We start from the raw sequence: 113,246 nt of genomic DNA on the forward strand, positions 1-113,246 counted from the left end.
GACCCGAAAACGTTATCCCTGAGGCATTTCCCCGACAACAGCGATACTTCAGCAGCACTCGTAGGATAATTCCCAAGCAGGTCGATGCTGAAGCATTTGGTTTCAAGTTCAGAAATGTCTTACGGCTAGAGACCCTATCGCTGCGACTGGTCTAGGCCATGTCGCTGAACGCGAATTCCTCTGCCAAGTGATCGATCAGCGACCGCACCGACGGCAGCAACCCACGCCGCGAAGGAAAGATGGCATGCACGATGCCGCAGCGGGGGTGCCACTGCGGCAACAGCTCCACCAAACGGCCTTCGGCCAGGTCTTCGCGCACCGCCACCCGTGGCAAGTGCGCAATACCAACTCCGGCCACCACGAAATGGCGCAGGGCAAACAGGTCATCGGTGACCATGCGCGGTGTGTGCGGGATCACGATGCTGCGGCTCATGTCCTCGCCCTGGAACAGCTCCCACTGGTACTCGCGCTGGGCGCTCCCCCAATGCACGCTGGGCAGCGTCCCGAGCAACTGCGGGTCGAAGCCCTTGGGCAAGTGCTCCAGATACTGCGGGTGCCCCACCAGGCACTGGGTGCTGTTGCTCAGTACTTTCATCACCATGTCGGTGTTTTCCAGCGGCGGGAAGCGCACGCGCAGCGCCACGTCGAAGCCTTCGTGCAGCAGGTCGACGCGGCGGTTGGTGCTCTCGATGAACAGCTCTACCTGCGGATACTTGAGCATGTAGCGGGTGAGCATTGGCCCGACCCAGGAGTTGAGCAGGGTAGTCGGGCAGCTGATGCGCACCAGCCCGCGCGGTTCGCTGCGGTTGCGCTCGATGATTTCTGCCGCGCCCTCGGCCTCTACGCGCATGGCCAGGCAACGGTTGTAGTAGGCCTGGCCGATCTCGGTGAGCGAACAGTGCCGGCTGGTGCGGTGCAGCAGGCGCACGCCCAGGCGGTCCTCAAGGTCGGCGATGCGGCGGCTGAGTTTCGACTTGGGCATGTCCAGCGCCCGCCCGGCCGGGGCGAAGCCGCCGTGCTCGACCACTTGGGTGAAGTAGTAGAGGGAGTTGAGGTCTTCCAATGATCGTTCTCCAGGCGGAACGCTAAGGGCAATTTTCGCAGTCTACCGCTTTTGCCGGAGCGCTAAATCAGTTGCCCTTGAGAACAGGCTGGCCAATCCGGAAATTTGCCTGACGCTCAATCCGCATCCGAATCAAACAACCGCTCCAACTCCACCCGCGCTTCCTTGGCCGTCTGCATCACCTTGGCCCGGTCATCACGCACCTGCCCCTGCGCCTCCAGCACTTCCTCGTCATGCTGGGCGAACCGCTCGATGCGGTCCGCCGCCTGTTCACTGCTCAGCCCCAACCCGACCAGCGCCCGGCGGGTCATTTCCAGGCTCGAATAGAACGTCTCGCGAATCGGCTCTGCGCCCACGTCCACCAGCTTGTGCACATGCTGGCGGTTACGCGCGCGGGCCAGCACTTTAAGGTGAGGGTACAGGCGCTTGACCCGTTCTGCCGTGCGTGTAGTCACTTCCGGGTCGTCGATGGTGATGACGAAATACTCCGCCTCGCCGACCTTGGCTGCATGCAGCACCTCGGGGCGCTGCGGGTCGCCGTAGAACACCGGGGCCTGTTCGAGCATGCGGGTCATCTCGATGGCGTCCACCGAGGTTTCCAGGGCGACGAAGGGGATTTTCTGCGCCCGCAAGATACGCGAGACGATCTGCCCCATGCGGCCCATGCCGACAATCACCACGCGCGGGGCACTGGCATCGATGGCCTTGTATTGCTCGGGTACTTCGCGCGCAGGTTGCGTGCGCTTGAGGGCGCGGGCGCAGCCGAGCATCAGCAGCGGGGTGATGGCCATCGACAGGGTGATGGTCATCAGCAGCAGGTCGTAGGTCTGGGTGTCGAACAGGCCCTGGTCCTTGCCCAGCTTGAACACTACGAAGGCGAACTCACCACCGGTGGCCAGTACCATCCCCAGGCGCAGTGCGCTGGCGCTGTGCAGGCCACCGGCCAGACGGCCGATGCCGAGCAGCAGTACCAGTTTGACCGTCACCAACAACAGTGTCAGGCCCAGCAGCACCAGCGGCATTTCCAGCAGCAGGCTCAGGTTTGCGCCCATGCCGACACTCATGAAAAACAGCCCCAGCAGCAGGCCTTTGAACGGTTCGATCTGCGATTCCAGCTCATGCCGGTATTCCGAGTCGGCCAGCAGCAGGCCCGCGAGGAAGGCGCCCAGGGCCATGGAAATGCCGGCTTCCTCCATCAGCCAGGCGGTGCCGATCACTACCAGCAGCGCGGTGGCGGTGGACACTTCCGGTAGGCCGGTGCGGGCCACGATGCGGAACACCGGGCGCAGTAGGTAGCGCCCGCCTACGACCACCACAGCGATGCTGGCGAAGACGTTCAGGCCATTTTGCAGGCTGTCACCGTGGCTGGTGTCCTGGCCGCTGGCGGCCAGCAGTGGCACCAGGGCAATCAGCGGGATCGCGGCGATGTCCTGGAACAGCAAGATGGCGAATGCCAGGCGGCCATGCGGGGCGTTGAGCTGCTTGCTCTCGGCCAGGCTCTGCAGGCCCAATGCGGTGGACGACAGGGCCAGGCCAAGGCCTACCACGATGGCGGCAGAGAGTGACTGGCCGAAGCCGAACAGGGCGATGGCGCCGATGAGTGCGCCGGTCAGCAGCACCTGTGCAGTACCGACGCCGAACACTGACTTACGCATCAGCCACAGGCGCTTGGGCGACAGTTCCAGGCCTATGATGAACAACAGCAAGACCACGCCCAGTTCGGAAATGTGCGCCACGCTTTCGGTGTCGCGGATCAGGCCCAGGGCCTGTGGGCCGATGGCCACGCCAGCCAGCAGGTAGCCGATAACGGCGCCCAGTTGCAGGCGTTTGGCCAGGGGGACGGCGAGGACGGCGGCGAGCAGGAAGATCACCGCGGTTTGCAGAAGGCTGCCTTCGTGTGGCATTGGCTCGAACTCCATGAGCTGCCGGGGCAGCGTTAGAACAGTGTGGCGGGCAATTCTGAGGATTGCGGATGGTTCAGACAATCTGCCTGCGGCAAGAAACATTGTCCCGATTGATGTGACAGTCCGGGTCGACCTCGTGGCGAGGCTTCCTGCGAAAGGACCAATAGCCGTAAGACATTTCTGAGCCTGAAACCAAATGCTTCAGCATCGACCTTTTGGGAATTATCCTACGAGTGCTGCTGAAGTATCGCTGTTGTCGGGGAAATGCCTCAGGGATAACGTTTTCGGGTCGCTCAGGCGACCGGGTGTGAGAAACCCGACCGATAAAACAGCAGCACCGTAATGGTTGCCGTACGTGGGCGGGCTTCGGCTCGGCCGGGTTTTGCCTTTTTTCCTCGGTTTTCTCACCCCGCGTACGGCTGCCACCCACAATCTGTGGGAAAGATTCGAGTGGTAGTTCCCATTTTGAAAAAAAAGGAATTACACAATGAAGAAGATCGTTCCTGATCCACCCAGCCGTAAACCCGTCACTACCCCATTCTTCACCGTCCAGTCCGACATGTACCCGCCCGACGCCCTGGCCCACGCCAGCGAGCTGTTGCGCGGCGTCATCGAAACCATCGACGAACACTGCCGCGCCCGCGCAGGCGAACCTGGCCTGAACATGCTGAGCAATGCCATGCATGCCAGCGAGATCGCCCATTCGCTGGTCGAGCACGTGCACGCTCGGCTGTTTGGCCAACGGACCGAGGAGTGAAGCCATGGCAGACGAACCCAAGGTCCTGACCACCGTTGGCGTGGCGACCTTCCTCGATGTGGGTAACCCGCCGACTGATCTGCTGCGTGTGCAACCCGGCATTCCCATAGACGATGCCTACGAGCAGGTATCCGTGCTGCTCAGCTACATCAAGCACCTGGTGCGTGAAGGCGACATGGAGGATGACCACAAGCTGCTGGCAGCAGCCGACTATCTGAGCCTGTTGGCCAAAGCGCTGATGGACGATATCGAGATCGCCAAGAACAGGCAGCGTTGATACCCGTCAGGTAAGCGATTGGAGGCCGCTTTGCGGCTCATCGCCGGCAAGCCAGCTCCTACAGGCCCTGTGGGAGTCGGCTTGCCGGCGATGGGCTGCGTAGCAGCCATGATAACTAACTGACTGGCATTACCGCAGAGCGCACTTTCTTACATCAGCTCAAAACGCAAAGCACGAACACCCCAAGGCTCCCCAGAAGCCCTGGAAGTCATTCACCGGCACACTCGAATGCCGCGCCTTTTCATGGCTGTGCGCATGCACCCCGCAAGGCCCGCTGCACTGGTGCACCGTTGCAGCCAGTGATGGCGTACCCACGCGCCAGTGCCCCGGCACCTTGGCCACCGGCGACCACTCCGGCAGCACCGGCACCTGTGGCGGGCCGAGCCTGTCGAATTCGCCAGCGCCGTACACCACCTTGCCGTCGACGATAGTCAGTACCGACTCGATGCCCTTGATCGCCTCTTCATCAACGCTGAAGAAATCCAGCGACAGGGCCGCCAGGTCCGCCAGCTGGCCAACCTTGATCTGGCCTTTCTTGCCCTGCTCGCTGGAGAACCAGGCGCTGCCCTGGGTGAACAATTGCAGTGCGGTGTCGCGGCTCAGGCCTTCCGGGTACAGCTCCATACCGCCTACGGTCTTGCCGCTGACCAACCAGTACAGCGAAGTCCACGGGTTGTAGCTGGAGACCCGGGTGGCGTCGGTACCGGCGCCCACAGGCACACCCATTTCGAGCATGCGCTTGATCGGCGGGGTCTGCTCGGCGGCCTTCGCACCATAGCGATCGACGAAGTACTCACCCTGGAAGGCCATACGGTCCTGGATGGCAATACCACCGCCCAACGCACGCACGCGCTCGATGTTCTGCGGGGTAATGGTCTCGGCGTGGTCGAAGAACCATGGCAGCCCGTTGAAAGGGATGTCGCGGTTGACCTTCTCGAACACGTCGAGCATGCGCGTGATCGATTCGTTGTACGTAGCGTGCAGGCGGAACGGCCAGCGCTGCTCGACCAGGTGGCGCACCACCGGCTCCAGCTCTTCTTCCATGGTTTGCGGCAGGTCCGGCCGCGGTTCGAGGAAGTCCTCGAAGTCGGCTGCGGAGAACACCAGCATCTCACCGGCGCCGTTATGGCGCAGGAAGTCGGTGCCGCTGTGCAGCTTGACGCTGGAGGTCCACTTCCTGAAGTCGTCCAGCTCTTCCTTGGGCTTTTGGGTGAACAGGTTGTAGGCGATGCGCACGGTCAGCTGGTTATTGTCGGCCAGCTCCTGAATCACCGAGTAGTCGTCAGGGAAGTTCTGGTAGCCGCCACCTGCGTCAATGGCGCTGGTCAGGCCCAGGCGGTTGAGCTCACGCATGAACTGGCGGGTCGAGTTGACCTGGTATTCCAGCGGCAGCTTCGGCCCTTTGGCCAAGGTTGCGTAAAGGATCATCGCGTTGGGGCGGGCGATGAGCATGCCGGTCGGGTTGCCGAACTTGTCGCGCTGAATTTCACCGCCCGGCGGGTTTGGCGTGTCCTTGCTGTAGCCCACGGCCTTGAGCGCGGCGCGGTTGAGCAGTGCGCGGTCGTACAGGTGCAGCAGGAACACCGGGGTATCGGGCGCAGCCTGGTTGATTTCTTCCAGGGTGGGCATGCGTTTTTCGGCGAACTGGAATTCGTTCCAGCCACCGACCACGCGCACCCATTGCGGGGTTGGCGTACGCGCCGCCTGGTCCTTGAGCATGCGCAGGGCATCGGCCACCGACGGTACACCTTCCCAGCGCAGTTCAAGGTTGTAGTTCAGGCCGCCGCGGATCAGGTGCAGGTGCGAGTCGTTCAGGCCCGGGATAACCGTGCGCTGCTTCAGGTCGATGATCTGCGTGGCCGCACCCTTGTGGGCCATGGCCTCGGCGTCGTTGCCCACGGCAATGAAGCGGCCATCCTTGATGGCGACGGCGGTGGCTGTGGGCTTTTCACGGTCGACTGTATGCAGCTTGCCGTTGAACAGGATCAGGTCGGCGGTCATGGAACCTCCTTGGATGGATGCGTGGGCGGAGCCGGCGGCGCCGGTGAAGGGCAATGCGGACCAGAGCGCGCCGGCGGCACCGAGCACGGTACTGGTGGCGAGGAACTGGCGACGGGTCTTGTCGTTGGGGTCCTGGGACATCTTCTTCTCCGTCTGGGTGCGGCGGTGGCTGAAGCAACTGCGGAGCATGCCGGTTCAAGCCTGGCCAGGGATTGCAGGGGTGTGCGGTGAGTTGATGAAGGTTAGCCCTGTTCACATTTTGTGCTGCCGGGGCCGGCGATGGGCCGCAACGCGGCCCCCGCTTATTCAGCGGCTCAGGAACGCCAACAGGTCTTCATTGAGCTGCTGCGCATGGGTCACTGCAAACCCGTGCGGCGCCCCGCTGTACACCTTCAGCTCAGCCCCGCGAATCAACTCCGCAGCCCGCTTTCCGGTGGTCTCGAACGGTACGATCTGATCGTCGTCACCGTGGATCACCAAGGTCGGCACATCGATCTTGGCCATGTCCGGGCGAAAGTCGGTCTCGGAGAACGCACTCACACAATCCAGCGTGCCCTTTATCGAAGCCATCAGGGCAATGTTCAGGGTCTGCGTCTGCACACCCTGAGACACCTGCTGCCCATGGTTCAGCCCATAGAACGGCGTGGCGAAATCGGCGATGAACTGCGCACGATCCGCCCGCAGTCCAGCCTTGATGCCGTCAAATACCGAGGTATCGACACCGTCCGGGTTGTCGTCACGCTTGCCGAACACCGGCGTCACCGCGCCCAGCAGCACCAAGCCGGCAACGCGTTCGCTGCCGTGGCGGGCAATGTAGCGGCTGACGTCGCCGCCACCCATGGAGAAGCCCACCAGGGTCACGTCGCGCAGGTCGAGGTGCTCGATCAGCTGGGCGATGTCGTCAGCGAACGTGTCGTAGTCATAACCGTTCCACGGCTGGCTCGAACGGCCGAAACCACGACGGTCGAAGGCAATGGCGCGGTAGCCGCGGCTAGCCAGGTACTCCATCTGCGAGTCCCACATGTCGGCATCCAACGGCCAGCCATGGCTGAACAACACGGGCTTGCCGGTGCCCCAGTCCTTGTAATAGATCGAAGTGCCATCGCGGGTAACGAGCGTAGTCATGTCGGTATCTCCTTGAAAGTGTCGAGGTCAAAAATTGATCAGCTGCGCAGCCAGTTGGCGCAGCGACGGGTTACCCACGGCATGATGAAAAACACCACGGGCAGGATGACGAACAGGTTGACGATCAGGTTGCCGGTGATCACCCCGCCCAGTTGTGGGAAGCGTGCGAAAAACGGCGCCAGCAGTTGCGGGATGATCATGGTCATCGGGCAGATCACCAGGTAGGTCAGCAGCGCCTGCTTCCAGCGCGGCGGTTGCGCGGAGGTAGTGCTGGGCGGTGTGAACCAGAACTCCGGGTCTTCGTGCACCTGGGTGTGGTCGCCGCCTTCGAGCAGCGGCAGTACTTCGTTGACCAGCGTCTGGCGCTCGCTGGAGTTGACCCAGGCCTGCAGCAGGCTGGCCTCTGCGAAGCGCACCACGGTGGTGAAGTGCAGCCCGCCGTCGTCCGGGCGGATCACATTGACATCCAGGTGCCCCGGCTGCCGCCGTGCGGTGCTGACCGTACGCTTGAGCCAAGCCTCGTAGCTGGCCAGCGCCTGGGCGCGGACCTTGTGCTGGATGACCAGGGTCACCACGTTGCGGTTGTCTTGGAGTGCGGTGTTCATCGGCGTTCCTTGGGATGAGCTTGCCCGCATCCACTGTGCAACAACGGACGGGCGCAGGATTGGATGGGTGTGCTGCCCTGCGCGGGCACCGCTGTCGGTGCCCGGGGCGGTCGGCTTACTTGCCGGCGTTGAAGGCGTTGTAACTGGTCATCAGGTTGCGGTAATCCGGAATGTGGTTGGAGCACAGCGCCGCCAGGCCTTCAACGTCGTTGCGCCAGTCGCGGTGCAGCTCACATGCCACGCCGAACCAGGTCATCAGTTGTGCGCCAGCCTGGCTCATGCGGTCGTGGGCGGCGTCGCGGGTCATGGCATTGAAGGTGCCGGAGGCATCGGTCACCACGAACACCTCGAACTCTTCTTCCAGTGCCGACAGCGCCGGGAACGCCACACACACCTCGGTCACTACACCGGCGATGATCAGCTGCTTCTTGCCGGTGGCCTTCACTGCCTTGACGAAGTCTTCGTTGTCCCAGGCGTTGATCTGGCCAGGGCGGGCGATGTATGGGGCGTCCGGGAACAGTGCTTTGAGTTCTGGTACCAGCGGGCCGTTAGGGCCTTGTTCGAAGCTGGTGGTGAGGATGGTCGGCAGGTTGAAGAACTTGGCCAGGTCAGCCAGGGCCAGCACGTTGTTCTTGAACGCATCCGGCTCGATGTCACGGACCAGGGACAGCAGGCCAGCCTGGTGGTCGACCAGCAGAACAGCGGCGTCGTCTTTGTTCAGGCGGTTGTATTTGAAGTTGGTCATGGTCGTGCTCCTAAGGGTTTTGATGTTCAGTAAGTTGGGTGTTTCGCGTTGATGGGAGAAGATTAAAACCATCACCTTTGGAGCGGTAGATAGTGATTTTTGGCTATAGCGTTCTATTTTGTGAACGATGATCTAGCCTTGGATTTGCCGGCACATTGAAGACGGGCAAGCTCTCGCAGGACTCCCCGAGAGCAGAAGGCGGAGAGTTTTCTCTAGTCTGCGTAGGACGTTTCCCAAAGCATCTTCAAGTGACCTCTAGGCCTATTGCGGGGTGCTAGCTTCCAGGTTTGCCTAGGACCTGGATATGAGTCGCATCAAGATGAATGGCAGAGGCCAAGCACTGGAGGGTGATCGCACCACGACGGGCGCTACCTGCCTTGCCAGCATCGGCAGCTTCCGCGTTGGTGGTCGCCGGGTACTGCGCGAAGGCGACGTGACTACCCCTTGTCCGGCCTGCGACAAGAGCGGCACCATCGTGGAAGGGATGCCAGGGTTCGTGGTTGCTGGCCGGCTGGCCGCAATGGATGGAGCTCGAGTAGCCTGCGGTTGTCCGGATGGATGCCGGGTAATCGCGCCCTTGGGGGATTCCTCCCCGTCCAAGCCAACATCCGTGGCCAGGTCTGCTGAAGCAAGCCCAACACCACATGAAGCGGATTCACTGCCTACTCGCTTCAGACGAAATGTTGCAAGCTCCCCGGTGGATACCTTAGAGCCAGGTTTCTTCATCGTCCCGCGCTGCATGACCTACCAGGAAATCCTGGTTGAACTCGGCGCTCCACAGGCCAATCTGCCGCGCTCCAACCTGGAGCGCCTGAATCCTACCTATCAACAGGGTTTCAAAGCGGGCGAACTATTCATCATTGGCGACGGCCTCAGCCGACCGGTCTGTACGCGCGAAGAGCTGCATGCGATGAGCGCGGCGAAACAGGCGCGGGAGGCGTTGGCAAGCCTGACGCCGGAAGAGGCGGATTTCATGGTGCGGCATCAGGCTGAAATTGCAGGATGGCTCAGTGAAGTGAGCCTCTCAGTCGGAGTGAGCGAAGCGATGATGGCAAAGTCGGTGAGTGACATAAACCACATCTTGCGAAAGATCGAAGAGTTGCATCAGCAACAATTTGCCAAGCACGGGCACCTGCGCAGTCGTGAGTTTTTCGCTGAACGTATGAAACTCCTCAAGCAATTAGATACGACCCTGAAAGCGACTGTTCTGAATAAGCGCCTGAACCTTGGCAACTATGAAAGACTGCGTCGGGACTTGGGCATCTCATCAAAAAGCCTGGTTCATCATTGGAGCAAAGCAGGGATACCTGGCCAGATCCCCGGATATTCAACACACCTGGATAAATTGGCAAGCATTTCCAAGTATTTGAAGGCAGGGGGACATATAGGCGTTGCTATTGGAGGTGTTGGCTCGATAGTGAAAATATCTGATGTATGCCGAGCGGGCGATGCCAGGGCCTGCGAAAAAGTCAAAGTCACTGAGGCAGGGAATTTTTCCAGCGGTTTAGCCGGGGGCTGGGTTGGAGGCCAGGCGGGAATTAGAGCTGCTTTAAAAGTTTGCTGGAGAGTCGGACATCCTAAAGGCGTATTCATATGCGGCATAGCCATGACCGGAGCTGGAGCTTACTACGGCAGCACTAAAGGGATGAAGTATGGCGAGGAACTTGCGGACCTGATCTTCGAGACTTTCCACGATGACTGAGACACTCGACGTCAACGTTAGGCTCTTTTTACTGGCAGCTCCATTCTGTCTTGGCTTGATCGGGCTCTCATTAGACCTCTATATTGCTTGCAGCCGGGACTTCAAAGTAATGACTTCAGCACTTCAAAGGAGTGATTGTCTACCCTTTGCGAAAGGCCTATGTGGACAGCAAGGCTTAAAATCCAGAGTTCTCATCGTCTCCGCGATATCGAGCGAACTCATGTTCCCTAACGCCAGGATTCGCCGAGGATCACTGGATGCTCAGGACTATCTAGAGTTCCCCAAAGGCCTGAGAACAAGGATGGTAATCGCCGCTTGGTTTAATATAGTTGGCTTCACTTGGCTGATTGTAAATGGCTTCATCCTATAACCTGTATAAATCGGGAGTGAAAAACATCGAGAACAAGGCAAGCCGTTGTCGAGACCGGTCAACGGCCTGGCACTTCGAATCGAGATCGCCCCATTGCCTGCCACCTCAACCTGCTCTATTACTACGCACAACTCTCCTCCCCCCCCGAGACCTCCATGCTGGCGTTCATCCAGTCGTCCCCGTTGTTGCTCGGCACAATCCTGATCCTGCTCGACCTCGTGCTCTGGCAACTGATCCCCCCACAGCGCCGGGCCTTGCGCATCGGCACGCGGTTGTTGACGTTCGTGCTGTTCAGCTGGGTACTGGTGGCCGCCGGCATGAGCCCGCTGCAGCCCCCACCCTGGGTCGACGATGTGTCGCGCAACCTGATGGCCACGGTGCTGGCGATCGGCTGGTGGCTGTTTGGCGCGCGTACGGTGACGGTGGTGTTCGGCCTGCTGCTAGTGGCGCGCGGCAGCCATGGCGGGCGGTTGCTGCAGGATGTGCTGGGGGCGTTGATCTTCCTCGCGGCCGTGGTGGCCGCTGCGGGCTATGTGATGCAGCTGCCGGTGAAGGGCCTGTTGGCCACCTCCGGGGTCATGGCCATCGTCATCGGCCTGGCGCTGCAAAGCACCTTGGCCGACGTGTTCAGTGGCATCGTGTTGAATACCACGCGGCCCTACCAGATCGGCGACTCGATCTCCATCGACGGTACCGAAGGCAAGGTGCTGGACATCGACTGGCGAGCAACGCGCCTGCTCACGGGCTCAGGCAGCCTGGCGGTGATCCCCAACTCGGTGGCGGCCAAGGCCAAGTTGCTCAACCACAGCCGCCCGGCCGATGTGCATGGGGTGTCGGTCAGTGTGGTGGTGCCGGCCAAAGTGCGGCCTAAACGGGTGTTCGATGCGCTGGAAAAGGCGTTGCAGGGCACCAGCGCCATTCTTGCCTCACCCAAGCCGAAGGTCACGGTGAAGGCCTCCACGCTGGAGTCGGTGGAGTACGAAGCCAGCGGCTTTGTCGCCGACATGGGTGGCAAGACCGAGGCGCGCAACCAGCTGTTCGACCTGGCACATCGGCACCTGGAGGCCAGTGGCGTGATGTGGAACGTTGACCTGGCCATGCCGCCGCGCAGCCGTCAGCGTGAAGTGCTGGACGAGGTACGGGTGTTCCGTTCGCTGACTGACGAGGAGCGCGATGCCTTGAGCCAGCGCATGACTGCCGTCGAGTACCTGGCAGACCAAGTGATTCTGGGCGTTGGCGAGCATTCCGATCATTTGCTGGTGATCGGTAGCGGGGTGGTTTCGGCGGCGATACGCGATGGCGACAAATTGCTGGAAGCCGGGCGCATGGGGCCAGGGGAAGTGCTGGGGATCGAGGGCATCATCGATGAGGATGACTCGTTTGCCGAATTCCGTACCCTGACCAGCTGCGTGCTGTATCGCATCGAAAAGGAGCAGGTGCGTACCTGCCTGGTACAGCGCGGCGAGGTGCAGACGGCGTTGACCAAATTACAGCGGTTCCGGCGGCAGAGCCGGGAGTCTTTGTTGCTGCAGAAGCCGACCCTGATCAAGAAAGGTGGCTTCCTCAGCTGGTTGCACAGATAAACTGATTTCCCGCACGGCCTTATTTGTAGGAGCGGCCTTGCGTCGCGAAAGGGCTGCATAGCAGCCCGGGCAATTACTGCAGCGCCGCTGAATACCTGGGGCCGCTGCGCGCCCCTTTCGCGACGCAAGGCCGCTCCAGTCAGTGTCGTGGGACAACCTTACAGCACTACCCGCAAACACTGCCCCGCGTGGTACAGGGAGAACCCGGACTCGTAGAACGCCGTGCGCAACGACGGCGCACTCACCCCGGTCATCGGCGAGAACCGGATCGGCAGGCTGTCCGCCTCACCCTTGAGCAGAAACTCGGCGAACGCCCGACCAATCACGGTGCCCGTGGTATTGCCCCGCCCGTTGTAGCCCGTCACCGCGACCAACCCGGGCGCCGGCTCGAACAGGCGCATCAGGTGGTCGGGGGTGAAGTCGATGCAGCCGGTCCAGTGCATCTCCCACTCGACCTTGCCCAGCTCCGGGTAGTAATGGCTCTGGATACGGTCAGCCCAACTGCGCACGAACCACGCAGGCTTGTTGTCGACCCGTCCAAGGCTGCCGAGCAGCAGACGGCCTCGATCATCGCGGCGGATGCTGCTGAGCACCGTGCGGGTGTCCCACGAGCCCTGACCATGGGGCAGGACCTTGTCGGCTGCAGCGCCGTGCAGCGGTTTGGAGGCCACCTGATAGTAGTAACCGCGGAAAAACTGCTTTTGCAGGTTGCTCCAGTCGCCCTCGGTGTACGCGCCGGTGGAGATCACGACCTTGTCGGCGCGCACCGAACCGCGTGCAGTCTTGACCCGCCAGGCATCGCCGTCGCGCTCCAGGCCTTCGACGGCCGATTGCTGGAACAGTTTGCCACCCAGGCGCGCAACCGCAGCGGCCAGGCCCTGTGTGTAACCCATGGGGTTGATGGTGCCGGCGCGGCGGTCTAGCAGCGCGGCGGAAATCTTGTCGGTGCCGCAGTATTCCTGGCACTGGGCGCCGGTCAGCAACTCCACATCGGCACCGCGGCGGCGCCACTGTTCATGGCGTGCTTCGAGGTCAGCGATGCCTGTGGCGTTGTGCGCCATGTGCAGGGTGCCTTTGTGCTGTGCCTGGCAGTCGATGCCAAGGCGCTCGATCATGGCGAACACTTCGCCAGGGGCCTCACCGAGCACTTTGTTCAGGCGGCTGCCCTGCTTCTGGCCTAGAGTCGCCTCGACATCGTCTGGGCGGATCCAGGTGCCGGCATTGACCAAGCCAACGTTGCGCCCGGAGCCGCCGTGGCCGATCTTCCAGGCCTCCAGCAGGATCACCGACTTGCCCTGTTCGAGCAGGTGGATGGCCGCCGACAGGCCGGTAATGCCGCCGCCGATGACGCAGACGTCGGCCTTGTGCTCACCGGCCAGGGCCTGGGCGGCGACGGTCGGTTGGCTGACGTGTTCCCACAAGCATTGTTGACGCAGTTCGGACATGGCCGGCTCCAGCGATATTGTTCTTGTTGGGGCTGCTGCGCAGCCCTGTCGCCGGCAAGCCAGCTCCCACAAGGATCGCACCGAACCCTGTGGGAGCCGGCTTGCCGGCGAAACGGGGGCAAAGCCCCCGGCCATGCAGCATCAGTCGAACACGATACCCTGCGCCAGCGGCAGCTCACGCGAGTAGTTCACGGTGTTGGTCTGGCGACGCATGTAGCCTTTCCAGGCATCGGAACCCGACTCACGACCACCGCCGGTTTCCTTCTCGCCACCGAATGCACCGCCGATCTCGGCACCGCTGGTGCCGATGTTGACGTTGGCGATGCCGCAGTCGCTGCCCGAGGCGCTCTGGAAGCGCTCGGCCTCACGGATGTCAGTAGTGAAGATGCACGACGACAGGCCTTGTGGCACTTCGTTGTTCAGGCGCAGGGCCTCTTCGAAGTCATCGTAGGCCAGCACGTAGAGGATCGGCGCGAAGGTTTCATGGCGCACCACATCGCTCTGCGCGGGCATCTCGGCGATGGCCGGCGAAACGTAATAGGCGTTCGGGAACTGGTCGGCCAGCTGACGCTCGCCACCGAATACCTGGCCACCCTCGTCGCGGGCCTTGGCCAGCGCGCCCTGCATGGCATCGAACGACAGCTTGTCGATCAGCGGGCCCACCAGGTTGTCTTTACGTGGGTCACCGATGCGCACTTTGCCGTAAGCCGCTTTGATGCGGGCAACCACTTCGTCCTTGATCGAGCGGTGCACGATGAGCCGGCGCAGGGTGGTGCAGCGCTGGCCGGCGGTGCCCACAGCGGAGAACAAGATGCCACGCACGGCCAGGTCCAGGTCGGCGCTCGGCGCCAGGATCATTGCGTTATTGCCGCCCAGTTCCAGGATGCTGCGGCCGAAACGGGCAGCAACGCGCGGGCCGACTTCACGGCCCATGCGGGTGCTGCCAGTAGCGCTGACCAGCGGCACGCGCGGGTCATCCACCAGGGCTTCGCCGGCTTCGCGGCCACCGATGACCAGCTGTGCCAGGCCAGCCGGGGCATCGCCAAAGGCTTTCAGGGCTTTTTCGAACAGCGCCTGGCATGCCAGGGCGGTCAGCGGGGTCTTCTCGGAAGGCTTCCACACCACCGAGTTACCGGCCACCAGGGCCAGCGCGGTGTTCCAGGCCCATACGGCCACCGGGAAGTTGAAAGCGCTGATCACGCCGACCACGCCTAGCGGGTGCCAGCTTTCACGCATGTGGTGGCCAGGGCGCTCGGACGCGATGGTCAGGCCGTACAGCTGACGGGACAGGCCAACGGCGAAATCGCAGATGTCGATCATTTCCTGGACTTCACCCAGGCCTTCCTGAGTGATCTTGCCGGCTTCGATCGAGACCAGTTCGCCCAGGTCGGCCTTGTGTTCACGCAGCACTTCACCGAACAGGCGCACCAGTTCGCCACGGCGCGGGGCCGGCACGCTGCGCCAGGCTTCGAAGGCACTCTGCGCCTGGCCGATGCGGGCGGTGGTCTCGGCCTTGCCAAGCAGTTTCACCGAGGCGATCTGGCTACCGTCGATCGGGGTGTGAACAGGGTAGTCGCCCTGGGTGTAAGCCGTGGCGGCAACGCCAAGGCGCTCGAGCAATCCAGCAACCATTGTGCTTCTCCTACATCGGGTGATGGGGTGGAAAAATGATGTGGATCAGTATTAATCCGATCACACCAGCGCAACAAACGACCTTTATTCCGCATATCATTCCGTCAGGTAATGATTTGAGCCGCAGAGACCGCTATGTCCAAACGCCTGGTGCCTTCCATGACCGCCCTGCAGTGCTTCGAAGCTGCAGCCCGCCACCTGAGCTTTACCCGCGCCGCCGAAGAGCTGCACCTGACCCAGAGCGCGGTCAGCAAGCAGGTCGCACAGCTCGAAGAGATGCTGCGCCACCACCTGTTCCTGCGTATCCGCCGGCGCCTGCAATTGACCCCCGCCGGCAGCCTGTACCTGGCCGAGGTCAACAAGATCCTCACGCAGGTGGACATGTCCAGCCGCTACGTTCTGACCTATGGCGAGCAGACCGAGATATTGAAGGTAGCCACTCAACCGAGTTTTGGCGTGCGCTGGTTGATCCCGCACCTCAAAGGCTTTGGCAAGCGCCACACGAATATCCACCTGGACATCCGTAACGAGATGGAGCCGTTTGCCTTGCTGCAGGGCTCGGCGGATGTGGTGTTTTTCTATGGGCAAGGCACCTGGCCGGGGGCGACCTGCGTGGAGCTGTTCCGTGAGGAAGTGGTGCCGGTGTGTGCGCCGGAGCTGCTGGCCGGGCGCACGCTGGGCGATGCTGCAGAACTGGCCGACCTGGTGCTGCTGCAAAGCACCTCGCGGCCGGAGGCCTGGCATGAGTTGTTCCTGGAGCTGGGTTTGCAGAGCGTCAGCGCCTATCACGGGCCGCGCTTCGATACGTTCTATATGGCGTTGAGCGCAGCGCAGTCCGGGTGCGGGGTGGCGCTGGTGCCGCGCTATCTGGCGGCGAAAGAGTTAAGCGAGGGTAGCCTGGTCATTCCTTGGAATCATGCGATGAACAGTGCCGGGGCGCATTACTTGGCGTATGCCGAACATGCGGCGGAGGTGCCCAAGGTGCGGGCATTGGTGGAATGGATTCATGAGCAGCTTCAGGCTTGAGATTGCCGGGGCCGCTTTGCGGCCCATTCGCGACACAAGGCAGCTCCTACAAACAGCAGGAGCGGCCTTGTGTCGCGAACGGCCCTGAAGGTCGATCAAAAAAGGAATGACACACCCACTTTTTTTCGCTTGTGGCCATAGTGCATTCCCAGCTTTCATGTAAGCGTCCGAACCCAACCAGGAAGCTAGCGATGCCCGCCCACGATTTCGTCAGCCCCGACAGCATCCGCGCGCAGTTCTCTGCCGCCATGTCGCTCATGTACAAACAGGAAGTGCCGCTGTACGGCACGCTGCTGGAGCTGGTGAGCGAAATCAACCAGCAGGTCATGGCCCAGCAGCCAGAGGTGGCCCAGGCCCTGCGCTGGACCGGCGAGGTCGAGCGCCTGGACCAGGAGCGCCACGGCGCCATACGCGTCGGCACAGCACAAGAGCTGGCCACCATCGCCCGGTTGTTCGCGGTCATGGGCATGCAACCGGTCGGGTATTACGACCTCAGCAGCGCCGGCGTGCCTGTGCACTCCACTGCGTTTCGCGCCGTGCACGAACAGGCACTGCACATCAGCCCGTTCCGCGTATTCACCTCACTGCTGCGCCTGGAACTGATCGACAATCCCGCACTGCGTGAGTTGGCACAGACCCTCCTGGCCAAGCGCAAGATCTTCACCGCCCGCGCCCTTGAGCTGATCGCCCAGTGCGAGCGCGATGGCGGCCTGAACGCGGCCGACGCCGAAGCGTTCGTGCAGCAAGCCCTGCATACCTTCCGCTGGCACAAGGATGCAACGGTCACCGCCGAGCAATACCAGCAGTTGCACGACCAGCACCGCCTGATCGCTGACGTGGTGGCGTTCAAGGGGCCGCACATCAATCACCTGACCCCGCGCACCCTGGACATCGATGCGATCCAGTTGGGCATGCCGGCCAAGGGTATCCCGCCCAAAGCCGTTGTCGAAGGCCCGCCCACTCGCCGCCACCCGATCCTGCTGCGCCAGACCAGCTTCAAGGCACTGCAGGAGAAGGTTGCGTTCAGTGACCAACACGGTAGCGAAGGCAGCCACACCGCACGTTTCGGCGAGATCGAGCAGCGCGGCGCGGCACTCACGCCCAAAGGCCGGCAGCTGTATGACAAGCTGCTCGACGCTACCCGTGCAGCCTTGGGCGGTGCACCGGCCGAGGCCAATGCCGAGCGCTACATGGCACTGCTAAAAGAGCAGTTTGCCGAGTTCCCGGATGACCTGGCGCAGATGCGTGAGCAAGGGCTGGCGTACTTCCGCTATTTCGCGACCGAAAAGGGCCTGGCTGCACGCGAGCAGGCTGATCGCCCGACCACTTTGGAGGGTTTGATCGAGGCGGGCCATGTGCACTTCGAGGCGCTGGTCTACGAGGACTTCTTGCCGGTGAGTGCGGCGGGGATCTTCCAGTCCAACCTGGGTGACGATGCCCAGGCGGAGTATGGCAGCAACGCCAACCGCGAGGCCTTCGAGGCGGCGTTGGGGCTGCAGGTGCAGGATGAGCTGGCGTTGTATGCGCAGAGTGAGCAGCGCTCGTTGCAGGCTTGTGCGCAGGCGTTGAACCTGGCGTTGGGGTAAGGGTCAGGATTGTTGGGGGCGCCTTGCGCCCCCTTCGCGACACGAGGCCGCTCCTACCGGGGGGGTGTAGCAGCGGCCCCTGGGGTTTTAACGAAACCGATCGACTTCCTGGCGCAACTGCGCCGCCAGCCCTTCCAGCTCCTTTGCGGTAAAGGCCAGCTCATTGGCCACGTCACGCTGTTCGCTGTTGGCCTGGGCAATGCTCTGCAGGTTGCGGCTGAGCACGGTTGCGGTGCTGCTTTGTTCCTGGGTGGCAGTGCTGATCACGGTAAACTGCTCACCCGCGACGCGGCTTTGCTCGTCAATACGCGCCAGCGCCTCGGCCACCTTGTCGTTGCGTGCCAGGCCTTCCTGCATCAACTGATTGCCCTGCTCCAGGGTGCTGATGGCATGGCCGGTCTGCTGCTGGATACTGGCGATCATCACGGAGATTTCATCGGTCGCCTGACGCGTACGGGCTGCCAGGCCACGTACCTCGTCAGCCACCACGGCAAATCCACGGCCCTGCTCCCCTGCGCGCGCCGCTTCGATGGCCGCGTTGAGCGCCAGCAGGTTGGTCTGTTCGGCAATGGCGGTAATCACCCCGACAATGCCGCCGATTTCCTGGGAGCGTGCACCCAGTGTGTCCATCACGGTTGCAGTGCCACCCAGTGCCTCGGCGATCTGGCGCAACGAACTCGACGCTTCATCCATCGCGCTACGGCCAATACGGGTCTGCTGGGCATTGTCACGGGCCATGCGCTCGGTGCCCGCCATGTTGTCAGCGATGTTCATCGAGGTGGCGCTGAACTCCTCTACCGCACCGGCCATGCTGGTGATTTCGCCGGACTGCTGGTCCATGCCTTCGCAGGCACCGGCCGACAGGCCAGACAGCGAGCGGGCGCGGCCGCTGACCTGCTCGGAGGCCCCGCGAATGTGTTCGACCATGGTCGCCAAGGCTTCGCCCATTTTGTTGAAGCTGCGTGCCAGCTGGCCGATCTCGTCATGGCTGGTCACGGCCAGGCGGGCGCTCAGGTCGCCTGCGCCCAGCGCCTCGGCCTGGCGCACCAGGTCATCCAGCGGGCGCAACTTGCGGCGCAGCAGCCACAGCGTGGCGGCCACTGCCAGCAACATCGCCAGCAAACTGCCGATGGCCAGGCGCAAGCCAACATCCCAGGTCACCGCGCGGATTTCTTCCAAGGGCATGCTGGCGACTACCGTCCAGGGGCCTTCGGCAAAGGGCGCAGAAGCGCTGTACAGAGGCTGGTCGGCATTGGCCGGGGGCACCAGCCATTTGCCCTGCTCGTCGCGCAATGCCAGCGAGCCGGTATCGCCAATACGGAAGCGCTTGAGGTTGGCGAACTGCGCGTTTTGCGCGTCGGTATAGTCGAAGCCAACGAACAGCACCGCGATCACCCGGCCGCTGCCATCGGTCACCGGCACATAGCGGGTCATGTAATTGCGCTCGAACAGCAGGGCACGGCCGACGTAGGTCTGCCCAGCCATCAGTTTCGCGTAGGCCGGGTGCTGGCGGTCGAGCTGGGTGCCGATGGCCCGGCTGCCATCCTGCTTTTTCAGGTTGGTGCTGATGCGTACAAAGTCGTCGCCGCTGCGTACGAACAGGGTCGCTACACCTGCGGTCATCTGCTGAAATTCATCGACCTGCTGGAAGTCGTTGTTGAGCAGGTGATCACCCAGGTACAGCGCCGGCGTGGCCTGGCCGGCCACCTGCACGGTTTCTCCGGCATGCAGCGACAGCCCCGAAACGAAGCGGCGCTCGAACAGGCCGCTCAGGCGCTGGGTGTTGTCCTTGAGCGAACCGTGGAAGGTTTCAAGCTGATCGGCCAACAGTCGCGCTTCACTGGCCAGGTGTTCCTGGCGAGTGGTGAGGTTGGCGTCGTCCAGGGAACGCAGGGCGAACAGAGTACTGCCGGTGATCACCAGCGCCAGCACGATGGCGAGGGCGATACCAAGCTGCGAGGCGATTCGGGCACGCGGTTGAGACATGGGAAGCTCCTGGCAGGCGGCCCGGATCATCCTGATCACCCCGACCGACCGCTGTTGTCAACGGAGAATCGCGCCCTCTTCCGGGACGCTGGTGCAACTAGATCGGCGTCGCTGGCAAATACTTGAGTGTCGGACCCGGATATTCGCAAACGTTTTCTTCGTCTGCACCGCCCCACCTGTAGGAGCCGGCTTGCCGGCGACAGGGCCAGTGCAGGCAATCAAATAGCCGGCAGGATCTGCACAGCCGGCAAATTCACCGCCTGCGCCTCTTCCTGCAAAAACACGCTCAACCGCCGCAACCGCTCACCACCCGGCCGGGTCCGCGGCCACACCAGGTAATAATCCATGCCGCTGGGCACCGCCGTCGGCCATGGCAGGCTCAAACGACCATGCGCGACATCTTCGGCGACCATCAGCAGGTCACCCATGGATATCCCGTAGCCACGCGCCGCCGCGATCATCCCCAGTTCCAGCGTGTCGAACACCTGCCCACCCTTGAGTGAAACAGTGTCTGCCAGCCCCATGCGCTCCAGCCATTCGCGCCAGTCACGCTTGTCGGGGGTCGGGTGCAGCAGTTCGATCCCGGCCAGCCGGCGTTCGTCCAAAGGGCCTTCCTTGAGCAGCTCGGGCGCGCCCACCGGGATCAGTAGCTCGGAAAACAGCCGGCGTACCTCCCAGTCCGGCGGAAAAACGCCGTCACTGAGCAATACCGCGCAGTCGAAAGGTTCCTGGTTGAAGTCCACGTGGTCGACATCCATCCAGGCGCTAGTCAATTGCACTTCATTGCCCGGCTGCAAGTGCCGGAACTGGCTCAGGCGTGCCAGCAGCCAGCGCATGGTCAGCGTCGACGGCGCCTTCATGCGCAATATGTCGTCCTCACCGCGCAAGGTGTCGCACGCGCGCTCCAGCGCGGCAAAGCCCTCACGCACGCCGGGCAGCAGCACCCGCGCGGCTTCGGTCAATTGCAGGCTGCGGCCGCTGCGGATGAACAGGCGGCAGGCAAAGTGCTCCTCCAGGGTACGGATGTGTCGGCTGACCGCACTCTGGGTGATCGAAAGCTCCTGGCCGGCACGGGTGAACGAGCTGAGCCGGGCGGCGGCTTCGAATGCGCGCAGCGCATACAGCGCAGGCAGCTGACGGGACATATGGCACCTGCATACGGGGCAGAGAAGGAATGCGTAGAATCATATATGCATGAGTTCAACTCATGCCAATCATCGTTTTTATCCTTTTGTGCAAAGTTGACCGAAGCCTCAGAATCGTCCCTCGCTCACAGAGTCGGAAGGACCGCCCCCATGCACGTTGCGCCCACCACAGAACTCAAGGCTTTGCTGCGCTTGGCCGGGCCGCTGGTTGCCTCGCAGTTGGCGCACATGCTGATGGTGCTGACCGACACCCTGATGATGGCCCGCATCAGCCCCCAGGCGCTGGCCGGCGGCGGGCTGGGGGCGGCGAGCTATTCGTTCGTGTCGATCTTCTGCCTGGGGGTAATCGCCGCGGTCGGTACCTTGGTGGCGATCCGCAAGGGTGCCAATGACATCGAGGGCGCCACCCGGCTGGCGCAAAACGGTTTGTGGCTGGCCTGGGGGCTGGCGCTGGTGGCCGCACTGGCGCTGTGGAACCTGAAACCGGTGTTACTGCTGTTCGGCCAACAGCCTGAAAACGTTGCTGCGGCCACCGAGTTCCTTACCCTGTTGCCACTGGCGTTACCGGGCTACCTGACTTTCATGGCCCTGCGCGGCTTCACCAGCGCCTTGGGCCGCTCGACCCCGGTGATGGTCATCAGCCTGGTCGGCACGGTGCTCAACTACCTGTTCAACGTCGCGCTGATCGAAGGCATGTTCGGCCTGCCCAAGCTTGGCCTGATGGGCATCGGCCTGGTCACCGCCGTGGTGTCGATGGGCATGGCCATCGCGCTGGCCTTGTACATCCGCTGGCACCCGGCTTACGCGGCCTACCCACTGCGCAAGGGCCTGTCGCGCCCTTCGCTGCCGGCCTTGCGCGAGCTGTGGCGCCTGGGCTTGCCGATTGGGGGCACCTACATGGTGGAGGTTGGCCTGTTCGCCTTTGCCGCCCTGTGCATGGGTGTGCTTGGCAGCACCGAGCTTGCGGCCCACCAGATTGCCCTGCAGATCGTTTCGACCGCGTTCATGGTGCCGACCGGGCTCTCGTATGCAGTGACCATGCGGGTAGGGCTGTATTACGGTGCCGGCAACCTGCTGGCGGCGCGCAGTGCCGGGCGGGTCGGCATCAGCTTTGGCGCGCTGATCATGTTCGCCTTCGCGGCACTGTTCTGGCTACGCCCGGAGATGCTGGTGAGCCTGTTCATCGATGGCAATGATCCGGCGTTCGCGCCGATCTACCAGTTGGCGGTGAGCTTGCTGATGGTGGCGGCCTGGTTCGAGCTGTTCGATGGCGTGCAGACCATAGCCATGGGCTCGATCCGTGGGTTGAAAGATGCCAAGACCACCTTCCTGATCGGGCTTTGCTGCTACTGGCTGGTCGGAGCGCCGAGTGCGTGGTTGCTGACCTTCAACCTGGGTGGCGGTGCGGTCGGTGTGTGGTGGGGGCTGGCGTTGGGGCTGGCGTGTGCTTCGGTGGCGCTGACCCTGGCCTTTGAATGGCGGATGAAGCGGATGCTGGGGAAAGCAGGGGTGACTGCAAAAGCGGTGATACCTGCATGATTGCCGGTGCTGTCTTGCACTGCTTGTGAGCGGCCTTGCGTCGCGAAAGGAGGGCAAAGCCCTCCCCTACAGCTTCAAAGACTCACCACCTGAGCCGGGGTGCTTCTCGACAGATATTCCACCAGCTCATCCACCGGCAGTGGCTTGCTGACCAGAAACCCCTGCACCTGGTCACAGCCAAACTCACGTAGCAAAGCCATCTGCTCAGGGCTTTCAACGCCCTCGGCCACCACCTCGAGGTTGAGGTTGTGCGCCAGGTTGATCATCGCGTGCACCAGCTTGCGGTTTTCCTCGCGCATCTCCATTTCGGCGACAAAGCTGCGATCGACCTTCAGCAAGGTGATCGGCAGGCTGTTCAGGTGCACGAAGGATGAGAAGCCGGTCCCGAAGTCGTCGAGCGAGAAGCGCACGCCCAGGCGCCCGAGGGCATCCATGGTCTGGCGGACCAGCTCATTGCGGCGCATCACCGCCGTCTCGGTCAGCTCGAACTCCAGCCAGCGGGCATCGACGCCATGCTCGATGATCAGCCGGCTCAGGGTGGCCAGCAGCTGGCTGTCCTGGAACTGGCGAAAGCTCAGGTTGACCGCCATGTGCAGGGGCGCCGGGCCGCTCTCGCGCAAGGCCTGCATGTCACGCAGGGCACGGGATATAACCCAGTAGCCCAACGGTACGATCAGCCCGCTCTGCTCGGCCAGCGGCACGAACTCGCTCGGCGGCAACAGGCCGCGCTCGGTATGACGCCAGCGCACCAGCGCCTCCAGGCCGACGATGCTGCCATCGGCCAGGTTCAGTCGCGGCTGGTAGTGCAGCTCCAGTTCATCACGGCGCAGGGCCCTGCGCAGTTCGCCTTCCAGGTCGGCAAGGCTGCGGGCGTTGCGGTTGATCCGCTCATTGAACACATGAAAGGTACAGCCCTGGCTGCTCTTGGCCTGGCGCATGGCGATGTGCGCATGCCACATCAACGGGTCGGCGCCACTTTGCGCGCGGGCGTGGGCCAGGCCCAGGCTGCAGCCAAGCAACAGGCTTTCGCCGTCGATCCAGTAAGGCTCGGCCAGGGCTTCGACGATGCGTTCGGCGATGCGCTCGGCGCGGCCGGTGTCGCGACGGGTGTCGATCAGCAGGGCAAATTCATCACTGCCCAGGCGCGCCAGCTGGTCGCCGGCCTCCAGTTGCTGCTTCAGGCGTGACACCACCTGCAGGATCAGCCGGTCGCCACCCTGGTGGCCGAGGGCATCGTTGACATGACGAAAGTTGTCCAGGTCCAGGTGCCCGAGGGCTACCCCGCGCCCGTCATTCTCAGCCAGCCGTGCCGTCAACAGGGCCTGAAAACCCTGGCGGTTGGCGATGCCGGTCAGCGGGTCCTGCTCGGCCAGGCGCTGCAAGGTGGCCACCAGCACGCCACGTTCGCGCACGTGGCGCAGCGAACGGCGCAGCGCATCGGCATTGAGCTGGCTGCGCACCAGCCAGTCGCTGACGCCCGTGGGTGGGGCCACCGGCTCATCGTCGAGCAACAGGATGGTTGGCAGCTCGCAGCGCCCCGGCGCGGGTTGCAGGGCCTGGGTGGCCAGGATCACGGCCTGGCGGTCTTGGCTGAACAGGCTGTCGACTGCTGCCCAGTTGGGCGCAGTCAGCAGTACCGCCGCACCGTTCAGCGGCAGCAGGCATTCGCGCAACACGGCGGCCCATTCCGGCTCATCAGCCAACAACAGCAAACGCAAAGGTTCGACAGGCGTGGACAAGCGGGCTCCTTAAAGCGGGGACGGTGGCACGAGGGAGGCCGGGTATGCTACTGCAGAAATGAAAATGATTTTCACTTTTAGACATATCCTTGCCCACAGCGCGTCCCGACACATTTTGACGTGCATCCTGCTCGAAAGTGGTTAAACCAGCAAATACGATTTTTTCCATGAATAGCATGAGCCTGACTAATGCTATGCGCGATACAAAGTCTGACTCAGACGTCAGACGGTCGCGCCACAATGGCCCCATGCCTGTTAGAATGCGCGGCTATTTTCTGGCGACCCCCGGTTTCTAGCATGTCCCGACTCAATCCCAGGCAACAGGAAGCCCGTGACTACGTCGGCGGCCCTCTTTTGGTGCTCGCCGGTGCAGGCTCCGGCAAGACCAGCGTGATCACGCGCAAGATTGCCCACCTGATCCAGAACTGCGGCATCCGTGCTCAGTACATCGTCGCGATGACCTTCACCAACAAGGCTGCGCGCGAGATGAAGGAGCGGGTCGCCACCCTGCTGCGCCCGGGGGAAGGCCGGGGCCTGACGGTATGTACCTTCCACAACCTGGGCCTGAACATCATCCGCAAGGAGCACGACAAGCTGGGCTACAAGCCGGGCTTTTCGATCTTCGACGAATCCGACATCAAGGCGCTGCTGTCGGACATCATGCAGAAGGAATACTCCGGCGACGACGGCATCGACGAGATCAAGAACATGATCGGTGCCTGGAAGAACGACCTGATTCTGCCCGCCGAAGCCCTGGAAAAAGCGCGAAACCCGCGCGAGCAGACCGCCGCCATCGTCTATACCCACTACCAGCGCACGCTCAAGGCGTTCAACGCGGTGGACTTCGACGACCTGATCCTGCAGCCGGTCAAGCTGTTCCAGGAGCACCCCGAAGTGCTGGAGCGCTGGCAGAACCGCGTGCGCTACCTGCTGGTGGACGAATACCAGGACACCAACGCCAGCCAGTACCTGCTGGTGAAAATGCTGATCGGCATGCGCAACCAGTTCACCGTGGTAGGTGACGATGACCAGTCAATCTACGCCTGGCGTGGTGCGCGCCCCGAGAACCTGATGCTGCTCAAGGAGGATTACCCTTCCCTGAAAATCGTCATGCTCGAACAGAACTACCGCTCCACCAGCCGTATCCTGCGCTGCGCCAACGTGCTGATCGCCAACAACCCGCATGCGTTCGAGAAGCAGCTGTGGAGCGAGATGGGCGTGGGCGACGAGATCCGTGTGATCCGCTGCAAGAACGAGGAAGCCGAGGCCGAGCGTGTGGCCATGGAAATCCTCACCTTGCACCTGCGCACCAACCGCCCTTACAGCGACTTCGCCATCCTCTACCGCGGCAACTACCAGGCCAAGCTGATCGAGCTGAAACTGCAGCATCACCAGGTGCCGTATCGCCTGTCGGGCGGCAACAGCTTCTTCGGCCGTCAGGAGGTCAAGGACCTGATGGCCTACCTGCGCTTGCTGGTCAACCCGGATGACGACAACGCCTACCTGCGGGTGATCAACGTACCGCGCCGCGAGATCGGCTCGACCACCCTGGAAAAGCTCGGCAACTACGCCACCGAACGCGGCGTCTCGATGTATGCCGCCAGCGAGGAACTGGGCCTGGGCGAGCACCTGGACGCGCGTTATACCGAGCGTCTGCAGCGTTTCAAGCATTGGCTCGACGGCGTGCGCCACAAGGTCGCCCTGGAAGACCCGATCGCCGCGCTGCACGAGATGATCCGCGACATCGACTACGAGAACTGGATCCGCCAGCAAACGGCCAGCGACAAGGCTGCTGAGTTCCGCATCAGCAACGTCTGGTTCCTGGTCGAAGCGCTGAAGAACACCCTCGAGAAGGACGAAGAGGGTGACATGACCATCGAGGACGCCATCGGCAAGCTGGTGCTGCGCGACATGCTCGAGCGCCAGCAGGAAGAGGAAGAAAACGCCGAGGGCGTGCAGATGATGACCCTGCATGCGTCCAAAGGCCTGGAATTCCCTTACGTATTCATCATGGGCATGGAGGAGGAAATCCTCCCCCACCGCTCGAGCATCGAAGCCGACACCATCGAAGAGGAACGCCGCCTGGCCTACGTGGGCATTACCCGCGCCCGTCAGACCCTGGCCTTCACCTTCGCTGCCAAACGCAAGCAGTACGGCGAAATCATCGACTGCACGCCCAGCCGGTTCCTCGACGAACTGCCCCCGGACGACCTGGCCTGGGAAGGCCTGGACGATGCGCCAGTGGAAGTCAAAGCCGCGCGTGGCAACAACGCACTGGCCGATATCCGGGCAATGCTCAAACGCTGATCAACCATTACTCTTTAACTCTGCCGCTCTTTGCGGCCACCTTTGCTACATCGGAGATACACAGTGGAAGCACTGCAGCAGAAGATTCGCGACGAAGGCATCGTGCTTTCCGATCAGGTTCTCAAAGTCGATGCGTTTCTCAACCACCAGATCGACCCTGCGCTGATGCAGCTGATCGGTGACGAGTTCGCCCGCCTTTACGCCGATGCCGGTGTGACCAAGATCGTCACCATCGAAGCCTCGGGTATTGCGCCGGCGGTGATGACTGGCCTGAAGCTGGGCGTTCCGGTGATCTTCGCGCGCAAGCATCAGTCCCTGACCCTGACCGAAAACCTGCTGACTGCCTCGGTGTATTCCTTCACCAAGCAGACCGAGAACACCGTGGCGATCTCGCCGCGCCATCTCAACAGCAGCGATCGCGTGCTGGTGATCGATGACTTCCTGGCCAACGGCAAAGCCTCGCAGGCGCTGATCTCGATCATCAAGCAGGCCGGTGCCACCGTGGCCGGCCTGGGTATCGTCATCGAGAAGTCGTTCCAGGGCGGCCGTGCCGAGCTGGACGGCCAGGGTTACCGCGTTGAATCGCTGGCCCGGGTGAAGTCGCTGGAAGGTGGCGTGGTCAGCTTCATCGAGTGACAGCCATTGGGGCCGCTATGCGGCCCATCGCGACGCAAGGCCGCCCCTACAGGACCACCGAGCTTCTGTAGGAGCGGCCTTGTGTCGCGATGGGCTGCAAAGCAGCCCCGGCAATCACCGCGTCGCCGCCAATCCTGCCAGTATCAACCGCTGATATAGCTCGTCTTTGAGCCCTCGTGGCTCATCCAGCTGCATGCGCGCCAACTGCGCCGTATACCCCTCCGGCCCCGGCGCATCCAGCGCTGCCTTGCCCAGCTCCAGCACCTCGCTCAACCTGAACTTGCTTTTGAGCCAGTTCAAAGCCCGCAACAAGTCCCGTTCCTCGGCCGTGAAATCAGTCCCCAACGGATACTCCGGGAACAGCCGCGCATGCCGTGCCCTGATTTGCTCAAGTCGCTCAGGCGTGTTGTCGGTAAACCGCGCATCCAGCTGAAAGTCTTTTGCGAGCTTGCCGGCTTTCTTAGCCTGCTCGATCAGCTCGCCCTGGAACCTCGAATCACTGATCGCCAGCAGCCGTGCGATCACTTCGCTGTCGCTCTGCCCACGCAAGTCGGCGATGCCGTACTCGGTCACGACGATGTCGCGCAAGTGCCGGGGGATGGTGCAATGGCCGTAGGCCCAGAGCAGGTTTGAGCTGACCTCGCCTCCCGCCTCGCGCCAACTGCGCAGCAACAGGATGGATCGTCCACCCTCCAGCGCGTGCCCCTGTGCAACGAAGTTGTATTGCCCGCCCACGCCGCTGAGCACGCGGCCATCCTCCAGCTGGTCGGCTACACCCGCGCCGAGCAGGGTCATGGTGAACACTGTGTTTATGAAGCGGGCATCACGCCGCTGGCGGCGCTTCGTTTCTTCCTGGCCATACAGCTCGTTGATGAAGCTGATGCGCGTCATGGCAAACTGAGCGCGCTGCTCCAACGGCATCTCCCGCAAGCGTTGATAGAACGCCTGCGGGCCGAGGAAGAAGCCGCCGTGTACCAGCACGCCTTGCTCGTCAGCAGGGCGCCGCACCACCCCGGCTTCGGCGAGAGCCAGCAGGCCGTTGACGAACATCTCACTGCAACCGTAGAGGCCTTGGCCGAAAGCATCGAGCCCACCTTCCCGCTCGATCAGGGTTTGCCATGGCCCTACATCCAGCTCACCCATCAGTGCCCGGTAACCAGAATTGTCGCCTTGGCGCGCCAGCAGCGCAGCGGCCACGGCATCACCCATGGCGCCGATGCCGATCTGCAGGGTGCCGCCATCGCGCACCAGGGTACTGGCGTGCAGGCCGATGCAATGGTCCTGGGTGGTAACCGGCATGTTCGGTGTGGAGAACAGCCGACGTTGCTCCACCTGATCGATCAGCAGGTCGAACGCTTCCATGCCCAACTCCGAATCACCAGGCATGTAGGGCAGCTCGGCATGCACCTGCCCGAGCATGAGGATGGTTTCACCGGCCTCGCGGCGCTTGGCGATCATCGGCAGCAGGTCGAGGCTGATGTCGGGGTTGCAGGCCAGGCTCAAGTGCACCGGCTTTTCCGGCGTGGCGGCTACCAGTTGCGCAATCAGGTTGAGGCCCTTGGCGTTGATATCGCGGGCTGCATGGCTGTAGTTGCTGCTGACGTAGTCTTGCTGCGCGCAATCACTGTGCAGCAGGCCGCCGGGCTGCATGAAGAACTGCTCGACGCGGATGTTCGGCGGCAACTGGTCGTTGCGCAGGTCGGCGAGATAGGTGAGCTCCTGGTAATCGGCGAACACACGTTCGATGAAGGGCTCGAGCAAGCGCCGTTGCAAGCCGTCGCCCAAAGGTGGGCGGCCAAGCGACAAGGCCGTGTAGATCGTCAGCCGGCGCTCTGGCAGGTCACGCACCCGGGCGTACAACGCATTGACGAAGGCATTGGGTTTGCCAAGACCCAGCGGCAGGCCCATGTGGATATGCGCGGGCAAGCGCGACAAGACCTGCTCGACTGCCTGGTCGATGGAGCATAGGTGCATCGTGGCCTCCTGAATCTTCCGTGGGTTCAGGGGTTGGACATGAACCGGCGCGGGTTCGTTGCCTGCGCAAAGACAAAGCCCGCCATGCAAGGCGGGCTATTGGCAACTCAACCCAGGCTCAAAGCCCGGACATCTTCTGGATGGCCGCTTTGAGGTCTTCATCCGAACAATCGGCGCAGGTGCCCTTGGGGGGCATGGCGTTGATCCCGGTGATGGCCTTGGCCAGGATGCCGTCAAGGCCGCCCTGGTGATCGGCGCGCTCTTTCCAGGCGGCGGTGTCGCCAATTTTCGGCGCGCCGAGCAGGCCGCTGCCATGGCAGGCGTTGCAATGCTTGGCGATGATTTCATCCGGTGTCTTGGCACCGCCACCGCCAGCCGAAGCGGCCACCTCCATGCCCTTGCATTCCTGGCCCTGGACGCACACTTGGCCAACCGGCTCAAGGCGTTTGGCAATGTCATCATTGGTCGCAGCGGTTGCGCTCATTGCCCAAAGGGCGAATACGGCTGCTGGTACGGCCAGCATCTTCTTGATTTGGTTCACGCGAACACCCTCATGGTGGCTAATCACGCCCGCGGCCACGGTAATGCGAGCGTTGAAAAGTATAGCGGGAACCCGGAAGCCGTGAAACGACCCTACTCAGGAAAGGGGTATTGCCGAATCAATGCACTGCGCTGGATCAAAAGTTCGACGGCGTTGCAGCACTGATCAGCCGCGCCGGCTCATTGAAAGGGTTGCGAAAACGGTGCGGGCGGGTGCTCTCGAAGTAGTAGCTGTCACCTTCTTCGAGGATGAAGGTCTCGGTGCCCACCACCAGTTCCAGCCGGCCTTCAAGGAGGATGCCGGTTTCTTCGCCATCGTGGGTGAGCATCTCGGCTCCGGTGTCGGCACCCGGCGGGTAGACCTCGGTCAGGAAAGCAATGGCACGGTTGGGATGCGACTTGCCCACCAGCTTCATGGTCACCGCACCGTCGGAAATGTCGATCAGTTCGTGGGCCTTGTAAACAATCTGGGCGTGGCTTTCAGCTTCCAGTTCCACGGAGAAAAACTCGACCATGGACATGGGAATACCGCTTAGCACCTTGCGCAGCGAGCTGATCGAGGGGCTCACACTGTTCTTCTCGATCATCGAGATGGTGCTGTTGGTCACGCCCGCACGCTTGGCGAGTTCACGCTGGGACAGGCCCTTGAGCTTGCGGATGGCTTGCAGTCGTTCGCCGACGTCCAAAGCTGGAGCCTCCTGAAACGGTGAGATGGCGGGGTGAATGTGAACGATATCATGGCAATGCCGTTCAGTATTTACAACACACCGCCCCTCAGGCTGTCCGCTTCAGCGTGTCATTCGCCGAAGTAGTCCAGCGGCACGCGTTTGAGGTTGCAGAAGATCTGGTAGGGGATGGTCCCTGCGTGCATGGCGACTTCACTGGCCAACACGTGCTTGCCCCACAGCTCGACCGGGCTGCCGATGTTCGCTTCGGGCACGTCGGTCAGATCGATGCACAGCATGTCCATGGAAACGCGGCCAATCAGCTGGCAACGCTTGCCGGCGACCATCACCGGCGTACCGGTCGGGGCCTGGCGGGGGTAGCCATCGGCGTAGCCCATGGCAACCACGCCCACCCGGGTGGGGCGTTGGCTGATGAACTTGGCGCCATAGCCCACCGGCTCGCCAGCAGGCAACTCTCGCACGCTGATCACCCGCGATTGCAGGGTCATTACCGGCTGCAGGCGCTCGGCCTGGGCTTGCGCCACCTCGAACGGTGTTGCGCCGTACAGCATGATGCCAGGGCGCACCCAGTCGCTGGGGGCATGCGGCCAGGCCAGCACGCCGGGCGAGTTGCGCAGGCTGCATTCGGCAGCCAAACCCTGCCGGGCGGCCTCGAACACGGCAATCTGTTGCGCAGTGGCGTCGGCATCCAGTTCGTCGGCACGGGCGAAATGGCTCATCAGCACGATGCGCGCAACCTTGCCGCTGGCCAGCAGGCGCTGGTAAGCCTCGTGATAGTCCTTGGGGTGCAGGCCGACACGGTGCATGCCGCTGTCGAGCTTGAGCCAGAGGGTCAATGGCTTGTGCACGGGCGTCTTTTCGATGGCCTCCAGCTGCCACAGCGAATGCACCACGCACCACAGGTCATGCTCGGCGATCAGCGAAAGCTCGCTGGCTTCGAAGAAACCTTCAAGCAGCAGCATCGGAGCCTTGATACCCGCCGCACGCAACTCCAGCGCCTCTTCGATACACGCAACGGCAAAGCCATCGGCTTCGGCTTCCAGCGCGAGGGCGCAACGCACGGCGCCGTGGCCGTAGGCGTCGGCCTTGATCACGGCGAGGGCCTTGGCGCCGGTCAGTTCACGGGCAAGGCGGTAGTTGTGGCGCAGGGCTTGGAGGTCGATCAGGGCACGGGCGGGACGCATGGCGGCAGCCTTATGGTGGTTCAGGTTGAAAACAGTGTTGGATTCATCGCCGGCAAGCCGGTTCCCACAGGGTCAGTGTAGGAGCCGCCGTACCAGCGATGAGGCCGGTATAGCAGGCCGATTACTGATGCACTGGCGCCGTATGGCCTTGCTTGGCGACTTCCCGGGTTTTGCCATACCGTGAAATATCCAGCCCTTCAGCGCTGATTTGCGGCTTTTTGCGCGCAATCAGGTCAGCCAGCAGGCGCCCGGAACCACAGGCCATGGTCCAACCCAGGGTACCGTGGCCGGTGTTGAGGAACAGGTTACGGAATGCGGTGCCACCCACAATCGGGGTTCCATCCGGGGTCGCCGGGCGCAGACCGGTCCAGAAACTGGCCTGGCTCAGGTCACCGCCGCGAGGATAAAGGTCGTTGACGATCATCTCCAGTGTTTCGCGCCGGCGCGGGTTAAGCGACAGGTCAAAACCGGCGATCTCAGCCATGCCACCGACACGGATACGGTTGTCGAAGCGGGTGATGGCGACCTTGTAGGTTTCATCGAGAATGGTCGAGGTCGGCGCCATGTCGGCGTTGGTGATCGGCACGGTCAGCGAATAACCCTTGAGCGGGTACACCGGCGCCTTGATGCCCAGCGGTTTGAGCATCTGCGGCGAGTAGCTGCCCAGCGCCAGCACGTAGCGATCGGCGGTTTCCAGCTTGCCGTCGACCCATACGCCATTGATTCGGTCACCGGCGAAGTCCAGGCGCTGGATGTCCTGGCCAAAACGGAATTCGACACCCAGCTTGAGGGCCATTTCTGCAAGCTTGGTGGTGAACAGCTGGCAGTCGCCGGTCTGGTCGTTGGGCAGGCGCAGGGCGCCGGCAAGAATGTCCTTGACCCCAGCCAGGGCCGGTTCGACGCGGGCAATGCCATCACGGTCCAGCAGCTCATAGGGCACGCCCGACTGCTCGAGCACAGCGATGTCCTTGGCAGCAGCATCAACCTGAGCCTGGGTGCGGAACAGCTGGGTAGTGCCCAAAGTGCGGCTTTCGTAAGCGATACCGGTTTCGGCGCGCAGTTCGTCGAGGCAATCGCGGCTGTACTCGGACAGGCGCACCATGCGCTCCTTGTTCACTGCATAGCGGCTGGCGGTGCAGTTGCGCAGCATCTGTGCCATCCACAGGTACTGGTCAACGTCGCCGGTCAGCTTGATGGCCAATGGCGCGTGGCGCTCCAGCAGCCACTTGATGGCTTTGAGCGGCACGCCTGGAGCAGCCCAGGGCGAGGCGTAGCCGGGCGAGATCTGGCCTGCGTTGGCGAAGCTGGTTTCCATCGCCACCGCCGGTTGGCGATCGACCACAGTTACTTCAAAACCTTGCCGGGCCAGGTAATAGGCACTGGCGGTTCCGATTACACCGCTACCAAGTACCAGAACTCGCATCGTTGATCCCTCGCACGCGGCGCACCGCATTTTTGTTGATATGGCATGGATGCGCGCAGTATAAAAATTACAGCCCAGTGCAATTCACTATATAAAAGCCTATATTTGGCGAGAATTCTCGGCAAAATCGCCTTTCACGGAGGGGCATCCCCTATGAGAACCCAGCACCAGAGCAAGCGTGAACTGGACAAGATCGACCGCAACATCCTGCGGATCCTGCAGAATGACGGGCGCATTTCCTTCACCGAACTGGGCGAGAAAGTTGGGCTTTCCACCACCCCTTGCACCGAGCGCGTGCGCCGCCTGGAGCGTGAGGGCATCATCATGGGCTACAACGCCCGGCTCAACCCTCAGCACCTGAAGGGCAGCCTGCTGGTGTTCGTGGAAATCAGCCTGGACTACAAGTCGGGCGACACGTTCGAGGAGTTCCGCCGCGCGGTACTCAAGCTGCCACACGTGCTGGAATGCCACTTGGTGTCGGGCGATTTCGATTACCTGGTGAAGGCACGCATTTCAGAGATGGCCTCGTACCGCAAGCTGCTGGGCGACATCCTGCTCAAGCTGCCGCACGTGCGCGAGTCCAAGAGCTACATCGTGATGGAGGAGGTGAAGGAAAGCCTCTGCCTGCCGATCCCGGACTGACGCTAAACCAGCACCTGCCGGGTGGTGGCGATGAACCGGTGGACGAGCTGCTCGGCTTGCGGCTCGATCATCTGTTGCGGGCCACGGCCGCGTGGGCAGGCCATGCGCGGGGTGGTGCCGAACAGGCGGCAGATCATCGGCCTTTCTTCGTATACGGTGCAGCCATTGGGCCCCAGGTGCACACAGTCCAGGCGCTGCAGCGCCGCATCCTGCTCAGCCTGCGACTTGCGCGGCAGGCGGGCCATCTCTTCGGCTGACGTGGTAACCGGGCCACAACAGTCGTGGCAACCAGGCTCGCATTCGAAGGAAGGGATGAGTTCGCGCAGGAACTGGATCTTGTGGCGGTTGCAGGACATGGCGAGGAACACATTGAAGATTGAGACTGAATTATAGGCCTCATCGCCGGCTTGCCGCGAATGAGGCCGGTTGCCCGACCCCGAAAGCCCGGCTTATCCTCCCACTTCTGTCTCGATACCCAGGACCCGCCAATGATCCACAGCGCGCAGCACGCCGCCTCCTACTACGCCGCCAGCAGCGCGCCACACCCCGATCACCCGTTCCTGCAAGGCGAGCACAGCGCCGACGTGTGCATCGTTGGCGGCGGCTATTCGGGCCTGAACACCGCCATCGAGCTGGCCGAACGCGGCCTGTCGGTGATCCTGCTGGAAGCGCGCAAGCTCGGCTGGGGGGCCAGCGGGCGCAATGGCGGCCAGCTTATCCGGGGCGTCGGCCACGGCCTGGAGCAGTTCCTTGCGGTGATCGGTGAAGAAGGCGTACGCAGCATGAAGCTGATGGGGCTGGAAGCCGTGGACATCGTCCGTGAGCGGGTCGAGCGCCACGCCATCGCCTGCGACCTGACCTGGGGTTACTGCGACCTGGCCAACAAGCCCGGCGAGCTGCAAGGCTTCGCCGAAGACGCCGATGAACTGCGCAGCCTGGGCTACCGGCACGAACTGCGCCTGGTGCATAAAGACGATATCCACAGCGTGGTCGGCTCCGACCGTTATGTCGGCGGCCTGATCGACATGGGCTCAGGGCACCTGCACCCGCTCAACCTGGCGCTTGGCGAAGCGGCCGTGGCCAGCCGCCTTGGTGTGCAGCTATACGAGCAATCGGAGGTCAGCCGCATCGAGTACGGCCCCGAAGTGAAGGTGCACACCGCCCAAGGCCGGGTGCGCGCCAAAACCCTGGTGCTGTGCTGCAACGCCTATCACAACGGCCTCAACCGCGAATTGGGCGGCAAAGTGCTGCCAGCCGGCAGCTACATCATCGCCACCGAACCGCTGGGTGAGGAACGCGCGCGCCAATTGCTGCCGCAGAACATGGCGGTGTGCGACCAGCGCGTGGCGCTGGACTACTATCGCCTGTCCGCCGACCACCGCCTGCTGTTCGGCGGTGCCTGCCATTACTCCGGGCGCGACCCACAGGACATTGCCGCCTACATGCGGCCGAAGATGCTCAAGGTGTTCCCGCAACTGGCCGATGTGCGCATCGATTACCAGTGGGGTGGGATGATCGGCATCGGCGCCAACCGCCTGCCACAGGTCGGCCGCCTGGCCAGCCAGCCGAATGTTTATTACGCCCAGGCCTACTCTGGCCATGGGCTCAACGCCACTCACCTGGCAGCGCGCCTGCTGGGTGAAGCCATCAGCGGCCAGCAAAGCGGGCGCTTCGACCTGTTCGCCAAGGTGCCACACATCACCTTCCCTGGCGGCAAACACCTGCGCTCGCCGCTGCTGGCGTTGGGGATGTTGTGGCACAGGCTCAAAGAGCTGACTTGAGACCTGAACGGTCCTGCATGGACCGCGCAGTGTCATGTTGATCAGTCTTTCCAAAAGGGTTTACGCCCCTCGGTCAAGGCCTGCTCCCAGCTCAGCCCAACATCGCGCAACTGCTCATCGGTCAACTGCAGCAACGCCCTGCGGGTGTGCCAGCGATGCAGCATCAGGCCCCAACGCCCCATCCCTTGCGGGGCGTTGAACACCTTGGCCTGCTGCCCGGCTTCCAGTTCCCTGGCCAACAGTTGCAAGCGCACATCGCTCATGCCACCCATCGCTGCGTTCTCCCATTCAGTGGTTACTGTGGAGAAAGCATGCGCGCTGCCAGCACCGGCAATACAGATTCAATACAGGCTTATTATTCCCATACAGAATTGGCGGATCTGCGGCTGAATGCTGTATTTTCTACGCAACTGTACTGGTCGTGCTTGCAATCGAGCACAGGAGTATGCCGTGACGCTCTACCTGAACCTCGCCGAGCTGCTCGGCACCCGTATCGAGCAAGGCCTGTACCGCCCCGGCCAGCGCCTGCCATCGGTGCGCGCCCTGAGCGTGGAACATGGGGTCAGCCTGAGTACGGTGCAGCAGGCCTACCGCCTGCTGGAAGACAACGGCATGGTGTCGCCACGCCCCAAGTCCGGCTACTTCGTCAACGACCATCGCCACCTCGCCGCACTGCCCGCCGTCAGCCGCCCTGCCCAGCGACCCGTGGACATTTCGCAGTGGGAACAGGTATTGGAGCTGGTGCGCAGCACACCTCGTCAAGACGTCATACAGCTCGGCCGCGGCATGCCCGACATCGACAGCCCGAGCCTCAAGCCCTTGTTGCGCAGCCTCGCCCAGCTCAGCCGGCGCCAGGACATGCCGGGGCTGTATTACGACAACATCCATGGCAACCTCGCTTTGCGTGAGCAGGTTGCCCGCCTGGTGCTGGACTCTGGCTGCCGCCTGGGCCCGGCGGACCTGGTGGTGACGACCGGCTGCCACGAAGCGTTGTCATGCAGCATCCGCGCGGTGTGCGAGCCGGGCGACATTGTCGCGGTCGATTCGCCGAGCTTTCACGGCGCCATGCAAACACTCAAAGGCCTGGGCATGAAGGCGCTGGAGATCCCCACCGACCCGATCACCGGCATCAGCCTGGAAGCCCTGGAACTGGCGCTTGAGCAGTGGCCGATCAAGCTCATCCAGATCACGCCAAGCTGTAATAACCCGCTTGGCTACATCATGCCCGAGGCACGCAAGAAGGCGCTGCTGAACCTGGCCCAGCGCTATGACGTCGCCATCCTCGAAGACGATGTGTATGGCGACCTGGCCTACACCTACCCCCGCCCGCGCACCCTCAAGTCGTTCGACGACGACGGTCGCGTGCTGCTGTGCAGTTCGTTTTCCAAGACGCTAGCCCCGGGCCTGCGCATTGGCTGGGTGGCGCCAGGGCGCTATCTGGAGCGGGTGCTGCACATGAAGTACATCAGCACCGGCAGCACCGCCACCCAGCCGCAGTTGGCGATTGCCGATTTCATCGCCAGCGGCCACTACCACCCCCATGTGCGGCGCATGCGCAGCCAGTACCAGCGCGGCCGCGACCTGATGAGCGACTGGGTAAACCGTTACTTCCCGCCTGGCACGCGCGTCAGCCGGCCTCAGGGTGGCTTCATGCTGTGGGTGGAGCTGCCAGAACATTTCGACACGCTGCGGCTGAACCGCGCTTTACTGGAACAGGGCGTGCAGGTTGCCGTGGGCAGCATCTTTTCCGCCTCAGGCAAGTTCCGCCACTGCCTGCGGATGAATTTCGCCGCGCGGCCAACACCGCAGATCGAGGACGCGGTGCGCAAAGTGGGAGAAACCGCCCTTCGTCTACTGGATCAAAGTAACACCGACGGGTAACTTTGCGCCGCCCTATACGGTCCAACCTCTCAAGCCTTTGCCGCACAGGACGATCCACACTTGAGACTCCAGCGAGCTCTGCCCCTGCTGCTGGTGCTGCTAGGCCTTGCAGGCTGCGCCAGCGTCGGTACACCCCGCGAGACCAGCCAGGCACTGCCGGCCAAAGATTCAGCCTTCGGCCGCTCTGTGCTGCGCCAGGCCGCACCCTATGAAGGACGGTCCGGTTTCCGTCTGCTGCCCAACAGCAACGAGGCCTTCCGTGCCCGCGCCGAGCTGATCCGCAACGCGCAGGCCAGCATCGACTTGCAGTACTACATCGTCCACGACGGCCTGAGCACCCGGGCCCTGGTCCATGAACTGCTGCGCGCCGCCGACCGAGGCGTACGCGTGCGCATCCTGCTGGACGACACCACCAGCGACGGCCTGGACACCATCATGGGCACCCTCGACGCCCATCCGAACATCCAGATCCGCGTATTCAACCCACTGCATCTGGGCCGCAGCACGGGGGTGACGCGCGCGGTGGGCCGCCTGTTCAACCTGTCGCGCCAGCACCGGCGCATGCACAACAAGCTGTTCCTGGTGGACAACAGCATGGCCATCGTCGGCGGGCGCAACCTGGGCGATGAGTATTTCGATGCTGAGCCCAACCTGAATTTCACTGACATCGACATGCTCGGCGTGGGCCCGGTGGCCGAACAGCTCGGGCACAGCTTCGACCAGTACTGGAACAGTGCCCTGAGCCGGCCCGTGACTGACTTCCTCTGGCAACTGCCGGATGCCGCCGACCTGCGCGCCAGCCGCCACCGCCTGGAGGTGTCGCTGGCCGAGGCGCGGGTGCAGCGCAAGGCGCTGTATGACCGCCTGATGGCCTATCAGTCGGAGCCTCGGCTGGATGTTTGGCGCAATGAGCTGATCTGGGCCCACAGCCAGGCCTTGTGGGATGCACCGAGCAAGGTGCTGGCAGACGATGAGCCAGACCCGCACCTGCTGATGAGCCAGCAGTTGGCCCCTGACCTGGCAAACGTGCACCACGAGTTGATCCTGGTTTCGGCCTATTTCGTCCCTGGCGAGCCCGGGCTGCTGTACCTGACCGGCCGTGCCGACGCCGGAACGTCGGTCAAGCTGTTGACCAACTCGCTGGAAGCCACCGATGTACCGGCCGTGCATGGCGGGTATGCGCCCTACCGCCGGGCGCTGCTCGAACACGGCGTGCAGCTGTTCGAGTTGCGCCGCCAGCCGGGTGACCCCAGTGCCGGGCGCCTGAATTTCCACGGCGGTTCGGATTCCAGCCTGCACAGCAAGGCGATCGTGTTCGACCGACGCAAGACTTTCATCGGCTCGTTCAATTTCGACCCGCGTTCGGTGTTGTGGAATACCGAGGTCGGGGTGCTGGTGGACAGCCCGGAGCTGGCCGAATACACCCGCGAGCTGGCCGTTCAGGGCATGGCGCCTGCGCTGAGTTATCAGGTCAGGCTAGAGAATGACAAGCTGGCCTGGGTGACCGAGGACAACGGCCAACTGCACACCCTGACGGCAGAGCCCGGCGGGCTCTGGCGGCGGTTCAATGCGTGGATCAGCAAGGCCGTCGGGCTGGAGAAAATGCTGTAGTGCAGGGCCTCAGGCGGCAGCAGGCTCGAAGGCACCGCGCCGCCGGGTCAACACCACCAACCCGGCCGCCCCAACTGCCATCAGCAGCGGCAAGGCATGGCCACTGAGCCACTGGCTACCCGCACCGGCCAGCAACGGCCCCAGCAGGCAGCCGATACCCCACAGCTGCGCCACATGGGCATTGGCCCGCACAAGTGCATCATCCCGATAACGCTCGCCGATCAGTATCAGCGACAACGTGAACAGGCCACCGGCACTGGCCCCGAACAGCACCCACAATGGCCAGATCGCCGGCGTGTGTACAAGCAACGGAATCGCCAGGCTGGAACACAGCAAGGTCACGGCACAACCGGTGAACAGTGCGCGCCGCGACATGTGGTCGGCCAAGGCGCCAATCGGCAACTGCAGCACCGCGTCGCCAACCACCACGGTACTGACCATGAACAGCGCCAGCTCGGTGGTGAAGCCCTGCTGCAGGCAATACACCGGCAACAGGGTGAGGATCATCGCCTCGAAGGCAGCGAACAGCGCGATGGCCCAGGCGATCACCGGCAGCCGGCGACAGAAGGCGAACAGGTCGCTGAAGGTTACGCTGCAGGCCTCGGTACTCGGCGCGCCGCCACGACCCAACAGCAGCAAGGGCGATAGCAGCAGCAGGCCGGTCGCAGCCCAGAAGCCAAAGTCATCGTCGGAGCCGAGAAAGCCCAGCACCAGCGGCCCTGCCAGTTGGCTCAAGGCATAGCTGCTGCCATACAGCGCCACCAGGCGCCCACGCCACTGCTCGACCACCAACTGGTTGATCCAGCTCTCACCAAGGATGAACACCACGGTCAACGACATGCCGATCAGCAAGCGCAGCGCCAGCCACAGCGGGTAGCTGGGCAGCACCGCCAGCAGGCCAATCGACAATGCCCCGCCCCACAGGCACAGGCGCATAGCCGAAGGCACGCCGACCCAGCCGGCCAGGCGGCTGGCCAGGCTGGCACCAATCAGCACGCCCAGCGCGGGCATCGCAGCCATCACGCCGATGGCGAAGCTGCCGTAGCCCCAGGCCTCCAGGCGCAGGGACACCAGCGGCATGCTCACGCCGAGCGCGAGCCCGACGCTCAGCACCGATGCCAGCACGGCAAAGTAGGTTCCCCAGCGCATAGCAGCCTCCCAGGCAGAATTCTTGAATGGCAGAAACGACACAGCCGGGACGGTGTGAACCGGCCCGGCTGTTGTTGGGGCTGCAGTGCAGCCCCTCTGGATTTACAGCTTGATCCAGGTCGCTTTCAGCTCGGTGTACTTCTCCAGCGCATGCAGCGACTTGTCACGGCCGTTGCCCGACTGCTTGAAACCACCGAACGGCGCGGTCATGTCGCCGCCATCGTACTGGTTGACCCAGACGCTGCCGGCGCGCACGGCACGGGCAGTCTTGTGGGCCTTGGAAATATCCGAGGTCCAGATGCCAGCGGCCAGGCCATACGGCGTGTCGTTGGCAATGGCGATGGCTTCTTCGGCAGTATCGAAGGCGATGACCGACAGCACGGGGCCGAAGATTTCTTCCTGGGCGATCTTCATGGCGTTGGTCACGCCGTCGAAGATGGTCGGCTCGACGTAGGTGCCGCCAGTCTCTTCCAGGGTGCGCTTGCCACCGGCCAGCAACTTGGCGCCATCCTTGTGGCCGGCGTCGATGTACGACAGCACGGTATTCATCTGCTGGGTGTCGACCAGCGCACCGACGGTGGTCTGCGGATCGAGCGGGTTACCTGGCTTCCAGCCCTTGAGCGCTTCGACCACCATGGGCAGGAACTTGTCCTTGATCGAACGCTCGACCAGCAGGCGCGAACCTGCGGTGCAAACTTCGCCCTGGTTGAAAGCGATGGCGCTGGCAGCAGCTTCGGCGGCGGCTTGCAGGTCCGGAGCGTCGGCAAAGACGATGTTCGGGCTCTTGCCACCGGCTTCCAGCCAGATACGCTTCATGTTCGACTCGCCCGCATACACCATCAACTGCTTGGCGATCTTGGTCGAGCCGGTGAACACCAGGGTGTCTACGTCCATGTGCAGGGCCAGGGCCTTGCCGACGGTGTGGCCGTAGCCTGGCAGCACGTTCAGCACACCGGCCGGGATACCGGCTTCGATGGCCAGCTGGGCGATGCGGATGGCGGTCAGCGGCGACTTCTCGGATGGCTTGAGTACCAGCGAGTTACCGGTGGCCAGGGCTGGTGCGATCTTCCAGCAGGCCATCAGCAGCGGGAAGTTCCACGGTACGATGGCACCGACCACGCCAACTGCTTCGCGGGTAACCAGACCCAGCTGATCACTAGGGGTCGGCGCGACTTCGTCGTAGACCTTGTCGATGGCTTCGGCGGTCCAGTGGATGGCATTGGCCGCGCCCGGCACGTCGATGCTGGAGGAGTCGCCGATCGGCTTGCCCATGTCCAGGGTTTCCAGCAGCGCCAGCTCTTCGACGTTCTTGCGCAGCAGGTCGGCGAAGCGGATCAGCTTGGCCTTGCGCTTGGCCGGGGCCAGCTGCGACCAGACGCCGGAATCGAACGTTGCGCGGGCGTTTTCCACAGCGCGATTGGCATCGGCCAGGTCGCAGCTGGCAACCTTGGCCAGGAAGCGTCCGTCGACCGGGCTCAGGCAGTCGAAGGTTTCACCGGATGCGGCGTCGGTGTATTCGCCGTTGATGAAGGCACGTCCTTCGATCTTCAGTTGCTGGGCACGTTGCTCCCAGTCTGCACGAGTCAGGGTGGTCATACGAAACTCCTCCTCTTGTTTAGGTGCAACGCCGCACTGAGGACTCACAGGCGTTGTCAGAATTCTGGCCGGGCGACAAGCGCACACTGGCAAGCGATACCCTAAACCAGCCAGTGCAAACTATCAATATATTTGACACATAAGGCCTAAAAGCCTACTGATGTGCATTTTATTAAACAAAAATAGGAGCTGCACCATGAACATCGCCAGCATCATCGACTTCGCCCAAGTCCTCACCGAGGCTGAACGCTACCGTCCCGCGGCAGAAAAAATCCTCAAGGGCGAGCCGGACCAGGCTGTCTACAACCATTATTCCACCCCGTGCGGACAATTCGCCGCAGGTGTCTGGGAAGGTGAGGTCGGGCAGTGGACAGTGAACTACACCGAGCATGAATACTGCGAGATCGTGCAGGGCGTTTCGGTACTGCGCGACCCGGATGGCGGCGCCAAGACCCTGCGTGCCGGTGATCGGTTTGTCATCCCGGCCGGCTTCAAGGGCACCTGGGAAGTGCTGGAGCCGTGCCGCAAGATTTATGTGATGTTCGAGCAGAAATGAGTGCGACGCCGGCGTGGTGATTAATTACCACAGCCCGGCAAGCCAAGAGCGTGATCCTTGCAGCGTCCAATTCAGGACAATCCAAGGAGAATCATCATGACTACCGACATCCTCGGCGCCGCTCGTCACGTGATTGGCTCGCAGTATGTAGAAAGCGTCAAGCCCTACATCGTCGAACTCACTGGCCTGATGAGCGCCGCAGGCCCACGTGACATCACCACCAAGGACATACGCTCCGACAGGGTGATGATCAGCGTCGATACCGCCGGCACCATCGACGGCCTGCACATCAGCTGATACCCACTGCTGATCGCTACAAGAAAGGGGCTCCAGACGGAGCCCCTTTCTTGTTGGCATCCACGTAAAAAAAAACCCGCGTCCTTTCGGATGCGGGTTTTTTCAGGTCGCCGATCAATTACTTGATCTTGGCTTCCTTGTACACCACGTGCTTGCGAACAACGGGATCGTATTTCTTGATCTCGATTTTGTCCGGGGTGGTGCGCTTGTTCTTGTCGGTGGTGTAGAAGTGGCCAGTGCCAGCACTCGAAACCAGACGGATCAATTCACGCATGACGTTCTCCTTAGAACTTTTCGCCGCGAGCACGCAGCTCGGCCAGCACTACGTCGATACCACGCTTGTCAATGACGCGCATGCCTTTGGCAGATACGCGCAGACGCACGAAACGGTTCTCGGATTCAACCCAGAAACGGTGGTGCTGCAGGTTCGGCAGGAAACGACGACGGGTTTTGTTGTTTGCGTGGGAAATGTTGTTCCCGGTTACTGGACCCTTACCAGTAACTTGACAGACTCTCGACATGACTCAGCCCTCTAAAACCACATGCCCAACCCGGCATGGGTTGGCCGCTTAATCTCTCAGTCTTTGGCGCCAGGCGCCGTGATTCTGGAGGTCTTACCGACCGGATCCGCTGATGCGACAGGCCGAGCCCCTAGAAAAGAGCGCTGCTTTATACCAGAAAGACTGCATTGCAACAACTGCTGATGAGCATCTGTCGGAGACAAATCGTGCGCGAGCAGCATAGCGGCTAGCCCGGCGAACTGTCGACCACTCGTCGCCAGCCGGTAGAAAAAGAGGGTGGTCATTTCCTGATGCGCACACTAGGGTAGGACGTTTCCAGACTGCACTGGCAGATGGGCCACTGACAGCCAAGGAGTCACGATGCGTGCCGCCGCCCTTTCCTTAATGCTCACCTCCCTGCTTGCTGCCGGCATCGCCCAGGCCGCGCCACTGAGCGTCTGCAGCGAAGCCAGCCCCGAGGGCTTCGACGTAGTCCAGTACAACTCGCTGACCACCACCAACGCCTCGGCCGACGTACTGATGAACCGCCTGGTCGAGTTCGACGCAGGCCAAGGCAAGGTCGTCCCCAGCCTGGCGCAAAGCTGGACAGTGTCGGCTGACGGCCTGGTGTACGACTTCAAGCTGCGTGAAGGGGTCAAATTCCACTCCACGCCTTATTTCAAGCCAACCCGCGCCCTCGATGCCGACGATGTGCTATTCAGCTTCCAGCGCATGCTCTACCCCGCCCACGCCTGGCACAAGACCGCACCGGGTGGCTACCCGCACGCCCAATCACTGCAACTGGGCAGCCTGATCAAGTCGATAGAGGCGCCGGAGCCGAACAGCGTACGCTTCACCCTGACCCACCCCGATGCGACCTTCCTGGCCACCTTGAGCATGGGCTTTGCTTCGATCTACTCCGCCGAGTACGCCGACAAACTGCTCAAGACAGGCACCCCGGAGAAGCTCAATAGCCAGCCGATCGGCACCGGCCCGTTCGTCTTCCAGCGCTACCAGAAGGACGCCGTGGTGCGCTACCGCGCCAACCCGGACTACTTTGATGGCAAGCCTGCGGTCGATCCGCTGATCTTCGCCATCACTACCGATGCCAACGTACGCCTGCAGAAGCTCAAGCGTGGTGAATGCCAGGTGGCCCTGTCACCCAAGCCCCTGGACGTTGCCGAAGCAGGCAAGGACGGTAACCTCAAGGTCGCCACGACGCCGGCCTTCATGACCGCTTTCGTTGCCATCAACAGCGAGCACCCGCCGCTGGACAAACCCGAAGTGCGCCAGGCGATCAACCTGGCCTTCGACAAGCAGGCCTACCTCAAGGCCGTTTTCGAAGGCACCGCCACCGCCGCCAACGGCCCCTACCCGCCCAACACCTGGAGCTATGCCAAGGACCTGCCCGGCTACCCGCTGGATCTCAAACGAGCCAAGGCGCTGCTGAGCAAGGCCGGTTACGCAGAAGGGTTCAGCACCACGATCTGGACCCGCCCGTCGGGCAGCCTGCTCAACCCCAACCCAAGCCTGGGCGCGCAGATGCTCCAGGCAGACCTGGCCAAGATCGGCATCAAGGCCGAAATCCGCGTGATCGAATGGGGTGAGCTGATCCGTCGGGCCAAGGCTGGCGAGCATGACCTGCTGTTCATGGGCTGGGCCGGCGACAACGGCGACCCGGACAACTTCCTCAGCCCGCAGTTTTCCTGTGCGGCGGTAAAGTCGGGGACCAACTTCGCGCGGTTCTGCGACAGCCGGCTGGACCAGTTGATCAGTGCAGGGCGTACCACCAACGACCAGAGCGTACGCAGCCGGTTGTACCAGCAGGCGCAGACGCTGATCCAGCAGCAGGCGCTGTGGGTACCGCTGGCGCACCCGACGGCGGCAGCGCTGTTGCGCGAGGGCGTCGAGGGTTACCAGGCAAGCCCGTTCGGGCGGCTGGATTTCAGCAAGGTTTCGGTGAAGCGCTGAACCCTGGCTTTGCAGGCTCGACCAAATGCCGGCTTGCCGGAGATTGGTCGAGCCTGCAAACAGGCAGCCACTAAGCGACAATCCACCCCTGCTCCACCATCGACAGCGGCTCCCCATCACCCACGATGATGTGATCGAGCACCCGCACATCGATCAGCGCCAACCCCTGCTTCAATGCAAGCGTCATGTGCACGTCGTCCTGGCTCGGCTCACTGTTGCCCGAAGGATGGTTGTGGCAAAGGATCAACGCCGCAGCGTTGTGCATCAACGCACGGCGCACCACTTCCCGCGGGTAGATGCTGGCCCGGTCGATCGTCCCTCTGAACAGGATTTCGAAAGCCAACGGCCGGTGTTTGCTATCCAGAAACAGGCAGCCAAAAACTTCGCTAGGCTCATGACGCAGCATGGCTTTCAGGTATCTGCGCACCGCAAAAGGGCTCTCCAGAGCGCAGTCGCGCTCGATCGATGTGGCAAGGTTGCGCCGCCCGATCTCCAGCAGCGCCTGCAATTGGCCATACCGCACCGGCCCAAGCCCGAGCGCCCCCACGAATGCGTCCCTGTCAGCTTCAAGCAACTGGCGCAAGCCGCCGAACTTGACGAGCAACCCCCGCGCCAGCTCCACGACGTTGTGGCCCCGCACGCCAGAGCCGAGAAACACGGCCAGCAATTCGGCATCCGAAAGGCTGCCCACCCCTCGCTGCATCAACTTTTCCCTGGGCCGCTCCTCGGCTGGCCACTCGCTTATCTTCATTGCATCTCCTTTGCGCCCTGCTGCGACACGTTTAGGCCCTGTGTTAATCTATTTCGCCTCGTACATGCGACGTTCTGCCGCAGGCAATCCTGTTCGTCGCTGCCCGCTCTCTCTGGAAAAAGGCAAGCCTATGCAGCGGCTGTATCGCAAGCGCATCGTTCTCGGCGTCGGGGGCGGCATTGCCGCCTACAAGAGCGCCGAGCTGATTCGCCGACTCCTGGAGCACGGCGCGCAAGTGCGCGTCGTCATGACCCGTGGTGGTGCTGAATTCATCACCCCGCTGACCCTGCAGGCGCTGTCCGGCCACCCGGTACACATGGATCTGCTCGACCCTGCCGCCGAAGCGGCCATGGGCCACATCGAACTGGCCAAATGGGCCGACCTGGTGCTGATCGCCCCCGCCACCGCCGACCTCATGGCCCGCATGGCCCAAGGCATGGCCGACGACTTGCTGACTACCCTGGTACTGGCCACCGACGCCACCGTGGCAGTGGCCCCGGCCATGAACCAGGCCATGTGGCGCGACCCGGCGACCCAGGCCAACCTCGACCTGCTCAAGACCCGTGGCATCCAGGTGTTCGGGCCGGCTTCCGGCAGCCAGGCCTGCGGCGACGTGGGCCTAGGCCGCATGCTCGAAGCCACCGACCTGGCCTGGTGCGCCGCCGAGAGCTTCAAGCGCCAGGCGCTCACCGGCAAACATGTGCTGATCACCGCCGGGCCAACCCAGGAAAACATCGACCCGGTGCGTTACATCACCAATCATAGCTCCGGCAAGATGGGCTTCGCGCTGGCCGAGGCGGCCGCAGAAGCGGGTGCCCGGGTGACCCTCGTCACCGGCCCTGTGCACCTGCAGACCCCTGACCGGGTCAACCGGATCGACGTGGTCAGCGCGCGGGACATGCTCGTAGCCTGCGAGGCGGCCATGCCGTGCGACCTGTTCATCGCCTCGGCAGCGGTCGCGGACTACCGCCCGGAGGTCGTTGCCACACAGAAGCTCAAGAAAGATCCTACGACCGCCGACGGCATGCTGCTGCAGATGGTGCGCAATCCCGATATCCTTGCCACCATCGCTGGCCGCACCGACCGCCCGTTCAGCGTCGGCTTCGCCGCCGAGACCGAACATTTGCTCGATTACGCCACGCGCAAGCTCAAGGACAAGAACCTCGACCTGATCGTCGCCAATGATGTGGCCAACCCCAGCATCGGCTTCAACAGCGAGGAAAATGCCCTGACCGTGATCGACCGCCAGCAGCATCAAACCCTCTTCGCGCAGACCAGCAAAGGCAAGATTGCCCGGCAACTGGTCGCCTTCATCGCCGAACGGCTCAACCAGGTTCAATAAGTTACATGCACGCTCTTCAAGCCAAGATCCTCGACCCACGCCTGGGCAGTGAATTTCCGCTGCCGCAATACGCCACCCCTGGCTCCGCCGGCCTGGACCTGCGCGCCCTGCTCAAAGAGGACACCGTCCTGGAGCCGGGCCAGACCCTGCTGATTCCTACCGGCCTGTCGATCTACATCGGCGACCCGGGCCTGGCCGCGATGATCCTGCCGCGCTCGGGTCTGGGCCATAAGCATGGCATCGTGCTGGGCAACCTGGTCGGCCTGATCGACTCGGATTACCAGGGCGAGCTGATGGTGTCGTGCTGGAACCGTGGCAACACGCCATTCACCATCGCCGTTGGCGAGCGCATCGCTCAGCTGGTGCTGGTACCGGTAGTGCAAGCGCATTTTGAAGTCGTCGAGGCCTTCGATGAAAGCCAGCGCGGCACCGGCGGCTTCGGCCATTCCGGCAGCCACTGAGCCGACCGGCGACCGTTCAGGCCATGGATGGCGAACTCTCTGATGAAACCACCGTCCAAGCGTTCAGTTTGCGCCTGCCCAGAAAGCCTTTGACTAATGGAGCTTCCAGAGATGAACGACATGGCCCACCTGGTCCCCGCACTGCCCGACAGCATCTTCCGCGCCTATGACATCCGCGGCGTGGTCGGCAAGACCCTGCACGCCGAAACCGCCTACTGGATCGGCCGCGCCATTGGCGCGCAGACGCTCGCCCAAGGCGAGCCGCAGATTTCCGTCGGCCGCGACGGCCGCCTGTCCGGCCCGATGCTGGTCGAGCAACTGATCAAAGGCCTGGCCGATGCCGGTTGCCAGGTCAGCGACGTCGGTCTGGTGCCGACCCCGGCGCTGTATTTCGCTGCCAATGTCCTGGCCGGCAAGTCCGGCGTGATGCTCACCGGTAGCCACAATCCTTCGGATTACAACGGTTTCAAGATCGTGATCGCTGGCGATACCTTGGCCAACGAACAGATCCAGGCCCTGCTGACTCGCCTGAAAACCAACGACCTGACCCGTGGCGAAGGCAGTGTGAAAAAGGTCGCGATCCTCGAGCGCTACTTCAAGCAGATCGTCGCTGACGTGAAGCTGGCGAAAAAGCTCAAGGTGGTGGTGGACTGCGGCAACGGCGCTGCCGGCGTTATCGCACCGCAGCTGATCGAAGCCTTGGGCTGCGAAGTCATCCCACTGTTCTGCGAGGTGGATGGCAACTTCCCCAACCACCACCCGGACCCGGGCAAGCCTGAAAACCTTGAAGACCTGATCGCCAAGGTCAAGCAAACCAGTGCCGATATCGGCCTGGCCTTCGACGGCGACGGTGACCGCGTCGGTGTGGTGACCAACACCGGCAGCATCGTTTACCCCGACCGCCTGCTGATGCTGTTCGCGCAGGACGTGCTGGCGCGTAACCCGGGGGCCGAGATCATCTTCGACGTCAAATGCACCCGCCGCCTGACACCGCTGATCGAACAACACGGCGGCCGCGCCTTGATGTGGAAGACTGGTCACTCGTTGATCAAGAAGAAGATGAAGCAGACAGGTTCGCTGCTGGCCGGCGAGATGAGCGGGCACATCTTCATCAAGGAGCGCTGGTACGGTTTCGACGACGGTATCTACAGCGCCGCACGCCTGCTGGAGATCCTCAGCAAGGCTGGCCAGGACGCCGAAAGCCTGTTTGCCGCATTCCCGAACGACATTTCCACGCCGGAAATCAATATTGATGTGACCGACGAGGGTAAATTCAGCATCATTGATGCACTGCAACGCGACGCCGACTGGGGCCAAGCCAGCCTGACCACCATCGACGGTGTGCGGGTCGACTATGCCCAGGGTTGGGGCCTGGTTCGCGCCTCCAACACCACGCCGGTGCTGGTGCTGCGCTTCGAGGCCGAAAGCGACGCCGAGTTGCAACGTATCAAGGATGTTTTCCGCGCCCAGTTGCTGCGGGTTGCCCCTGAGCTGCAACTGCCGTTCTGACCGACTATCTGTTCCTTACAGGAGCCCTGCATGACCCTCGATCGCGATGCCGCTTCCCATGTAGCCGAGGTTTTGTCCGAAGCACTGCCTTACATTCGCCGTTTTGTCGGCAAGACCCTGGTGATCAAGTACGGCGGCAACGCGATGGAGAGCGAGGAGCTCAAGACCGGGTTTGCCCGTGACATCGTGCTGATGAAGGCCGTGGGCATCAACCCGGTGGTCGTGCACGGTGGTGGCCCTCAGATCGGCGACCTGCTCAAGCGCCTGTCGATCGAAAGCCACTTCATCGACGGCATGCGTGTCACCGACGCGGCGACCATGGACGTGGTTGAAATGGTGCTGGGTGGCCAGGTCAACAAGGACATCGTCAACCTGATCAACCGCCACGGCGGCAGCGCCATCGGCCTGACCGGCAAGGACGCGGAGCTGATCCGCGCCAAGAAGCTCACCGTGAGCCGCCAGACGCCAGAGATGACCCAGCCGGAAATCATCGACATCGGCCACGTCGGCGAAGTGGTCAGCGTCAACACCGACCTGCTGAACATGCTGGTCAAAGGCGACTTCATCCCGGTGATCGCGCCAATCGGCGTGGGTGCCAACGGTGAGTCGTACAACATCAACGCCGACCTGGTGGCCGGCAAGGTGGCCGAAGCACTGAAAGCCGAGAAGCTGATGCTGCTGACCAACATTGCCGGCCTGATGGACAAGCAAGGCCAGGTCCTGACCGGCCTGACCACCGAGCAGGTGAACGAACTGATCGCCGACGGCACCATCTACGGCGGCATGCTGCCGAAGATCAAGTGCGCGCTGGAAGCGGTCCAGGGTGGCGTGAACAGCTCGCACATCATCGATGGCCGCGTGCCGAATGCGGTGCTGCTGGAGATCTTCACCGACAGCGGCGTGGGCACCTTGATCAGCAACCGCAAGCCACGCTGATCGCCTGCACTGGCCCTATCGCCGGCTTGCCGACGATAGGGCCGTAAAAGGCAACAGATAAAAAAGGCGACCCGAAGGTCGCCTTTTTCATTACCGTGTCCCGTCCTGAATAAGGTTTACACCTCCCATCCCGAATTTCCGGAGAGTCAGATGGAACAAGGTGTAAAGCGCACACAGCGTGATTACTCGCTGTCTTTTAAATTGGCGGTGGTTGATCAGATTGAAAAAGGCGAACTGACCTACAAGCAGGCCCAGGTGCGGTACGGCATCCAGGGGCGGTCGACGGTTCTGGTATGGTTGCGTAAGCACGGTCGGCAGGATTGGAGCCAGGGGGCCTCGATCCGCGACGAGAGGAGCTGCGCGATGTCTGACCCCAAAACGCTCACTCCAGAGCAGCGGATCAAAGAGCTTGAGCAGCAGCTTGAGCTGATGAGCCAGAAGGCCCAGTTCTTTGAAACTGTCGTTGATGTTCTGAAAAATGACTATGGTGTCTCGATCGTAAAAAAGCGATCCGGCAAGTCCTCTCGCAAGGTCAAGTCGCAGGACTGAGCATTGCCAGGGCTTGTCAGTTTCTAGGCATCAGTCGACAGGCTTACTACAAACGTAATCGAGCTGCCGATGACAAAGAACGCCAGGCAGACCAGGTGGTTGAGTTTGTACGGCAAGTCCGGATGCGCCAACCTCGTCTGGGCACGCGCAAGCTGCACTATCTGCTGCATTGCCAACCTGACAGACGATTCCAGGTCGGCCGAGATAGGCTGTTCCAGGTCTTGGGAGAGCGTCGTTTGCTAGTGCTGCCTAAGCGGGCCTACCACAAGACAACACAGAGCTTTCATCGCTTCTACCGCCATCCCAACTTACTCAAGCCCGGCCCAAGCCAGGTCGTTCCGACAAGGCCGGAGCACGTCTGGGTTGCCGACATCACTTACCTGCCCGCACGTAACGGGCCGCTGTACCTGAGCCTGGTAACGGATGCGTACTCCAGGAAAATTGTTGGCCACCACGTCCATGAAAGCCTGCACGCCGAGTCAGTAGCGCAAGCCTTCAGGCAGGCTTTACGAAAGCGAGGTCGTCGCCAGCCATTAGTCCACCATTCGGATCGAGGAATCCAATATTGCTCAGCGCTATACCAGTCACTGCATCAACGGCACGGCGTTCAGTGCTCCATGACTGATGGGTATGACTGTTACCAGAACGCGCTGGCCGAGCGAGTCAATGGAATCCTCAAGATGGAACTTCTGTTGAGTAGCCCTGAAGATCTGGAGCAAGCGAGACAGATGGTTGACGAGGCAGTGCAGATTTACAACACAGAACGGCCTCATATGGCCCTGAAAAACAAAACGCCCGATGCGGTGCATCGGGCGTTTGAGGCCTGTCGGCCTACCTGAGCTGGTGTAAACCTATTTCAGGACTAGACACCGAGCCGCAATCAGATCCCGTACTGCGCCCGATAGGCCTCGACCGCCGGCAGATGCTGCTTGAGCTGCGAATCATCGGCCAGGAACTCCAGCACCTGGGTCAGCGAAACGATGCTGACTACCGGGATACCGAAGTCACGCTCCACTTCCTGGATCGCCGACAGTTCGCCATTGCCGCGCTCTTCGCGGTTGAGCGCGATCAGCACGCCAGCGGCCTTGGCCTGCTGGGCGTTGATGATCTGCATGACCTCGCGGATGGCAGTGCCAGCGGTGATCACGTCATCGATGATCAGGACGTCACCGGCCAGTGGCGCGCCGACCAGGCTGCCGCCTTCGCCGTGATCCTTGGCTTCCTTGCGGTTGAAGCACCACGGCACGTCCAGCTGATGTTGCTCGGCCAGGGCCACGGCGGTGGCCGCAGCCAGCGGGATACCCTTGTAGGCCGGGCCGAACAGTACGTCGAACGGGATCTTGCTGTCGACGATGGCCGCCGCGTAGCAACGCCCCAGCTGAGCCAGGGCAGAACCCGTGTTGAACAGGCCGGCATTGAAGAAATACGGGCTGGTACGCCCCGATTTCAGGGTGAATTCACCGAAGCGCAGAACGCCGCGATCGATGGCAAAACGGATGAAGTCGCGCTGATACGGCTGCATGGAAAGTCCCGGACACCACGGATTTAGCTAAATGGGTTGAGCTCGGGTATCATACACGCACGAGATTTTTGGGGCCATTTATGCGGATCATCAGTGTGAACGTAAATGGCATTCAGGCTGCAGCCGAGCGTGGATTGCTCAGCTGGTTGCAAGCCCAGAATGCCGACGTCATCTGCCTTCAGGATACCCGCGCCTCGGCCTTTGAACTCGACGACCCAGCTTTCCAGCTCGATGGCTATTTCCTTTATGCCTGCGACGCGGAGGTACCCGCCCAAGGTGGCGTGGCACTGTATTCGCGCATGCAGCCCAAGGCAGTCATCACCGGCCTGGGCTTCGAGACAGCCGACCGCTACGGGCGTTATCTGCAAGCAGATTTCGACAAAGTCAGTATTGCCAGCCTGCTATTGCCTTCGGGCATGAACGGCGACGACGACTTGAACCAGAAGTTCAAGTTGATGGACGACTTCGCCAAGTACCTGGACAAGCAGCGGCGCAAGCGTCGTGAGTACATCTATTGCGGCTCGTTCTACGTGGCGCAGCAGAAGCTCGACATCAAGAACTGGCGTGACAGCCAGCAGTCGCCAGGCTTCCTGCCGCCTGAGCGTGCCTGGATGGATGCGATCACTGGCGACATGGGCTATGTGGATGCCCTGCGCGAAGTCAGCCGTGAAGGTGACCAGTACAGCTGGTGGCCGGACAACGAGCAGGCCGAGATGCTCAACCTGGGCTACCGGTTCGACTACCAGATCCTCACCCCGGGCCTGCGCCGCTTCGTGCGCAATGCCCGCCTGCCGCGTCAGCCGCGCTTCTCGCAGCATGCGCCGCTGATCGTCGACTATGACTGGACGTTGACCATCTGAGCACTGTTCAGATATGAAAAAGCCGACATTGAAGTCGGCTTTTTCATATCTGCAGGATCAATCAGTCGGCCAGAGCGACCTGCTGCAGTTCGAAGATCTCGTTCATGCCCTTCTGCGCCAGCGCCAGCATGGCGTTGAAGTCTTCGGGCTGGAACGGCGCACCCTCTGCAGTGCCCTGCACTTCGATGAAACCACCGGCACTGGTCATGACCACGTTCAGGTCGGTCTCGGCAGCGGAGTCTTCCAGATAGTCCAGGTCGAGTACGGCTTCGCCCTGGTACATGCCCACCGATACGGCGGCGATCATGTGCTTGAGCGGATTGCCGCCCTTCAGGCCACCCCGTTTCTTGATCACTGCCAGGGCATCGACCAAGGCGACCATGGCGCCGGTGATCGACGCGGTGCGGGTGCCGCCATCGGCCTGGATCACATCGCAGTCGACGTACAGGGTGATGTCACCCAGCTTGCTCATGTCCAGCGCGGCGCGCAGCGAGCGGCCGATCAGGCGCTGGATTTCCAGGGTGCGACCACCCTGCTTGCCACGGCTGGCTTCGCGCTGGTTACGCTCACCGGTGGAGCGCGGCAGCATGCCGTACTCGGCGGTCAGCCAGCCTTGGCCCTGGCCTTTGAGGAAGCGCGGTACGCCGTTTTCAACGCTGACCGTGCAGATGACCTTGGTGTCACCGAACTCGACCAGTACCGACCCTTCGGCGTGCTTGGTGTAGTTGCGGGTGATGCGGATCGAGCGGAGCTGATCGGCGGCGCGACCACTTGGACGTTTCATCTGGGATACCTGTACTGGGACTTTGAATCTGCCCGGCATTATAAAGCCCGTAGCCCGGTGAGGACATGCTTATTGTCGGGCCGCGCACAGCCTGTCGCCTTTTCCCACCGGCCGATGAGGGCTCTGTAACATGGGCGGATTGGGCGCCAAGGGCGCACTGCGCTACAATCCTGCGCCTTGCAGCCGAAAGGCTTTCCCGTTCACATCATCTACGCGAGGTACTCCCCATGGTGCACAGCATGACCGCTTTTGCTCGTGTCGAGCGCGCAGGCAGCCAAGGCACCCTGGTCTGGGAACTGCGCTCGGTCAACCACCGCTACCTTGAACCTCACCTGCGCCTGCCCGACGCCCTGCGCGACCTGGAAGGCGCGGTGCGTGAGGGTCTGCGCCAAGGCCTGTCGCGCGGCAAGGTCGAATGCACCTTGCGCCTGCACGAAGACAGCAACGGCAAACCACTGAAGGTCGACCGCGAGCGTGCCGCACAACTGGTTGCCGCCGCCGAAGAAGTGGCCGGCCTGATCAAGCAGCCGGCGCCGCTCAACCCGCTGGAAGTGTTGTCCTGGCCAGGCGTGCTGGTGGCCGACGCCAGCGACCCGCAGGCGCTCAATGCCGAAGCCGTGGCACTGTTCGACGAGGCTCTGGCCGAATTGAAGGCCGGGCGCCTGCGCGAAGGCCAGGAGCTGGCACGCCTGATCAACGAGCGGCTGGACAGCATGGCCACCGAGGTCACCACCCTGCGTGCCCTGGTACCGCAGATGCTGGCCGCACAACGGCAGAAGATCATCGACCGCTTCGGCGACCTCAAGGCCGAGCTCGACCCACAACGGCTTGAGCAGGAGATGGTGCTGCTGGCACAAAAAAGTGACGTTGCCGAGGAGCTGGACCGCCTCAGCACCCACGTCAATGAAGTACGCCGGGTGCTCAAGTCCGGGGGTGCCGCTGGCCGGCGCCTGGACTTCCTCATGCAGGAGCTCAACCGCGAGGCCAATACCCTGGGCTCCAAGGCCTTCGACCCGCGTAGCACGCAAGCGGCGGTCAACCTGAAGGTACTGATCGAACAGATGCGTGAACAAGTACAGAACATCGAGTAAGGCCACCCCTACCATGAACCACAGCAGCGGCACCCTATATATCGTCTCGGCCCCGTCAGGTGCCGGCAAGACCAGCCTGGTCAACGCCCTGATCAAGGACGACAAACGCGTCAGCGTTTCTGTCTCGCACACCACGCGCGGCAAACGCCCGGGCGAGGAGCACGGCGTCAACTACCACTTCGTCAGCCATGACGAATTCAAGGCGCTGATCGACAAGAACGACTTCCTTGAACACGCCGAAGTGTTCGGCAACTTCTACGGCACCTCGCGTAGCACGCTGCAGCAAGTGCTGGACCGGGGCGATGACCTGATTCTGGAAATCGACTGGCAAGGCGCCCGTCAGGTGCGCGAGCTGATGCCCGAAGCCCGTTCGATCTTCATCCTGCCACCCAACCTGGAGGCGCTGCGCCAGCGTCTGGACGGGCGTGGGCAGGACAGCGATGAGATCATTGCCGGCCGCATGAAAGAGGCCGTCAGCGAGATGCAGCACTACGACGAGTACGAGTACGTCATCATCAACGATGACTTCGATGTGGCGCTGGAGGAGTTGAAGGCCGTGTTCCGCTCGAACCGTTTGCTGTTGAGCAAGCAGCAGGAACGGCACGGGGCATTGCTCAAGCAGTTGATCGGCTGAAGATAGAGACAGTTGGGGCCGCTTTGCGGCCCTTTCGCGACACAAGGCCGCGCCTGCCTGGGGGGTTGTTGGGGCGCAACGCGCCCCACCCAGCATTATTCCTGCAGCTGCAGAGTCGCCTGCTGTCGCAGGGTAGCCCCCAGGAAGTAAGCCGGCGCGCGCATCCGCGACAGCATCATCAGCACTATCCCCAGTGCCGAAATGATCGCCGCAATCACGAACACCAATCCTACGCCAGCCACATGCGAGCCACTGCCGAAATCCGGCGACGCGCTGTCGATGGCGGTGCGCACGAAGATCACCGACAGGATCACACCACCCAACAGGGGGCACAGGCCGCGCATGCAGAAGTGGCGCAGGCTGTCGAACAGGCTTTGGCGGAAATACCACACGCAGGCAAACGCGGTCAGCGAATAGTAGAAGCAGATCATCATGCCCAGGGCGGTGATGGTGTCCGCCAGCACGTTTTCGCTGAGGGTACGCATGGTCACGTAGAACAGGCCTGCGGCAACGCCGGCACAGATGGTTGCGTAACGTGGCGTCTGCGAACGCGGGCAAACCTTGGCAAAGCGCTCTGGCACCGCACCGTAGTAACCCATGGCGAGCAGCGTGCGCGCCGGAGAGACGAAGGTCGACTGCAGCGAAGCGGCGGTGCTGGCCAGCACGGCGATGGACATCAGGATCGCCAGCGGCCCCATGACTGGCCCGGCCAGGTGGGCAAAGACGTTCTCCTGGATACGCGGGTTGTTCAGTCCCAGCCCTTGCTCGCTGATCCCCGCGAATTGCAGGGTGGCGATGGCGGTGAGCAGGTACAGACCAAGAATCAGCAGCACGGTCCAGGTCGCCGCTTTGCCCGGCACCTCGTCGCTGCCGATCGATTCCTCACTGACGGTCAGGCACACGTCCCACCCCCAAAAGATGAAGATCGACAACGACAGGCCAGCGGCAAAGGCCGAGAACGACTCCACGCCGAAGGGGTTGAACCAGGCCAGGTCGAACTCCAGCGGCGCTGGCGCGGTGGTCTCACTGAAGGCGGCGAAGGCAAAGCCGATCAGCACCAGCAGTTGCAAGGCCACCAAACCATATTGCACGGTCATGGTGGTGGCCATGCCGCGACAACAGATCCACACCGCCATGGCGATGAACACGCAACAGGTGGTGATGTTGATCAGCAGGTTATCCGCCAAGGCAGCCAACGCCTGGTTACCGGTGATCTGAGCCAGGAACAGATAGAAAAAATCAACGGCCACCCCGGCCAGGTTGGACAACACGATGGTGGTGGCAACGACCAGCCCCCAGCCACCGATCCAGCCGATCATCGGGCCGAAGGCGCGGGCCGACCAGGTAAAGGAAGTACCGCTGTCCGGCTCCGCCGCGTTCAGCTCACGGTAGCCCAGGGCGACCAGCAGCATGGGCAGGAAGCCGACGATGAAGACGGCCGGAAGGTGCTCGCCGACCTCCCGCACGGTGGGGCCAAGGGCACCGGTCAGGGTATAGACCGGGGCGATAGTCGAAATGCCCAGCACCACGCTGGCCAACAGGCCAAGACGGCCTTTGGCCAAACCTTTGCTGCGCTGAGTGCTGCCTGAATCGGCCACATCGGGTGGGCGGCCAGCTTCTGTGTAATCGCTCATGAGTATTTGCCGTAACTATTGGAATTGTTGTCACAGGCCCTGCGAACAAGGCGCTTTCACTCATTGAAAGCTTGCGTATCGGTATCAGTCATCCAAGACCTTCGGGTAACGACCCTACCGTGCAGCATGGGCAATGCAGGCCTCACGGAACGCCTGGAACAGGCGTGTGGAGACCGGGTTGTCGGCAAAACGCCATTCCGGGTGCCACTGCACGCCAAGCACAAAGCCAGGCGCGTCAGGCATCGACACCGCTTCGATCAGGCCATCCGGGGCCCTTGCCTCGACGCGCAGGCCCGGGGCCAGGCGGTCGATGCCCTGACTGTGCAGCGAGTTGACCTCGAACTGCGCAGCCAGGCCCAGGCGCTCGAATACCCCGCCAGGCGCAATGCCGACGGGATGACGAGGGCCGTATTGCACCTCCAGGGGTGCGTCCTCAGGTTCACGGTGGTCCAGGTAGCCCGGCAGCTCGTGCACGCGCTGGTGCAAGCTGCCGCCTAGGGCCACGTTCAATTCCTGGAAACCACGACAGATACAGAACACCGGCACGCCGGCGGCAATGGCCGCCTGCAACAGCGGCAAGGTCAGGCGGTCACGTGCAAGATCGTGCCGGGTACCTTCCGCGCTGGGGGCGCCATTGTAATGATGCGGCTCGACATTTGAAGGCGAGCCGGTAAAAAGAATGCCATCGAGCCGTGCCAGCAACGCCTGCGTGTCACTGCCCCCGTCGCGGGCCGGCAGGATAAGCGGGAGCCCGGCAAAGCCGGCCGCCTCGACATACTTGTCGCCCACCGTGTGCGACGAGTTCTTCCCCACCTGCTGACGGCAGGCGCTGACACCGATCAAGGGGACCGCAATTGCGCTCATGGGCTTACACCGTGTGCAGGTACCAGTTGTACTCGAGGTCGGAGATCGATACTTCGAACTCGGCCAGCTCACTTTCCTTGCAGGCCACGAAGATATCGATGTAATCCGGGCTTATGTATTGGTTGAGGACTTCACTGTCATCCAGCGCGCGCAAGGCGTCGCGCAGGTTGTTCGGCAGGCTTTGCTCCAGCTGTTCGTACGAGTTGCCTTCAATCGGCGCGCCAGGCTCGACCTTGCTGGTCAAGCCATGGTGGATCCCCGCGAGAACTGCCGCGAGCATCAGGTAAGGGTTGGCGTCGGCGCCCGCTACACGGTGCTCGATGCGCACGTTTTCACTGCTGTCGGTCGGCACGCGAACCGCTACGGTACGGTTGTCCAACCCCCAGCTCGGCGCATTCGGCACGTAGAACTGGGCGCCAAAGCGACGGTACGAGTTGACGTTCGGGCACAGGAAGGCCATCGACGCCGGCATGGTCTCCAGCACGCCACCAATGGCATGGCGCAGAGCATCGCTTTGCAGTGGGTCTTCATGGGCAAAGATGTTCTTGCCGGTCTTCTTGTCGAGCAGCGAAATGTGCACGTGCAGGCCGTTGCCCGCCTGGCCTGGGTAAGGCTTGGCCATGAACGTGGTGTCCATTTCATGGTCGTAGGCGACGTTCTTGACCAGGCGCTTGAGCAGGATCGCGTAGTCGCACGCCTTCAGCGGATCGGCAACGTGGTGCAGGTTGACTTCGAACTGCGCGGGCGCGCTTTCCTTGACGATGGCATCGGCCGGCAGGCCCTGCTCCTTGGCCGCTTCCAGCATGTCCTGCAGGCAGTCGACATATTCGTCGAGGTCGTCGATGAGGTAGACCTGGGTCGACTGCGGACGCTTGCCCGAAGTGGGCGAGCGCGGCGGCTGCGGACGACCGTTGAGGTTGTCCTGGTCGATCAGGTAGAACTCCAGCTCGAACGCGGCGCAGATGTCCAGGCCCAGGTCATCGAACTTGCTCACCACCTGGCGCAGCACTTCGCGTGGGTCGGCGAAGAACGGCTCGCCCTCGAGCTCGTGCATGGTCATCAGCAACTGGGCGGTCGGGCGCTTCTGCCAGGGTTCGTTGCAGAGCGTGCCGGGGATCGGGTAGCAGATCCGGTCGGCATCGCCGATGTCCAGCCCAAGCCCGGTGCTTTCCACGGTCGAGCCATTGATATCCAGGGCGAACAGCGATGCCGGCAGGTTGATCCCCTTTTCGTACACCTTGTGCAGGCTGGCCCGCTCGATGCGCTTGCCACGTACCACGCCATTCATGTCGGAGATCAGCAGATCGACGTACTGAGTGTCCGGATGGGCCTGGAGGAAGTCTTTCATCTCGCTGGAAGAACTGGCGCACGGGGTGACCGACGTCATGGTGTACATCCTTTGATGTGCTGCGGCGATGTGGGGATACGGCTGGCGCCTCACGGGCGACGATGGTTGCAGCTGTTGTTTTTTTAACTTTCCCATCGTGGGGATTGGTTACCCGACCGGGCGCATTGATTCCCGGGGGCAGTTCCACTATAAAATGGCCTCAACGCAACAGACATTGGCATTTCGGCAAGTAGAGCGTGCACCAATGCAATATCAGATCACCCACGCCGACCTCTCCCTGGTCCTGGCCCTGGAGCGCGGGCGCTCACTGGCCAAGGCCGCCGAACTGCTCAAGGTCGATGTTTCGACCGTGTTCCGTTCGATTCGCCGGCTTGAGTCGGCACTGGGCACCGCACTGTTCGTCAAGAGCCGCAAGGGCTACCTGCCGACCGACACCGCCCAGGCCCTGGCCGAGCAGGCCGAACGGGCCGAGCAGGCGCTGGATGCTGCGCGCATCGCCATGACCAGTGGCGAGCAGGTGGTGAGCGGCACCGTTCGTCTGACATGCACTGAGGCGGTAATGCACAGCCTGCTGCTGCCGGCGCTGGCCGAGTTCATGCCCAATTACCCGGCTCTGTCGCTGGAGATGGGCACGTCCAACACCTTCGCCAACCTCAGCAGGCGCGATGCCGACATCGCCCTGCGCCTGACCAATACCCCGCCCGAGCACCTGGTCGGCCGTTGCCTGGGTTCGACGTCCTATGTGATCTGTGGCCAGCCGCAATGGCGCGAGCGCCTGGACGAGTCCCACAACAGCGTGCCATGGATAGCCCCGGACGACTCCATGCAGGACCACCCCACCGTGGTCTGGCGCAATCAGCAGTACCCCGGGCTGAGCCCGCGCTACCAGTGCAGCAGCATGTCGACCATTGCACAGCTGGTAAGCACGGGGCTGGGCGTTGCGGCGCTGCCCGACTACATGGTCCATGCACTGCCTGGGGTCGAGGCGCTGAGCGGACCGCTGGCCGGTTGCGACACCCAACTGTGGCTGCTGACCCGGCCCGATTGCCGGGCCTTGCGCTCGGTGCAGACATTGTTCGAAGAGCTGACCCCAAGGTTGCGCGGCGCGATGTTGTGAGATACAAGATGAAGGTGTCTGTCGCGGCCCTTTGGCGGTGGTTCGGCGCCCCGGCAAGCCCGCGTCCACAGGGTGAGGGATGCAGGCCTGATGGGGTATCCGGCAAAACAGCGCTTCCCTATTGGCTGGTGATTTTTTAAACTATCGAGTCCGCCTGCCCATATTGGGCTGCACGCCCATCGCATTTGCTACTGAGGAAGACCATGGCCCGCGTAACTGTTGAAGACTGCCTGGAACACGTGGATAACCGTTTTGAGCTGGTCATGCTCTCGACCAAGCGCGCCCGTCAGCTGGCTACCGGCGGCAAAGAGCCACGCGTAGCGTGGGAAAACGACAAGCCGACCGTCGTTGCCCTGCGTGAAATCGCAGAAGGCATCGTCACCAACGAATTCATTGCCGCTGAAGAGATCGTCACCGAGGATCCGGTCTTCGCCGCGTTCGAGGACGAGTCCAACGAGGCTGTCTGATCGATGCCTGGTCGACGTCGCGCGGCGCAAGGCCCTCTTCCTCGGCAAGAGGTGAAACCATGCCGGGCATAGAAGCCTTAGCCGAACGGCTGTCGACCTACCTGGGCCCCGAACAGGTCAACCTGGTTCGCCGGGCCTATTTCTACGCCGAACAGGCACACGATGGGCAGCGCCGCCGCAGCGGCGAGCCCTATGTGACCCATCCGCTGGCCGTGGCCAGCATCCTCGCCGACATGCACATGGACCATCAGAGCCTGATGGCGGCCATGCTGCACGACGTGATCGAAGACACCGGCATCGCCAAGGAAGCCCTCAGCCAGCAGTTTGGCGAAACGGTTGCCGAGCTGGTCGATGGGGTCAGCAAACTGACCCAGATGAACTTCGAGACCAAGGCCGAAGCACAGGCTGAAAACTTCCAGAAGATGGCCATGGCCATGGCCCGCGATATCCGCGTGATCCTGGTCAAGCTGGCTGACCGCCTGCACAACATGCGTACCCTGGAAGTACTGTCTGGCGAAAAACGCCGACGTATCGCCAAGGAAACCCTGGAAATCTACGCGCCCATCGCCAACCGGCTGGGCATGCACACTGTGCGCGTAGAGTTCGAAGACCTCGGCTTCAAGGCCATGCACCCGATGCGCTCGTCGCTGATCCACCGGGCGGTCAAGAGCGCACGCGGCAACCGTAAAGAGATCGTCGCCAAGATCGAACACTCGCTGGCCAACTGCCTGGCCGCCGACGGTATTCAAGGCGAGGTCAGCGGCCGGCAGAAACACCTCTATGGTATCTACAAGAAGATGCGCGGCAAGCGCCGCGCCTTCACCGAGATCATGGACGTGTACGCCTTCCGCATCATCGTCGACAAGGTCGACACCTGCTACCGCGTGCTCGGCGCCGTACACAACCTGTACAAGCCGCTGCCCGGGCGCTTCAAGGACTACATTGCGATCCCCAAGGCCAACGGCTATCAGTCGTTGCACACCACGCTGTTCGGCATGCACGGCGTGCCCATCGAAATCCAGATCCGCACCCGCGAAATGGAAGAGATGGCCAACAATGGCATCGCCGCACACTGGCTGTACAAGTCCAACGACGACGAGCAGCCCAAAGGCAACCATGCGCGCGCGCGCCAGTGGGTCAAGGGCATCCTCGAACTGCAGCAGCGTGCCGGCAACTCGCTGGAATTCATCGAGAGCGTGAAGATCGACCTGTTCCCTGACGAGGTCTATGTCTTCACGCCCAAAGGCAGGATCATGGAGCTGCCCAAAGGCTCCACCGCCGTCGATTTCGCCTATGCGGTGCATACCGATGTGGGCAACAGCTGCATCGCCTGCCGCATCAACCGGCGCCTGGCGCCGCTGTCCGAGCCGCTGCAGAGCGGTTCGACGGTCGAGATCGTCAGCGCCCCGGGCGCGCGGCCCAACCCGGCCTGGCTCAACTTCGTGGTCACCGGCAAGGCCCGAACGCACATCCGCCACGCACTCAAGCAGCAGCGACGCTCCGAGTCGATCAACCTTGGCGAGCGCCTGCTGAACAAGGTGCTGACCGGTTTCGACAGCAGCCTCGAGCAAATCCCTCAGGAGCGTATCAACGCGATTCTCGCCGAGTACCGCCTGGAACTGATCGAAGACCTGCTCGAAGACATTGGCCTGGGCAACCGCATGGCCTATGTGGTGGCCCGCCGCCTGCTGTCAGCCGAAGGCGAACAGCTCCCAGCACCGGAAGGCCCTCTGGCGATCCGCGGCACCGAAGGCCTGGTATTGAGCTATGCCAAGTGCTGCACGCCCATCCCGGGCGACCCGATCGTCGGCCACCTGTCGGCAGGCAAGGGCATGGTCGTGCACCTGGAGAACTGCCGCAACATCAGTGAAATCCGCCATAACCCGGAGAAGTGCGTACAGCTTTCCTGGGCCAAGGACATCACCGGCGAATTCAATGTCGAGTTGCGTGTCGAGCTGGAACACCAGCGCGGCCTGATTGCCCTGCTGGCCAGCAGCGTCAATGCCGCCGACGGCAACATCGAGAAGATCAGCATGGACGAACGCGACGGCCGCATCAGCGTTGTCCAACTGGTGGTCAGCGTGCACGACCGCGTGCACCTGGCTCGTGTGATCAAGAAGCTGCGTACGCTGACCGGCGTGGTCCGCATCACCCGCATGCGTGCGTAGTCCGCCAACCGCAAGGAGTCATCATGAGCAAGACCGTCATCAACAGCGACAAGGCCCCTGCCGCCATCGGTACCTACTCGCAAGCGATCAAGGCCGGCAATACCGTTTACATGTCGGGCCAGATTCCGCTGGACCCGAACACCATGGAACTGGTTGAGGGCTTCGAAGCCCAGACCGTACAGGTCTTCGAGAACCTCAAGGCCGTTGCCGAAGCCGCCGGCGGTTCGTTCAAGGACATCGTCAAGCTGAACATCTTCCTCACCGACCTGAGCCACTTCGCCAAGGTCAACGAAGTGATGGGCCGCTACTTCGAGCAGCCGTATCCAGCCCGTGCCGCCATTGGCGTTGCCGCGCTGCCAAAAGGCGCCCAGGTAGAAATGGACGCCATCCTGGTCATCGATTGATGCCGCTGGTGACGGGCGCCTTGCCCGTCACCTTTCAGTTCAAGGTTAACCTACCATGCGTCAAGCACTGCCCCTCGCGCTGGCAGCCCTGCTTCTGAGCGGCTGCGCCAGCCACAAACCCGAAGATTTCAACGGCACCTGGATCAACCAGGACGCCATCAACGCCGCCGTCAAAGGTGGCAGCCTGCGCCAGGCCCTCAATGAACACGGCCCCATCTTCGAGTGGAAACTCGATGTGGCCAGCCAGCAGGCCAGCTACAGCAATGGTTTCGAGGCCGCCGACGGCCAATTGAGCGCCGCTGACAAGCAATGGCAGGCCAACTTCCCGGGCGGCCAGACCGAACAGCTGGCGCTGGATGGCGACGAGCTGAAAGCCACGGACACAACAGGTGCCGAACGCAGTTTCGTCCGCGCCAAACAGCTCGGTAATGTGCCCTTGGGCAGCAGCTTCGAGAAAGCACTGTACCAGGCGTACCTCGGCGGGGACTGGAAGATTGTCGAAGGCCAGGGCACAGGTAGCGTCGTCCGGTTCACCGATAACGGCGGCGTCACCGGCCTGCCCGGCCCTGACCGCTACGCCCTGTGCCTGGCCGGCGATTGCGCAAGCATGGGGGGCAGCAACGACAGCCTTTGGCTTGAGCGCAACCAACGTGGCGCGCCATTCATCTTCAAGCGCGATGGCGACAAGCTGGAGATCTTCCAGGCGCTCAACCGCGCACAGCCCGATGAAATCCCGCAACTGGCAGCCGGTACCCGCCAGTGGGTGCTGGAGAAAGACTGACCCAAGTCGCGCCTGGTTTCACTGGCCTAATCGCCGGCTTGCCGGCGATTAGGCCAGCAGCAACACAGCAGGCTTCAGCCTTCGCCTTTAAGGATCGCCGCGTAACCTTCCTTGTAACTCGGATACTCCGGCACCCAACCCAATGCCCGCACCCGGGCATTGCTGCAGCGCTTGCTGCCGGTGCGGCGCACCCGCTGCTCATCGGACCATTCGGTAACGCCCATGTAAGCTCGCAACCAGCCAACCACATCGGCCAGTGGCGCAGGGTCGTCATCAACGCCTATATAGCAATCGTCCAACGCCACACCATCGGCATCGGCCTGCAGCAGGAACGCCAGCAGGCTTGCGGCATCCTCGGCATGGATACGGTTGCCATACAGCGGCGGCTCGGTCGCCACCCGATAGCCCTGACGCACCTGGCTGAGGAGCCACTCACGCCCTGGGCCATAGATCCCCGTCAGGCGCACGATGCTTGCCGGCATGCCGCCAGCCAGGGCCAGCCGCTCAGCCTCCAGCATCACACGCCCCGAATAGCCTTGCGGCTCGGTAGGTGCGGTCTCATCGATCCACTCCCCATCCTTTTGTGCAAACACACTGCTGCTGGACACGAACAGCAGGCGGCGCGGGCGCTGCCCACGCTCGGCCAGCCAACCCAGCACGTGACGCAAGCCTTCAACGTAAGCGCTTTGATAACCCGCCTCATCGTGCTGGCTGGCGGCTACGCAATACACCAGATAATCCGGGGAATGCTGCGGCCAAGCCTGAGGCATGCCCGAATCGGACAGGTCGGCAGCGATCGGTACAACACCCTGTGGCAGGTGTTCGACCGAACGGCGCAGGCCGCTTACCTGCCAGCCACGGGCGAGCAATTGGCGGGCCAGCCGGCCGCCGACATCACCACAACCTACGATCAATACGGAACGGTCTGACATCACTTAACTCCCTAGACCAAAGGATCAGGCTAGCCGGATTACACGATAGGCGGCTAGACCATGGGCGAAAAAAGCAACGAGATTACTTTTGTTAACAAGAATTACTTGCAATAATGGCACCCCTATCTGTTCTCGGCCTATCTCGAGGCCTTGGAGAACGCACACTTTTTTCTTCATCAGGTCCGGCCAGCATGACACGTACTCACACTTCCGCTTCGCCAACCCCGTCACGCGCCTGGCGCGCCATTGCCGCGCTGATGTTCAGCCTGGTGCTGGCCCCAGCGGCTATGGCCGATGAGCCCAATACCAACGTCAGCGCCCCAGCAGCTGCAAGCGCACCGGCCACCCCAGCCACCGAAAGCCAGGCACCTGCTGGCGACGCTCAGGCCGCTACGCCGGTCGATGCGCCAGCGGCAGCGGCCCCAGGCACCGAAGCCGTGGTCGAGAACACTTCGCTGGGCATGGCCCATGACCTGTCCCCATGGGGTATGTACAAGAACGCCGACGTGGTGGTGAAAGCGGTCATGATCGGCCTGGCCATTGCCTCGATCATCACCTGGACCATCTGGATCGCCAAGGGCTTCGAACTGATGGGCGCCAAGCGTCGCCTGCGCGGCGAAATTGCACAGCTGAAGAAGTCTGCCAGCCTCAAGGAAGCCAGCGAGGTCTCCAACAAGGAAGGCACCCTGGCCCACACGCTGGTCCACGACGCCCTGGAAGAAATGCGCCTGTCGGCCAACGCCCGTGAAAAAGAAGGCATCAAGGAACGCGTGAGCTTCCGCCTGGAGCGCCTGGTGCATGCCAGCGGCCGCAACATGAGCAGCGGCACCGGCGTGCTCGCCACCATCGGTTCCACCGCGCCGTTCGTCGGCCTGTTCGGTACCGTGTGGGGCATCATGAACAGCTTCATCGGCATCGCCAAAACCCAGACCACCAACCTGGCCGTCGTTGCCCCGGGTATCGCCGAAGCCCTGCTGGCCACCGCCCTGGGCCTGGTCGCAGCGATCCCGGCCGTAGTTATCTACAACGTCTTCGCCCGCTCCATCGCCGGCTACAAAGCCCAGGTTTCCGACGCTTCGGCGCAGGTCCTGCTGCTGGTCAGCCGCGACCTGGACCACCAGGGTGGCGAGCGCGTCGCCCCGCACATGGTGAAAGTGGGGTAAGCCATGGGCCTGCATCTGAACGAAGGTGGCGACGACCTCGCCGAAAACCACGAAATCAACGTCACGCCGTTCATCGACGTGATGCTGGTACTGCTGATCATCTTCATGGTGGCCGCGCCCCTGGCCACGGTCGACATCAAGGTCGACCTGCCTGCCTCGACCGCCAAGCCGGCACCGAGGCCGGAGAAGCCGGTGTTCGTCAGCGTCAAGGCCGACCAGAAGCTGTATGTCGGTGACGATCAGGTGCCTGCCGCCGACCAGCTTGGCCCGATGCTCGATGCCAAGACCAAGGGCGACAAGGAAACCACCATCTTCTTCCAGGCCGACAAAGGCGTGGATTACGGTGACCTGATGGAAGTGATGAACAACATGCGCGCGGCCGGCTACCTCAAAGTCGGTCTGGTAGGTCTCGAGACGGCAGCCAAGAAATGACGAAGACGCGGCACAATATGGCGCGTTACAGCGGCAGCCTGGCACTTGTGCTGGGTGTCCATGCCGTCGCTGTGCTGCTCACGCTCAACTGGTCGGTGCCCCAGGCCGTCGAGCTGCCCCCGGCAGCCATGATGGTCGAACTGGCACCGCTGCCCGAGCCCGCACCGCCACCACCACCGAAGGCCGCTCCACAGCCACCGGCACCGGTCGAAGAGCCGCCGCTGCCCAAAGTGGCCGAAGCGCCCAAACCAAAGATCGCCATCGCCAAGCCGCCCAAGCCCAAACCCAAGCCTCAACCGCCGAAGCCTGAGAAAAAGCCTGAGCCGCCAAAGGATGAGCCACCGACCAAAGAACAGGTCGTGGACACGCCGCCAACCAACACGCCACCGCAGAAGTCGGCGGCACCGGCACCCAGCATTGCCGCGAACAGCAAAGCGTTGCCTACGTGGCAGAGCGACCTGCTGCGCCACCTGGCGAAGTACAAGCGCTACCCGGAAGACGCACGCCGCCGGGGCCTTCAGGGCATCAACCGCCTGCGCTTCGTGGTCGACGCCGAAGGCAAGGTGGTCTCGTACTCCATGGCCGGTGGTTCGGGCAGCGCGGCGCTGGACCGGGCAACCCTGGAAATGATCCGCCGGGCCGGCAAGGTACCCAAGCCGCCTGCCGAATTGCTGAACAATGGCACGATCGAAGTAGTGGCACCGTTCGTCTACTCGCTGGACCGTCGCTGATACTTTTGTTTCTGTCACAAATCGGCAAGTCTGATAACGTGCGTCTATCGATTGCAGCCGCTATGCTGGGCTCGCAACTTCATGGACGCACGTTATGACCCTCACAGAATTACGCTACATCGTCACTCTCGCCCAGGAGCAGCACTTCGGCCACGCCGCCGAGCGTTGCCATGTCAGCCAGCCCACCCTGTCCGTCGGTGTCAAAAAGCTTGAGGACGAGCTTGGCGTGCTGATCTTCGAGCGCAGCAAGAGCGCGGTGCGCCTGACGCCAGTCGGTGAAAGCATCGTCGCCCAGGCACAGAAGGTACTGGAGCAGGCGCAGGGCATCCGCGAACTGGCCCAGGCCGGCAAGAACCAGCTCACCGCCCCGCTCAAGGTCGGTGCTATCTACACCGTCGGCCCTTACCTCTTCCCGCACCTGATCCCGCAGCTGCACCGCGTGGCACCGCAGATGCCGCTGTACATCGAAGAGAACTTCACCCATGTGCTGCGCGAAAAACTGCGCAATGGTGAACTCGACGCAGTGATCATCGCCCTGCCGTTCAACGAAGCCGACGTGCTGACCCTGCCGCTGTACGATGAGCCATTCTGTGCCCTGATGCCCGCCGACCACCCCTGGACGGCGAAAAAGACCATCGACACCGCCATGCTCAACGACAAGAGCCTGCTGCTGCTCGGCGAGGGCCACTGCTTCCGCGACCAGGTTCTGGAAGCCTGCCCGACGCTGAACAAAGGCGGCGAAAGCGCCAAGCACACCACGGTGGAGTCCAGCTCGCTGGAAACCATACGCCACATGGTCGCTTCGGGCCTGGGCGTGTCGATCCTGCCGCTTTCGGCGGTGCACAGCCACCACTACGCACCAGGGGTCATCGAGGTGCGGCCGCTTACCGCACCGGCACCGTTTCGCACCGTAGCCATCGCCTGGCGCGCCAGCTTCCCGCGGCCCAAGGCCATCGAGATCCTTGCCGACTCGATTCGCCTCTGCTCGGTAGCCAAGCCCGCTGTGGAACAACCGGCCTGAGTCATGACTGAGCTGTCGAAGGTCTCTGTCACCGCGCTCAAGGGCGTAGGCGAAGCCATGGCGCAGAAGCTCGCCAAGGTGGGCCTGGAAAACCTGCAGGACGTGTTGTTTCACCTGCCGCTGCGTTACCAGGACCGCACCCGGGTGGTGCCTATCGGCGCCCTGCGCCCCGGCCAGGACGCCGTGATCGAAGGGGTGGTCAGTGGCGCCGATGTGACCATGGGCAAACGCCGCAGCCTTGTCGTGCGCCTGGGTGATGGCAGCGGCGTGCTCAGCCTGCGCTTCTATCACTTCAGCAATGCGCAGAAGGAAGGCCTCAAGCGCGGTACCCACCTGCGCTGCTATGGCGAGGCCCGCCCCGGCGCCTCGGGCCTGGAGATCTACCACCCGGAGTACCGTGCACTCAATGGCGACGAGCCGCCACCGCCGGTCGAGCAGACCCTGACGCCGATCTACCCGTCCACCGAAGGCCTCACCCAGCAGCGCCTGCGCCTGCTCTGCCAGCAGAGCCTGGGCATGCTTGGCCCACGCAGCCTGCCGGACTGGTTGCCGGACGAACTGGCCCGGGACTACCACCTGGCACCGCTGGACGATGCCATCCGCTACCTGCACAACCCGCCGGCCGATGCCGACCTTGATGAGCTCGCCGAAGGCCAGCACTGGGCCCAGCACCGCCTTGCCTTCGAAGAGCTGCTCACCCACCAGCTGTCGCAACAGCGCCTGCGTGAAAGCCTGCGCAGCTTGCGCGCTCCGGTTCTGCCCAAGGCCAAGCGCCTGCAGGTGCAGTACCTGGCCAACCTGGGCTTCAAGCCGACCGGCGCACAGCAGCGGGTAGCCGATGAAATCGCCTATGACCTGAGCCAGGCCGAGCCGATGATGCGCCTGGTACAGGGCGATGTCGGCGCCGGCAAGACCGTGGTTGCCGCACTGGCGGCGCTGCAGGCACTGGAGGCCGGCTACCAGGTGGCGCTGATGGCGCCCACCGAGATTCTCGCCGAGCAGCACTACATCACCTTCAAGCGCTGGCTGGAGCCGCTGGGCCTGGAAGTCGCCTGGCTGGCCGGCAAGCTCAAGGGCAAGGCCCGCGCCAGCGCCCTGGAACAGATCGCCAACGGTGCGCCGATGGTGGTGGGTACCCACGCGTTGTTCCAGGAAGAAGTGCAATTCAAGCACCTGGCCCTGGCGATCATCGACGAACAGCACCGTTTTGGTGTGCAACAACGTCTGGCCCTGCGCAAGAAGGGTGTTGCAGGCGAACTGTGCCCGCACCAGCTGATCATGACCGCCACGCCGATCCCGCGCACGCTGGCGATGAGCGCCTATGCCGACCTCGACACCTCGGTGCTCGACGAACTGCCGCCAGGGCGCACGCCGGTGAACACCGTGCTGGTCGCCGACAGCCGGCGTTTCGAAGTGGTGGAGCGGGTGCGCGCCGCTTGCGCCGAAGGGCGCCAGGCCTATTGGGTCTGCACCCTGATCGAAGAGTCCGAAGAGCTCACCTGCCAGGCAGCCGAGAGCACCTACGAAGAACTGGGCAGCGCCTTGGGTGAACTGCGCGTGGGCCTGATCCACGGGCGCATGAAGCCTGCGGAAAAGGCCGCAGTGATGGCCGAATTCAAGCAAGGCGGCCTGCAACTGCTGGTCGCAACCACGGTGATCGAGGTGGGTGTGGACGTGCCCAACGCCAGCCTGATGATCATCGAGAACCCCGAACGCCTGGGCCTTGCCCAACTGCACCAGTTGCGCGGCCGGGTTGGCAGGGGCAGTGCGGTGAGCCACTGCGTGCTGCTGTATCACCCGCCCCTGTCGCAGATCGGCCGCGAACGCCTGGGGATCATGCGCGAAACCAACGACGGTTTCATCATCGCTGAAAAGGACCTGGAGCTGCGCGGCCCCGGCGAGATGCTCGGGACGCGTCAGACCGGCCTGTTACAATTCAAGGTCGCCGACCTGATGCGCGATGCCGACCTGTTACCAGCTGTGCGCGACGCCGCACAGGCCCTCATTGCACGCTGGCCCGAGCACGTCAGCCCGCTGCTCGACCGTTGGCTGCGCCACGGCCAGCAATATGGCCAAGTGTGACGCCAGTACCAGAATGGATCCAGCTTTGCGACCAGACTGGTTATACTTCGCGTTTAAAAGAATCAGTGGATACGGACCATGACTGAAGCTGCCCTGGACACCGCAACCCCACACGCACCGTCTGTTATCCGGCTGTTGCTCGAAAAACTGGGCGTTGCCTATCGCGAGGTGCCAGAGCATACGCAACTGCCGGCTGCTTCACGGGTACAGGCGATCCTGCTGGATGACGAGATCGGCGCATTGATGGTGCTGTTCCCGCAGAGCAAGCTGCTGGACCTCAATCGTCTGGAAGAGCTGACGGGCCGCAAGCTCAAAGCCGTGCCGGTACAACGCCTGAAACAGATGCTCGACAAGCACCATCTGAAGGCCTTGCCTGCGATTCCGGCGCTGACCAGTTCGCCCTGCCTCTATGAAGGCAAGTTGCTCGATGCCGAACGCCTGCTGATCCAGTCCGGTGAAGCCGGTCTGTTGCTGGAAATCCAGCGTGACGACTTCAAGCACATGATGCAAAAGGCCAGCGCTGGCACTTTCGGCCAACCCGTCAGGGAAATACGCCCCAATCTCGACCGCCCGGATGATGACTCCAGGGAGATTACCCTAGCAGTGCAGGCATTCACCGCCCGCCGCATCCAGAAGCGCCTGGAAGAAACCATCGAGATACCGCCGCTGGCCGATACGGCGCAGAAAATCATCAAGCTGCGGGTCGACCCCAATGCCAGCATCGACGACATCACCGGCGTGGTCGAAACCGACCCGGCCCTGGCCGCACAGGTGGTCAGCTGGGCAGCCTCGCCCTATTACGCCTCCCCAGGCAAGATCCGCTCGGTGGAAGATGCCATCGTCCGCGTCTTAGGCTTCGATCTGGTGATCAACCTGGCCCTGGGCCTGGCATTGGGCAAGACGTTGAGCCTGCCCAAGGACCACCCGCAACAGGCGACGCCTTACTGGCAGCAGTCGATCTACACCGCGGCGATCATCGAAGGCCTGACCCGGGCCATGCCGCGGGCCGAACGCCCCGAAGCCGGCCTGACTTACCTGGCCGGGCTGTTGCACAACTTCGGCTATCTGCTGCTGGCGCATGTGTTCCCGCCGCACTTCTCGCTGATCTGCCGCCATCTGGAGGTCAACCCGCACCTGTGCCACACCTATGTGGAGCAGCACCTGCTGGGTATCAGCCGCGAGCAGATCGGCGCCTGGCTAATGAAGCTGTGGGACATGCCCGAAGAGCTGTCGACTGCGCTGCGCTTCCAGCATGATCCTGCCTATGACGGCGAATACTCGGCGTACCCCAACCTGGTGTGCCTGGCGACCCGCCTGCTGCGCTGCCGCGGCATCGGCTCGGGGCCGCAGGAGGCAATCCCCGACGAATTGCTGGAGCGCCTGGGCATTACCCGGGAGAAAGCTGAGGACGTCGTGAACAAGGTGCTCGAGGCCGAGAGTTTGCTGCGCGAACTGGCGTCGCAGTTCAACGCACCGCACTGAAAACGTTGGGGCTGCACAGCAGCCCCAGCTGTTCAGCCTTTTTTCTTCTTCGGTTTCAGGTATTTCATCAAACCCTGGAACCACATCACCAGCGCCGGATTGCCCTTGATCTGGATGCTCTTGTCCTGAATGCCCTGCATGAACGCCAACTGCTTGTTGCTCGCCTGCATCGTGGCGAAGCCATAGGCAGCGTCCTTGAAGGCAATGGCAAAGGCTGGCTGCGGATGAGCGCCACCTTTGCTGCTGATGCGTTCGCCACTGACGATGAAGTGCCGGGCAACCTTGCCATCGAGCGTCTGCATCTGGAACACCAGGTCCTTGTCCTTGAGTTGCTGCTGAAATGCCGGGTTGTTACGGCTGGCCTTGGCCATCAACAACCCCATGGCCCAGAGAAGAAAGCGGAACTTCATCAACGCGCCTCGAATATAAAATGACCGAAGCGCACAGTTTATCCGTTTCCTGAACTATTTACGCACATTCGCAGCACGATGCTTTCCGAAAGCACAACGGGCGCACTGAGGCGCCCGTTTGAGCAGAGGCTGCAAGTCAAGCGTCGGTCATTTGGCTTTCTTGGCCGGCTTGGCGGGCACATTGACGCTGTCACGCAGGTTTTTGCCAGGCTTGAAGGCCACAGTATTGCTGGCCTTGATCTTCACTGGCTCACCGGTCTGAGGATTCTTGCCGGTACGGGCGCCGCGATGCCGTTTTTCAAAAGTGCCGAAGCCGACGAGGGTCACGGTGTCTTTGTCCAGCGCACCGGTGATGCTGTCGAGAATGGCATTGAGCACCTGATTGGCCTTTTCCTTGGTCAGATCGGCCTTTTCGGCGATGACGGCGGCGAGTTCTGGTTTACGCATAATGAAGCCTCTTTGACGGGAATTCTTGTTGTTATTGCCGTGCTGCCCGTGAAGCAGCGTTCAAGGCACCGCAGGCTCTAATCTGCGGCAGACGGAAGTGAGAATGGCACGCCGACCGGGGCCGCGCCAGTATCTGGGCGGCCATTGTGCGGTCAACTACAGGATAAATCCGACAGAACGCCCGCTGTTTACGCCATCAGCGCAGGCAGCTGCCGGTTCAGGGCCAGTTTTTCCATGACGGCGCTGCCTGTCAGGACATAGCCCAGCAACTGGCCGTCAGCAGCGTGACAGAGCACTTTCAGGTCACTGCCCTGCCCTTGCACCTGCCAGGTACCTTCGCAACCAGGCGGCGGCGGCGAAACCACCAACGGGCAAGCCGGTGTTTTCACAGTGATGGGCATCGGTCCGTAACTGACCTGCGTCGGGTTGCCTGTCAAAGTCTGGGCCAGGGCTCGAGCGCAGGCCATCAATGGCATCACATAGAGCAGGTTGATACCTTCGACTTCAGCACAGTCGCCCAGTGCGAAAATGTTGCCGTGGGAGGTGCGCAGTTGGCGGTCCACGACTACGCCGCGGTTGGTCTGCAGGCCCGCTGCAGCGGCCAGGTCGATACGCGGGCGCAGGCCGATGGCCGATACCACCAGGTCGCAGGCGATCACGCTGCCATCGGACAAATGCGCCTCAAGGCCTTCGCTCACCTGCTGCAGGCGAGTGAGTACGGGGCCCAGGTGAAAACGCACGCCCAGCCCTTGCAACCCACCCTGAACGGCAGCGGCAGCGGCAGGATGCAACAGGGTCGGCATGACCTGCTCGCACGGCGCCACCACATCGACCTCAAAGCCACCCAGGCGCATGTCATTGGCGAACTCGCAGCCGATCAGGCCGGCCCCGAGGATCAGTACACGCTGCTTGCCAGCCGCGGCAGCACGCAAACGTGCGTAGTCTTCCAGATCATTGACCGGGAACACATGATCTGCCCCGTCACCCTCCACCGGCACCTGCACGGTCTGCGCGCCCCAGGCCAGCACCAGATCGCGATACTCCACCGCTTCTTCGCCAATCCACAGGCGCTTGTGGCCAGGGTCGATACCGCTGATGCGCGTGTGGGTGCGGATAACCGCCTTGAGTTGCTCGGCCATGGCCCCCGGCTCGGCCATGCACAGGCCGTCCGCGTCCTTTTGCTTGGCGAAGCCGGTGGAAAGCATGGGCTTGGAATAGGAGCGACCGTCGTCGGCCGTAATCAGCAGCAGCGGCGTATCGCCATCGAGCTTGCGAAACTCACGGGCGAGGTTATAGCCGGCCAGGCCGGTCCCGATGATGACCACGGGGGACGTCATGTCGTGCTTTCCTCTTGGTTGAACAGCATGGCGATCAGCCGATGGCGATCATTTCAAAGTCGCTTTTGCCGACGCCGCAATCGGGGCACAGCCAATCTTGCGGCACATCCTCCCAGCGGGTACCCGGCGCGATGCCGTCATCCGGCCATCCTTGGGCCTCGTCGTAGATCAGGCCACAGACAATACATTGCCACTTCTTCATGATTTGTCGTTCCTCGGTACAGGCTCAGGCTTTGTCATTCGGGCTCAGGGCCCTTACGCGGGCATTATGCAAGCAGTTGGGGCAATCATGCTAAGCTCGCCGCCTCTCTGGCTGTAATCAAGCATACCGACGTGTCGTACGAATCCCCGCAAGCAGCCGCTGTCGCGTGGCTGGCGTATCCACAACTGGCGGTCGATACCGACCAGCCTGCCCTCGACTGGCTGTTCGACGAAGGTTCCCTGACCCGCCGCCTGACCCGACTGTCCAACGATCATTTCAGCGTGACGCCACTGTTCGAGGGCTGGCAGGCGCTGCGCGATGACGAATGCCTGGCGCTGGGTATCGCGCCAGGCGCTGAAGGCTGGGTGCGCGAGGTGTACCTGCGCGGCCATGGTCAGCCCTGGGTCTTCGCCCGCAGCGTGGCCAGCCGTAGCGCCCTGGAGCGCGGCGGTTTGCACCTGGAGACCTTGGGCAGCCGTTCGCTGGGCGAGTTGTTGTTCTGCGACCAGGCGTTCATCCGCCACCCCATCGAAGTGTGCACTTATCCACAGCAGTGGTTACCTGTCGAGGCGGCGCACGCAGGGTTGTGGGGGCGGCGCTCGCGCTTCGAGCGCGATGGCCTCGACCTGCTGGTGGCCGAAGTATTCCTGCCGGCACTGTGGCAAGCCGCCAAGGAGGAAAACCGCTGATGTACCTGCAACTGCTCAAGTCGCTCAACCGCGTGCACCCGCGTGCCTGGGACTTCATCCAGCTCAGCCGCATGGACCGGCCGATCGGCATCTACCTGCTGCTGTGGCCGACCCTGACGGCGGTGTGGATTGCAGGCCTTGGTTCACCAACCTTGGCCAACGTGCTGATCTTTGGCCTGGGCGTGGTGCTGATGCGTGCCGCTGGCTGCTGCATCAATGACTTCGCCGACCGCAAGGTCGATGGCCACGTCAAACGCACCGCCGACCGCCCGCTGGCCAGTGGCCGGGTCAAGCCGCGCGAGGCGCTGGCGCTGTTCGCGGCCCTGGTGGCGGTGAGCTTCCTGTTGGTGCTGTGCACCAACAGCCAGACCGTGTGGCTGTCATTCGGCGCAGTGGCTTTGGCGTCTTGTTACCCCTTCATGAAGCGCTACACCTACTACCCGCAGGTGGTGCTGGGGGCTGCGTATTCGTGGGGCATCCCCATGGCCTTCACGGCCGCCGGCGGCGAATTGCCGGCCAGCGCCTGGCTGCTGTACATCGCCAACCTGCTGTGGACGGTGGGCTACGATACCTACTACGCCATGGTCGACCGGGACGATGACCTTAAGATCGGGGTGAAATCGACCGCGATCCTGTTCGGCGAGTCCGACCGGGTGATCATCCTGACCCTGCAGATGCTGTCGCTGGGCTGCCTGTTGTTGGCGGGAAGCCGCTTCGAGCTGGGTGGCTGGTTCCACCTTGGGCTGCTGGGTGCCGCACTGTGCTTTGCCTGGGAGTACTGGTCGACACGCAAACTGGACAGGGAGTCGTGCTTCAAGGCGTTTCTGCACAACCACTGGGCGGGGCTGCTGGTGTTCTTGGGTGTGGTGCTCGATTACGCCCTGCGCTGAACACAACCCCGGCAAGCCACCCTGTGGAAGCCGGCTTGCCGGCGATTGGGCCGCAAAGCGGCCCCAGCCATCTCAAGGCTTGGCGACGTGCCAGACGTCTTTCAAACCATCACCGGTCATGTCCCCAGCCTTCTTGTCCTTCACGAAGGTATACAGGGGCTTGCCGTCATATGCCCACTGCTTCTTGCCATCGTCGCGCATCACCACCGACCACTTGTCCTTGGCAGGCTCGTCATCGGCCTTGACCAGCAGCGGCGGCCAGTTGGTGGCGCACTCGCCATTGCACATCGACTTGCCGCCAGCATCCTTGTCGAAGGTGTACAGCGTCATGCCCGCGTGATCGACCCACATGCCGTCCTTCTCCATGGCATGGTGGGCCGACGCTACCCCGGGCAGTGCCAGTGCAGCGCAAAGGGCCATCCAGCTCAGCGTGTGTCGTGTCATTGGAATCACCGTGAATTCGGGGGGTGGAATGAGTTCGAACAGCCGCCGCAGCGGCCCCTCAAAGCCTAGCCCAGTCATCCAATGTCGCCAGAATGGCCAACACCCTGTCACACAGCTGCAATAATTCCGTTATCTAATGCGGGCCAGACCCGATATTCCAGGAGAGGTTTAAAGCATGGTTGGCAGAAACATTCTGATCGTCGACGACGAAGCGCCCATTCGCGAGATGATCGCCGTTGCATTGGAAATGGCCGGCTATGACTGCCTGGAAGCCGAGAACTCCCAACAGGCCCACGCAATCATCGTCGACCGTAAACCGGACCTGATCCTGCTCGACTGGATGCTGCCGGGCACTTCCGGCATCGAGTTGGCACGCCGCCTCAAGCGCGATGAACTCACCGGCGATATCCCGATCATCATGCTCACCGCCAAGGGCGAAGAGGACAACAAGATCCAGGGCCTGGAAGTCGGCGCCGACGACTACATCACCAAACCCTTCTCGCCTCGCGAGCTGGTGGCGCGCCTGAAGGCCGTGCTGCGCCGCGCCGGCCCGAGCGACAGCGAAGCCCCTATCGAAGTCGGCGGCCTGCTGCTCGACCCGATCAGCCACCGCGTGACCATCGACGGCAAGCCGGCCGAAATGGGCCCCACCGAATACCGCCTGCTGCAGTTCTTCATGACCCACCAGGAGCGCGCCTACACCCGGGGCCAGTTGCTCGACCAGGTCTGGGGCGGCAACGTCTATGTCGAGGAACGCACCGTCGATGTGCACATCCGCCGCCTGCGCAAGGCACTGGGTGAAGCCTACGAAAATCTGGTACAAACCGTTCGGGGCACTGGCTACCGTTTCTCGACCAAAAGCTAGCTGCGAGCTTCCAGCCTCAAGCTGCAAGGAAAAGCCAGCAGCATCCAGGCTGGAAAAAGGACTATCAGCATCACCGATCCGCTTCTTCTTGCAGCTTGTAGCTTGCAGCTTGCGGCTGGATCCGAAGGATCTGTCAATTGAACCAGAACTGGCACGCAACCCTGATTCGCCACCTGCTCCTGCTGATCACTGTCTGCCTGGTAGGCGGCCTGGTCAGCGGTTTTTACGGCTGGAGCCTGGCCATCGGCCTGGGCCTGTACCTGGGCTGGACCCTCAAACAGTTGCTGCGCCTGCATGACTGGTTGCGCAACCATCAGCCCGACGAAGCACCGCCCGACGGCTATGGCCTGTGGGGCGAGGTGTTCGACAGCATCTACCACCTGCAACGCCGCGACCAGCGCGTACGCGGCCGTCTGCAGGCAGTGATAGACCGGGTACAGGAGTCCACGGCCGCACTGCGCGACGCGGTGATCATGCTCGACAGCGACGGCAACCTGGAATGGTGGAACCGCGCCGCAGAAACCCTGCTGGGCTTCAAGACTCCGCAAGATGGCGGCCAGCCGGTCACCAACCTGGTACGCCACCCGCGCTTCAAGGAATACTTCGAGGCGCAGAACTTTGCCGAACCACTGGAAATTCCCTCCCCCATCAATGACCGCATGCGCGTGCAGCTGCACCTCACCCGCTACGGCAACAACGAACACCTGATGCTGGTGCGCGACGTTACTCGCATCCATCAGCTCGAACAGATGCGCAAGGACTTCGTGGCCAACGTCTCGCACGAGTTGCGTACACCGCTGACGGTGATAGCCGGTTACCTGGAAACCCTGCTGGATAACGTCGAAGACGTGAACCCGCGCTGGAACCGGGCGTTGCAGCAGATGAGCCAGCAAGGCTCGCGCATGCAGGCCCTGCTCAACGACCTGCTGCTGCTGGCCAAGCTGGAAGCCACCGATTACCCGTCGGACAACCAGCCGGTGGCGGTCGACGCCCTGCTCGGTGCGATCATGAGCGACGCCCAGGCGCTGTCCGGGCCGCGCAACCAGCGCATTACCCTGGAGGCAGCGCCGGGCCTTCGCCTCAAAGGCAGCGAGTCGGAGTTGCGCAGCGCTTTCTCCAACCTGGTGTTCAACGCGGTGAAGTACACCCAGGACGAAGGCAACATCCGTATCCGCTGGTGGGCCGACGACCAGGGCGCCCACCTGTCAGTGCAGGACTCGGGGGTCGGTATCGACGCCAAGCACCTGCCGCGCCTGACCGAACGTTTCTACCGCGTCGACTCCAGCCGCGCGTCTAACACAGGGGGCACCGGCCTGGGGCTGGCGATCGTCAAGCATGTGCTCATGCGCCATCGCGGGCGCCTTGAGATCAGCAGCGTACCGGGCCATGGCAGTACCTTCACCTGTCACTTTGCCCCCGCACAACTGGCTAACGGTGACGCTTGATTCCAAGGGCCACTTTGCTTTTGCCGCCCCAGCCGCTACATTGACCCCCCTGTGCCAGCAAAAGCTGGCACTTTTTTTCTACCTTCCCCAAAGACGGACCCCGTAAAAAATCCATCATGGACCCTTCCCCTGGTATCAGCCTCACCTCGTTATTCGCCGATTTCGGCATGATTCTCTTTGCCCTGTTCCTGGTGCTGCTCAACGGCTTTTTCGTAGCCGCCGAGTTCGCCATGGTCAAGCTGCGCTCCACGCGTGTCGAATCCATTGCCGAGCAGCACGGCTGGCGCGGCAGCATCCTGCGCAAGGTACACAACCAGCTCGACGCCTACCTGTCGGCCTGCCAGCTGGGTATCACCCTTGCCTCCCTGGGCCTTGGCTGGGTCGGTGAGCCGGCATTCGCCCACCTGCTCGAACCGCTGCTGGCGTACCTGGGCGTGGACACGCCAGAGTTGATCAAGGGTGTCTCGTTCTTCGTCGCGTTCTTCGTCATCTCGTACCTGCACATCGTGGTCGGTGAACTGGCGCCCAAATCCTGGGCGATCCGCAAGCCCGAACTGCTGTCGCTGTGGACCGCGGTGCCGCTTTACCTGTTCTACTGGCTGATGTACCCGGCCATCTACCTGCTCAACGCCAGTGCCAACACCATCCTGCGCTTTGCCGGCCAGGGCGAGCCTGGCCCGCACCACGAGCACCATTACAGCCGTGAAGAGCTCAAGCTGATCCTGCACTCCAGCCGTGGCCAGGACCCGAGCGACCAGGGCATGCGTGTGCTGGCCTCGGCCGTGGAGATGGGCGAGCTGGAAGTGGTCGACTGGGCCAACTCGCGCGAAGACATGGTCAGCATCGACGCCCATGCGCCACTGAAGGAAATCCTGGCCCTGGTGCGCCGCCACAAGTTCAGCCGCTATCCGCTGTACGACGCCGAGCGTGAGGAGTTCACCGGGCTTTTGCACATCAAGGACCTGCTGCTGGAACTGGCCGAGCTCGAGCACCTGCCCGAAACCGTCGACCTGGAAGACTTGGCCCGCCCGCTGGAGCGTGTATCGCGGCACATGCCGTTGTCTCAACTGCTGGAGCAGTTCCGCAAGGGTGGCGCGCACTTCGTGCTGGTCGAGGAAGCCGATGGCAAGGTGATTGGCTACCTGACCATGGAAGACGTGCTGGAAGTGCTGGTGGGCGACATTCAGGACGAACACCGCAAGACCGAGCGCGGCATCCTGGCCTACCAGCCAGGCAAGCTGCTGGTGCGTGGCGACACGCCGCTGTTCAAGGTGGAGCGCTTGCTGGGCATCGACCTTGACCACATCGAAGCGGAAACCCTGGCCGGGCTTATCTACGAAACGCTCAAGCGCGTGCCTGAGGAAGAGGAAGTGCTGGAAGTCGAAGGCCTGCGCATCATCATCAAGAAGATGAAAGGGCCCAAGATCGTGCTGGCCAAGGTGCTCAAGCTCGGCTGAGCTGGCGGGGCCGCTTGGCGGCCCCTGACAATTTCAGGGATTACCCGCAGTAAAGTTCGGCAAACCGCCAATCGGCCGGTCGAACTGGAAGGGGATCGACTCCAGCGCCAAGCCGACGTTGCGCTGCACCACGAAATGCAGGTGAGGGCCTGTGCTGTTGCCGGTATTGCCCGACTTGGCCAACGCCTGCCCCAACGCCACCTGCTGCCCCTCGGCCACTACCACTGAACCGCGCATCAGGTGCAGATACACTCCCATCGTGCCGTCCGGGTGAAGGATGCGCACGAAATTGCCCGAAGGGTTGGTACCTCGTCCGCTCTGGCTGTTCTCGATCTTCACCACCATCCCACCCCTCGCCGCAATGATCGGGGTGCCCTCCGGCATGGCGATGTCCATGGCATGACGGCCCTTGGGACCGTAATGGCTGAAGCGGCCGTTGGGCCCTTGAGTCAGGCGGAAAGGGCCGCCTTTCCATGGGAAAGGATAACGATAAGCCTGCGAGCGCTGACCAGGGTCACCCATGGCGTACTGGAATTTGCTGGCATAACGGAGCGGCCCGCCGGGTGCCGCCAGCACCGAGCTGAGCACCTTGGTCGAGCGTGGCCCGACTACGGCCCGCACGATCCGCGGGCCGTTGCCGCCGAACGCATTGGCCAATCGATCGACGCGCAGTTCAACCTGCATGGGCACGTACAGCTCATTGCGCACCAGAAAGCGTACGCCGCCAGGAAACGGCTCGGTTTGCAGGCGTACCTGCCCCTCTAACTGCTCGAACATCGGCTCGCGCAGCTCAAGCGCTTTGGCACCTGGGCTAGGGCGCTCGGAATAGGAAGCCACGCCGAAATTGTCGGTGGTCTTGTAAATGGTCATGCCCAGGCTCGACGCCGAGGCCGTGAGCAAGGCACAGAACAGCAGCAAGCGGGCGGCGGCGGGCATGATGGTGGCTTTTTGACAGTGGCGTTCTGTCGAAGCCTAGCAGTGGGATCCGGGAGCGGTATGACAGTTGGTCGGAAGACCGCCGCAGCCCTGTAGGAGCGGCCTTGCGTCGCGAAAGGGCCGCACAGCGGCCCCGTTTTGCAGCGCGGCAAGAATGGCTGGGGGGCTGCGCTGCAGCCCTTTCGCGACACAAGGCCGCTCCAACAGGGTCGGAGTACGACGAAACTAGGCGCCGGGGGTGAAGTGCTTCTGCGTGGTGCCGCGGGCAATCAGCCGCGATAGGTAGTCGAGCTTCTGTGCATCCTGGTCGACGAATTTGAAGGTCAGTTGCAGCCAGTCGCTTTCAGGTTTCGGCTCCAATGCCGCAATGGCATGCAGGTAACCGTTCAGGCGGGCAACTTCAGCGCTCTCGCCCTGCTCAAGGTCCAGTACAGCGCCTTCGAGCACCTGTGGCAGCACTGCACTGCGACGTACCACCAGCAACGCCTCCTTAAGGCTCAGCGCCTTGATCACACAAGGCTGAGTACCACTGGAAAGGCGCAGCTGGCCTTGTCCACGCCCGGTCTGCGCAGCGGCTGCGGCGGCCGTCTGCGGTTTCGGTGCGTTGATCAACGGCTTGGCCGGCGCAGCCGCAACAGGCGCGGCCTTGACCGCTTCAGGTTTGCCCCCGGTCAGCGCGCTCAACGAATCGTTGGCGAACGCCGAATTCACTCGCGCCTGGCCACCGGCGACCAAGCTTTCAAGCTTGCCGATCTTGGTCAGGGCTTTCTTCACCTTGGTCAGCAACTGCTCGTTGGTGAACGGCTTGCCGACAAAATCGGAGACGCCCGCCTGAATGGCTTGGATGACGTTTTCCTTGTCGCCGCGGCTGGTCACCATGATGAACTGCAGGCTCTTCATTTCTGGCTGCTGGCGGCACCAGGTGAGCAGCTCAAGGCCGGACATCTCGGGCATTTCCCAGTCGCACAGCACAAGGTCGAAGGTTTCCTTGCCCAGCATGGCCATGGCCTTGCGGCCGTTGACCGCATCTTCGATGACCATGCCCGGGAAGGCATTACGCAGGCACTTCCTCACCAGATCACGGATGAACGGGGCGTCATCCACGACCAGCACATTGACTTTACTCATCGATACTCCTCTTGAATCCCGACTAGCCTACCGCCGATTGGTGGCCATTTGCCAACACCTGGATCACGCCGGGACTTCTTTGCATCGTTCGCGGGTGCCTGCTGACTGCTCAAGCGCAAACGAAAACGCCCGGCGAAGGCCGGGCGTCGATGCTCGGGAGCAATCTTATTTATCGTCCGGTTCAGCCGGAACATTAGCAATTTCGGCCTCATCGCCAGCCGTGCCCTGAACTTCGGCTTTCATGCGCTTGAGGCCCATGTGGCGTACATCGGTACCGCGCACCAGGTAGATCACCAGTTCCGAGATGTTACGCGCGTGGTCGCCGATACGCTCCAGCGAACGCAGGGCCCAGATGACGCTCAGCACCCGCGAGATCGAGCGCGGGTCTTCCATCATGTAGGTCACCAGTTCACGCAGGGCGGTCTTGTACTCGCGATCGATGGTCTTGTCGTACTGGGCAACCGACAGAGCCAGGTCGGCATCGAAGCGGGCGAAGGCATCCAGTGCGTCGCGCACCATGTTGCGCACCTGGTCGCCAATGTGGCGCACCTCGACGTAGCCGCGCGGCGACTCGCCTTCTTCGCACAACTGGATGGCGCGGCGGGCGATCTTGGTCGATTCGTCACCAATACGCTCCAGGTCGATCACCGACTTGGAAATGCTGATGATCAGGCGCAGGTCGGAGGCCGCCGGCTGGCGACGGGCGAGGATGCGCACGCACTCCTCGTCGATGTTGCGCTCCATCTGGTTGATCTGCTCGTCGACTTCACGCACCTGCTGGGCCAGGCCCGAGTCGGCCTCGATCAGCGCGGTGACCGCGTCATTGACCTGTTTCTCGACCAGCCCGCCCATGGCCAGGAGGTGGCTGCGCACCTCTTCGAGTTCGGCGTTGAACTGCTGGGAAATGTGGTGCGTCAGGCTTTCTTTGTTGATCATCGTTTAGCTCCGCGAAGCTGCAAGCTGCAAGCCTCAAGTAGTTCGTGTCGTTTCCTGGCTCCGCGCTGGCTGCTTTTTCTTGAAGCTCGAAGCTTGAAGCTCAAAGCCCGCAGGCGCGCCCAACAGCGCCGTTAGCCGTAGCGGCCGGTGATGTAGTCTTCGGTCTGCTTCTTCGCCGGGTTGGTGAACAGGGTGTCGGTATCACCGAATTCGACCAGTTTGCCCATGTACATGAACGCGGTGTAGTCCGAAACACGGGCCGCCTGTTGCATGTTGTGGGTCACGATAACGATGGTGTACTTGGATTTCAGTTCGTAGATCAGCTCTTCGACCTTCAGCGTCGAGATCGGGTCCAGTGCCGAGCAAGGCTCGTCGAGCAGCAGCACTTCAGGCTCGACGGCGATGGTACGGGCGATCACCAGACGCTGCTGCTGGCCGCCGGACAGGCCCAGCGCCGAGTCATGCAGGCGGTCCTTGACCTCCTCCCACAGGGCCGCGCCCTTCAGTGCCCACTCGACCGCTTCGTCCAGCACGCGCTTCTTGTTGATGCCCTGGATACGCAGGCCATACACCACGTTCTCGTAGATGGTCTTGGGGAACGGGTTTGGCTTCTGGAACACCATGCCCACGCGGCGGCGCAGCTCGGCCACGTCCTCGCCCTTGCGGTAGATGTTGTTGCCGTACAGGTTGATGGCGCCTTCGACACGGCAACCGTCAACCAGGTCGTTCATGCGGTTGAAGGTGCGCAGCAGGGTCGACTTGCCGCAGCCGGACGGGCCGATGAAAGCCGTCACGCGTTGCTTGGGGATGTTCATGCTGACATCGAACAACGCCTGCTTGTCACCGTAATACAGGCTCAGGCCGGGTACTTCGATGGCCACGGTCTCTTCGGCCAGGCGCAGGCTCTGCTTGTCGCGGCCCAGGGCAGCCATGTCGATGCCGTGGGTGTGGGATTCTTGCTGCATGGTCTCACTCCGTTTGTAGCTGCAAGCTTTGAGCTGCAAGCTGCAAGTTAGGGCAAAGCGGCACTCCTCTTGGAGCTTGCCGCTTGTGGCTTAAAGCATCAATCAGTGGTCGAGGGCCTTGTACTTCTCGCGCAGGTGGTTACGGATCCACACCGCCGAGAGGTTAAGGGTGGCGATTACCATCACCAGCAGCAGCGCAGTGGCGTATACCAACGGCCGCGCGGCCTCGACGTTGGGGCTCTGGAAGCCGACATCGTAGATGTGGAAGCCCAGGTGCATGATCTTCTGGTCCAGGTGCAGGTACGGGTAGTTACCGTCCAGCGGCAACGACGGCGCCAGCTTGACCACGCCGACCAACATCAGCGGCGCCACTTCACCAGCGGCACGGGCCACGGCGAGGATCATGCCGGTCATCATCGCCGGGCTGGCCATTGGCAGCACGATTTTCCACAGGGTCTCGGCCTTGGTCGCGCCAAGCGCCAGCGAGCCTTCACGCACGGTGCGTGGAATACGCGCCAGGCCTTCCTCGGTGGCCACGATCACCACCGGCACAGCCAGCAGCGCCAGGGTCAGCGATGCCCACAGCAGGCCTGGCGTGCCCAGGGTCGGTGCCGGCAGCGACTCGGGGAAGAACAGACGGTCGATCGAACCACCCAACACATAGACGAAGAAGCCCAGGCCGAACACGCCGTAGACGATGGCCGGAACGCCCGCCAGGTTGTTCACGGCGATGCGGATCAGGCGCGTCACCGGGCCTTGCTTGGCGTATTCGCGCAAGTAGACCGCCGCCAGCACGCCGAACGGGGTGACGATCACGGCCATGATCAGGGTCATCATCACGGTACCGAAAATAGCCGGGAAGATACCGCCTTCGGTGTTGGCTTCACGAGGATCGTCGCTGAGGAACTCCCAGACCTTGGCGAAGTAGGTGCCCATCTTGGTAAAGCCGGACATGGCGTTAGGCTGGATGGCGTGCACGACCTTGCTCAGGTTGATCTCCACTTCGCGACCGTTGCCGTCGCGAGCGACCAGGCTGTCGCGGGAGAAGGCCTGATGCAGGCTGCTGAGGCGGTCTTCGATGGCCTTGTAGCGGCTGTTCAACTCGGCACGTTCGGCATCCATGTCGGCCTGGGCCGTAGCGTCCAGCTTGCCTTCCAGTTCCAGCTTGCGGCCTTGCAGACGCAGGCGCTCAAGGCCATGGTTGATGGCACCGATGTCTTTTTTCTCAAGCTGCTGCAGCTCGCTGTTGAGCTGGTTGGCGCGTTTCAGGCGTGCCTGCAGCTCGTTCCAGGCGCCAGCGCCCTCGGCGACCACGCGGCCTTGTTCCTTGACGCTCACCAGGTAGCCGTAGAAGTTGCCCCATTCGCGGCGCTCCAGGGCGATCAGGTCGACCGGGCGCTGCTCGTCGACCAACCATTCACCGACCACCCAGGTGAAGTCACTGCCGTTGAGGTCACGGTTACCCACCTTGATCAGCTCACGGGTCATGAACTCCGGGCCTTCGTCCGGCACCGGCAGGCCGGCACCCTTGAGGCGGACGCGGGGCACTTCTTCTTTCTGAACCACTTCACCGACGATGACGTGGTCACCCTGGCCCGGCACCTTGTAGGTGGCCTGGACCAGGTCGGCGGGCCAGAAGTGGCCCAAGCCGCGTACGGCGATCACGGCCAGCAGGCCGACGGTCATGATGACCGCCATGGCGACCGCGCCACCGCTGATCCAGACGCCTGGGGCGCCGCTCTTGAACCAGCCTTTGAGGGAATCCTTTTTCACGGATCTCTACCTTTCTATCAAAGCGACGAGTATTTCTTGCGCAGACGCTGGCGAATCAGCTCGGCCAAGGTGTTCATGATGAAGGTGAACATCAGCAGCACGAGAGCGGCGAGGAACAGCACACGGTAATGGCTGCCGCCGACTTCGGATTCGGGCATCTCCACCGCCACGTTGGCGGCCAAGGTACGCATGCCTTCGAACAGGTTCATCTCCATCACCGGGGTGTTGCCGGTGGCCATGAGCACGATCATGGTCTCGCCCACCGCTCGGCCCATGCCGATCATCAGCGCCGAGAAGATACCCGGGCTGGCAGTGAGGATGACCACGCGAGTCAAGGTCTGCCACGGCGTCGCACCCAGGGCCAGGGAGCCCAGGGTCAGGCTGCGCGGCACGCTGAACACGGCGTCTTCGGCGATCGAGTAGATGTTCGGGATGACCGCAAAGCCCATGGCGATACCCACTACCAGGGCGTTGCGCTGGTCGTAGGTGATACCCAGGTCATTGGTGATCCACAGGCGCATGTCGCCGCCGAAGAACCAGGTTTCCAGGTACGGGCTCATGGTCAGGGCGAACCAGCCGGTGAACAGGATCACCGGGATCAGGATGGCGGCTTCCCAACCATCCGGCACGCGCAGGCGAATCGACTCAGGCAGGCGGCTCCAGGTGAAGCCCGCCAGCAGGATGCCGAACGGCATCAGCAGGAACAGGCTGAACACACCCGGCAGGTGCCCTTCCAGGTACGGCGCGAGGAACAGGCCAGCGAAGAAGCCGAGGATCACCGTCGGCATCGCTTCCATCAGTTCGATCACCGGCTTGACCTTGCGGCGCATGCCCGGGGCCATGAAGTAAGCGGTGTAGATTGCTGCAGCGATGGCCAGCGGAGCCGCCAGGATCATCGCGTAGAACGCGGCCTTGAGGGTACCGAAGGTCAGGGGCGACAGGCTCAGCTTAGGCTCGAAGTCGGTGTTCGAAGCCGTCGACTGCCAGACGTACTTGGGCTCGTCATAGTTCTCGTACCAGACCTTGCCCCACAGTGCGCTGAAGGAAATTTCAGGGTGCGGGTTCTTCAGGTTCAGTGGCAGCAGCTTGCCGCCCTCTTCGATGAAGATACGGTTGGCACGCGGCGACAGGGCCAGGATACCCGGGCCTTCGGCAGCAGGCTCGACCAGCAGGGTGCGGTGCGCAGTGCTGTGGAAGACGCCCAGCTTGCCTTCGGCGTCCAGGGCGATGAAACCCTTGCGGCGCTCTTCGGCGTCGATCTGGACGATCGGCGCCTTGCCCATCTGGAAGGTACGGATCTGCTTGAAACGCGATTCGCCATCCGGGTCACGGGCCATGAACCATTGGGCCAGGCCACCTTTGGAGTCACCGATGATCAGCGAGATGCCGCCGACCAGTTGCGCGGTGGCGGTGATCTCGGTGTCAGCGCTCTCGGACAGCTTGTAGCGGCCATTGAGGCTCTTGTCGCGCAGGCTGAAGACATCCGCGGTGGCTCGGCCGTTGATCACGTACAGCCACTGCTGGCGCGGGTCGATGAAGATGTTCTTCACCGCCTCGGTCATTTGCGGCAGCTCGATGCGGTTCTGCTCGGTGGTGACCTCTTCGGTCATCAGGTTTTCGGTGCGCGTCAGCTCGACCACCTGCAGGTGCGCGCCGGTGGAACCGGCCAGCATCAGGGTATCGCCGTTTACGTTGACGCTGACGTGCTCCAGCGCGCGGCCCTGCTCATCCAACACGAACGGCTCCTGGCCGTACGGGTAGTCGATGCCGGGGGTGATGGTCTTTTTGTTGTCCGGGTAAGTGATCTTGTAGGTGTGGTGGAACACCAGCGCCTGACCATTGGACAAGCCCAGCACTACCAGCGGGCTGCCCGGCTGATCGGTGCTGATCGAGCTGACCTGGGTGCCTGCCGGCAGCGGCAGGTCGACGCGGTTGAGCTCGTTACCGGTCTTGGTATCGAAGAACAGTGCCTGCCCCTTGTCCGAGACGCGCATGCCGACCAGGTTCTGCTCTTCGAGCGCGATCATCAGCGGCTTGCCGGCATCCTGCTGCAGCCAGGTCGGCTCCAGGGCCTTCTTGCTGGTCAGCTCGGCGCCCTGGAACAGCGGCAGCACCACATAGGCCAGATAGAAGAAGATCAGCGTGATGGCTGCCAGCACGGCAAGCCCGCCCACCAGTACATACCAGCGGGTCAGGCGGTCCTTGAGCGCGCGCATGCGGCGCTTGCGTTGCAACTCGGGCGTATTGAAATCAATCCGCTCGGGAGGGGATTTTTGGGTCATGGTGGAGTTGGCCAGATCATTCATGCGCACACCCTAGCGGTCCCGTATGACAAAAACATGACAGTGCGTTGACGCAAAAAAGCCCGCCGCTCAGGAGCCCTGGCTTCGGACCGAGAATTCGTGGAAAAGGCCGGCTTCAGTGCCGGCCTTTCCCTCAGTTACTTACTTCTTTGCAACGTTACCGGCGTGGGACAGGCCCAGGTCAGCCAGGGTCTTGTCGACCACCTTGGCCGGCAGCGGAATGTAGCCGTCCTTCACCACGACCTGCTGGCCGGCCTGCGACAGCACCAGCTTGACGAACTCGGCTTCCAGCGGGGCCAGAGGCTTGTTCGGGGCCTTGTTGACGTAGACGTACAGGAAGCGCGACAGCGGGTAGGTACCGTTCAGGGCATTGGCTTCGTTGTCTTCGATGAACTCGCCGCCTTCCTTCTTGGCCAGACCTACGGTCTTGACGCTGGCAGTCTTGTAGCCGATGCCCGAGTAGCCGATGCCGTTCAACGAGGAGCTGATCGACTGCACGACCGACGCCGAGCCGGGCTGTTCGTTGACGTTAGGCTTGAAGTCGCCTTTGCACAGGGCTTCTTCCTTGAAGTAACCGTAGGTACCCGATACCGAGTTACGGCCGAACAGCTGAACTGGCTTGTTGGCCAGGTCGCCGGTCACGCCCAGGTCGCCCCAGGTCTTGACGTCGGCCTTGGCGCCGCACAGGCGAGTGGAAGAGAAGATCGCGTCGACCTGAGCCATGGTCAGGCCCTTGATCGGGTTGTCCTTGTGTACGAACACGGCCAGGGCGTCGACGGCGACCGGGATGGCGGTCGGCTTGTAGCCATACTTCTGCTCGAAGGCCTGCAGCTCGACGTCCTTCATCTTGCGGCTCATCGGGCCAAGGTTGGCGGTGCCTTCGGTCAGCGCGGGTGGCGCGGTGGAGGAGCCGGCAGCCTGGATCTGGATGTTGACGTTCGGATATTCCTTCTTGTAGGCCTCGGCCCACAGAGTCATGAGGTTCGCGAGGGTGTCGGAACCGACGCTGGAGAGGTTGCCCGAAACACCGGTAGTCTTGGTGTAGGTCGGGATCGCAGGGTCGACGGCGGCTACCGCGTTGGCGGTTGCAACGCCAGCGGCGGCAAAGGTGAGGGCCGCCATCAAACGCTTCAGTTTCATGCCTTGCTCCTAGCAGGAATATTGGGATGTTGGATGGATCGGGCCCAAGTATCTGCAGGCCGCATGAATACGATATGACTCCAATATGACAATTGGATGAAAGGCCATCACTGGATACCCAGGATGGCCTTTCAAAATGTTGCAGGGGCAGGGCTAGAGCGATATCAGCGTTTTTTCGACAGCAAATACAGCCCGACAATCAGACCGACGGCGCACAGGCCCGCTACGTAATAAGCAGGCGCCATCGGGCTGACCTTGAGCAGCGCGGTCACCACCATCGGCGTCAAGCCGCCGAAAATGGCGTAGGCCACGTTGTAGGAGAACGACAGGCCGCTGAAGCGCACCGCCGCCGGGAACGCCTTGACCATCACATAGGGCACCGCGCCGATCACGCCTACGCACAGGCCGGTGATGGCATACAGCGGGAACAGCAGTTGCGGGTGGGTCGGCAGGCTGTGGTAGAAGGTCCAGGACGTCACCAGCAGCAGCAGGCTGCCGATCACGAAGACGCGGCCGGCACCAAAGCGGTCGGCCAGGCTGCCGGAGCCGATGCAGCCAAGGCTAAGCAGCACGATCGCCAGGCTGTTGGCCTTGAGCGAGTCGGTGGGGCTGATGTGGTAGATGCTCTGCAACAACGCCGGTGTCATCAGGATGACCACTACGATGCCGGCAGAAAGCATCCAGGTCAGCAGCATCGACAGGATGATCGGCCCGCGGTGATCACGCAGCACGGCCCGCAGCGGCAGCTCTTCGGCAAGCGCCTTGCGCTGCTGCATCTCGGCGAATACCGGCGTTTCGTGCAGCCAGCGGCGCAGGTACACCGAGAACAGGCCGAACACACCGCCAAGCAGGAACGGGATACGCCAGGCGTAGTCGGCGACTTCTTCAACGCTGTAGGCCGTGTTGATCAGCGTCGCCACCAGCGAGCCAAGCAGGATGCCAGCGGTCAGGCCGGCGGTCAGGGTGCCGCAGGCATAGCCGGTGTTGCGCGCTGGCACATGCTCGGACACGAACACCCAGGCGCCAGGTACTTCGCCCCCGATCGCCGCCCCCTGGATCACGCGCATCAGCAGCAACAGTATCGGTGCCCACAGGCCAATCTGCGCATAGGTCGGTAGCAAACCCATGATCAGCGTTGGCAGAGCCATCATGAAGATGCTCAGGGTGAACATCTTCTTGCGCCCGAGCAGGTCGCCGAAATGGGCCATGATGATGCCGCCCAGCGGCCGGGCCAGGTAGCCAGCGGCGAAAATGCCGAAGGTCTGCATCAGACGCAGCCACTCGGGCATGTCGGCCGGGAAGAACAGCTTGCCGACCACCGTGGCGAAAAACACGAAAATGATGAAGTCGTAGAACTCAAGGGCTCCGCCTAGCGCGGACAGTGAGAGGGTCTTGTAGTCACTGCGGGTCAGCGGCCGCGAGGGCTGCTCGATACTGCTCGGCACGGAGGTCATTGCTTGTTCTTCTCTTGTAGGGCATGCAGGCCGCTTGGCACGCGGCTTCTGGCGGTGACAGGCGAAGATAGCAAATTGCCGGGGCGTGCTGAAAGCGATACAAAATCCATACAGATATTCATGACTGCACGGTCGTCGCTGAGCGTTTGGCTATATATACTGCCCGTTCGTAGGAAAACGTTGCCGCCACAGTGGGATGTTGTGCGAAAACGCCGGTCTTTTAAGTCAGGCGGTTTCGCAGAATTTCCCTACGGCCGTCCAGCGAAACGAAATCGGCGTAGTATGTTTCAAGCTGAATCGTTTACTCGGCCTTTGCGCCACACCAACGAAAGCGTCACGGGTCAGAGGCCCCACCGCATGATTGAGCTCGAACAAGAAGATCCTATCCCGCAAGGCGACCTGGCCCTGCAAATCACTGCGTTGCCCCGCGAAACCAACGGTTTTGGCGACATCTTTGGCGGCTGGCTGGTCGCCCAGATGGACCTGGCAGGCACTGCCATGGCGAGCCGCGTCGCGGGCGGCCGGGTGGCAACAGTGGCCATTGACCGCATGGCCTTCCTGGTGCCTGTGGCCGTGGGCGCACAACTGTCGTTCTATACCCAGACGCTGGAAATCGGCCGCAGCTCGATCCAGATGATGGTCGAAGTGTGGAGCGACGACCCGCTGTCCAGCGAATGGCGCAAGGTGACTGAAGCGGTGTTCGTCTTCGTCGCCATCGATGGCAGCGGCCGCACCCGCTCGGTGCCTCGTCGCTAAGCCACGCGAGCGGTAAACTCATTGCAAGGCACCGGGTCCAAGGCCCACAGGCAATCAATGAGACGAGCGCAATGGCTACCTACCAGGTCGTAACCGAGCAACACGGCGAACTCAACTGCTGGCGTATCACCAGCGACCGTGCCGAACTACTGATCGCCCAGCAGGGTGCACAGATCCTCAGCTACCAGCACATTGACGAGCCGCCGCTGCTGTGGCTGAGTGACCAGGCCATGTTTTGTCAGGGTAAGTCGGTGCGCGCAGGTGTGCCGGTGTGCTGGCCGTGGTTCGGCAACCTGCAGCGCAACCCCGAATCCGTTCAGGGCATGTACCGTGGCACGCAGGCTCCCGCCCATGGGTTGGCCCGCACACGTGACTGGCAACTGTTGGGCATCGAAGAGGCAGCCGGCGCGCTGCGCATCGAATTCGAACTGCCAAAGGCCCAGGGCGATCTGCCAGAGTGGCCGCATGATGTGGAGCTGAAGCTGCTGATCGTCATGGGTGATGCGCTTGAACTGACCCTCACCAGCCGTAACAGGGGCAATACCCCTGTCACCATCAGCCAGGCCCTGCACAGCTACTTTGCCGTCAGCGATGTGCGCCAGGCGCGCGTCGAGGGTGTCGACGGGCTGGGCTACATCGAGACCCTGGCTGACTGGGAACAGCGCCAGCAGCAGGGTGCGCTGACGTTCACCGGTGAGACCGATCGCATCTACCTGAATACGCCTGCACAACTGAGCATTGTCGACCCGTACTGGAACCGGCGCATTACCCTGACCAGCAGCGGTTCACGTTCAGCGGTGATCTGGAACCCATGGACCGACAGAGCCCGGGAATTGCCTGACATGGCCGATGATGGCTGGCAGCGGATGCTGTGCATCGAGACGGCGAATGTCTGGGACGATGTGGTGGAGTTGAAGCCTGGGGCGGTTCATTCCCTGCAAGTGGCAATTGGCAGCGTAGCGCTTTGATTCAACTGCCTGGGACCGCTGTGCGGTCCTTTCGCGACACAAGGCCGCTCAGAGATCGCGCATACCTGCAGGAGCAGCCCCTTCACAGGTCAGCGTCCTCCACTACCCTCACCTTCCGGGCTTCCAGCGCATACGCCGCATCGGCCAGGTCGTTGCTGACCTTTTCCACCTTCAACGTCCCGCTGACCCACAACGGCGTGTAGATGTCATCGATCTTCAAGCCCTTCGGATAGCGCACCAGCACCAGCTGGTTGGGTGGCGGCGGCGGTACATGGATGCAGGCGCCCGGGTACGGCACCAGGAAGAACAGCGTGCTGTTGCCCTTGGCATCGCTTTCAAGCGGCACGGGGTAACCACCGAGACGAATTTCCTTGCCGTTCATGGCGGCCACGGTCTTGGTCGAGTACATCACCGCCGGCAGGCCCTTGCTTTGCTTCAAGCCGCCCTTGTCGGTGAAGGTACCCATCGCCTCCGGCGAGTTGTGGTCGATCTCGGGCATTTGCTCGAGGGCTTTCTGGTCCGACTTGGGCATCAGCTCGAGCCAGTCGGTTTCAGGCAGTTCGGCATGGGCCAAGGTGCTGGCCAGGAGCATGGGGATGAGGAATAACGCACGCATGAAGATGCTCGGCAACTCGGATGAATTGCCGGGCATTCTAACCAGTATTCAGCGTTTCTTGATGAATCCGTAGATCACCAGAAGGACGATGGCACCCACCAGCGCGCCGAAGAAGCCCGCTGCCTGCCCGGCCTGGTAAATACCCAGCGCCTGGCCGCCATACGTGGCGATCAAGGAGCCGGCAATACCCAGCAGGATGGTCATGATCCAGCCCATGCTGTCGTCACCGGGCTTGATGAAGCGCGCCAGCAGACCAACGATGAGGCCGATGAAGATAGTTCCAATGATACCCATGGCAATCCCTCTGCAGTGAAGATGGAGCAAGCCAAAGCCTAGACAGCGCTTTGGCTTGTTGCCATTTCAGAGGGCGAACCGCTTGCAGAAGTTCGATCAGATGCCCGATCAGTTGCTGATCAGGGCCTCTACTTCGGCAATCTTGCGCTCGAGGGTGGCCATGTCCTGGCAACGCAAGGTGGCGTGGCCTACCTTGCGCCCGGCCTTGAAGGCCTTGCCATAGTGATGCAGGTGGCAGTCATCGATGGCGATGACCTTGTCCACTGCCGGCACTTCACCGATGAAGTTGAGCATGGCGCTCTCGCCAACCTTGGCAGTCGAACCCAGCGGCAGGCCGGCAACGGCGCGCAGGTGGTTTTCGAACTGGCTGCACTCGGCACCTTCGATGGTCCAGTGCCCGGAGTTGTGCACACGCGGCGCGATCTCGTTGGCCTTGAGGCCACCGTCGACTTCAAAGAACTCGAAGGCCATCACACCCACATAGTCCAGCTGCTTGAGCACACGGCCGACATAATCTTCGGCCAGGCCCTGCAGAGGGTGCGCCTGGCTTGCCACGGACAGGCGCAGGATGCCGCTCTCGTGGGTGTTGTGCACCAACGGGTAGAAGCGGGTTTCGCCATCGCGTGCTCGCACGGCCACCAGGGACACTTCGCCGGTGAACGGCACGAAGCCTTCCAGCAGGCACGGCACGCTGCCCAGCTCGGCAAAGGTACCCACCACATCTTCAGGGGTGCGCAGAACCTTCTGGCCCTTGCCGTCGTAACCCAGGGTCCGGGTCTTGAGCACGGCCGGCAGGCCGATGCTGGCCACCGCCGCATCAAGGTCGGCCTGCGAGAGGATGTCGGCGAAGGCCGGGGTTGGAATGCCCAGGTCGCGGAACATGCTCTTCTCGAACAGGCGGTCGCGGGCGATACGCAGCGCTTCGGCACTCGGGTACACCGGGACGAACTGCGAGAGGAAGGCGACGGTCTCGGCCGGGACGCTTTCGAACTCGAAGGTCACCAGGTCGACTTCGTCTGCCAGCTGGCGCAGGTGGTCCTGGTCGCCGTAGTCGGCACGCAGGTGCTCGCCAAGTGGCGCCGCGCAGGCGTCCGGCGCCGGGTCGAGGAAGGCGAAGTTCATGCCCAGCGGGGTGCCCGCCAGAGCCAGCATGCGGCCCAGCTGGCCGCCACCGATAACACCGATCTTCATGGGTTCAGCCTCAAGCCTGACGTGGGTCTGGATTGTCCAGCACAGTGTCGGTCTGCTCGGTGCGGAACTGCTTGAGCGCCGCGTGATAGTGCGGGTATTTGGCACCGAGGATGCTCGCCGACAGCAGCGCGGCGTTGACCGCGCCGGCACGGCCGATGGCCAGGGTGGCAACCGGTACGCCGGCAGGCATCTGCACGATCGACAGCAGCGAGTCGACACCCGACAACATCGACGACTGTACCGGCACACCCAGCACCGGCAGGTGGGTCTTGGCGGCGCACATGCCAGGCAGGTGCGCAGCGCCACCAGCGCCGGCGATGATCACCTCGATGCCACGCCCTTCGGCTTCTTCAGCGTACTGGAACAGCAGATCCGGGGTGCGGTGGGCGGAAACCACCTTCACTTCGTAGGGAATGCCGAGTTTTTCCAGCATATCGGCGGTGTGGCTAAGGGTGGACCAATCGGACTTGGAGCCCATGATCACGCCAACCAGTGCACTCATCGTCGAGCCTCTCCTGCAAGCGCCTTCTGGCGCGCTAAAAGCAACAAGCCACGCAGGTGGACCGGCGTGGCTTGTCATACGGATTCTGAATCGACCGGGTCGGCCGAAGGCGCGGGATTGTAGCGTATTTCAAGTCGGCCCGCCCACCCCTACAAGCACATGTCGGATCAAAGGGCAAGCTGTCTCGTGGGACAACTTTTTCCCACTGCCGAAAGGCATTCCGGGTGGTGACGATTGCGCCCGCCAATTTCAATCTCCTTGGAGAATCGCCATGCCCAAGACCCTCACGTTCTTTTTCAGCCTCCTGCTGTCCCTGCAGCTGCCTTGCGCCGTAGCAGCCAAGTCGCTGGTTGTGACCGTTTACCTTCACGACGAACTGGCCAGCATCAGCGACGAGCAATTGCACAACGATTACTTTCAGCACTGGCTCGATGAGATGCGCAGTTTCACCTCCCACCCCACGGAACTGATCTTGCGACGCAACGTGCCCGGCATCACCGATATTGATTATCAAGGCGTGCCATCGAGTCAGATTCTTGAGGCGTTCACCCAAGGAGTGCTTGAACTGACCTCGAACCACCCCTTCTCGTTCATGAACAAGCACCTGCTGATGACGCGCAACAGCTATGACCACAGCGGGCTTAACTACAATGCGGGCCTGGCGTACTTCAAACAGAACACCGCCATCGCCTCATTGGCCGCTTACAGCAGCGCCGCCCATGAAATCGGCCATCTGCTTTCCGCCACGCATGAAGACGCCGAACTGAAGTTCAACGGATGGGTGTGCGAAACCTACACACACCCCCGAATTCCGGCCCGATCGAACTGCTACCGGTACAGCGACAAGAACCGGGCGAACATCGCCGACTACCTCAAGTACAACTCACACTGAGCCTTCACCTTGAGCACCAGCGGACTCGAGCTTGCGCCAGAGCAGGCGCACGTTGGCCTTGCGCACCAATGCACAGCGATACAAGCGGATTTCCAGTGGCACATGCCACTGGGCCCCTCCGCAGATGGCCAACTCGCCACGCTCCAGTTCGCCACGCATTGAAAGCCGGGGCACCCAGGCAACGCCCATGCCTTCCAACGCCATGCTCTTCAAACTGTCAGCCATGGCTGTTTCATAGACCGTGGTGTAACGCAAATTACGCTGGCGCAGCAGCAGGCTCACGGAGCGGCCAAGGAAGGCGCCGGCACTGTAAGCAAGCAACGGTACGCTGGCATCGCCCTCAAGGTCGAACATCGGCTTTCCATCGGCCCCCACGGCGCAGACGGGAAGCATTTCGGTGGTCCCCATGTGCAGCGACGGGAAAATTTCGGCGTCCATCTGCAGCGCCGCATCCGGGTCATAGAAAGCCAGCATCAAATCGCAGCCGCCTTCGCGCAAGGCATGCACAGCATCACCGACGTTGGTGGCTACCAGCCGTGTGGCGATGTTCAAACCATCGTTGCGCAGTTGTGCAACCCAGCGAGGGAAAAAGCCTGATGCCAGCGAGTGCGCCGCCGCCACCTGGATCACCTCGCCCTGGCCACCTTCAAGATGATGCAAATGGCGTAGAACTTCGCTCAACTGGTCGACAACTGTGCGCGCCGTAACCAGAAAAAGTTGACCAGCCGCCGTCAGCTCGATGGGCGTGCGGGAACGATTCACCAGCGTCAGGCCAAGCGCCGCCTCCAAGCTACGAATACGTCGGCTGAACGCCGGCTGGGTGACGAAACGGCGCTCCGCCGCCTGGGAAAAACTACGGGTGGCGGCCAGCGCACTGAAGTCTTCCAGCCATTTGCTTTCTAGGTTCACTAAGCGAATCTCCCGGCATGCACCAAAATGGAACACGCTCGAATGTCAATTGGCGTCACATCAAACACTATGCCGTTTGTGCATAGGTTAGCGTGCAACAGCATTGGCCGCAAAATCCCCTTAAGGCCTAGGATTGGCGCCATTCCGGCATGTGCCGGGTCAAAATCGAGATGATATCCATCATGTCCTCCGCTGCATCGTTCCGCGTCGAAAAAGATCTGCTTGGTACCCTTGAAGTCCCTGCCGATGCCTATTACGGCATCCAGACTCTGCGCGCTGCCAACAACTTCCATCTCTCCGGTGTTCCGCTGTCGCACTACCCGAAGCTGGTCGTGGCACTTGCCATGGTCAAGCAGGCCGCTGCCGACGCCAACCGCGAGCTGGGGCACCTGAGCGATGCCAAGCACGCCGCCATCAGCGAGGCCTGCGCCCGCCTGATCCGCGGTGACTTCCACGACCAGTTCGTTGTGGACATGATTCAAGGTGGCGCTGGTACGTCCACCAACATGAACGCCAACGAAGTCATCGCCAACGTCGCACTGGAGGCCATGGGCCACCAGAAGGGTGAGTACCAGTACCTGCACCCGAACAACGACGTGAACATGGCGCAGTCGACCAACGACGCTTACCCGACCGCCATCCGTCTGGGCCTGCTGCTGGGCCACGACGCGCTGCTGGCCAGCCTCGACAGCCTGATCCAGGCCTTCGCTGCCAAAGGTAAAGAGTTCGACCACGTACTGAAGATGGGCCGCACCCAGCTGCAGGACGCCGTGCCGATGACCCTGGGCCAGGAATTCCGCGCCTTCGCCACCACCATGACCGAAGACCTGCAGCGCCTGCGCTCGCTGGCACCGGAACTGCTGACCGAAATCAACCTGGGCGGTACCGCCATCGGCACCGGCATCAACGCCGACCCTGGCTACCAGGCCCTGGCCGTGCAGCGCCTGGCGACCATCAGCGGCCAGCCGCTGGTACCGGCTGCCGACCTGATCGAAGCGACCTCCGACATGGGCGCCTTCGTGCTGTTCTCCGGCATGCTCAAGCGTACTGCGGTCAAGCTGTCGAAGATCTGCAACGACCTGCGCCTGCTGTCCAGCGGCCCACGCACCGGCATCAACGAGATCAACCTACCAGCGCGCCAGCCAGGCAGCTCGATCATGCCAGGCAAGGTCAACCCGGTCATCCCGGAAGCCGTCAACCAGGTTGCCTTCGCCATCATGGGCAACGACCTGGCCCTGACCGTCGCCGCCGAAGGTGGCCAGCTGCAGCTGAACGTGATGGAGCCGCTGATCGCCTACAAGATCTTCGACTCGATCCGCCTGCTCCAGCGTGCCATGGACATGCTGCGCGAGCACTGCATCGTCGGCATCACTGCCAACGAACAGCGCTGCCGTGAACTGGTCGAGCACTCGATCGGCCTGGTCACCGCCCTGAACCCCTACATCGGCTACGAAAACGCCACCCGTATCGCCCGCGTAGCCCTGGAAACAGGCCGTGGTGTGCTGGAACTGGTGCGCGAAGAACAGCTGCTGGACGAAGTGATGCTCAACGACATCCTGCGCCCGGAAAACATGATCGCTCCACGTCTGGTTCCGCTGAAGGCGTAACCCGGCTGCTGCAAACAGTCTCACCAGGTTTGAGGGACTAGACACCTCTCGACCTTTCAAGGGCCCGAGCGCACGCTCCGGGCCCTTTTTTTGTTCTTCACGCAATCCGGGAAAGACGCAAACAAGGACGCCGGATTGATGGGTGATATTCGTGCGAGCAAACCAAAGCCCCACCACCGCTTGGGATTGTGAAGCGATGACTGCGCCTGCCTAAGACAAGCGGAACAGCAGGTTCTTTCTCTTGGGGGTGAGAAATCTCTTTCCGGAAGCCCACCGCCTTTTATATCTGAATGTCGTTTCGAATAAGGGCCTCAAATTAGCTTAGCGCCACTGCCCTTGTTTACCTGTCAAAACTATCATTTTTACCAGTTGCCGCAGCCATTGAGTGAAATTAGCATTCGGACTACCAACTCCTCAAAGAGACGTGTCATGAAAAACTATAAAATCACTCGCATCGTAAAGGCTCCTCGGACAGGCTTTGAAACTCATCCTTATGTTATTGAAGACCCCGCCAGTCCGCACTCCCCTGAACATCGCCTGGGCGACTATAGTTTAGGCAATGCTTCCAGCTACGAGGGGCTACTCGATAAAAACTTCATTTATGATCCCTCTGATACCACCCTGCTGATGGGCACCTGGAATAGCGGGGAAGCAAAAAGGCAAGGTAACACCTTCGTTCTGCCAGTCCTCGCTCATAAGCTTTTTCCTGGATCCGTAGTCGAATTAGGAGAAAAAATCAGAAAATTACGCATGGTGGTAATCGTAAAAAGCAACACTATTCCTGCACATATTAGGAACAGCGATTACATGCTCTTACCACTAGAGTTCTACATTAACCAAGCTGATACCATCAATGAAATTTTAGCGCCAGTTATCAAATCATTGAGAGGGCAGGACGTTTTCCTGGAGCGGATAGCCAAGCTAAAATGGGATACGATTGATAGTCAAGCTGCAAAAATGAAAGCGGCAAAAGAAGAAAACGACCGTATTATGTGGATGCGGGGAAGTTCCATGCCAGACCACGGGATACCCTGGCCCATCGAGAACGCGGATCAAGGTCGCTCGCTGAATAGGTCAAAAACCTACGATGAAAACTCGATAGCAGATGATGAAGTTGTTGTTTGCACCCTCTACCGCAGCGGAAACGGAATGACGAGTTATGGAGGCGCCGGTAAATTCGACACAGCAAATTTCTGGACCGATACATTATCGGATATGTTTGTCGACGTCATTTCGAGTGCCGTCTAAGCGCCCAAGATGGTTATCGTCGCTTTCCAGGTGAACCCGATCGCCGGCAAACCAACGCGGATGACGCTTGGCCAGGCAATGCCGGGACGTCGCGCCAATGTAACCAAGCCTTTCTGGCTGCATCCTTAAGCCCCTCGGCGGGAGCCAAGTGCGTAGCGCAGTCACACTGGGCTCCTGGCCGGTGGCTTTAATGATCGCCACGGGCATTGTACCTTCCGCTAGTCAACGCCGATTGCGATAACGGCATGCAAATTGCTCATTTATTCATACCTGTCCCGGGAATAGCGAGCATGCTGCACAGCCACCTGACCACCCTCAATGCGGTTTCGCTGATCCTCAACCTGTTTCAGGAACAGGGGTGCGAGGCAACGGCGCTGCTGGCTGGCAGCGGTATAGGCCCGGCAGACCTTGGCCATGCCGATGCGCGCATCACTACCCAGCAAGAGCTGCAGGTATGCGCCAACGCCGTGGCACGGCGTGAAGACATCGGCCTGGAGCTGGGCAGACGCATGCATGTGTCGTGCTACGGCATGCTGGGTTACGCCCTGCTCTCCAGTGCCACTTTGGGTGACGCCTTGCGCCTTGCTTTGCAGTATCCGGCACTGCTGGGAACAGTCTTTCGCTTACGCCTGATAGACGATGGCCAGCGCATCTGGCTTAGCGCCGATGAATATCGCGACCTCCCGGCGCTGGCCGCTTTCAATGCCGAGTTCTGCCTGGTATCGCTCAAAGTCATCTGTGACGACCTGCTGGGCCGCCCGCTGCCGCTGCTCGGCGCGCGTTTCGAACATGCTCGGCCCGACTATCACGCCCGCTATACCGATGCGTTCCCGTGCCCGCTCGGGTTCGGCGCGCCGGACAACGCCTTTGCTTTCGAGCGGCGCTGGCTGGAAGCCCCACTGCCCCTCGCCGACCCGATCACCCACAAAGCCATGGGCGAGCGCTGCCGGCGCCTGAACCTTGAATTCACCGGGCGCCAGGCCTGGCTGGGGCGGATACGCCAATTACTGCTGCAGCAACTGGACGCTGCCCCGGGCCTGGAAGGCTTGGCGCGGCAGATGAACTGCTCGTCTCGTACCTTGCGCCGGCACTTGCAGGCGCTGGGCAGCAGTTATCAACAGCTGCTCGATGAGCTGCGATTCGAGCGAGCCAAGCAACTGCTGGCCGATGGGCAGATGCCGATCTACCGAATTGCCGAGCGTTTGGGGTTCAGTGAGACGGCAAGCTTCCGGCATGCCTTCCAGCGTTGGAGCGGTGTGGCGCCCAGCCATTTCCGAGGTTGATCAAGGCCGGCGAGCTTGGCCACATCGATCCCCTTTTGGCCGTTTGCGTCGTTCTCCCGCGCCCGGCAGCCCGTGAAAATGGGCCAACGCCAGTACTACCGGAGAACAACAATGCTGACGATCTATTCCGATGACCACCGCCTGCACCACGGCCGCTGCGAGCTGATCGACGGCAAACTGATGCCCTGCTTCGAGATGCCTTCGCGTGCTGACCATGTGCTCGAGCAGGTGAAAAAGCGCAACCTCGGTGATGTCCAGGCCCCGACCGACTTTGGCCGTGCACCGCTGCAGCGCATCCACAGCGCCGACTATCTCGACTTTTTCGAAGGCGCCTGGGCACGTTGGGCGGCGCTGGGTCAGGAGGGCGACTTGTTGCCCTTCACCTGGCCGGCACGCACCTTGCGCCAAGTCAAACCCACCGGCCTGCATGGCGAGTTGGGCTACTACAGTTTCGATGCCGGCGCGCCCATCACCGCAGGCACCTGGCAGGCCGCCTACAGCGCAGCACAGGTTGCCCTCACCGCCCAAGCTGCAATCGAGCAAGGCGCCCATGCGGCCTTCGCCCTGTGCCGCCCACCAGGGCATCACGCCGCCGCCGAGGTCATGGGCGGTTACTGCTACCTGAACAACGCCGCGATTGCTGCCCAGGCCTTCCTCGACCAAGGCAGGGCCAAGGTGGCCATCCTTGACGTCGATTACCACCATGGCAATGGCACCCAGGACATCTTCTACCAGCGCGATGACGTGTTCTTCGCCTCGATCCACGGCGACCCGCAAGACGAGTTCCCGTTCTTCCTGGGCTACGCGGACGAAACCGGCGCAGGCGCGGGCGAAGGCTGCAACATCAATTACCCGCTGCCTGCCGGCAGCGACTGGGCAGCCTGGAGCGCCGCGCTGGAAGACGCCTGCCGGCGCATCGCCGATTACGATGCCGACGTTTTGGTCATCTCTCTGGGCGTGGACACCTTCAAGGATGACCCTATCTCCCAGTTCAAGCTGGACAGCCCGGACTATCTGGAGATGGGCAAACGCATCGCCCAGCTCGGCAAGCCGACCTTGTTCGTGATGGAAGGCGGCTACGCAGTGGAAGAAATCGGTATCAACGCGGTCAATGTGCTGGAAGGCTTCCAGCTCGCCCAGCCAGGAGCCCGATAATGGCCCGACTCAAGCGCCTGCTCGCCCCACTCATAGCTGCCACCCTGTTCACCGGCGCCGTCCAGGCACAAGCCGAACAGCGCACCTTGCGCGTCTACAACTGGTTCGATTACATCACCCCGCAAACCTTGACCGGCTTCCAGAAGGACAGCGGCGTCAAGCTGGTCTACGACATCTTCGACACCAACGAAGCCCTGGAAGCGAAGCTGCTAACAGGCAACTCCGGCTACGACGTGGTAGTACCGTCCAACGTGTTTCTCGCCAAGCAGATCGAGGCGGGGGTGTTCCAGCCACTGGACCGCAGCAAGCTGCCGAACTGGCAACACCTGGACCCGGCACTGATGAAGCTCATCGAGGCCAACGACCCAGGCAACAAGTTCGCCGTGCCCTACATGTACGGCACGGTGCTGATCGGCTTCAACCCGGACAAGGTCAAGGCGGTACTGGGCGACAAGGCCCCCGTGGACAGCTGGGACCTGCTCTTCAAGGAAGAGAACATCGCCAAGCTCAAGCAGTGCGGCGTAGCGCTGCTCGACTCGCCATCAGAGATCCTGCCGCTGGCGTTGCAATACCTGGGGCTGGACCCCAACAGCAGCAAGCCGGATGACTACAAGCAAGCCGAGGCTCTGCTGCAGAAGATCCGCCCCTACATCACCTACTTCCACTCTTCCAAGTACATGGCGGATATCGCCAACGGTGACATCTGCGTTGCCGTTGGTTATTCCGGCAGCTTCTCCCAGGCAGCAAACCGCGCCCGGGATGCGAAAAACGGTGTGGTGGTGGACATGCGTTTGCCCAAGGAGGGCGCGCCGATCTGGTTCGACATGCTGGCGATTCCGAAGGGCGCTGCCAACCCGGAGGATGCGCATACGTTCATCAACTACCTGCTGCGCCCAGAGGTGATTGCGCCGATCAGCGACTTTGTCGGGTACCCGAACCCGAACAAGGATGCGACGGACCAGGTCAGCCCAGCGATCCGCAACAACCCCAACCTGTATCCAACGGCGGAGGCGATGGCCAAGCTGTATACGCTCAAGCCTTTGACGCGTGAGGCAGAGCGGGCGAGGACGCGGGCCTGGACCAGGATCAAGTCCGGGACTTGATACCGTCTTGCAACAGGACCGCGCGCTCCTGCAGAAGAGCGCGGTTCCTTGTTGAGCGGCCTTGTGTCGCGATGGCCTGCAAAGCAGGCCAGCAATCTCAATCCCGCTTCACAAGGCCCGGCAACTGCGCCACCAGCTTCTGGTTGTTGAACGGCGCGCGTATGAACCCACGCTGACGCCCGTCCGGCCCGACAATCGCCAGGTTACCGCTGTGATCCACGGTATATCCGGGCTTGCTGGTATCCGCCGGAATGAACGGAATGCTCAAGGCATTGGCCAGCTTCTGGGTATCCTCGATCGACCCCGCCACCCCGACGAAATCCTTGTCGAAATAACCCAGGTACTGCTTGAGCTGGTTCGGCGTGTCGCGGTTCGGATCGACACTCACCAGTACCACCTGCAGCCGGTCGACCGCTTCCTTGGGCAGCTCGCTCTTCACCTGGCGCAACTGGGCCAGGGTGGTGGGGCAGATATCCGGGCAATAGGTATAGCCGAAGAACAGCAGCGACCATTTGCCCTTGAGATCGTCAAGCTGCACCGGCTGGCCGTCCTGGTTGGTCATGGTCACGTCGGCAACCGTGCGGCTCTGCGGCAAGAGGATGATGCCGGCATCGATCAGCTCGGTGGGGTTTGGCTGGTCACTGCCATTTAGCACCTTGTTGACGGTCAGGCCCATGATCAACGCGACCAGGGCAACGAGGATGAAGACGGTTTTCTGGGTTCGGGTCATAGGTTCAGCAACAGATAGTGGTCAACAAGCAACGCAATGAACAGCGCGAACAGGTAGCCGATAGAGTACTTGAAGGTGCCGATCGCCGCGTGCGGCCGGCTGCCACGGTACAACACCCAGGCCCATTGCAGGAAGCGCAGGCCAAGGGCGAGGGCGCAGGCCAGGTACAACGGGCCGCTCATGTGGATGGCGTAGGGCAGCAGGGTCACCGCCAGCAGTATGAGGGTATAGAGCAGGATGTGCAGCTTGGTGTAGCGCTCGCCGTGGGTTACCGGCAGCATCGGGATATCGGCCTTGGCATACTCCTCCTTGCGGTGAATGGCCAGGGCCCAGAAGTGCGGCGGCGTCCAGGCGAAGATGATCAGCACCAGCAACAAGGGCTCGGCACTGACTTGGCCACTTACTGCCACCCAGCCAAGCAGCGGCGGGGCCGCGCCTGCAAGGCCACCGATAACGATGTTCTGCGGCGTCGCACGCTTGAGAAAGCCGGTGTAGAGCACCGCATAGCCGAGCAGGGAGGCAAGCGTCAGCCAGGCGGCAAGGGCGTTGGTGAACATCAGTAACAGGGCCATGCCCAGCAGCGCCAGGGCGAGGGCGAACAGCAGCGCCGGCAGTGGCGCGACCCGCCCTTGGGCCAGCGGCCGCTTGTGGGTGCGGGCCATCAGCGCATCGATGCGCCGGTCCAGCACATGGTTGACCGCCGCAGCGCCCCCGGCGCACAGGGCAATCCCCAGGTTGCCGAACAACAGCACGCTCCAAGGTACCCCGGCACGGGTCGCCAGGAACATGCCCACCAGCGAGGTGATCAGCATCAGCACCACCACCTTGGGCTTGGTCAGCTCCAGATAGTCGCGCCAGCCTGCACGCTGCGCAGTTAGAAGCGTCGCCACGAGTCGTTCCTCAAGTGATGGGCCGCGCCCACGCCTGTCACCGGCGTCAGGCGCCAGCCCTGGCCCACGCGCACCTTGTCGACGACGCGGATACGGTAGTTGACCAGCACCATGCTCAGCAGCAACAGGGCGCCGCCTGCGTTATGCGCCACAGCCACCGCCAGAGGCAGGTGCAGCAGCACATTGCTGATGCCCAGGCCTACCTGCAGCGCCAGCACCAGCAGTACCAGGCGCCCCAAACCAGGCAAGCCACAGCGGTGCAGCTTCCAGCTGAGCATCAGCAGCACACCAGTGACCAGCAGCGCGCCCAGGCGGTGGCTGATGTGGATGGCCGTGCGCGCATCGCTGTCCAGTTGCCCGCCCAGGTAGTTGGGGCCGACGTGCTGGGTCAGGTGGAAACCGTTGCTGAAGTCCGCTGCCGGCCACCACTGGCCATGGCAGGTCGGCAAGTCTGTGCAGGCAACGGCCGCATAGTTGGAACTGACCCAGCCGCCCAAGGCAATCTGGCCGATCACCACCAGCAGCGCCAAGGCAGCAATCCGCCGCAAGCTCAGCGGTAATTTAGGCAACGGTGCAAAGGCCCGTGACAGGCGCAGCGACAGCAGGAACAACAAGGCCAGGGTAGTGAAGCCACCCAGCAGGTGTGCGGTGACGACCTGCGGCCACAGCTTGAGGGTCACTGTCCACATGCCGAATGCCGCCTGGGCCAGTACAACGCCTAGCAACAGCACCGGCAGGCGGTAGGGCTGGCCGTCGCGCGAATGCCGGCGCACGGCCTGGAAGGCGAGCAAGGCAATCACCAAGGCGAGCGTGCCGGCAAAGTAACGATGGACCATCTCGGCCCAGCCCTTGGCGACCTCCACCGGGTGCTCGGGGAAGTGCAGCTCGGCATGCGCCAGCTGCGCGTCGGTTTTCGGTACGCTGATGAAGCCATAGCAGCCAGGCCAGTCTGGGCAGCCCAGGCCAGCATGGGTCAGACGGGTATAGGCACCGAGCAGTACGACCAGCAGTGCCAGCAGGGTGGCGAACACAGCGAGGCGGAATCCGGGTCTGGCCATGGCAGGGCTCCTAGCCGATGTTGGACAGCTTGAGCAGGTGGCGCAGGTCATCCAGTACGTGCTTGCCGCTGACCTTGCCGTCATAGCGCAGCACCAGGTTGCCGTGCGGGTCGACGATCCACAGCTGCGGCGCGGGGTTTCCTACCTTCTGAAGGTAGCGCTGTGTATCGAGTGGATAACGCTGCAGCTGTGGGTACTCGTGCCCCAGCAAGGCCTGGTAGCCGGCACTCAACGGTTGGGCAGCGGCCAGGGCATGGCTGGCACGGCTGGCGTCCCGGCCAAGGCCAATCTGGATCTGCCGCGCCAGGTAAACCAGGCGCTGGCAGTCTTCGGCACAGCTTTCTGGGGCGCTGACCAGCAGTTGCCAACGTGCGTCTTCGCCAGCGATGCCGATATCGCTGCGGCTCTGGCCATTGCCGATCATCGTACCGTGATAGCTTCGGCCTTCCGGCACCCAGAACTTGAGCTTGTACATGCTGGTGGCCAGGATCATCGGGCCGAGCACCACCAGCAGAATCAGGATCAGCTGCAAACGCCCGCGGGCTCTGGGTTTGCGACGCTCAGGCAGGTCCAGTGGAGTGGTGGTGGCGGCCATGGCGGTTCTCCTTTTTGTTGTGCCAGCCAAAGTAGAGGTAGAGCAGCACCAGTGCGGTGGCCAGGGCGAACCATTGCACCGCATAACCCAGGTGTTTTTCCGGGCCCATGGCGACCACCGGCCAGTCCAGGCGGTAAGCCGCCGGGCCGGGTTGCAGGCGCAATTCATGGGCGAACCCTTCGCGCCGAAGCTGTTGCCACAGTTGTGCGGGGTTCACGGCCGTCAGCAGGTGCGGCCATTGGCCGCCAACGGGGTCGGGGTGCAATTGAAAGGTGTTGCCGGGCGCTACGTATACCGAGGCATCCAGGGCCAGAGCCTGCGCAGGGGTGTCGAAGGGCACCGGTACGCGGCGGTCGGGCCAGGGCAGCCACCCGCGGTTGACCAACAGCCACAAGCCGCTGGGCTGGTCGAGAAAGGGCTGCAGCAACTCGACGCCTGCCTGGCCGTCGCGCATGCGATTGTCCAGCAGCACGCTGTGCTCGGCATCGAAACGGCCGTAGAGGTGCACACGGCGGAAGGCGGTATCGTCGCTCGGCTGCAACTGGGCTGCGGAAAGCGGCGCGTCGACGCTGCGCTCGGCATGGTTGGCCAGCAATGCGCGCTTTTCGTCGGCTCGGCCCAATTGCCAGCAGCCAAGGGCAATCAACCCCGGCAGTAGCGCAAGCACTACCAGGGTGGGTACCCAGCCCGGGCGAAACGGCCTCACGGGCGCCTCGCTATACTTATCCACATCACCGCATCCCCCTGGAGAAACGCCATGCTCAAGGCCGCGATCGTCATGATGCTGTTGGCCACCATTGCCAGCCTGTTCAGCGGCCTGGTGTTTCTGGTCAAGGACGATGAAAACTCGACCCGCCTGCTCAAGGCACTGACCGTGCGTGTCACCTTGGCCTGCCTGACCATCGCCCTGGTTGCTTATGGCCTCATCAGTGGCCAGCTGGTCTCCCACGCTCCTTTTTAAGCCTCTCTGCGCCACAAGGGCTGCGTCGCCCTTCACAGCACATACACAAAGATGAACAGCCCGACCCACACCACATCGACGAAGTGCCAATACCAGCTTGCCGCCTCGAAGCCGAAGTGTTTGTCCGGGTTGAAGTGCCCACGCAGGATGCGCACGAACATCACGATCAAAATGATCGTGCCCAAGGTTACGTGGGCACCGTGGAAGCCTGTGAGCATGAAGAAGGTTGCGCCGTAGATCCCCGAGCCCAGCGTCAGGCCCAACTTGGTGTAGGCCTCGAAGTATTCGTAGGCCTGCAGCGCGATGAAGCTCAGCCCCAGCAGGATGGTGATCGCCATCCACAGCTTCAGCGCCCCACGGTGGTCACGTCGCAGTGCATGGTGGGCGATGGTGATGGTCACGCTCGAACTGACCAGCAAAATGGTGTTGATCAAAGGCAGGTGCCAAGGGTCGATGACGTCCTTGGCCGGCGGGAACAGCTTGGGGTCCGGGGTATTGAGCAGGGGCCAGGTGAATTCGAAACTGGGCCACAGCATGTGTGCGACCCCCTTGTCGCCTTCACCACCGAGCCATGGCCCGGCCAGTACCCGCACGTAGAACAGTGCGCCAAAGAAGGCCAGGAAGAACATCACCTCGGAGAAGATGAACCAGCTCATGCCCCAGCGGAACGAGCGGTCCAGCTGCGCGCTATACAGCCCGGCGTGGCTTTCCTTAACGACCGCCCCGAACCAGCCGAACAGCATGTAGGCCAGCAGCAGCGCACCGACGAAGAAAATCAGCGGCCCATGGGAGTCGGGGTGGCCAGCCTTGAGGTCGTTGAACCACGTGCCAAGGCCGTACACCGTGACCAACATGCCGATGGTGGCAATGATCGGCCACTTGCTCTGCGCAGGGACGTAGTAGTGGTCATGACTTGCCATTGCTGTTCTCCTTCCCTTAACGGGCGCCCTGAACGTCCTGGGGCGCGACATGCGCGACCGGCGGGTGACGAGCGGTGATGTCGAACAAGGTGTAGGCCAGTGTCAGGTGCTTCACGCTGGCCGGCAGGTCCCGGTCGACGATGAAGCGCACAGGCATCTCGATACGTTCGCCGGGCTGCAGCACCTGCTGGGTAAAGCAGAAGCACTCGGTCTTGTGGAAATACGCCGCGGCCTCGGCCGGTGTGATGCTGGGTACGGCCTGGGCGCTCATCGGCCGGTCAGTGGTGTTGTGAGCCACGAAGATCATCTGGTTGACGGCCCCCGGGTTGACCGCGAGCTGGTCGGCAGTGGCATAGAAGTCCCAGACCATGTCACCGGCATTGGTCGACATGAACTGCACCCGCACCGAACGCGTCGGATCGCTGACCTGGCTACCCTCATACTGCCCGCCGGTCTTGCCATTGATGCCGAAGGCCCTGCACATGACATCGTAGATCGGCACCAGGGCAAAGCCGAAGGCGAACATCACCACCGTCAGCATCAGCAGGCGCAGCACCAGACGTTTGAGCGGTTGGCCGGTCATGGGCGGTTACCTATTTCACATCCGGTGGCGTCTGGAAGGTGTGATACGGCGCCGGCGAAGGGACCGACCACTCAAGGCCCTCTGCACCATCCCAGGGTTTGGCCGGGGCCGGCGCGCCGCCGCGAATGCACTTGATGACGATGAACAGGAAGAAGATCTGCGTGGCACCAAACATGAACGCACCGACCGATGACACCATGTTGAAGTCGGCGAACTGCAGGTTGTAGTCAGGAATGCGCCGCGGCATGCCGGCCAAGCCAACGAAGTGCATAGGGAAGAAAGCCAGGTTCATGCCAATGAACGACAGCCAGAAATGCAGCTTGCCGAGGGTTTCGTCGTACATGTGGCCGGTCCACTTCGGCAGCCAGTAATAGGCCGAGGCGAAGATGCCGAAGATCGCCCCAGGCACCAGCACGTAATGGAAGTGCGCCACCACGAAGTAGGTGTCGTGGTACTGGAAGTCTGCCGGCGCGATGGCCAGCATCAGCCCGGAGAACCCACCGATGGTGAACAATATGACGAAGGCGATGGCGAACAGCATCGGCGTCTCGAAGGTCAGTGAGCCTTCCCACATGGTGCTGACCCAGTTGAACACCTTCACCCCGGTGGGCACGGCAATGAGCATGGTCGCGTACATGAAGAACAACTCACCCACCACCGGGATGCCGACCACGAACATGTGGTGCGCCCAGACGATGAACGACAGGAAGGCGATCGCACCCGTGGCATAGACCATCGAGGTGTAGCCGAACAGCGGCTTGCGTGAGAACGCCGGGATGATCGAGCTGACCGCGCCGAAGGCCGGCAGGATCATGATGTACACCTCTGGGTGGCCGAAGAACCAGAACACATGCTGGAACAGCACCGGGTCACCGCCACCGGCGGCACTGAAGAAGCTGGTGCCAAAGTGGATATCCATCAGCATCATGGTCACCACACCGGCCAGCACCGGCATCACCGCAATCAGCAGGAAGGCCGTGATCAGCCAGGTCCAAACGAACAGCGGCATTTTCATCAGGGTCATGCCCGGTGCGCGCAGGTTGAGAATGGTGGCGATGACGTTGATGGCCCCCATGATCGAACTGATACCCATCAAGTGGATGGCAAAGATGAAGAAGGTCACGCTGGCGGGGGCATAGGTGGTCGATAGCGGGGCGTAGAAGGTCCAGCCAAAGTTCGGCCCGCCACCAGGGCTGAACAGGGTCGATACCAGCATCAGGAACGCTGCCGGCAGCAGCCAGAAACTGAAGTTGTTCATCCGCGGCAGGGCCATGTCCGGCGCGCCGATCATCAGCGGGATCATCCAGTTGGCCAAGCCGACGAAGGCCGGCATCACTGCGCCGAACACCATGATCAGGCCGTGCATGGTGGTCATCTGGTTGAAAAATGCCGGCTCGACGATCTGCAGCCCGGGCTGGAACAGTTCGGCGCGTATCACCATGGCGAACGAGCCGCCAAGGAGGAACATGATGAAGCTGAACCACAGGTACATCGTGCCGATGTCCTTGTGGTTGGTGGTCAGCACCCAGCGCATCAAGCCCTTTGCCGGGCCGTGGGCATGCTCATGGCCGTGGGCGTGGTCGTCGATCACTGCACTCATGTCCTGTCTCCTGCAGCCCACTGACTGCCGCGAGTAACCCGGTTCATTGCGCTTGTGCCTGCTTGAGCGCCAGCACGTCCTTCGGTGTGACCATGTCGCCTTTGTCATTGCCCCAGGCGTTGCGCTCGTAGGTGACCACGGCGGCGATATCGACCTCAGACAGCTGCTTGCCGAAGGCCGCCATGGAGGTACCGGGCTTGCCGTGGAAGACGATGTTCAGGTGGGCCTCTATGGGGCCGGTGGCGATCTTCGAGCCCTTGAGAGCCGGGAACATCGGGGGCAGGCCCTGGCCTTCTGCCTGGTGACAGGCCACGCAGGTGGTGTGGTAAACCTTGTCGCCGCGCGCGACCAACTCTTCAAGGGTCCATTCCTTGCTGGTCAGCTCCTTGAGTTTGGCCGCCTCGGCCTTGCGCTCGCCGAGCCAGGTGTCGTAGTCGGCCTTGGACTTGACCTCCACCACCACCGGCATGAAACCGTGGTCCTTGCCACACAGTTCGGTGCATTGGCCGCGATAGATGCCGGGCTTCTCGACGCGCGTCCAGGCTTCATTGACAAAGCCTGGGATGGCGTCACGCTTGACCGCGAAAGCCGGTACCCACCAGGAATGGATCACGTCGGCGGCAGTCACCAGAAAGCGCACTTTCGCCCCTACCGGCAGCACCAGCGGCTGGTCGACCTCAAGCAGGTAGTGCTCATCCTTGGGCGCCTTGTTCTGGATCTGGTCGGCAGGGGTGGCCAGGTTGCTGAAAAACTCCACGTCCTGGCCCAGGTATTTGTAGTGCCATTTCCACTGGTAGCCCGTAACCTGGATATCAATGTCCGATTCGCTGGCGTCGTAGATATCGATCAGGGTCTTGGTGGCGGGGATGGCCATGGCCACCAGGATGAGCAAGGGGACCACGGTCCACAGGATTTCCACCCAGGTGTGCTCGTGAAAATGCGCAGCTTGCTGGCCGGTGGAACGGCGGTGGATGACCATGGACCAGAACATCGCGCCGAACACCACGACGCCGATGATCACGCAGATCCAGAAGATGGTCATGTGCAGGTCGAACACGGCGTTGGAGACTTCCGTCGCCCCCGGCGCCATGTTCACGGTCCAGGCGGCGTTGGCCTGACCTAAAACCAACCACAACAGGAGGCCCATCCAGACTGGTGGATGTCGCATCATTGCGGGTTCCCCTTCTAATTCTTGTTGTCCCGGAGGCGTGGCCTGCGGCAAGAGGGAACGGCGGTCAAGACTGCCTGGCTTCGACGACCGAGCCCCTGCGAAAAGCAGTCGGGCCTCATCAGCGAATCACGTTCAACCCGAGTATAGACAGCGACCAATGGCACGCAACGACGCAGGTGAAATGATCTTCATGAAATCGCGAAATCGCCTGCAAGGCCTGCTCTAGACGCTAAGTGGCATAATGGTGGCATCTGCATATACCCAACAGCGCACACGTTTGCGCGATTTATAACAAATGCGTCTTAGGTATTCTGTATACCGAGCTAATTTAGTGTCTTCCGTTTGAAACGTATTGTCCCTGGAGTTGTCATGAACATCGCTGCTGTACGCGAGCAAATAAGCCAAGCCCACGATCACGAACGCCATACCGGCCAACTGAAAGAGCGTCTCGAGCTGCAACTGCCCCATCTGCACCCCTCGATCCAACTGCCTGAGCAGGACGCCCAGGGTACTTTGGCGCGCTTCGTCAGCGCCTATATCGACCAGGTGCCGGAGTTGCTGGAGGCTGCCCACGCGGTGGCGCTCGAGGCCGGTATCGAGTCGCAGATCAAACCTGTACTGAAGATCGCCGAAGCCTATTTCCTGCAGCCGCCGAGCGTGATGCAAGGGCACGTGGGCCTGGACTGCCTGCTGGATGAAGCCTACCTGGCGCACCGTCTGGTGGAGGAGGTGAACGACCTTTATATCCGCCACTTCCAGCAACCACTGATCCCATTCGATACCACCATGGCCAACTTGATTGCCCATCAACTGATCGGAGAGACCTTCGCCAACCAGCTCGATGAGGTGGTGCACCATTCGGTGGATGAAATGCTCAACGAGGAAAGCTTTGCTACCGAATCCGTAGAAGCCTACCGGGAAACCTTGAGCAGCCCGAAGACTGGCGAGGCCTGGAAACGCTGGCCATGCCTGTCGCGCCAGCTGGGTGTCGAACTGGGCCAGCCGGCCTGAGCGCTGCCAGCAGCCCCATGGGAACAGGCTCCAACTGATCGGCTGTACCGCGCACAGATAGATTCTTCCCGCCCCCCCCTATCGGGTAGGCATTGACCTAACAAGGCGAGGAAGAACCATGAGCATCAAATGGAACAGGCTCTACACGGACCTGTTACGCGGCAGCCGCTCCACCCTTTGGGGCAACTGGGCCCTCAACCCGGTCATCAAACCCGGTGCAGTGGGCATCATCGACCCGGCTTCCGGCGATTTCACCCTGGTCAACGAAGCGTTGCCCACCGTGCAGATTTCCAATGTTCAGCAAGGGCGCCGCTGGGCCATCAGCTCCAAGGATGTATCCCGCAGGGAGACAA

General features: G+C 62.1%; 106 protein-coding genes and 2 pseudogenes (1 of these 108 running past the window's edge). 51 read left to right on the forward strand and 57 right to left on the reverse strand.

Annotated features, from left to right (window positions below):
• Positions 1-151 precede the first annotated feature (151 nt).
• Positions 152-1,063: a LysR substrate-binding domain-containing protein gene (locus EGJ09_RS16490; protein ID WP_115273303.1), complete on the reverse strand. Its 912-nt coding sequence runs from the start codon at positions 1,061-1,063 to the stop codon at positions 152-154.
• Positions 1,064-1,179: 116 nt separating this feature from the next.
• Complete coding sequence (locus EGJ09_RS16495; protein ID WP_125924378.1) at positions 1,180-2,967, reverse strand: monovalent cation:proton antiporter-2 (CPA2) family protein; 1,788 nt, start codon at positions 2,965-2,967, stop codon at positions 1,180-1,182.
• Positions 2,968-3,454: 487 nt separating this feature from the next.
• Between EGJ09_RS16495 and EGJ09_RS16500 the strand changes: the two genes are divergently transcribed.
• Positions 3,455-3,724, forward strand: a complete 270-nt coding sequence (locus EGJ09_RS16500; protein WP_039604233.1) for a hypothetical protein — start codon at positions 3,455-3,457, stop codon at positions 3,722-3,724.
• A gap of 4 nt (positions 3,725-3,728) precedes the next feature.
• Positions 3,729-4,001 carry a DUF3077 domain-containing protein gene (locus EGJ09_RS16505; protein ID WP_046786901.1) on the forward strand — a complete coding sequence of 91 codons (273 nt, stop codon included), beginning with the start codon at positions 3,729-3,731 and terminating at the stop codon, positions 3,999-4,001.
• 159 nt (positions 4,002-4,160) lie between these two features.
• On the opposite strand, the gene EGJ09_RS16510 is transcribed toward EGJ09_RS16505, so the two are convergent.
• From EGJ09_RS16510 to ycaC, 4 genes are all read right to left on the reverse strand, one after another.
• Positions 4,161-6,002 (reverse strand): amidohydrolase, encoded by a 1,842-nt coding sequence (locus EGJ09_RS16510; protein ID WP_161872432.1) that lies wholly within the window; start codon positions 6,000-6,002, stop codon positions 4,161-4,163.
• A gap of 306 nt (positions 6,003-6,308) precedes the next feature.
• On the reverse strand, positions 6,309-7,127 hold the full coding sequence (locus EGJ09_RS16515) for an alpha/beta fold hydrolase (protein ID WP_039604835.1): 819 nt from the start codon (positions 7,125-7,127) through the stop codon (positions 6,309-6,311).
• 38 nt (positions 7,128-7,165) lie between these two features.
• A complete protein-coding gene (locus EGJ09_RS16520; protein ID WP_125924380.1) occupies positions 7,166-7,732 on the reverse strand; it encodes an antibiotic biosynthesis monooxygenase in 567 nt (188 codons plus the stop codon).
• Between the two features lie 115 nt (positions 7,733-7,847).
• Complete coding sequence (gene ycaC, locus EGJ09_RS16525) at positions 7,848-8,477, reverse strand: isochorismate family cysteine hydrolase YcaC (protein WP_012312166.1); 630 nt, start codon at positions 8,475-8,477, stop codon at positions 7,848-7,850.
• Between the two features lie 304 nt (positions 8,478-8,781).
• Here ycaC and EGJ09_RS16530 point away from each other — a divergent pair, with 304 nt between their 5' ends.
• Together EGJ09_RS16530 and EGJ09_RS16540 are read left to right on the forward strand one after the other, a co-directional pair.
• Positions 8,782-10,179 carry a PAAR domain-containing protein gene (locus tag EGJ09_RS16530; RefSeq protein ID WP_125924381.1) on the forward strand — a complete coding sequence of 466 codons (1,398 nt, stop codon included), beginning with the start codon at positions 8,782-8,784 and terminating at the stop codon, positions 10,177-10,179.
• A 525-nt stretch (positions 10,180-10,704) separates the two neighbouring features.
• Positions 10,705-12,132: a mechanosensitive ion channel family protein gene (locus EGJ09_RS16540; protein WP_125924383.1), complete on the forward strand. Its 1,428-nt coding sequence runs from the start codon at positions 10,705-10,707 to the stop codon at positions 12,130-12,132.
• A 158-nt stretch (positions 12,133-12,290) separates the two neighbouring features.
• On the opposite strand, the gene EGJ09_RS16545 is transcribed toward EGJ09_RS16540, so the two are convergent.
• A complete protein-coding gene (locus EGJ09_RS16545) occupies positions 12,291-13,577 on the reverse strand; it encodes an FAD-binding oxidoreductase (protein WP_125924384.1) in 1,287 nt (428 codons plus the stop codon).
• 141 nt (positions 13,578-13,718) lie between these two features.
• Positions 13,719-15,209, reverse strand: a complete 1,491-nt coding sequence (locus EGJ09_RS16550; protein ID WP_125924385.1) for an aldehyde dehydrogenase family protein — start codon at positions 15,207-15,209, stop codon at positions 13,719-13,721.
• Positions 15,210-15,344: 135 nt separating this feature from the next.
• Between EGJ09_RS16550 and EGJ09_RS16555 the strand changes: the two genes are divergently transcribed.
• On the forward strand, positions 15,345-16,235 hold the full coding sequence (locus EGJ09_RS16555) for a LysR family transcriptional regulator (protein ID WP_125924386.1): 891 nt from the start codon (positions 15,345-15,347) through the stop codon (positions 16,233-16,235).
• Between the two features lie 191 nt (positions 16,236-16,426).
• On the forward strand, positions 16,427-17,821 hold the full coding sequence (locus tag EGJ09_RS16560) for a VOC family protein (RefSeq protein WP_125924387.1): 1,395 nt from the start codon (positions 16,427-16,429) through the stop codon (positions 17,819-17,821).
• Positions 17,822-17,908: 87 nt separating this feature from the next.
• Here the strand turns inward: EGJ09_RS16560 and EGJ09_RS27040 are convergent, their stop codons facing one another.
• From EGJ09_RS27040 to EGJ09_RS16570, 3 genes and pseudogenes are all read right to left on the reverse strand, one after another.
• Complete coding sequence (locus EGJ09_RS27040) at positions 17,909-18,769, reverse strand: methyl-accepting chemotaxis protein (RefSeq protein ID WP_371316822.1); 861 nt, start codon at positions 18,767-18,769, stop codon at positions 17,909-17,911.
• Positions 18,767-19,837: pseudogene (locus tag EGJ09_RS27045) on the reverse strand (Cache 3/Cache 2 fusion domain-containing protein); the annotation flags it as partial. The pseudogene EGJ09_RS27045 and the gene EGJ09_RS27040, both read right to left, overlap by 3 nt.
• A 188-nt stretch (positions 19,838-20,025) precedes the next feature.
• Positions 20,026-20,952, reverse strand: a complete 927-nt coding sequence (locus EGJ09_RS16570; RefSeq protein WP_125924389.1) for a LysR substrate-binding domain-containing protein — start codon at positions 20,950-20,952, stop codon at positions 20,026-20,028.
• 150 nt (positions 20,953-21,102) lie between these two features.
• Between EGJ09_RS16570 and EGJ09_RS16575 the strand changes: the two genes are divergently transcribed.
• Positions 21,103-22,491, forward strand: coding sequence for a NorM family multidrug efflux MATE transporter (locus EGJ09_RS16575; protein ID WP_125924390.1), 1,389 nt, complete (start codon positions 21,103-21,105; stop codon positions 22,489-22,491).
• Between the two features lie 74 nt (positions 22,492-22,565).
• Here the strand turns inward: EGJ09_RS16575 and EGJ09_RS16580 are convergent, their stop codons facing one another.
• The gene (locus tag EGJ09_RS16580; protein ID WP_125924391.1) at positions 22,566-24,230 is read right to left on the reverse strand and encodes a bifunctional diguanylate cyclase/phosphodiesterase; all 1,665 of its coding nucleotides are present in this window, start codon (positions 24,228-24,230) and stop codon (positions 22,566-22,568) included.
• Between the two features lie 297 nt (positions 24,231-24,527).
• Between EGJ09_RS16580 and rep the strand changes: the two genes are divergently transcribed.
• Both rep and EGJ09_RS16590 read left to right on the forward strand, forming a co-directional pair.
• Positions 24,528-26,537, forward strand: coding sequence for a DNA helicase Rep (gene rep, locus EGJ09_RS16585; protein WP_012312154.1), 2,010 nt, complete (start codon positions 24,528-24,530; stop codon positions 26,535-26,537).
• A 63-nt stretch (positions 26,538-26,600) separates the two neighbouring features.
• Positions 26,601-27,173, forward strand: a complete 573-nt coding sequence (locus EGJ09_RS16590; protein ID WP_012312153.1) for a xanthine phosphoribosyltransferase — start codon at positions 26,601-26,603, stop codon at positions 27,171-27,173.
• Between the two features lie 114 nt (positions 27,174-27,287).
• Here EGJ09_RS16590 and EGJ09_RS16595 read toward each other — a convergent pair whose 3' ends face one another.
• From EGJ09_RS16595 to dadA, 5 genes are all read right to left on the reverse strand, one after another.
• Complete coding sequence (locus EGJ09_RS16595) at positions 27,288-29,147, reverse strand: acetyl-CoA hydrolase/transferase C-terminal domain-containing protein (RefSeq protein ID WP_125924392.1); 1,860 nt, start codon at positions 29,145-29,147, stop codon at positions 27,288-27,290.
• A gap of 118 nt (positions 29,148-29,265) precedes the next feature.
• Entirely contained in the window at positions 29,266-29,670 is a 405-nt protein-coding gene (locus EGJ09_RS16600; RefSeq protein WP_046787067.1) for a cytochrome c5 family protein, read from the reverse strand.
• A 154-nt stretch (positions 29,671-29,824) separates the two neighbouring features.
• Positions 29,825-30,373 (reverse strand): cupin domain-containing protein, encoded by a 549-nt coding sequence (locus EGJ09_RS16605; RefSeq protein WP_125924393.1) that lies wholly within the window; start codon positions 30,371-30,373, stop codon positions 29,825-29,827.
• A gap of 110 nt (positions 30,374-30,483) precedes the next feature.
• Complete coding sequence (alr, locus tag EGJ09_RS16610; RefSeq protein WP_125924394.1) at positions 30,484-31,557, reverse strand: alanine racemase; 1,074 nt, start codon at positions 31,555-31,557, stop codon at positions 30,484-30,486.
• 121 nt (positions 31,558-31,678) lie between these two features.
• Positions 31,679-32,980, reverse strand: coding sequence for a D-amino acid dehydrogenase (dadA, locus tag EGJ09_RS16615; protein WP_046786885.1), 1,302 nt, complete (start codon positions 32,978-32,980; stop codon positions 31,679-31,681).
• Positions 32,981-33,133: 153 nt separating this feature from the next.
• On the opposite strand from dadA, the gene dadR reads away from it, so the two are divergent.
• A complete protein-coding gene (gene dadR, locus EGJ09_RS16620; protein ID WP_003258963.1) occupies positions 33,134-33,622 on the forward strand; it encodes a transcriptional regulator DadR in 489 nt (162 codons plus the stop codon).
• Between the two features lie 2 nt (positions 33,623-33,624).
• On the opposite strand, the gene EGJ09_RS16625 is transcribed toward dadR, so the two are convergent.
• Positions 33,625-33,978, reverse strand: a complete 354-nt coding sequence (locus tag EGJ09_RS16625; protein ID WP_125924395.1) for a YkgJ family cysteine cluster protein — start codon at positions 33,976-33,978, stop codon at positions 33,625-33,627.
• Positions 33,979-34,110: 132 nt separating this feature from the next.
• On the opposite strand from EGJ09_RS16625, the gene EGJ09_RS16630 reads away from it, so the two are divergent.
• On the forward strand, positions 34,111-35,403 hold the full coding sequence (locus EGJ09_RS16630; protein ID WP_125924396.1) for an FAD-binding oxidoreductase: 1,293 nt from the start codon (positions 34,111-34,113) through the stop codon (positions 35,401-35,403).
• Between the two features lie 41 nt (positions 35,404-35,444).
• Here EGJ09_RS16630 and EGJ09_RS16635 read toward each other — a convergent pair whose 3' ends face one another.
• A complete protein-coding gene (locus EGJ09_RS16635) occupies positions 35,445-35,675 on the reverse strand; it encodes a DUF1127 domain-containing protein (RefSeq protein ID WP_046786882.1) in 231 nt (76 codons plus the stop codon).
• Positions 35,676-35,853: 178 nt separating this feature from the next.
• Between EGJ09_RS16635 and EGJ09_RS16640 the strand changes: the two genes are divergently transcribed.
• Complete coding sequence (locus EGJ09_RS16640) at positions 35,854-37,284, forward strand: PLP-dependent aminotransferase family protein (protein WP_161872405.1); 1,431 nt, start codon at positions 35,854-35,856, stop codon at positions 37,282-37,284.
• Between the two features lie 60 nt (positions 37,285-37,344).
• On the forward strand, positions 37,345-38,895 hold the full coding sequence (locus EGJ09_RS16645) for a phospholipase D family protein (RefSeq protein WP_115273284.1): 1,551 nt from the start codon (positions 37,345-37,347) through the stop codon (positions 38,893-38,895).
• Positions 38,896-38,904: 9 nt separating this feature from the next.
• On the opposite strand, the gene EGJ09_RS16650 is transcribed toward EGJ09_RS16645, so the two are convergent.
• Positions 38,905-40,044 (reverse strand): MFS transporter, encoded by a 1,140-nt coding sequence (locus EGJ09_RS16650; protein WP_046786879.1) that lies wholly within the window; start codon positions 40,042-40,044, stop codon positions 38,905-38,907.
• A 102-nt stretch (positions 40,045-40,146) separates the two neighbouring features.
• Positions 40,147-41,640: an aldehyde dehydrogenase gene (locus tag EGJ09_RS16655; protein WP_046786878.1), complete on the reverse strand. Its 1,494-nt coding sequence runs from the start codon at positions 41,638-41,640 to the stop codon at positions 40,147-40,149.
• 196 nt (positions 41,641-41,836) lie between these two features.
• Between EGJ09_RS16655 and EGJ09_RS16660 the strand changes: the two genes are divergently transcribed.
• Positions 41,837-42,196 (forward strand): cupin domain-containing protein, encoded by a 360-nt coding sequence (locus EGJ09_RS16660; protein WP_115273282.1) that lies wholly within the window; start codon positions 41,837-41,839, stop codon positions 42,194-42,196.
• Between the two features lie 96 nt (positions 42,197-42,292).
• Positions 42,293-42,493 carry a hypothetical protein gene (locus EGJ09_RS16665; RefSeq protein ID WP_125924397.1) on the forward strand — a complete coding sequence of 67 codons (201 nt, stop codon included), beginning with the start codon at positions 42,293-42,295 and terminating at the stop codon, positions 42,491-42,493.
• Positions 42,494-42,611: 118 nt separating this feature from the next.
• On the opposite strand, the gene rpmG is transcribed toward EGJ09_RS16665, so the two are convergent.
• Positions 42,612-42,767 carry a 50S ribosomal protein L33 gene (gene rpmG / locus EGJ09_RS16670; protein ID WP_003253507.1) on the reverse strand — a complete coding sequence of 52 codons (156 nt, stop codon included), beginning with the start codon at positions 42,765-42,767 and terminating at the stop codon, positions 42,612-42,614.
• A gap of 10 nt (positions 42,768-42,777) precedes the next feature.
• Complete coding sequence (rpmB, locus tag EGJ09_RS16675; protein WP_012312138.1) at positions 42,778-43,014, reverse strand: 50S ribosomal protein L28; 237 nt, start codon at positions 43,012-43,014, stop codon at positions 42,778-42,780.
• Between the two features lie 360 nt (positions 43,015-43,374).
• Here rpmB and EGJ09_RS16680 point away from each other — a divergent pair, with 360 nt between their 5' ends.
• Positions 43,375-44,964, forward strand: coding sequence for an ABC transporter substrate-binding protein (locus tag EGJ09_RS16680; RefSeq protein WP_125924398.1), 1,590 nt, complete (start codon positions 43,375-43,377; stop codon positions 44,962-44,964).
• 70 nt (positions 44,965-45,034) lie between these two features.
• Here the strand turns inward: EGJ09_RS16680 and radC are convergent, their stop codons facing one another.
• Positions 45,035-45,715 carry a DNA repair protein RadC gene (radC, locus tag EGJ09_RS16685; protein ID WP_119688048.1) on the reverse strand — a complete coding sequence of 227 codons (681 nt, stop codon included), beginning with the start codon at positions 45,713-45,715 and terminating at the stop codon, positions 45,035-45,037.
• A gap of 130 nt (positions 45,716-45,845) precedes the next feature.
• Here radC and coaBC point away from each other — a divergent pair, with 130 nt between their 5' ends.
• From coaBC to EGJ09_RS16715, 5 genes and pseudogenes are all read left to right on the forward strand, one after another.
• Complete coding sequence (coaBC, locus tag EGJ09_RS16690) at positions 45,846-47,057, forward strand: bifunctional phosphopantothenoylcysteine decarboxylase/phosphopantothenate--cysteine ligase CoaBC (protein ID WP_125924399.1); 1,212 nt, start codon at positions 45,846-45,848, stop codon at positions 47,055-47,057.
• A gap of 5 nt (positions 47,058-47,062) precedes the next feature.
• Positions 47,063-47,518, forward strand: a complete 456-nt coding sequence (gene dut / locus EGJ09_RS16695) for a dUTP diphosphatase (RefSeq protein WP_012312134.1) — start codon at positions 47,063-47,065, stop codon at positions 47,516-47,518.
• A gap of 135 nt (positions 47,519-47,653) precedes the next feature.
• Positions 47,654-49,027: pseudogene (locus EGJ09_RS16705) on the forward strand (phosphomannomutase/phosphoglucomutase); the annotation flags it as partial.
• A gap of 30 nt (positions 49,028-49,057) precedes the next feature.
• On the forward strand, positions 49,058-49,963 hold the full coding sequence (argB, locus tag EGJ09_RS16710; RefSeq protein ID WP_046786869.1) for an acetylglutamate kinase: 906 nt from the start codon (positions 49,058-49,060) through the stop codon (positions 49,961-49,963).
• A 150-nt stretch (positions 49,964-50,113) separates the two neighbouring features.
• Positions 50,114-51,351, forward strand: a protein-coding gene (locus EGJ09_RS16715) for an IS3 family transposase (RefSeq protein ID WP_125924402.1) whose coding sequence is annotated in 2 segments (ribosomal slippage) — positions 50,114-50,462 and positions 50,462-51,351 — 1,239 coding nt in all. Because the reading frame shifts where the segments join, the coding sequence is not laid out codon by codon here.
• Between the two features lie 41 nt (positions 51,352-51,392).
• On the opposite strand, the gene pyrE is transcribed toward EGJ09_RS16715, so the two are convergent.
• Complete coding sequence (gene pyrE / locus EGJ09_RS16720; protein ID WP_119688047.1) at positions 51,393-52,034, reverse strand: orotate phosphoribosyltransferase; 642 nt, start codon at positions 52,032-52,034, stop codon at positions 51,393-51,395.
• Positions 52,035-52,114: 80 nt separating this feature from the next.
• On the opposite strand from pyrE, the gene EGJ09_RS16725 reads away from it, so the two are divergent.
• Entirely contained in the window at positions 52,115-52,894 is a 780-nt protein-coding gene (locus tag EGJ09_RS16725) for an exodeoxyribonuclease III (RefSeq protein WP_012312131.1), read from the forward strand.
• Positions 52,895-52,955: 61 nt separating this feature from the next.
• Here EGJ09_RS16725 and rph read toward each other — a convergent pair whose 3' ends face one another.
• A complete protein-coding gene (rph, locus tag EGJ09_RS16730) occupies positions 52,956-53,678 on the reverse strand; it encodes a ribonuclease PH (protein WP_046786868.1) in 723 nt (240 codons plus the stop codon).
• A 227-nt stretch (positions 53,679-53,905) separates the two neighbouring features.
• Between rph and EGJ09_RS16735 the strand changes: the two genes are divergently transcribed.
• On the forward strand, positions 53,906-54,769 hold the full coding sequence (locus EGJ09_RS16735) for a YicC/YloC family endoribonuclease (protein ID WP_039604571.1): 864 nt from the start codon (positions 53,906-53,908) through the stop codon (positions 54,767-54,769).
• Positions 54,770-54,782: 13 nt separating this feature from the next.
• Positions 54,783-55,403 (forward strand): guanylate kinase, encoded by a 621-nt coding sequence (gene gmk, locus EGJ09_RS16740; protein ID WP_115273278.1) that lies wholly within the window; start codon positions 54,783-54,785, stop codon positions 55,401-55,403.
• 95 nt (positions 55,404-55,498) lie between these two features.
• On the opposite strand, the gene EGJ09_RS16745 is transcribed toward gmk, so the two are convergent.
• The 3 genes from EGJ09_RS16745 to EGJ09_RS16755 all read right to left on the reverse strand — a co-directional run bounded on the left by EGJ09_RS16745 (position 55,499) and on the right by EGJ09_RS16755 (position 59,249).
• Positions 55,499-57,037 carry an APC family permease gene (locus tag EGJ09_RS16745; protein WP_125924403.1) on the reverse strand — a complete coding sequence of 513 codons (1,539 nt, stop codon included), beginning with the start codon at positions 57,035-57,037 and terminating at the stop codon, positions 55,499-55,501.
• Positions 57,038-57,151: 114 nt separating this feature from the next.
• On the reverse strand, positions 57,152-57,901 hold the full coding sequence (locus tag EGJ09_RS16750) for a gamma-glutamyl-gamma-aminobutyrate hydrolase family protein (protein WP_115273276.1): 750 nt from the start codon (positions 57,899-57,901) through the stop codon (positions 57,152-57,154).
• 4 nt (positions 57,902-57,905) lie between these two features.
• Positions 57,906-59,249: a glutamine synthetase family protein gene (locus EGJ09_RS16755; protein WP_371316823.1), complete on the reverse strand. Its 1,344-nt coding sequence runs from the start codon at positions 59,247-59,249 to the stop codon at positions 57,906-57,908.
• A 244-nt stretch (positions 59,250-59,493) separates the two neighbouring features.
• Here EGJ09_RS16755 and EGJ09_RS16760 point away from each other — a divergent pair, with 244 nt between their 5' ends.
• The 5 genes from EGJ09_RS16760 (at position 59,494) to EGJ09_RS16780 (ending at position 64,186) form a co-directional block, all read left to right on the forward strand.
• Complete coding sequence (locus tag EGJ09_RS16760; protein WP_046786863.1) at positions 59,494-60,366, forward strand: LysR family transcriptional regulator; 873 nt, start codon at positions 59,494-59,496, stop codon at positions 60,364-60,366.
• A gap of 203 nt (positions 60,367-60,569) precedes the next feature.
• Entirely contained in the window at positions 60,570-60,833 is a 264-nt protein-coding gene (rpoZ, locus tag EGJ09_RS16765; protein ID WP_012312123.1) for a DNA-directed RNA polymerase subunit omega, read from the forward strand.
• Between the two features lie 59 nt (positions 60,834-60,892).
• The gene (spoT, locus tag EGJ09_RS16770; RefSeq protein WP_046786862.1) at positions 60,893-63,001 is read left to right on the forward strand and encodes a bifunctional GTP diphosphokinase/guanosine-3',5'-bis pyrophosphate 3'-pyrophosphohydrolase; all 2,109 of its coding nucleotides are present in this window, start codon (positions 60,893-60,895) and stop codon (positions 62,999-63,001) included.
• A gap of 23 nt (positions 63,002-63,024) precedes the next feature.
• The gene (locus EGJ09_RS16775; protein ID WP_012312121.1) at positions 63,025-63,405 is read left to right on the forward strand and encodes a RidA family protein; all 381 of its coding nucleotides are present in this window, start codon (positions 63,025-63,027) and stop codon (positions 63,403-63,405) included.
• Between the two features lie 55 nt (positions 63,406-63,460).
• Positions 63,461-64,186 (forward strand): hypothetical protein, encoded by a 726-nt coding sequence (locus tag EGJ09_RS16780; protein ID WP_046786861.1) that lies wholly within the window; start codon positions 63,461-63,463, stop codon positions 64,184-64,186.
• Positions 64,187-64,260: 74 nt separating this feature from the next.
• Here the strand turns inward: EGJ09_RS16780 and EGJ09_RS16785 are convergent, their stop codons facing one another.
• Positions 64,261-65,118, reverse strand: a complete 858-nt coding sequence (locus tag EGJ09_RS16785) for an SDR family oxidoreductase (protein WP_125924404.1) — start codon at positions 65,116-65,118, stop codon at positions 64,261-64,263.
• Between the two features lie 191 nt (positions 65,119-65,309).
• On the opposite strand from EGJ09_RS16785, the gene exbB reads away from it, so the two are divergent.
• The 6 genes from exbB to EGJ09_RS16815 all read left to right on the forward strand — a co-directional run bounded on the left by exbB (position 65,310) and on the right by EGJ09_RS16815 (position 72,029).
• Entirely contained in the window at positions 65,310-66,281 is a 972-nt protein-coding gene (gene exbB / locus EGJ09_RS16790; protein ID WP_046786859.1) for a tonB-system energizer ExbB, read from the forward strand.
• A 3-nt stretch (positions 66,282-66,284) separates the two neighbouring features.
• A complete protein-coding gene (exbD, locus tag EGJ09_RS16795; RefSeq protein WP_046786858.1) occupies positions 66,285-66,713 on the forward strand; it encodes a TonB system transport protein ExbD in 429 nt (142 codons plus the stop codon).
• A complete protein-coding gene (locus EGJ09_RS16800) occupies positions 66,710-67,444 on the forward strand; it encodes an energy transducer TonB (protein ID WP_125924405.1) in 735 nt (244 codons plus the stop codon). Before exbD ends, EGJ09_RS16800 begins: the two co-directional genes overlap by 4 nt.
• Positions 67,445-67,538: 94 nt before the next feature.
• On the forward strand, positions 67,539-68,465 hold the full coding sequence (locus EGJ09_RS16805; protein WP_046786856.1) for a hydrogen peroxide-inducible genes activator: 927 nt from the start codon (positions 67,539-67,541) through the stop codon (positions 68,463-68,465).
• A gap of 3 nt (positions 68,466-68,468) precedes the next feature.
• On the forward strand, positions 68,469-70,547 hold the full coding sequence (gene recG, locus EGJ09_RS16810) for an ATP-dependent DNA helicase RecG (protein ID WP_115273272.1): 2,079 nt from the start codon (positions 68,469-68,471) through the stop codon (positions 70,545-70,547).
• Between the two features lie 78 nt (positions 70,548-70,625).
• Positions 70,626-72,029, forward strand: coding sequence for an aminoacyl-tRNA deacylase and HDOD domain-containing protein (locus EGJ09_RS16815; RefSeq protein WP_115273271.1), 1,404 nt, complete (start codon positions 70,626-70,628; stop codon positions 72,027-72,029).
• A 32-nt stretch (positions 72,030-72,061) separates the two neighbouring features.
• On the opposite strand, the gene EGJ09_RS16820 is transcribed toward EGJ09_RS16815, so the two are convergent.
• The 4 genes from EGJ09_RS16820 to EGJ09_RS16835 form a co-directional block, all read right to left on the reverse strand.
• Complete coding sequence (locus EGJ09_RS16820) at positions 72,062-72,439, reverse strand: helicase (protein ID WP_039605049.1); 378 nt, start codon at positions 72,437-72,439, stop codon at positions 72,062-72,064.
• A 147-nt stretch (positions 72,440-72,586) separates the two neighbouring features.
• Positions 72,587-72,886: an HU family DNA-binding protein gene (locus EGJ09_RS16825; RefSeq protein WP_039605050.1), complete on the reverse strand. Its 300-nt coding sequence runs from the start codon at positions 72,884-72,886 to the stop codon at positions 72,587-72,589.
• A gap of 188 nt (positions 72,887-73,074) precedes the next feature.
• A complete protein-coding gene (locus tag EGJ09_RS16830; RefSeq protein ID WP_125924406.1) occupies positions 73,075-74,223 on the reverse strand; it encodes an NAD(P)/FAD-dependent oxidoreductase in 1,149 nt (382 codons plus the stop codon).
• 34 nt (positions 74,224-74,257) lie between these two features.
• Entirely contained in the window at positions 74,258-74,425 is a 168-nt protein-coding gene (locus EGJ09_RS16835; RefSeq protein WP_012312109.1) for a rubredoxin, read from the reverse strand.
• Between the two features lie 131 nt (positions 74,426-74,556).
• Between EGJ09_RS16835 and EGJ09_RS16840 the strand changes: the two genes are divergently transcribed.
• Together EGJ09_RS16840 and ubiA are read left to right on the forward strand one after the other, a co-directional pair.
• Complete coding sequence (locus EGJ09_RS16840; protein ID WP_046786851.1) at positions 74,557-75,114, forward strand: chorismate lyase; 558 nt, start codon at positions 74,557-74,559, stop codon at positions 75,112-75,114.
• Positions 75,114-76,004 carry a 4-hydroxybenzoate octaprenyltransferase gene (gene ubiA, locus EGJ09_RS16845; protein WP_125924407.1) on the forward strand — a complete coding sequence of 297 codons (891 nt, stop codon included), beginning with the start codon at positions 75,114-75,116 and terminating at the stop codon, positions 76,002-76,004. The genes EGJ09_RS16840 and ubiA overlap by 1 nt, the downstream gene beginning before the upstream one ends.
• Before the next feature lie 72 nt (positions 76,005-76,076).
• Here the strand turns inward: ubiA and EGJ09_RS16850 are convergent, their stop codons facing one another.
• Positions 76,077-76,448, reverse strand: coding sequence for a hypothetical protein (locus tag EGJ09_RS16850; RefSeq protein ID WP_039604143.1), 372 nt, complete (start codon positions 76,446-76,448; stop codon positions 76,077-76,079).
• Positions 76,449-76,623: 175 nt separating this feature from the next.
• On the opposite strand from EGJ09_RS16850, the gene phoB reads away from it, so the two are divergent.
• From phoB to EGJ09_RS16865, 3 genes are all read left to right on the forward strand, one after another.
• Entirely contained in the window at positions 76,624-77,313 is a 690-nt protein-coding gene (gene phoB, locus EGJ09_RS16855) for a phosphate regulon transcriptional regulator PhoB (RefSeq protein ID WP_012312105.1), read from the forward strand.
• Between the two features lie 137 nt (positions 77,314-77,450).
• On the forward strand, positions 77,451-78,758 hold the full coding sequence (gene phoR, locus EGJ09_RS16860) for a phosphate regulon sensor histidine kinase PhoR (protein ID WP_125924408.1): 1,308 nt from the start codon (positions 77,451-77,453) through the stop codon (positions 78,756-78,758).
• A gap of 116 nt (positions 78,759-78,874) precedes the next feature.
• Positions 78,875-80,215 carry a hemolysin family protein gene (locus EGJ09_RS16865; RefSeq protein ID WP_046786848.1) on the forward strand — a complete coding sequence of 447 codons (1,341 nt, stop codon included), beginning with the start codon at positions 78,875-78,877 and terminating at the stop codon, positions 80,213-80,215.
• Positions 80,216-80,248: 33 nt separating this feature from the next.
• Here the strand turns inward: EGJ09_RS16865 and EGJ09_RS16870 are convergent, their stop codons facing one another.
• The 8 genes from EGJ09_RS16870 to EGJ09_RS16905 all read right to left on the reverse strand — a co-directional run bounded on the left by EGJ09_RS16870 (position 80,249) and on the right by EGJ09_RS16905 (position 90,850).
• On the reverse strand, positions 80,249-81,151 hold the full coding sequence (locus EGJ09_RS16870) for a M23 family metallopeptidase (RefSeq protein ID WP_125924409.1): 903 nt from the start codon (positions 81,149-81,151) through the stop codon (positions 80,249-80,251).
• A gap of 225 nt (positions 81,152-81,376) precedes the next feature.
• Complete coding sequence (locus EGJ09_RS16875; RefSeq protein ID WP_125924410.1) at positions 81,377-82,279, reverse strand: response regulator; 903 nt, start codon at positions 82,277-82,279, stop codon at positions 81,377-81,379.
• A gap of 165 nt (positions 82,280-82,444) precedes the next feature.
• The gene (gene phoU / locus EGJ09_RS16880; RefSeq protein ID WP_012312100.1) at positions 82,445-83,215 is read right to left on the reverse strand and encodes a phosphate signaling complex protein PhoU; all 771 of its coding nucleotides are present in this window, start codon (positions 83,213-83,215) and stop codon (positions 82,445-82,447) included.
• A 131-nt stretch (positions 83,216-83,346) separates the two neighbouring features.
• Positions 83,347-84,180, reverse strand: a complete 834-nt coding sequence (pstB, locus tag EGJ09_RS16885; RefSeq protein ID WP_012312099.1) for a phosphate ABC transporter ATP-binding protein PstB — start codon at positions 84,178-84,180, stop codon at positions 83,347-83,349.
• A gap of 102 nt (positions 84,181-84,282) precedes the next feature.
• A complete protein-coding gene (gene pstA, locus EGJ09_RS16890; RefSeq protein WP_125924411.1) occupies positions 84,283-85,953 on the reverse strand; it encodes a phosphate ABC transporter permease PstA in 1,671 nt (556 codons plus the stop codon).
• Between the two features lie 17 nt (positions 85,954-85,970).
• Positions 85,971-88,259 carry an ABC transporter permease subunit gene (locus EGJ09_RS16895; RefSeq protein ID WP_046786843.1) on the reverse strand — a complete coding sequence of 763 codons (2,289 nt, stop codon included), beginning with the start codon at positions 88,257-88,259 and terminating at the stop codon, positions 85,971-85,973.
• Between the two features lie 138 nt (positions 88,260-88,397).
• Positions 88,398-89,396 (reverse strand): phosphate ABC transporter substrate-binding protein PstS, encoded by a 999-nt coding sequence (locus EGJ09_RS16900; protein WP_012312096.1) that lies wholly within the window; start codon positions 89,394-89,396, stop codon positions 88,398-88,400.
• A gap of 164 nt (positions 89,397-89,560) precedes the next feature.
• Positions 89,561-90,850 (reverse strand): MFS transporter, encoded by a 1,290-nt coding sequence (locus EGJ09_RS16905; protein WP_125924412.1) that lies wholly within the window; start codon positions 90,848-90,850, stop codon positions 89,561-89,563.
• 357 nt (positions 90,851-91,207) lie between these two features.
• On the opposite strand from EGJ09_RS16905, the gene EGJ09_RS16910 reads away from it, so the two are divergent.
• A complete protein-coding gene (locus EGJ09_RS16910) occupies positions 91,208-91,606 on the forward strand; it encodes an acyl-CoA thioesterase (RefSeq protein ID WP_003253317.1) in 399 nt (132 codons plus the stop codon).
• A gap of 71 nt (positions 91,607-91,677) precedes the next feature.
• A complete protein-coding gene (locus EGJ09_RS16915; protein WP_125924413.1) occupies positions 91,678-92,574 on the forward strand; it encodes a D-hexose-6-phosphate mutarotase in 897 nt (298 codons plus the stop codon).
• Between the two features lie 82 nt (positions 92,575-92,656).
• Here the strand turns inward: EGJ09_RS16915 and EGJ09_RS16920 are convergent, their stop codons facing one another.
• The 4 genes from EGJ09_RS16920 to purE form a co-directional block, all read right to left on the reverse strand.
• On the reverse strand, positions 92,657-93,190 hold the full coding sequence (locus tag EGJ09_RS16920) for a DUF3299 domain-containing protein (protein ID WP_371928089.1): 534 nt from the start codon (positions 93,188-93,190) through the stop codon (positions 92,657-92,659).
• 48 nt (positions 93,191-93,238) lie between these two features.
• Positions 93,239-93,484, reverse strand: coding sequence for a GlsB/YeaQ/YmgE family stress response membrane protein (locus EGJ09_RS16925; RefSeq protein WP_046786839.1), 246 nt, complete (start codon positions 93,482-93,484; stop codon positions 93,239-93,241).
• A gap of 108 nt (positions 93,485-93,592) precedes the next feature.
• Positions 93,593-94,675 carry a 5-(carboxyamino)imidazole ribonucleotide synthase gene (locus EGJ09_RS16930; protein ID WP_046786838.1) on the reverse strand — a complete coding sequence of 361 codons (1,083 nt, stop codon included), beginning with the start codon at positions 94,673-94,675 and terminating at the stop codon, positions 93,593-93,595.
• Positions 94,676-94,685: 10 nt separating this feature from the next.
• Positions 94,686-95,177 carry a 5-(carboxyamino)imidazole ribonucleotide mutase gene (gene purE / locus EGJ09_RS16935; protein ID WP_125924414.1) on the reverse strand — a complete coding sequence of 164 codons (492 nt, stop codon included), beginning with the start codon at positions 95,175-95,177 and terminating at the stop codon, positions 94,686-94,688.
• Between the two features lie 271 nt (positions 95,178-95,448).
• On the opposite strand from purE, the gene EGJ09_RS16940 reads away from it, so the two are divergent.
• Positions 95,449-96,069: a hypothetical protein gene (locus EGJ09_RS16940; protein ID WP_115273263.1), complete on the forward strand. Its 621-nt coding sequence runs from the start codon at positions 95,449-95,451 to the stop codon at positions 96,067-96,069.
• Here the strand turns inward: EGJ09_RS16940 and EGJ09_RS16945 are convergent.
• Entirely contained in the window at positions 96,061-96,978 is a 918-nt protein-coding gene (locus EGJ09_RS16945; RefSeq protein WP_046786835.1) for a LysR substrate-binding domain-containing protein, read from the reverse strand. The genes EGJ09_RS16940 and EGJ09_RS16945 overlap by 9 nt on opposite strands.
• Positions 96,979-97,160: 182 nt before the next feature.
• Here EGJ09_RS16945 and aspA point away from each other — a divergent pair, with 182 nt between their 5' ends.
• From aspA to EGJ09_RS16970, 5 genes are all read left to right on the forward strand, one after another.
• Positions 97,161-98,585: an aspartate ammonia-lyase gene (gene aspA, locus EGJ09_RS16950; protein WP_042111854.1), complete on the forward strand. Its 1,425-nt coding sequence runs from the start codon at positions 97,161-97,163 to the stop codon at positions 98,583-98,585.
• 429 nt (positions 98,586-99,014) lie between these two features.
• A complete protein-coding gene (locus EGJ09_RS16955) occupies positions 99,015-99,833 on the forward strand; it encodes a hypothetical protein (RefSeq protein ID WP_125924415.1) in 819 nt (272 codons plus the stop codon).
• A gap of 290 nt (positions 99,834-100,123) precedes the next feature.
• Positions 100,124-101,116: an AraC family transcriptional regulator gene (locus EGJ09_RS16960; protein ID WP_125924416.1), complete on the forward strand. Its 993-nt coding sequence runs from the start codon at positions 100,124-100,126 to the stop codon at positions 101,114-101,116.
• A gap of 111 nt (positions 101,117-101,227) precedes the next feature.
• Entirely contained in the window at positions 101,228-102,271 is a 1,044-nt protein-coding gene (locus tag EGJ09_RS16965; RefSeq protein WP_046786833.1) for a histone deacetylase family protein, read from the forward strand.
• Positions 102,271-103,374: a polyamine ABC transporter substrate-binding protein gene (locus EGJ09_RS16970; protein ID WP_115273260.1), complete on the forward strand. Its 1,104-nt coding sequence runs from the start codon at positions 102,271-102,273 to the stop codon at positions 103,372-103,374. The genes EGJ09_RS16965 and EGJ09_RS16970 overlap by 1 nt, the downstream gene beginning before the upstream one ends.
• A gap of 97 nt (positions 103,375-103,471) precedes the next feature.
• On the opposite strand, the gene EGJ09_RS16975 is transcribed toward EGJ09_RS16970, so the two are convergent.
• From EGJ09_RS16975 to EGJ09_RS16995, 5 genes are read right to left on the reverse strand one after another with little or no spacing between them, the layout of a single operon-like run.
• On the reverse strand, positions 103,472-104,104 hold the full coding sequence (locus EGJ09_RS16975) for an SCO family protein (protein ID WP_039603498.1): 633 nt from the start codon (positions 104,102-104,104) through the stop codon (positions 103,472-103,474).
• Positions 104,101-104,994: a heme o synthase gene (cyoE, locus tag EGJ09_RS16980; protein ID WP_119688035.1), complete on the reverse strand. Its 894-nt coding sequence runs from the start codon at positions 104,992-104,994 to the stop codon at positions 104,101-104,103. Before cyoE ends, EGJ09_RS16975 begins: the two co-directional genes overlap by 4 nt.
• Positions 104,979-106,052 (reverse strand): heme A synthase, encoded by a 1,074-nt coding sequence (locus tag EGJ09_RS16985; RefSeq protein ID WP_125924417.1) that lies wholly within the window; start codon positions 106,050-106,052, stop codon positions 104,979-104,981. Before EGJ09_RS16985 ends, cyoE begins: the two co-directional genes overlap by 16 nt.
• A gap of 10 nt (positions 106,053-106,062) precedes the next feature.
• Positions 106,063-106,647 (reverse strand): hypothetical protein, encoded by a 585-nt coding sequence (locus EGJ09_RS16990; protein ID WP_125924418.1) that lies wholly within the window; start codon positions 106,645-106,647, stop codon positions 106,063-106,065.
• Complete coding sequence (locus EGJ09_RS16995) at positions 106,613-107,353, reverse strand: SURF1 family protein (protein WP_125924419.1); 741 nt, start codon at positions 107,351-107,353, stop codon at positions 106,613-106,615. Before EGJ09_RS16995 ends, EGJ09_RS16990 begins: the two co-directional genes overlap by 35 nt.
• Before the next feature lie 51 nt (positions 107,354-107,404).
• On the opposite strand from EGJ09_RS16995, the gene EGJ09_RS17000 reads away from it, so the two are divergent.
• Complete coding sequence (locus EGJ09_RS17000) at positions 107,405-107,608, forward strand: twin transmembrane helix small protein (RefSeq protein WP_012312078.1); 204 nt, start codon at positions 107,405-107,407, stop codon at positions 107,606-107,608.
• Positions 107,609-107,640: 32 nt separating this feature from the next.
• Here EGJ09_RS17000 and EGJ09_RS17005 read toward each other — a convergent pair whose 3' ends face one another.
• From EGJ09_RS17005 to coxB, 4 genes are read right to left on the reverse strand one after another with little or no spacing between them, the layout of a single operon-like run.
• Complete coding sequence (locus EGJ09_RS17005; RefSeq protein WP_125924420.1) at positions 107,641-108,528, reverse strand: cytochrome c oxidase subunit 3; 888 nt, start codon at positions 108,526-108,528, stop codon at positions 107,641-107,643.
• A 16-nt stretch (positions 108,529-108,544) separates the two neighbouring features.
• Positions 108,545-109,111, reverse strand: coding sequence for a cytochrome c oxidase assembly protein (locus EGJ09_RS17010; protein ID WP_046786827.1), 567 nt, complete (start codon positions 109,109-109,111; stop codon positions 108,545-108,547).
• Between the two features lie 10 nt (positions 109,112-109,121).
• Positions 109,122-110,711: a cytochrome c oxidase subunit I gene (gene ctaD, locus EGJ09_RS17015; RefSeq protein WP_012312075.1), complete on the reverse strand. Its 1,590-nt coding sequence runs from the start codon at positions 110,709-110,711 to the stop codon at positions 109,122-109,124.
• A 43-nt stretch (positions 110,712-110,754) separates the two neighbouring features.
• Positions 110,755-111,882 carry a cytochrome c oxidase subunit II gene (coxB, locus tag EGJ09_RS17020; RefSeq protein WP_046786826.1) on the reverse strand — a complete coding sequence of 376 codons (1,128 nt, stop codon included), beginning with the start codon at positions 111,880-111,882 and terminating at the stop codon, positions 110,755-110,757.
• Between the two features lie 369 nt (positions 111,883-112,251).
• Here coxB and EGJ09_RS17025 point away from each other — a divergent pair, with 369 nt between their 5' ends.
• Together EGJ09_RS17025 and EGJ09_RS17030 are read left to right on the forward strand one after the other, a co-directional pair.
• Positions 112,252-112,893 carry a hypothetical protein gene (locus EGJ09_RS17025; RefSeq protein ID WP_012312073.1) on the forward strand — a complete coding sequence of 214 codons (642 nt, stop codon included), beginning with the start codon at positions 112,252-112,254 and terminating at the stop codon, positions 112,891-112,893.
• Positions 112,894-113,011: 118 nt separating this feature from the next.
• Positions 113,012-113,246, forward strand: partial view of a hypothetical protein gene (locus tag EGJ09_RS17030; RefSeq protein ID WP_125924421.1) — the 5' portion only. The gene runs 854 nt beyond the window's last position; only the first 235 of its 1,089 coding nucleotides appear in the window; it begins with the start codon at positions 113,012-113,014; its stop codon lies off the right edge, out of view.

This window comes from Pseudomonas sp. p106 (assembly GCF_003936645.1).
Lineage (GTDB): Bacteria > Pseudomonadota > Gammaproteobacteria > Pseudomonadales > Pseudomonadaceae > Aquipseudomonas > Aquipseudomonas putida_E.

Excerpts from the sequence above, each read along its gene's own strand:
- EGJ09_RS16495 (WP_125924378.1), bottom strand. The coding sequence starts at position 2,967 with ATGCCACACGAAGGCAGCCTTCTGCAAACCGCGGTGATCTTCCTGCTC.
- EGJ09_RS16500 (WP_039604233.1), top strand. The coding sequence starts at position 3,455 with ATGAAGAAGATCGTTCCTGATCCACCCAGCCGTAAACCCGTCACTACC.
- EGJ09_RS16505 (WP_046786901.1), top strand. The coding sequence starts at position 3,729 with ATGGCAGACGAACCCAAGGTCCTGACCACCGTTGGCGTGGCGACCTTC.
- EGJ09_RS16510 (WP_161872432.1), bottom strand. The coding sequence starts at position 6,002 with ATGACCGCCGACCTGATCCTGTTCAACGGCAAGCTGCATACAGTCGAC.
- EGJ09_RS16515 (WP_039604835.1), bottom strand. The coding sequence starts at position 7,127 with ATGACTACGCTCGTTACCCGCGATGGCACTTCGATCTATTACAAGGAC.
- EGJ09_RS16520 (WP_125924380.1), bottom strand. The coding sequence starts at position 7,732 with ATGAACACCGCACTCCAAGACAACCGCAACGTGGTGACCCTGGTCATC.
- ycaC (WP_012312166.1), bottom strand. The coding sequence starts at position 8,477 with ATGACCAACTTCAAATACAACCGCCTGAACAAAGACGACGCCGCTGTT.
- EGJ09_RS16530 (WP_125924381.1), top strand. The coding sequence starts at position 8,782 with ATGAGTCGCATCAAGATGAATGGCAGAGGCCAAGCACTGGAGGGTGAT.
- EGJ09_RS16540 (WP_125924383.1), top strand. The coding sequence starts at position 10,705 with ATGCTGGCGTTCATCCAGTCGTCCCCGTTGTTGCTCGGCACAATCCTG.
- EGJ09_RS16545 (WP_125924384.1), bottom strand. The coding sequence starts at position 13,577 with ATGTCCGAACTGCGTCAACAATGCTTGTGGGAACACGTCAGCCAACCG.
- EGJ09_RS16550 (WP_125924385.1), bottom strand. The coding sequence starts at position 15,209 with ATGGTTGCTGGATTGCTCGAGCGCCTTGGCGTTGCCGCCACGGCTTAC.
- EGJ09_RS16555 (WP_125924386.1), top strand. The coding sequence starts at position 15,345 with ATGTCCAAACGCCTGGTGCCTTCCATGACCGCCCTGCAGTGCTTCGAA.
- EGJ09_RS16560 (WP_125924387.1), top strand. The coding sequence starts at position 16,427 with ATGCCCGCCCACGATTTCGTCAGCCCCGACAGCATCCGCGCGCAGTTC.
- EGJ09_RS27040 (WP_371316822.1), bottom strand. The coding sequence starts at position 18,769 with ATGGGCGAAGCCTTGGCGACCATGGTCGAACACATTCGCGGGGCCTCC.
- EGJ09_RS16570 (WP_125924389.1), bottom strand. The coding sequence starts at position 20,952 with ATGTCCCGTCAGCTGCCTGCGCTGTATGCGCTGCGCGCATTCGAAGCC.
- EGJ09_RS16575 (WP_125924390.1), top strand. The coding sequence starts at position 21,103 with ATGCACGTTGCGCCCACCACAGAACTCAAGGCTTTGCTGCGCTTGGCC.
- rep (WP_012312154.1), top strand. The coding sequence starts at position 24,528 with ATGTCCCGACTCAATCCCAGGCAACAGGAAGCCCGTGACTACGTCGGC.
- EGJ09_RS16595 (WP_125924392.1), bottom strand. The coding sequence starts at position 29,147 with ATGCACCTATGCTCCATCGACCAGGCAGTCGAGCAGGTCTTGTCGCGC.
- EGJ09_RS16600 (WP_046787067.1), bottom strand. The coding sequence starts at position 29,670 with ATGCTGGCCGTACCAGCAGCCGTATTCGCCCTTTGGGCAATGAGCGCA.
- alr (WP_125924394.1), bottom strand. The coding sequence starts at position 31,557 with ATGCGTCCCGCCCGTGCCCTGATCGACCTCCAAGCCCTGCGCCACAAC.
- dadA (WP_046786885.1), bottom strand. The coding sequence starts at position 32,980 with ATGCGAGTTCTGGTACTTGGTAGCGGTGTAATCGGAACCGCCAGTGCC.
- dadR (WP_003258963.1), top strand. The coding sequence starts at position 33,134 with ATGAGAACCCAGCACCAGAGCAAGCGTGAACTGGACAAGATCGACCGC.
- EGJ09_RS16625 (WP_125924395.1), bottom strand. The coding sequence starts at position 33,978 with ATGTCCTGCAACCGCCACAAGATCCAGTTCCTGCGCGAACTCATCCCT.
- EGJ09_RS16630 (WP_125924396.1), top strand. The coding sequence starts at position 34,111 with ATGATCCACAGCGCGCAGCACGCCGCCTCCTACTACGCCGCCAGCAGC.
- EGJ09_RS16635 (WP_046786882.1), bottom strand. The coding sequence starts at position 35,675 with ATGGGTGGCATGAGCGATGTGCGCTTGCAACTGTTGGCCAGGGAACTG.
- EGJ09_RS16650 (WP_046786879.1), bottom strand. The coding sequence starts at position 40,044 with ATGCGCTGGGGAACCTACTTTGCCGTGCTGGCATCGGTGCTGAGCGTC.
- EGJ09_RS16655 (WP_046786878.1), bottom strand. The coding sequence starts at position 41,640 with ATGACCACCCTGACTCGTGCAGACTGGGAGCAACGTGCCCAGCAACTG.
- EGJ09_RS16660 (WP_115273282.1), top strand. The coding sequence starts at position 41,837 with ATGAACATCGCCAGCATCATCGACTTCGCCCAAGTCCTCACCGAGGCT.
- EGJ09_RS16665 (WP_125924397.1), top strand. The coding sequence starts at position 42,293 with ATGACTACCGACATCCTCGGCGCCGCTCGTCACGTGATTGGCTCGCAG.
- rpmG (WP_003253507.1), bottom strand. The coding sequence starts at position 42,767 with ATGCGTGAATTGATCCGTCTGGTTTCGAGTGCTGGCACTGGCCACTTC.
- rpmB (WP_012312138.1), bottom strand. The coding sequence starts at position 43,014 with ATGTCGAGAGTCTGTCAAGTTACTGGTAAGGGTCCAGTAACCGGGAAC.
- EGJ09_RS16680 (WP_125924398.1), top strand. The coding sequence starts at position 43,375 with ATGCGTGCCGCCGCCCTTTCCTTAATGCTCACCTCCCTGCTTGCTGCC.
- radC (WP_119688048.1), bottom strand. The coding sequence starts at position 45,715 with ATGAAGATAAGCGAGTGGCCAGCCGAGGAGCGGCCCAGGGAAAAGTTG.
- coaBC (WP_125924399.1), top strand. The coding sequence starts at position 45,846 with ATGCAGCGGCTGTATCGCAAGCGCATCGTTCTCGGCGTCGGGGGCGGC.
- dut (WP_012312134.1), top strand. The coding sequence starts at position 47,063 with ATGCACGCTCTTCAAGCCAAGATCCTCGACCCACGCCTGGGCAGTGAA.
- argB (WP_046786869.1), top strand. The coding sequence starts at position 49,058 with ATGACCCTCGATCGCGATGCCGCTTCCCATGTAGCCGAGGTTTTGTCC.
- pyrE (WP_119688047.1), bottom strand. The coding sequence starts at position 52,034 with ATGCAGCCGTATCAGCGCGACTTCATCCGTTTTGCCATCGATCGCGGC.
- EGJ09_RS16725 (WP_012312131.1), top strand. The coding sequence starts at position 52,115 with ATGCGGATCATCAGTGTGAACGTAAATGGCATTCAGGCTGCAGCCGAG.
- rph (WP_046786868.1), bottom strand. The coding sequence starts at position 53,678 with ATGAAACGTCCAAGTGGTCGCGCCGCCGATCAGCTCCGCTCGATCCGC.
- EGJ09_RS16735 (WP_039604571.1), top strand. The coding sequence starts at position 53,906 with ATGGTGCACAGCATGACCGCTTTTGCTCGTGTCGAGCGCGCAGGCAGC.
- gmk (WP_115273278.1), top strand. The coding sequence starts at position 54,783 with ATGAACCACAGCAGCGGCACCCTATATATCGTCTCGGCCCCGTCAGGT.
- EGJ09_RS16745 (WP_125924403.1), bottom strand. The coding sequence starts at position 57,037 with ATGAGCGATTACACAGAAGCTGGCCGCCCACCCGATGTGGCCGATTCA.
- EGJ09_RS16750 (WP_115273276.1), bottom strand. The coding sequence starts at position 57,901 with ATGAGCGCAATTGCGGTCCCCTTGATCGGTGTCAGCGCCTGCCGTCAG.
- EGJ09_RS16755 (WP_371316823.1), bottom strand. The coding sequence starts at position 59,249 with ATGAAAGACTTCCTCCAGGCCCATCCGGACACTCAGTACGTCGATCTG.
- EGJ09_RS16760 (WP_046786863.1), top strand. The coding sequence starts at position 59,494 with ATGCAATATCAGATCACCCACGCCGACCTCTCCCTGGTCCTGGCCCTG.
- rpoZ (WP_012312123.1), top strand. The coding sequence starts at position 60,570 with ATGGCCCGCGTAACTGTTGAAGACTGCCTGGAACACGTGGATAACCGT.
- spoT (WP_046786862.1), top strand. The coding sequence starts at position 60,893 with ATGCCGGGCATAGAAGCCTTAGCCGAACGGCTGTCGACCTACCTGGGC.
- EGJ09_RS16775 (WP_012312121.1), top strand. The coding sequence starts at position 63,025 with ATGAGCAAGACCGTCATCAACAGCGACAAGGCCCCTGCCGCCATCGGT.
- EGJ09_RS16780 (WP_046786861.1), top strand. The coding sequence starts at position 63,461 with ATGCGTCAAGCACTGCCCCTCGCGCTGGCAGCCCTGCTTCTGAGCGGC.
- EGJ09_RS16785 (WP_125924404.1), bottom strand. The coding sequence starts at position 65,118 with ATGTCAGACCGTTCCGTATTGATCGTAGGTTGTGGTGATGTCGGCGGC.
- exbB (WP_046786859.1), top strand. The coding sequence starts at position 65,310 with ATGACACGTACTCACACTTCCGCTTCGCCAACCCCGTCACGCGCCTGG.
- exbD (WP_046786858.1), top strand. The coding sequence starts at position 66,285 with ATGGGCCTGCATCTGAACGAAGGTGGCGACGACCTCGCCGAAAACCAC.
- EGJ09_RS16800 (WP_125924405.1), top strand. The coding sequence starts at position 66,710 with ATGACGAAGACGCGGCACAATATGGCGCGTTACAGCGGCAGCCTGGCA.
- EGJ09_RS16805 (WP_046786856.1), top strand. The coding sequence starts at position 67,539 with ATGACCCTCACAGAATTACGCTACATCGTCACTCTCGCCCAGGAGCAG.
- recG (WP_115273272.1), top strand. The coding sequence starts at position 68,469 with ATGACTGAGCTGTCGAAGGTCTCTGTCACCGCGCTCAAGGGCGTAGGC.
- EGJ09_RS16815 (WP_115273271.1), top strand. The coding sequence starts at position 70,626 with ATGACTGAAGCTGCCCTGGACACCGCAACCCCACACGCACCGTCTGTT.
- EGJ09_RS16820 (WP_039605049.1), bottom strand. The coding sequence starts at position 72,439 with ATGAAGTTCCGCTTTCTTCTCTGGGCCATGGGGTTGTTGATGGCCAAG.
- EGJ09_RS16825 (WP_039605050.1), bottom strand. The coding sequence starts at position 72,886 with ATGCGTAAACCAGAACTCGCCGCCGTCATCGCCGAAAAGGCCGATCTG.
- EGJ09_RS16830 (WP_125924406.1), bottom strand. The coding sequence starts at position 74,223 with ATGACGTCCCCCGTGGTCATCATCGGGACCGGCCTGGCCGGCTATAAC.
- EGJ09_RS16835 (WP_012312109.1), bottom strand. The coding sequence starts at position 74,425 with ATGAAGAAGTGGCAATGTATTGTCTGTGGCCTGATCTACGACGAGGCC.
- ubiA (WP_125924407.1), top strand. The coding sequence starts at position 75,114 with ATGTACCTGCAACTGCTCAAGTCGCTCAACCGCGTGCACCCGCGTGCC.
- EGJ09_RS16850 (WP_039604143.1), bottom strand. The coding sequence starts at position 76,448 with ATGACACGACACACGCTGAGCTGGATGGCCCTTTGCGCTGCACTGGCA.
- phoB (WP_012312105.1), top strand. The coding sequence starts at position 76,624 with ATGGTTGGCAGAAACATTCTGATCGTCGACGACGAAGCGCCCATTCGC.
- EGJ09_RS16865 (WP_046786848.1), top strand. The coding sequence starts at position 78,875 with ATGGACCCTTCCCCTGGTATCAGCCTCACCTCGTTATTCGCCGATTTC.
- EGJ09_RS16870 (WP_125924409.1), bottom strand. The coding sequence starts at position 81,151 with ATGCCCGCCGCCGCCCGCTTGCTGCTGTTCTGTGCCTTGCTCACGGCC.
- EGJ09_RS16875 (WP_125924410.1), bottom strand. The coding sequence starts at position 82,279 with ATGAGTAAAGTCAATGTGCTGGTCGTGGATGACGCCCCGTTCATCCGT.
- phoU (WP_012312100.1), bottom strand. The coding sequence starts at position 83,215 with ATGATCAACAAAGAAAGCCTGACGCACCACATTTCCCAGCAGTTCAAC.
- pstB (WP_012312099.1), bottom strand. The coding sequence starts at position 84,180 with ATGCAGCAAGAATCCCACACCCACGGCATCGACATGGCTGCCCTGGGC.
- EGJ09_RS16895 (WP_046786843.1), bottom strand. The coding sequence starts at position 88,259 with ATGAATGATCTGGCCAACTCCACCATGACCCAAAAATCCCCTCCCGAG.
- EGJ09_RS16900 (WP_012312096.1), bottom strand. The coding sequence starts at position 89,396 with ATGAAACTGAAGCGTTTGATGGCGGCCCTCACCTTTGCCGCCGCTGGC.
- EGJ09_RS16905 (WP_125924412.1), bottom strand. The coding sequence starts at position 90,850 with ATGACCTCCGTGCCGAGCAGTATCGAGCAGCCCTCGCGGCCGCTGACC.
- EGJ09_RS16910 (WP_003253317.1), top strand. The coding sequence starts at position 91,208 with ATGATTGAGCTCGAACAAGAAGATCCTATCCCGCAAGGCGACCTGGCC.
- EGJ09_RS16915 (WP_125924413.1), top strand. The coding sequence starts at position 91,678 with ATGGCTACCTACCAGGTCGTAACCGAGCAACACGGCGAACTCAACTGC.
- EGJ09_RS16920 (WP_371928089.1), bottom strand. The coding sequence starts at position 93,190 with ATGCGTGCGTTATTCCTCATCCCCATGCTCCTGGCCAGCACCTTGGCC.
- EGJ09_RS16925 (WP_046786839.1), bottom strand. The coding sequence starts at position 93,484 with ATGGGTATCATTGGAACTATCTTCATCGGCCTCATCGTTGGTCTGCTG.
- EGJ09_RS16930 (WP_046786838.1), bottom strand. The coding sequence starts at position 94,675 with ATGAAGATCGGTGTTATCGGTGGCGGCCAGCTGGGCCGCATGCTGGCT.
- purE (WP_125924414.1), bottom strand. The coding sequence starts at position 95,177 with ATGAGTGCACTGGTTGGCGTGATCATGGGCTCCAAGTCCGATTGGTCC.
- EGJ09_RS16940 (WP_115273263.1), top strand. The coding sequence starts at position 95,449 with ATGCCCAAGACCCTCACGTTCTTTTTCAGCCTCCTGCTGTCCCTGCAG.
- aspA (WP_042111854.1), top strand. The coding sequence starts at position 97,161 with ATGTCCTCCGCTGCATCGTTCCGCGTCGAAAAAGATCTGCTTGGTACC.
- EGJ09_RS16955 (WP_125924415.1), top strand. The coding sequence starts at position 99,015 with ATGAAAAACTATAAAATCACTCGCATCGTAAAGGCTCCTCGGACAGGC.
- EGJ09_RS16960 (WP_125924416.1), top strand. The coding sequence starts at position 100,124 with ATGCTGCACAGCCACCTGACCACCCTCAATGCGGTTTCGCTGATCCTC.
- EGJ09_RS16965 (WP_046786833.1), top strand. The coding sequence starts at position 101,228 with ATGCTGACGATCTATTCCGATGACCACCGCCTGCACCACGGCCGCTGC.
- EGJ09_RS16970 (WP_115273260.1), top strand. The coding sequence starts at position 102,271 with ATGGCCCGACTCAAGCGCCTGCTCGCCCCACTCATAGCTGCCACCCTG.
- EGJ09_RS16975 (WP_039603498.1), bottom strand. The coding sequence starts at position 104,104 with ATGACCCGAACCCAGAAAACCGTCTTCATCCTCGTTGCCCTGGTCGCG.
- EGJ09_RS16985 (WP_125924417.1), bottom strand. The coding sequence starts at position 106,052 with ATGGCCAGACCCGGATTCCGCCTCGCTGTGTTCGCCACCCTGCTGGCA.
- EGJ09_RS16990 (WP_125924418.1), bottom strand. The coding sequence starts at position 106,647 with ATGGCCGCCACCACCACTCCACTGGACCTGCCTGAGCGTCGCAAACCC.
- EGJ09_RS17000 (WP_012312078.1), top strand. The coding sequence starts at position 107,405 with ATGCTCAAGGCCGCGATCGTCATGATGCTGTTGGCCACCATTGCCAGC.
- EGJ09_RS17005 (WP_125924420.1), bottom strand. The coding sequence starts at position 108,528 with ATGGCAAGTCATGACCACTACTACGTCCCTGCGCAGAGCAAGTGGCCG.
- EGJ09_RS17010 (WP_046786827.1), bottom strand. The coding sequence starts at position 109,111 with ATGACCGGCCAACCGCTCAAACGTCTGGTGCTGCGCCTGCTGATGCTG.
- ctaD (WP_012312075.1), bottom strand. The coding sequence starts at position 110,711 with ATGAGTGCAGTGATCGACGACCACGCCCACGGCCATGAGCATGCCCAC.
- coxB (WP_046786826.1), bottom strand. The coding sequence starts at position 111,882 with ATGATGCGACATCCACCAGTCTGGATGGGCCTCCTGTTGTGGTTGGTT.
- EGJ09_RS17025 (WP_012312073.1), top strand. The coding sequence starts at position 112,252 with ATGAACATCGCTGCTGTACGCGAGCAAATAAGCCAAGCCCACGATCAC.